Genomic DNA, 115,343 nt, shown 5'->3' on the forward strand with positions numbered 1-115,343 from the left:
TGGTTGTCTAAGCAACTCCACATCCTTTTCCACTTAACGTAAACTTTGGGACCTTAGCTGGTGGTCTGGGCTGTTTCCCTTTTGACTACGGATCTTATCACTCGCAGTCTGACTCCCACGGATAAGTCTTTGGCATTCGGAGTTTGTCTGAATTCGGTAACCCGATGAGGGCCCCTAGTCCAAACAGTGCTCTACCTCCAAGACTCTTACAACGTGAGGCTAGCCCTAAAGCTATTTCGGAGAGAACCAGCTATCTCCAAGTTCGATTGGAATTTCTCCGCTACCCACACCTCATCCCCGCACTTTTCAACGTGCGTGGGTTCGGGCCTCCATCCAGTGTTACCTGGACTTCACCCTGGACATGGGTAGATCACCTGGTTTCGGGTCTACGACCACATACTCATACGCCCTATTCAGACTCGCTTTCGCTGCGGCTCCGTCTCTTCAACTTAACCTTGCATGGGATCGTAACTCGCCGGTTCATTCTACAAAAGGCACGCTATCACCCATTAACGGGCTCTAACTACTTGTAGGCACACGGTTTCAGGATCTCTTTCACTCCCCTTCCGGGGTGCTTTTCACCTTTCCCTCACGGTACTGGTTCACTATCGGTCACTAGGGAGTATTTAGCCTTGGGAGATGGTCCTCCCAGCTTCCGACCGGATTTCACGTGTCCGGCCGTACTCAGGATCCACTCAGGAGGGAACGAAGTTTCAACTACAGGGTTTTTACCTTCTATGACGGACCTTTCCAGATCGCTTCATCTACCCCGTTCCTTTGTAACTCCATGTTGAGTGTCCTACAACCCCAAGAGGCAAGCCTCTTGGTTTGGGCTATGTCCCGTTTCGCTCGCCGCTACTCAGGGAATCGCGTTTGCTTTCTCTTCCTCCGGGTACTTAGATGTTTCAGTTCCCCGGGTCTGCCTTCAATACCCTATGTATTCAGGTAAAGATACTACTCCATTACCAGTAGTGGGTTCCCCCATTCGGAAATCTCCGGATCAAAGCTTACTTACAGCTCCCCGAAGCATATCGGTGTTAGTCCCGTCCTTCATCGGCTCCTAGTGCCAAGGCATCCACCGTGCGCCCTTTCTAACTTAACCTAAATGGTTATACTCTTACTAAATAAGAGAGAAAAACTAATGTGGCGATTCTCGGTTTTACTTTGACTTCTTCTTACGATTATCTAGTTTTCAAAGAACGATTAAAAAAAGCTTTGAGAGAATTGCTCCCTCAAAACTAAACAAACAAGTAACAGTCAACGTTTTATCAGTCCACAAGGACTGCATTATCCTTAGAAAGGAGGTGATCCAGCCGCACCTTCCGATACGGCTACCTTGTTACGACTTCACCCCAATCATCTGTCCCACCTTAGGCGGCTGGCTCCTTGCGGTTACCCCACCGACTTCGGGTGTTACAAACTCTCGTGGTGTGACGGGCGGTGTGTACAAGGCCCGGGAACGTATTCACCGCGGCATGCTGATCCGCGATTACTAGCGATTCCGGCTTCATGCAGGCGAGTTGCAGCCTGCAATCCGAACTGAGAATGGTTTTATGGGATTGGCTAAACCTCGCGGTCTTGCAGCCCTTTGTACCATCCATTGTAGCACGTGTGTAGCCCAGGTCATAAGGGGCATGATGATTTGACGTCATCCCCACCTTCCTCCGGTTTGTCACCGGCAGTCACCTTAGAGTGCCCAACTGAATGCTGGCAACTAAGATCAAGGGTTGCGCTCGTTGCGGGACTTAACCCAACATCTCACGACACGAGCTGACGACAACCATGCACCACCTGTCACTCTGTCCCCCGAAGGGGAACGTCCTATCTCTAGGAGTGTCAGAGGATGTCAAGACCTGGTAAGGTTCTTCGCGTTGCTTCGAATTAAACCACATGCTCCACCGCTTGTGCGGGCCCCCGTCAATTCCTTTGAGTTTCAGCCTTGCGGCCGTACTCCCCAGGCGGAGTGCTTAATGCGTTAGCTGCAGCACTAAAGGGCGGAAACCCTCTAACACTTAGCACTCATCGTTTACGGCGTGGACTACCAGGGTATCTAATCCTGTTTGCTCCCCACGCTTTCGCGCCTCAGCGTCAGTTACAGACCAGAAAGCCGCCTTCGCCACTGGTGTTCCTCCACATCTCTACGCATTTCACCGCTACACGTGGAATTCCGCTTTCCTCTTCTGTACTCAAGTCCCCCAGTTTCCAATGACCCTCCACGGTTGAGCCGTGGGCTTTCACATCAGACTTAAAGGACCGCCTGCGCGCGCTTTACGCCCAATAATTCCGGACAACGCTTGCCACCTACGTATTACCGCGGCTGCTGGCACGTAGTTAGCCGTGGCTTTCTGGTTAGGTACCGTCAAGGTACCGGCAGTTACTCCGATACTTGTTCTTCCCTAACAACAGAGCTTTACGACCCGAAGGCCTTCATCGCTCACGCGGCGTTGCTCCGTCAGACTTTCGTCCATTGCGGAAGATTCCCTACTGCTGCCTCCCGTAGGAGTCTGGGCCGTGTCTCAGTCCCAGTGTGGCCGATCACCCTCTCAGGTCGGCTACGCATCGTCGCCTTGGTGAGCCGTTACCTCACCAACTAGCTAATGCGCCGCGGGCCCATCTGTAAGTGTCAGCGTAAACCGACTTTCAACTTTCCCTCATGAGAGGAAAAGGATTATCCGGTATTAGCTCCGGTTTCCCGAAGTTATCCCAGTCTTACAGGCAGGTTGCCCACGTGTTACTCACCCGTCCGCCGCTAACCAAGAGGTGCAAGCACCTCAAGATTCGCTCGACTTGCATGTATTAGGCACGCCGCCAGCGTTCGTCCTGAGCCAGGATCAAACTCTCCAAGAAAGTTGATTAGCTCATTTTGTTACGTTGGCTTAGCTTTTATAAAAAGCTAAAAAATTGTTTGTTGACGTTCTTGTTTGTTTAGTTTTCAAAGAGCAAATAATCTTTTCCGCTTCAAAAGCAAACTTGCTCAGAAGCAACTCTGTTACTATATCATTTCGTTAACTAAGCGTCAACCCTTTTTTAAAAAGTTTTTAACACCGACGTGTTATTAACACGCCATTAACGACTGCTAAAATATAATAACACCTTTGCCAGCTAACGTCAACAGTATATTGATATTAATTTTCACTTCGGCATTTAACTGCAATATATATATAGAAGAAAGCCGGCTCATACTTTGAGCCGGCTTCACTTTATTTCGTAATCTTAATAATTCCTGTTTGTTTTAAGTTAACTTGACCAGGCTTTTCAATTACTACCTTCTCACCTTCAGCTAAGTTAGTGAAGACAACTGGTGTAATGGTAGATGTAGCATGTTCTTTAATGTAATCTAAATCGACTTTTAATAATGGCTGACCTTGATCAACAATATCATTTTCAGAAACTAACGTCTCAAACCCTTGGCCCTTTAAATTGACCGTATCGATTCCAACATGGATAAGAATTTCACGTCCAGTATCAGATAGAATTCCAATTGCGTGTTTTGTTGGGAATAGGTTAACGATTTTACCGTTTACCGGTGATACAATTGTACCCTCTGCAGGAACAATCGCAAAGCCGTCACCCATCATTTTCCCTGCAAATACTTGGTCAGGCACTTCTGTAATTGGCTTTAATTCACCTTTTAACGGCGCCATAAACCCTTCATCTTCATTACCACGTGCAGTTTGAAGTGCTTCTGGATTAATTTCCTCGATTTGCTGTTCCACACCTTTTTCAGGAGCTTTTACGGTTGTGCTTGGCTTTTTACCATTCATTATATCCTTCATTTGACCCTTAATGGTTTCAGAGCGCGGTCCAAAGATCGCTTGAATATTATTTCCTACTTCTAAGACACCTGCTGCACCAAGTCTTTTTAGTTGGTCTTTATCAACATCTTTAATATCATTAACCGACACACGAAGACGGGTAATACATGCATCTAAATGAGCAATATTCCCTTTACCACCCATCGCATCTAAAATGTTAGAAGCCAAGTCACCAGAGTTAGCTTTACCAGTTGGTGCTTGATTTTCTTCTTCCTCTAGCTCACGTCCTGGAGTTTTCAAATTAAACGTACGAATTGCAAAACGGAAACCAAAGTAATATACAACCGCAAAGACAAGACCTACCGGTATAACAATCCACGCATTTGTTTGCGGGTTAATTAACCCAAAAAGAATATAGTCAATTAAACCACCTGAGAAAGTCATTCCGATTTTTACATCTAACATATGCATAATCATAAACGAGAATCCCGCGAAAATCGCGTGTATAGCAAATAAAATTGGTGCTACGAATAAAAATGAGAATTCAATAGGTTCTGTAATACCCGTTAAGAAAGATGTTAGGGCAGCCGATGCCATTAATCCTCCGACAAAAACTTTCTTTTCAGGCTTAGCTTCATGATAAATAGCCAGTGCTGCAGCTGGTAGTCCAAACATCATGAATGGGAATTTACCTGTCATAAATGTTCCAGCTGTTAAATTCTTAACATTGTCTGTAATCTGAGCCATAAAGATACGTTGATCTCCACGAACCACTTCTCCTGCTTTTGTTGTATATTCTCCGAATTCATACCAGAATGGCGAATAGAAAATATGGTGTAATCCAAATGGAATTAACGATCTTTCAATGACACCGAAAATAAATGCAGAAATTGTTAAGTTTGCATGAACCATGTTTTGTGAGAATGCATTTAGACCATTTTGAATTGGCGGCCAAATGAAAATCATCAATATTCCTAAAACAAGAGCAGATGCAGCAGTAATGATAGGTACAAAACGTTTACCTGCAAAGAATCCTAAATAAGATGGTAATTCAATTTCAAAAAACTTATTGTACATAGATGCTGCTAGTATACCGACGATAATACCACCAAATACTCCTGTTTGAAGAGTAGGAATTCCAAGTACACTCGCATAACTTAAACCATTAACATCCTCAGCTGTAATACCAAGTACAGTACCCATTGTTACATTCATAACTAGGTAACCGATAATAGCAGCCAGACCAGCAGTTCCTTCTCCACCAGCTAACCCTACAGCAACACCAACCGCAAATAAGAGCGGTAAGTTTCCAAAGATAATATTCCCGGCATTTTGCATAACAGAAGCAATCAATGCCACCGTGCTATTATCTAAGAATGGTGCTATTTCTAAAAGTGCTGGATTTAAGAGCGCGGCTCCTAAAGCAAGTAATATACCAGCAGCCGGCAACAACGCAACTGGGAGCATTAATGCTTTACCAACTTTTTGCAAGACGCCAAAAGCTTTTTTAAACATAATATACATACCTCCAATTTTTCATATAGCTCATTAAGCGTTTTCATTTACCACAAAAACACAAAAAAGGCATGAGTAAAAGTTCAATTGAAATGAGACTACGGGTATAGATTACCCAAAAGCCTTGGTTTCAATTAATACTTTTCACTCATGCCTGATCGAATCAGTAACACGTAAAAAATAATAACTATTTAAATTTTTTCTGTATTCTCTGCAAGTGCATAGTTAAGTAAACAGCTTCTGCATCAAATACTTTCATTTTCAATGTTTGTTGCATCACTTTAATGAGCTTCCATGAGAGATTATAGCATACAGGATATTCTTGTTTCAATAGAAAAGATATTTTTTCTGGCTCATCTACCTTTTCCCCTTTAACCACCCTCTCGATGGTAAAACGAAGGTGTCGCACAAGCCTCATATAATCAATACTCTCTTTATCGATATCAATCTCAAACTGCTCTTCCACCATTTTTACCAGTTTGCTGACGAGCTGTGAATGCTGATTCACTTCAGATAAATTTCTATTTGTCATAGCACTGTGAATATGGAGAGCAATAAAACCTATCTCTCCTACCGGCAGAGAGATGCCCGTTTTTTCATTAATAAAATCAACAACCTCAGAAGCAATTTCATATTCATGCCGATAGAGCGTTTTTGTTTCCACCAGGAAGGGATTACTCATTTCCATACCTTGAGATACTCTATTGATTGCAAACACTAAATGATCGGTCAATGCAACATGGATATGCTCATCTAATTGTGTATGGGTTCTTTGTTTTATAATTCCAATAGCAGATATAATCACTTCTTGTAGATCATCATCAATAAAAGGAAGCAATTTAATATAATTTTGTTGTTCCTTTTCATTTTTAAGCACAAATAGTTTTTCTACCGAATCTGTTTCAATAAAATCTCCCTGTTTCCGATTAAAGCCTATTCCTTTACCGATTAAGACAACTTCTTCATAGGAAGGATGCTGTGCAATCAAAACATTGTTATTTAATACTTTATCAATTAATAGCTTCGCCATGCCTTCCTCCCCATCTTATCCGAATTACCTTAGTATTCTCATGTTATAAGAGACAAAACAAGAAGTCAACGACATTATTCGACAGCTATCCCTTATACGAAATCCTCTTGTTATGTATTAACAATCCAATATAAAAAAAGAGCCTGTGATTGCTCACAGGCTCCCTTGACTTCCTTATAGAAATAAGAAGTATAAAACGAAAATAACAAAGAATAAGTACATGATTGGATGAATTTCCTTCATACGCCCTTTAACGATCATAGTAATTGGGTAAAAGATAAACCCAATCGCAATCCCTGTTGCAATGCTATAGGTCAAAGGCATAGCAATCATCGTAAGGAAGGCTGGAACTGCCACTTCAAATTTTGTCCATTCAATTTTCCCTAATGAACCAACCATCAATGCGCCAACAATGATTAATGCTGGTGCTGTAACGGCGGCGGTAACAACTGATAGTAACGGGAAGAAGAACAGTGATAATATAAACAATGCTGCTGTAACAAGTGAAGCAAACCCTGTTCTCGCACCTGCCGCTACCCCAGCAGATGACTCAATATAAGATGTTGTCGTAGAAGTACCAAGTACGGCACCAACAGTTGTTGCTACTGAGTCAGCAATTAACGCCCTGCCAGCACGTGGTAACTTATTGTCTTTGATCATTCCTGCTTGATTTGCCACTGCCACAAGTGTCCCAGCATTATCAAAGAAATCAACAAACAATAGAGTCAAGATAATTCCAAGCATCCCCATTGTGTAGAATGAACTATCGCCTAAGGAAGAAAATGCCGCTCCAAATGTAGGAGCTAAACTTGGAACAGAGTCGACGATTTTATCTGGAGTTTCAATTAGATTAAAGATCATTCCTACGATAACTGTAATAATCATTCCGAAGAATACTGCTCCATTAATTCCTCTGGTCATCATAATAACCGTAATAATTATTCCGAAAATAGCCAGTAATGTTGGTCCAGCCGTCAAATCACCTAAACCAACCAATGTTGCATCATTGTTTACTACAATACCAGCACTCTGTAATCCAATAAATGTAATGTATAAACCAATACCCGCTCCGACTGCATGCTTTAACTCTATAGGAATAGCATTGATTAATTTCTCACGTAAACCTGTTAATGTCAGCAAAAAGAAAAAAACACCGGAAATGAAGACTGCTCCTAGAGCATGCTGCCATGGAACGCCGCTTCCTAACACAACAGAGTAAGCAAAGAATGCGTTTAAGCCCATACCCGGCGCTAATGCAAGTGGATATTTACCAAGTAACCCCATCACAATAGAACCGATCGCTGCAGCTAATGCTGTGGCTACAAACACTGCTCCATAATCCATACGAAGTGAATCTGGTAAATCCGGTACACTTGATAGTGTTAATGTTAGCGGGTTTACCACTAATATATAGGCCATTGCCAAGAAGGTGGTCATGCCGCCAATAATCTCACGGCGATAATTCGTCCCTAATTCCTTGAACATAAAATATTTTTGCATTTGTTCTTCCCCCTAGGAATATATATCTTTTTAAAACGAAAAAAACGTTCCGAATTCTACCGGAACGCTTGACTTGGGGCAAGTGTAAAAAAGAGGAATATCCCTCCGATTATCACTGCCTCGTAGTCAAGCCATTTACGGTGGCTCGGTAGAAACTTTTGGGCCATATCCCCAATATTATACGAGTTAAATCGACAAATTATTTACTTCTCCTTTATCTTATCAGGGATTTCCCAACTTGTAAATAAAAAAGCGAACGTTTTTAAAATTATATTTAAAAACGTTCGCTTTTAGAAGTATTATTTTAAATTTATTCCCACTCAATAGTTGCAGGCGGCTTACTGGTAATGTCATAAACAACTCGGTTAACATGAGCTACTTCATTAACGATTCGAGTAGAAATAACTTCGAGCACATCCCATGGGATACGCGCCCAATCAGATGTCATCCCATCAATTGACGTAACGGCGCGGATACCAATTGTATAATCATAAGTCCGTGTGTCACCCATTACACCAACACTGCGAATGTCCGGTAGTACAGTAAAGTATTGCCATATTTCACGATCAAGTCCCGCCTTCTTAATTTCTTCGCGGAGGATCCAGTCAGATTCGCGGACAATTTCAAGTTTATCTTCCGAAATCGCACCTAAAACACGAATTCCAAGACCTGGTCCAGGGAATGGCTGTCTCCAAACAATATCATCCGGAATTCCAAGTTCTGTACCCAGTGCACGAACCTCATCTTTAAACAGCGTATTTAATGGTTCGATTAATTTGAATTGCATATCTTCAGGCAGCCCACCGACATTATGGTGAGATTTGATCGTTTGTGCAGTAGCGGTTCCACTCTCGATAATGTCAGTATAGAGTGTTCCTTGTGCTAAAAACTCAATTCCTTCAAGCTTAGTTGCTTCATCATCGAATACATAAATGAACTCGTTGCCAATGATTTTACGTTTCTTCTCAGGATCAGAGACGCCTTCTAATTTAGATAAGAAACGTTCTTTTGCATCCACTTTAATAACATTCATATGGAAGCCTTCAGCAAAGGTCTTCATCACACTCTCTGCTTCATTCTTTCGAAGTAAACCATGATCCACAAAAATACAAGTCAGCTGATCACCGATTGCTTTATGAATAAGCACAGCCACAACAGATGAGTCTACACCACCGCTAAGGGCACAAAGAACTTTCTTATCGCCAACCTGAGCGCGAATCTTCGCCATTTCCACTTCAATAAAGTTTTCCATTGACCAATCGCCTTTACAGTCACATACATTAAAGACAAAATTCTTAAGAAGCTCATTTCCATATACAGAATGACGAACTTCTGGGTGAAATTGAACCGCATAAAGTTTCCTTGCCTCGTCACTCATTGCTGCAATCGGGCAGTGCGGGTTTGTTCCATCAACGGTAAAACCAGCTGGTGCTTCCACTACTAAATCTCCATGGCTCATCCAAACGATTTGCTCCTCAGGCAAATCATGGAATAGTTTGTTTTGATTTTGAATATTCATGACAGCTTTTCCGTACTCACGGTTCTTGGCCTTTTCAACTTTTCCATCAAAGTGAACAGTCATTAGCTGCATACCGTAGCAAATCCCTAAGATAGGAAGACCCATTTCAAAAATTTCTTCATCACAGCGGAAAGAATTTTCATCATATACACTATTCGGTCCACCTGAAAATATGATTCCTTTTGGATTCATTTTTCTAATTTCCTCAGCCGTAATCGTATGAGGATGAAGTTCACTGTAAACACCGAACTCACGAATTCTACGTGTAATTAACTGGTTATACTGGCTTCCAAAGTCTAAAACCACAATCATATCTGTATTTGTCAACACGTCCACCTCTTCCAAAATATTAAGGTTAGTATTTACTTCAAAAACAAAAAAAAAACTAGAATTCCGCCTCCAAATAAAACTAGGAAGGCAGAATTCTAGCTTTCTCTTAATTGCTAAAGCCGAAATTCTGCCTTCATAGTCAGGTTGTTTATGGTAACCCGGTAGAGACTCTCGAACCTTATTTTCGAGGATATATGAAGGAAATCTATTATTCGAGAAGCGGAAGCGCCTTGCACAGGGTTGTGAGTCTAGGACGAGCCGGCGGGAAGGTTGTTCTTCAACTTTTCTGACGGATTGGCTTATGACCGAGGAAAAAGTGTTTTCCTTTTTCACAAGCCCCTAGGCGCTGCAACTACACATTAATTTTACGCCTTATTGTAACAATAGGTTGTTTTATCGGTCAAGCTATTGTCTTTTTAATTAAATTTTCCCATAATTCCCGTGAATCCTTCCAGCTTCCTTCGGGGAGTTTTTGATGATATAGATATTGCTCATATCTATCCGTCAGCTTAGACATCTCTCTAGTTGCAAAGAAGGTATCAATGTATCGGGCATAATTTCGCAATGTTTGTCCCTGATTACGCTTTAAACCATAACGCTCTAATTGGTCTAAAAGGATAAGATAGGCTTTACCGATATTTTCATCTTTTTTTCTCATTCGGAACTGAAATAAATATAAACGCGGGATCCACTTTCCTCGCAGCCTATATATAAGGCCGATTGTACCAATAACTACCAAAACGAAAATGACAATCCATTTCCAATTTTTATCTAAGAAGACTTTTGCGCTAATCCAGAATCCATTAAATGAAAAAGTTTGATCTTTTTTCTGTGAGCTGCTGCTATTTTTCTCCACATCCTGCTGTGGCTTAGGTGTTGGCTGAGCTGTTGCTTCAGTTGCAGGAGTTGTTCCATCATCATTTGTATAATCAATGGAAATAGTATTGGTGAAGCCCTTTGTCGGTTCAAATGGAACCCACCCTTGATTAGGAAAATAGACTTCAACCCATGAATGGGCATTATTATTGGTAACTTCATAAATTTGTTTTGAAGAATCATCTTCACTGTACTCTAGAAATTCCCCGCCAGTATAACCTTTTACCCAGCGTGTAGGAATTCCTATTGATCGGAGCAGCACCGCCATCGAGGTGGAAAAATTATCACAATATCCTATTTTTGTTTCAAATAGAAATTGATCTACGTAATCATCATTTTCTCCCGGAATGGCTACATCACTCTGACTATAGGTGAATCCAGAGCCGCCAAAATGGCGCTCGACAGCTTTTGCTTTATCAAACCAGTTTGATTCTTTTTCCGTTATACTCTCAGCTAGCTCCCTCACTCGACCGGGCAGGTTATCAGGCAATTGCGTATATCTCGTAACAAATTCTGCGTCAACCTGTTCGGGATCTGCGGCAATTGTTTCCCTTAGATCAGCAGCATGATATTTCGGTACCTTATACTCCATTGAATAAGAATCAGGAGCAATGGGACTAGAGTCCGTGTTGTTCAATATTGAAATTTTTTCCTTTGTTGAGTCGATTTCTAACATATAATTACGTTGGAACTGTACCCTTTGGATACCGGCCGGATAAATGAGGTGATTATAATCCATAAACATAAATAAGGAGGCACTCTCAACCCGTGTTTCAACATTAGAAGGGATCGGGAAAATAGGTATTACATCCTCTCCTCCTATTCGGAAGGGAGTGGATTCAGAAGGAATCCAGCCTTTACCTGTATAATGGTCCTTTGTTTCTACCTTCCAATAATTTTTTTCAACTGCTTCACTCCGAAAAACGATACTATCATCCCCAATAAATGGACCACCCAAACGAGAATCATCTGTGCCGTAGCCTACTTTAGCAATCCCATTTCCTGGTCCGTCCTCCCTGTCATTCTTGCTGGCAGCCTTTAGATATGGAACAGGGTCTGGCCATATTGGTGCGAACTTTGGGGCTATAATGCCAGTGATAACACTAAAAGCAATCATGAAAACTAACGGTCTCATCCATTTTCGAATAGTAAAGGAATCACTAATTACATTTTCCTTAGCGAGAATTCGGTAATAGGTTAACATTCCCATTACAGCAAAACCAACTACAACCGTTCGGACAATGGCTGTTTTTGCACTATATAATGTGAATGTATCTAAAACGGTTATATAAATGAGTGTCATAAAGAAGAAAATGAAAAGCCTTTTCCGATTCAAAAGCCAATAATGGACTAAATACACCATTAACCAAAGGAGAATAAACAACAAAAAGGTCCTGAATTCATTGGTCATCCCTAACCAATTGCGAGCGATAATCATCTTAAAATTTGCAGTTAAATCATTCGTAAAAAAAGTCAGCCAAGTAAATCGAAAAAAACCTTCCTCATAATGAAACATATTAAGCGAAAAGAAGATAAACCATAACTTTACTATCGTTTGCCAAATCCACTTCATCCTCAGAAAGGCTAATAGAAACGATAATAAAATAAAGATCACAAACATTTCAATATGGTCTGTTTCCGTTAATTGCTCGACTGGTCGAAGCCATTCCCATAAAAGCAAAAAACCAAACAAGTATAAAAGAAAAGACTGAAAATCTCTTTTCATCGCAAATTCACCTCCGAAAAGGCAGATGCAAATTGCCCTTCATGAACCATTATTACACGTACATTTCGTGCGTTCGCCAATGCAATTAACGACCTTTCTTCTTGAGTAGGAGATTCCTTTTCTCCTTTTATGAGGAATAAGGTAATCTTTCCTTTCCTTTGCCCTAGGAACCCAGCCTTCTCTAATAAAGGCTTCGATAATTGTGCTGACACCAGCAAGAATGATACTGTTTGCTGGGTAAACATCCCCTCGGTTTCTAACACTTTTTCAAACGAGGAAGGACTCTTTGCTTCTATCTTTGCTAAATGATAGAAAAGCTGGTGCAGTTGGGTTTCCCCACCCCTTATAGGAAAGGAAGCTCTTTCTCGACTAATCGTCAAAAGTCCAATTTGTGCTCCCTTTTTCAAAACGGTACGTAATAAAGAAGCTGTAAAGGAGACAATTGCTTCAAAATTCTTATCAGGTACGCAATCCATTACAACAAATACATCATGAGATTGACGCTGTTCAAATTCCTTTGTCATGATTTCATTTCGTTTTGCAGAGGCTTTCCAGTTAATCCATGAAAACCGATCACCAGGCTGGTAATCCCGGACACCAATCGCCAATGTGGTATCACGCTGTACCCGTTCTCTTGAAGCAGTCATACCCTGATCAAAATGGGTTTCAAAGGGGCGGTACAGTAACTCTGTATAAGCAGGGTAGACAATGATTTTACTTACATATGTTTGAGATTTTTCTTTCTCCACTAGACCGAGAATATCACCGGTTCTGACAATAAAACCTTGTAATATATGCTCCCCCCTTGGAAGTTCATCAATAACATAATCATAGGTAAATTCCTTCCTAAAGCCTGGCAGCAGCAATGCCTTTGCCTTCTTTTTCTGCTGGGAGTGTTTGAGAGAATCATCTAGATGATCCTCTATGAGCAGATAAACTATAGGAAAAAAAGAGTTTCTCTTTACATTTACGGTTACCTTTAACGTTTCACCCGCGTTGTAGTCATTTTTTGGTATATGTCGTGTTATTTCCAGCTCATTCAAAGAATAAAAGGATAAACCAACACAATAAAGGGCAAAAGGCAAAAAGCTATAAAATAAAAACCAGCTTACAAATCCACCTTGAAACATGGCGTAAGAAAAGGTAAGCAGAATCAAAAATAGTAAGACAACAAACTTCCATACCTTTTTGAATGGAATCCATAACTTTTTCATTGTTACTTCACAAGCCTTTGTATTGGAACAGGAATTCTTGCAATGACTCGGGTAACAATTTCTTCAGCTGAAATTCCTTCAAATTTTGCTTCTGATTTCAAAATGATCCGGTGAGATAAAACAAACGGTGCTAAATACTGAATATCGTCAGGAAGGATGTAGTCACGGCCGTACATAAAGGCATAAGCCTGCGCCGTTTTCATGAGGGCAATTGATCCCCTTGGACTGGCGCCAAGGTACACTCCAGCAAATTTTCTAGTTAGGTTAACGATATCAACAATATAGCGTTTAATCGTTGGATCCACATAGACTTCTTTGATTTCTTTTTGTAATGCAATTAATCCTTCTAGGTCAATTACTGGATGAAGGTCTTCAATTGGCGGTACCTTTTGTGCTCGATTTAAAACTTCTATTTCTTCATCCACTTCGGGGTAGCCCATTTTCATTTTCAATAAAAAGCGATCCAGCTGTGCTTCAGGCAGGGGATAAGTTCCTTCATACTCTATGGGATTTTGTGTAGCCATTACAAAGAAGGGCTTTTGAAGCCGATGGGTGACTCCATCAATGGTTACACTTGCTTCTTCCATTCCTTCAAGCAGAGCAGATTGGGTCTTTGGCGAAGTTCGGTTAATTTCATCTGCGAGAATAATGTTCCCCATCAATGGTCCTGGCCGAAATTGAAATTCCATTTCCTTTGGGTTATAAATTGAAATTCCCGTTACATCTGATGGTAATAAGTCAGGAGTAAACTGTATCCTGCGGAAGTTAGCATTTACAGACTTAGCAAGAGCACGGACCATCATCGTCTTCCCAACACCAGGCACATCCTCTAGGAGCACATGCCCTTCTGCTAATAAGGCAATAAGGCTAAGTTCGGCAACATTCCTTTTTCCAATCATAACCTTTTCAATGTTTAAAAGAATTTTTTCTATTATGGGATTCATTTGTTCTCGGGCCACTTTATATCCTCCTTAAAAGTTCTATCGATATAGAACATTATATCTCACGTATTCTATTTTTCTTTCGGAAATTCCTGTAAAAAGAAGCGAAATATTCAAAACTAAGTAATTGAATTATAAACCTCCTTAAGAACACATCACTCCTGAAGCAAGGACCATTTTAATTTTGAAAGTAAAACAACCCACACTGATTTCCAGGAGGAGCATAACCTATTATTGCTGAATAACATCATGACTAGTGTTGGGGGCAAAAGGATGAACAAAGAACCATTTCCTACTAACCAGAGACCAACTATCGCGGTTACTGGGAGTGCCGGGAAAACGACAACGAAATCGATGATTGCTTCGATTTTAAGACAACGATGGACGATATACGAATCTAGAGATGTGAATAATGCATTTATCAATACCGAAAGAAGCGCAAGAAGGCTTAGAGATACACATCAAGCAGTGGTGGTTGAATTTGGTATCGTTTACTTCGGGCACATCATCAAGCATTGCGGTTTTATTAAGCCTAATATCGGCGTAATTACGAATATCGGCACCGCTCATATAGGCAACTTTGGCGGAGACGTAACGAAATTGGCAGCAGCGAAATCAGAACTGATTCAACATATGGATCAATCCGGTGTTTTCTTATTCAATGCAGACGACGAAAATTCTAAGCACTTGCTTATCGATTCCTTTCCTGGAACCATAATAAAAGTCGGAATCAATAAACAGGCTGACTATCGTGCTGAAGAAGTGGAATATATCGAAGGCGGAATGAATTTTCGCGTAAAACTAAATGAAACCTATTTTCCATTTCACATTCCGATTTATGGTGTCCACAATATCTATAACGCTTTATTCGCTATTGCTATTGGTGACTTGCTGGGCTTTACGCCAGATGAAATTTCTCGAGGTTTGGAGCAGTACAACAAGCCTGTCATGCGGATGGCCACCAGTACACTTTCCAATAATATCACCGTAATTGACGATACCTTCAGTGCGAATGTAGATGCCATGAAAGCGGCAATTGACGTTCTGACTAACGTAGGTAAGGATAGAACAAAAATAGCTATCCTGGGAGACATGAAGGGACTAGGTGTCATCTCCCAAGAAGCACATATGGAAGTAGGCGCATATTTAGCCAAGAAAAAAGTAGATTACCTTTATACGACCGGCGAGCTTGCCAAAATGATTTCTCAGTCTGCACTGGTACAAGGGATGCCACCAGAATGCGTCATTCATTTTGAACAAAAAGAAAGCCTATTTCAAGCCCTTACTAATCTATCCCCAAGTACTGCTATTTTGGTGAAAGGTGCCCGCAAATCCAGGATGGAAGATGTAGTTAAATATTTAATAGCCAATTATGGCGAAGTATAATATATTCGCTCACTCAATCATGGAAATGCATTAACGAAGAAAGGCCTTCCAGCAGTTTGTTGAACTGTTGAAAGGCCTTTTCCTTCACCATAATTAGCGATTTACCACTCTCTGTATATGGATAGCCAAATATAATTTTTCATTATTCGTGAGACTATAGTCAAATTGATTTTGGATGTAGTCATTAATCTTTTCTGTACATTCCATTGCCTCTTTATGCTTCTGCTTAAAGGACTCATATAGGAATGGATCATCATCTTCAATATAGTTCTTGCTATACAGTCTCTGTGCAAAAAATTTCAAATGCGTCACAAAACGAAAATAATTCAATGATTCCTCATCAAAACTGATCTTATAATGATATTTCACAATGTTTAAGATGTCTTGCATTACTCTCGTAATATTAGCGACATTCGGCATTTCCTCATTTAATCCTGAGTTAACGATATGCATCGCAATAAAACCAGCTTCATCCTCCGGTAGGAGAACACCTACTTTTTCTTTAACTATTCTTAGTGCCTCCATACCAATTGAATACTCGTCCTTATAAAACCTTCTGATTTCCCATAATAACGCATTTTTTATGTCGTAGCCTTTTCGGTGTCTATCTACAGCAAAGTGAATATGATCCGTTAAAGAGACATAAATGCTGTCGTTCAGAGTTCTCCCTAACCTGCCTTTAGCGAGTTGGATAATCTCCTCCGTTACTTCCATGTATTCCATCGGCACTTCATATAAAAGAGTTTTGAATCTCTCAGATATATCATTATTTTTTAATACAAAGGTCTTTTCAATCTTTTCTTCATCCACAAGATCTCCAGGCTTTTTTTGAAAAGCCAGACCTCTCCCCATAACTACTAACTCATCGTTTTTTTCATTAAACGCGCTGATGACGTTATTATTGTAAACTTTGGCTATTTTCATATGACCACCTATAAATATGAAATATGGTTTTATAACTCGAACAGTGATCGGAAAAAATCTAGAGATTCAAAAGTAGGAAAGCTGTATAAGCTTTCCTACATTATAGTATATACTATAGTTTTTCTCCATTTGTTGCAATGACATCCTTATACCATTCGAAGCTCTTCTTTTTCGAACGCTTGAATGTCCCATTTCCCTCATCATCTCTGTCCACATAAATTAGCCATAGCGCTTTTTCATTTCACCTGTTGAAGCACTGACTAGATCCATCGGTCCCCAGCTGGTATAGCCGATCATTTCTACTCCGACTTCAATCACTTCAGACATTTCTGCATGCTTTCACAGGTACTCTATGATTTATTATTTTGTGTCTAGTTTAAATAATGAATCTCCTGCTTTTACATGCTTTTGTTTCATCAACTCTAAGCCAAATTCCTTGTGATTTGTAACAACAACAGGTGTTGTTAACGGCTTGCCTGCTTTTTTAATTTGCTCGATATCGAACTCAATTAGTAATTGGCCTTTTTTCACATATTCACCTTGAGCAATATGTGCCTTGAAGTACTTTCCTTCCAATTGAACAGTGTCCATTCCAATATGAATTAAAATGTCTGCACCTGAATCCGTTGTAATGCCAATCGCATGATTCGTTGGAAATAATGCTGATACTGTTCCTGAAACAGGAGCGAGTAATTTCCCTTCGCTAGGCTCGATCGCTACACCATGTCCAAGCGCACCGGATGAAAATGCAGCATCTTCAATTTCTGATAATGCCTTTACTTCTCCATTTAATGGACTTACTACTTCTTCAAGCTGAGCTTTTGTTGCTGCTACTTCCTTAGAGGCTGTTGTTGCATCAGTTGTTGACTTTAAAGATTTCTCTTGTTTAATTCCACCAAACAAATAAGTTAAAACAAATGCAACTGCAAAACCGGCAACCAATGCAATAATTGATCCGTAGAAAGACATATCAAGAGCTGAACCTGGTTTAATAAAAGCTGGGAAAACGAAGATACCCATTCCTCCGAACATCCATAACTTTCCTGCTGTAGCACCGATGATACCGCCACCAACCGCACCTCCGATACAGCTCATGATGAATGGCTTTTTAAGTGGTAAGGTAACACCATAAATCGCTGGTTCGGTTACACCAAAAATACCTGAAATGAACGCTGAAACGCTTAGTGATTTTAATGCTTTGTCTCTAGTTTTCAATATAATGGCTAAAACTGCACCGATTTGGGCAAAACATACCATTACGGTAGTTGCTAAAACTGGGTCGTTACCCATGGTAGCCAAATTGTTAAATGCGATTGGAACAAGTCCCCAATGAAGACCAAAGATAACAAATACTTGCCAGAACCCACCTAGAACCAAACCAGCCACAACAGGGCTTAACTCATAAATCCATACCGTTGCTGCCCCTAACAAACTACCCGCCCATGTTGAGATCGGCCCGATAGCAAGGAATGTTAATGGCACCATAATTACAATTGTTAAGAATGGAACCACGAATGCTTTTACAACAGCTGGAATAATTTTCTTAAAGCCTTTTTCTACTTTAGATGCTACAAAGCTTGCAAGAATGATTGGAATAACGCTTGACGCATAACTCATCATAATAACTGGAATTCCTAAGAATGTAATGTGGATTGGCGATTCAAAGAGTGTACCTTTGAAAAGCACCTGTGAAACTTCTCCTGTTGTTAATGTTGCTAATGTAGGGTGTACCAATGCTGCGGCGATTGCCATCCCGATAAACGGTGAACCGCCAAATTTCTTCATCGCTGTATACCCTAAGAAGATTGGTAAGAAGTTAAATAAACCATCACCAGCGAGATTCAATAGTTGGTAAGTTCCTGAAGTTGCTTCTACCCAGCCTAACGCCAAGATTAAAGCAGCAAATCCTTTAATCATACCTGTTGCAGCCAAAACACCAAGGATTGGATGGAACACGCCTGAAATCATGTCAATAAATTTTGCACCCATACTAAGTTTTTCATCACTGCTTGAATCTGTATTTTCGCTTATAGCACCAAGATTTCCTACTGTTAAAACAGCTGCATAAACATCAGGAACATGGTTACCAATAACAACCTGATATTGTCCTCCGCTTTTCATGACGGTCACAACACCATCCATATTTTTCAACACTTCTGTATTTGCTTTCTTTTCATCTTTTAACTTAAAGCGAAGGCGTGTAACACAGTGAACAACACTGGAAACGTTTTCTTTTCCACCGACATTTGCAAGAATATCTTTTGCTAATTGCTCATATTTCATTTTTTGACACTTCCTTCTTTATTTGATTTATATATTTTTCAAATAAAAAACCTGACCCGATTAGAAACAACACACACGTAATTTTTGAACGTGATGTTTCTAATCGGATCAGGTTATGCCCACTTAAGGTAACATTCCTGCAAAGGAATTTTATTAAGTTTTATTTGATACGTGTAATTTAACATGGGTATTTGGTAAGTGTCAACGCTTTCTTTTTAAAAAATTTTGTAGATTGATAGATAACCGTAAACTATCTTATATATATAAAAATACATAAAAATAACGTTTACAAAAATCCTTGCTTCCCTAAAAAAATCATGTTATAGTAAACGCAATTAAACAAACAACCTTTTAGGATTGTTACTGGTTATGCAGGCAAAACCTAAATCACGTAATCTATGAGACCTTTATGTCTTCATTTGCGTGGTTTAGGTTTTTTTATTTGCCCAAGTAGAAAGCGTAACCAAAAAAATGGAGGGATACTATATGAATCAATCAACATACCAATTTCCAGAAGGATTTTTATGGGGCGGCGCAACAGCTGCTAATCAATTAGAAGGTGCCTATCTTGAAGGCGGTAAAGGAATGAACCTTGCTGATGTTATGCCTGGTGGAAAAGTAAGATTAAAGGTTATTGGAGAACCTGGTTTTGATTTTAAGATCGATAGTGAGAAATATGTTTATCCAAACCACGATGGTATTGATTTTTATCACCGCTATAAAGAAGATATCGCTCTTTTTGCTGAAATGGGTTTTAAAACATATCGAATGAGTATTGCGTGGAGCCGAATATTCCCTAAAGGTAACGAGTTAGAAGCAAATGAAGAAGGTTTAGCATTCTATGATCGTGTATTTGATGAATTAGCAAAATATAATATTGAACCGGTTGTTACGATTTCTCACTATGAAATTCCACTGCATTTAATCACAGAATATGGCGGCTGGCGTAACCGTGAAGTGATCGGTTTCTTTGAGCGCTATGCAACAACATTGTTCAATCGCTATAAAAACAAAGTAAAATACTGGTTAACGTTTAACGAAATTAATGGGGCAACACACATGCCTCTTCTGGGACTTGGTTTCTCACCAGAGACAGAAGAAACAAAGTTACAAGATAGCTTCCAAGGACTGCATCACCAATTTGTAGCAAGTGCCCTTGCTGTAAAAGCAGGACATGAAATCATTCCAGGAAGTCAGATCGGCTGTATGCTTATTTATGCACCGACATACTCCTATGATTGCAACCCTGAAAACGTGATGCACGCATTACAAGAGGAGCGTCTATTTAACAATTATTGTGGTGATGTACAGATTAGAGGAGCTTATCCAGCGTTTGCCAATCGTTTCTTTAAAGAAAACGACATTAACCTTGAGATCAAAGAGGGTGACTTAGAAATCATCAAGGAAGGTACAGTTGATTTCATTTCATTCAGTTACTATATGTCACGCACAGATAAAAAGAGTAAAACACCAGAGGAAATTGGACAAGGTAACCTAATTGGCGGCGTGAAAAACCCATTCTTAAGCGCTAGTGATTGGGGCTGGGAAATTGACCCAACCGGACTCCGGATTGCTCTTAACCAATTATATGACCGTTATCAAAAGCCACTATTCATCGTAGAAAATGGGCTCGGCGCATATGATAAGGTGGAAGAGGATGGCTCCATCAATGATGATTATCGTATTGATTATCTAAGAAGCCATATCGATGCAATGGGTGAAGCCATTGAAGATGGAGTAGATTTAATGGGATACACTCCTTGGGGCTGTATCGACCTAGTTAGTGCATCAACAGGCGAAATGTCAAAGCGTTATGGCTTTATCTATGTAGATAAACATGATGATGGAAGTGGTACGCTTGACCGCAGTAAGAAGAAATCATTCTTCTGGTACAAAAACGTGATTGCTACAAATGGGCAAGAACTATAAGAATCAAATTCGTGTGTTTTCTTATTAAAAGACACAGGAAGAGACGTATGAATTCGCATACGTCTCTTTCTCTATTTATTAAGGTTCCACGAAATTTTATTATCTTGGATCATGTTAGATTTAGCCACCCGAGCTGAGATAAACGGAAAATTTCCGCTTAATTAGAAATTTTTTTAAAAAAGGCTTAATTAGACGGAGAAATTCCGCCTATTGGCTTGAAAAAGTGGAAAATGAGAGATTTTGCTTTGCATAGACGGAAATCCTCCGCTTATTTTCCCCGAAACGAGCTTCATTTTGTTTTTAACCGGAAAACGTCCGCCTATTTTTAACTTTTACTTGTTACTAGATTAATGACAAAACATCCAATAAAGAAATTTGATCTCTGTTTTTTTAAGTTAATACTAAATTATAACTTTATCCCATGACGTTCAAATGCAGCTGCTTCAAGTACCGACATACCTTGCGCCTCTGCAGCCTTCGCCACTTTTTCCGAAACTTGCGGTGCAAGATTGACAGGAGCAGAGTAGGACATTTCTCTTGCGCGCGCAGAGTTTCTGCGTTGGAACGGTCCCCAGATTGCAAAGGTTTTGCCTGGACTTTGAATATTAACAAAAAGTGTGTTTCCATCAGGGGAGAAGGTTGGTCCTGCCAATTCAGATCCACTTAGAACGTTGGCAGCAAAAGGATAGACTTTGCCTTCTGGGGTAATTCCCATAAGTCGGTCTTGACCTGAACCATCTTCTGCATACCAAAGGTCGCCCCATGGAGTACAGCAGATATTATCTGGATATTCCATTTCTCGTGCATCATTTCCCTCATAGAAAAGTTCTAATGTATTAGTGTGGGGAATATAACGGTAAACGCGTCCAAGCTTTTTGTCACCAGCAGAGGTGTCATCGAACCAGAAAACACCCTCTTGGAAGAACGCTCCCTCAAGTCTAGAGAACTTAATACAATTCTGTGCAGCAGCTTCCTCACGGCACAAATGAGGGTCTACTTTCTTCCAAACAATTTTAAATGTTTGTCCTGTTTTAAATGTGCTAGCTGCTGGATCAGTTACTGCTTCTATCGCAGCTGCAAACAGCGTACCACCTTCCTGTAACGCGCCAGGCTTTTGGCTCAGGTTATTTGGGATAAAACGGTACAGGTAACTTGGGCTAGCGTCCTCAGTTAAGTATACGTATCCTGTCGCTGGATCAATTGCACAAGCTTCGTGTGCAAAACGGCCCATCTCCTTGATTGGTGTTTTGGACATTTCGTCTTCCGGCTGCTGTGGATCTACTTCGAATACATATCCATGTGTCTCAGAACGTGTTTCTTCACAAGTTAACCATGTACCCCAAGGTGTCGCCCCGCCAGCACAATTACGAATGGTACCTGAAGAGGTTACATATTCTTTTACCACTTCTCGATTAGCCCCTACAACTAGAGCCGTTGTACCACCTTGAGCAGCTGCATCAAAAGGATTGCTTCCAAATGCTGCGCCTGCCCCCAATTCATGGTTACGAACTAAAATAGTAGTATTGTTTGGTCCTTCGAATGCTGCCATTCCATCAAAGGCACCCGGGATTTTTGCCCCGTTTGACATTGAACCGCCTTCTGTAGAGATAATTTTGTAATGAAAACCTTCTGGAAGGTCGAGAATTCCATTAGGATCCGGTACCAGAGGACCATAACCTCCAAAACCGCTGGTTGGATTATTCGCCTTATCTGCAAATGCTTTTGATCCAAGTGCCAATACCCCTGTTGAACCAATTGTAAGGGCAAGTGTACCCATTCCTCCCGCTTTTAAAAAGTCTCTTCTGTTCAGGCCATTTTTAGAAGTTTCATTATTCACAGACTATCTCTCCTCAACTATTAATTATGAATCTAGTAATAGATTAAATGAATAGTTTTAAGAGAAATCAGGATTTACGTAAATATTCAGTAAATTAATGATAAGGAATTGTAAATCGTTCTTAGTTTCATTTCAATTACAAAAAAATGCCTAACCCTATTGACTTTAGGGTCAGGCAGTATAAACTGAAATCTTCTATAAAAGCCTTTCAAACGACTCCACTTCTGAAGAAAAAATCTCGATTAGATTTTTTGCCTCATTACCCAATAAATTGGAAGCCTTATTTAATAGGTCTTCGAATTTGAGCGGGTTACCTGGTGAACCCATCGGAGCGTCCACCCTTGATACAAACCTTTGCCCATCCATTAGGGATACTTCTGCTATACAATATCTCCCCTTTGGATAACTAACCTCTTTTTTTGGGATGTTTCCATCATAATTTCGCTTTATCTTTCGCATAATATTGTGAACTTCTCCCGAAATCGTGCCCACTGTAAAGTTTTCAATCGATAAATCTTGATCCAACAACAGCAGCGTCGTGCAATATTCAGCACTAAAACGACCTTGTTCTCCATTTTCTGGGCTAGTATGAACCAATGCCGCATCCCCATTAGGAGGAAAGAATAGTTCGACAGAGGCCACTTCACCAGCTGTAAATCTATGTTTCATCTTAATTTCCTTCACTGCATCTATCACATGCGCATTAGCCGAGCAGCATGGATATAATTTAAACCACAATCCAGGGGTGTCAATCGCCCACGATTCCCCCCACTTTTCAAAAAGCTGCCATGGCTCTCTCTCATTTTCTACATACATAGACAGCAATCCATTTTTGGAAAGAATGGTATTTTCACTTCCGGTGACATTATTTTTTACAAGATGTAGGATTTGCCATGCATTCTGTGCTGCCAACCCAGCATGTAAGGGTTTGATCAATGTCCCAAAATGACTTCTTGAACCGCTAATTTTAGAAACACATAAATTTAAAGCTTGAGCCATTTGGTCAGAAGAAAAATTCAAATAATGCGCGCCAGCTGCTACCGCTCCATAAACCCCTGCCGTAGCTGTCGTGTGAAAACCTTTTTCATAATGCTCTGTTCCCAATAACTTAGCGAACCGGGTCATTGTTTCTATCCCTATTAAATAAGCTTCATAGAAAGAATGGATATCGTCCTTTTTCTCTACTAAAGAGAACATTAAGCTTAAAATAACCGCAGAGGGATGACCGCGAATCTCAGAATGGACATCGTCTAAATCTAAGGCATGTGCCGAATACCCGTTAATCAGGCACGCATCAAAAGGATGTACCTTCCATTCCGTACCAATAACAGCAGCCTTATCAAGGCTGCTGTAAATTGCAGTATTCAATACATTTTGAAAGTACGGATCATATTTCACACTTGCATAACAAGAGATAAAATAGTCCAATACTCCGTTTTTTAAATTTCTTTTTGTCACGGCTCCAAGCTTTTCATAATCAGAAGTGCTGTTTATCTGGCCAACAATGAATCGAGTAAAATCAGTCATTTCCTAAAACTTTTACCGCTAAATTTGCGAAAAACTGGGAAGCAACCTTTATAGCGTCTTCTTTCAAATCATACTCAGGATGGTGCCATTCTTGTGGTCCCTCTACCCCCATCCAAACAAAAAAGCCTGGAATGTAAGTTTGATAAAAGGCAAAATCTTCTCCGCCTGCACTCGGTACTGCCTCTGCAACCTGATAACCACTTTCCACTACTGTCGCACGAATGACTTCTTCGAATTTCGAATCGTTATTAACGACTGGCAAATAATCTTCCCAGTTAAATTCGACTGAACCACCATTTCCTTCAGCAATGGACTCAGCCAATTTCTTCATTAAACCAGGAATCGCTTCACGTGCTTTCGGCTGGAACGTACGAACGGTACCTTCTAACGTAACAACATCAGGAATCACGTTCCATGTGTTGCCGCCATGAATACTCGTGATACTAACGACAGCATTATCAAATAAATCCATTCTTCTAGAAACAATCGATTGCACAGCTGTTACGTATTGACTAGCAATGACAATCGGATCAATGGAATTATGAGGTATTCCTGCGTGGCCGCCTACACCAATAAACTTTATTTCAAACTTATCGACACTTGCCATCAGACCGCCTGATTTTACACCAATGGTTCCTACAGGTAAATCAGGTTTATTGTGCATACCAAAAATGGCAGAGACGCCTTCTAATGCACCTTTTTCAACAAATTTCTTTGCCCCTTGGGCCACTTCTTCTGCAGCTTGAAAAATAAATCTGACAGTCCCATGTAACTCTTCTTTCTTGCGATTTAAAAGAATCGCTGCCCCTAAAATCGAAGTAGTATGGAAATCATGACCACATGCATGCATTTTGCCTTCAACTTTAGACTTAAATGGTACATTCGTTTTTTCATTGATTGGCAAAGCGTCAATATCCGCACGAATGGCAATAGTTGGTCCATCAAATGCCCCTTTTACCTCAGCAACCAATCCTGTTTCTAAATCAAGCGGCAGGATCGAAATCCCATGCTCTGTTAACCATTTTTTTATATGTTCAGTCGTATTGAATTCTTCAAATGCAAGTTCTGGATTCTCATGTAAATATCTTCGTTTTTCAATTAAATCACGTAATAGTTCATGAGACATGTTCATGTTTATTCATCTCTTTCCAATGTTTTTAAGAATTGTTTCGTTCTTGGATTTTTCGGGTTATGGAAAATTTCCTTTGGTTCATTTTCTTCAACAATATTACCATCTGCCATAAAAATAACCCGATTGGCTACCTCTTCGGCAAATTTCATTTCGTGAGTCACGATAATCATCGTTGTTTTCTGTTGAGCAATATTTTTTATTACTTGTAGAACTTCAGAGACCCATTCTGGATCAAGCGCTGAAGTTGGTTCGTCAAATAAAATTGCATGCGGGTTCACAGCAAGCGCTCGGGCAATCCCAACACGCTGCTGCTGCCCGCCTGATAAGGTAGCAGGATACTGATGAAACTTGTCCTCAAGACCAACCTTGATTAAAAGCTCTTTTCCTATTCTTTCGGCTTCCTGCTTATCCATTTTCTTTGCGACAATTAATGACTCTGTAACATTTTGCAAAGCCGTTTTATTTTTAAAAAGATTATAGTTTTGGAAAACCATGGCCGTTTCCTGCCTGAGCAGATGCGTTTCCTTTCTGCTCATTTTCGTTACATCCACTTTTGTATCGCCAATTTCAATAATGCCTTCATCCGGCATTTCTAATAAATTCAAGCAGCGCAGTAACGTCGATTTCCCCGAGCCAGATGGTCCAATAATCGCTAATACATCGCCACGATTAACATGTAAATCGACGCCATTTAATACGATATTTTCACCGAACCTCTTTTTCAGATTTGTAACAGTTATCATGGTAAAACTCCTTTACGATATATACGGTTTTTCCATTCGTTTTTCAAGCGTCTGCTGGATCAAGGTAAAGATGATAATTAAGAACCAATATAGTAACGCCAATGCTAAATAGGTTTCAAAAAATTTAAGAGATGATGCCGCTAAGATTTTTCCTTGTGCGAATAATTCAACTACCCCTAATGTAAACGCTAGGGATGTTTCTTTAATTAAACCAATAAAAACGTTGCTTGTTGCAGGAATCGCATTACGCGTTGCCTGCGGCAGGACAATTCGGCGAAAGGCCTGAGCTCTTGTCATTCCGACGGATAAACACGCCTCTACTTGTCCTTTATCAACAGAATTTAGGGCTGCACGGAAGATTTCAGCCAGAAAAGCTGCCTGTTTTAAGCTTAATCCCACAATTGCCGCCGTAATGGCCGTCATCGCAGTAAATGCCGGAAAAATCTGCGGTAACCCATAATAGATTAAAAACAATTGTACCAATGTTGGAATGGCACGAAAAAACGAAATATATATCGTCGCTAACTGTTTAAGGACTGGAATATTCGATCTTATAATTAAGGCTAAAATCAAACCGCCGATAATAGCAAATATCATCGATATAACAGCAAGAAACAGCGTAAGAGGTATGAATGATAAAAGCTCTGGGATAATTTCGACTAAATAGCCGAAATCTAGTTTAAATTCCATGTTATACCTCCAGATTATTGCTTAACTGTGATGTCTTCACCAGAGAAATATTTCTTTGATAATTCTGTTAACGTTCCATCTTCACGTAATTTTTGAATTTCAGTATTAAACTCTTTACTTAATTTCTCGCCTTCTTCCGTTTTCACAAAAGGAAAAGCAATATCTTCATATACAAATGGGTCGCCAACAAATTTCAATGGCAGGTCGCCTTTAGCAATTTCAGCAATTAAGGAAGATTTAGAGTTTACATATCCATCTACACGTTTGTTAATCGCGTCATTCATAGCTCCATCACGTGTTTCATACGTTTTTGGAATAATTTCAGGGTCAAAATTTTGTAAGTTTTTAACATTGTTAGAACCTAGAACACCGGAAACCGTTTTTCCTTTTAAATCTTCTAAACTATCATAATCGTTGTCTTTATGTGTAACAATTGTAGCCCCTGCATATGCGTAAGGCTCAGAGAAGTTGTATTTTTCTTTTCTTTCAGCTGTTACTGCAACAAAGTTCGCAACTGTGTTAATTTTACCTGTTTCCAACTGACCCATTAATCCTGCAAAGTCAGATTTTACCCATTCCACTTCATAGCCAAGGTTTGCTGCAACTTTTTCAAACACTTCTACGTCAAATCCAATTAACTTACCATCTTCTTCATAACCGTTTGGATAGCTTTGTGCTGTTGAACCTGCACGAATTACCTTTTTTTCTTCACTTTTTTCACTATTTCCATTATCTTTTGATTGTTCATTTGTACCGCCGCAAGCAGCTAAAAATAATAAAAGTGCGATACTAATAATTAATGCGATTTTTTTCTTCATCATGTTCCCTACCTTTTTTTATATGTTTTTGATAATAACAATTTTTCTAAATAAACGGTGGTGTGCCCTTTTCCTAAATCTGCCTCTCCAACCTCTTTATACCCGCGCTTAAGATACATTTCAGCAAGCCAAGGGTGTTCTTTTGCAGTCCCAAGCGTTACAGACGGACAATGAAGTTTATCTCTTAAAAAATCATACTCAACAAAATCTAATATTTTTGTAGCATACCCTTTTCTCTTAAATTCAGGAGCCACCGCCACCCACCAAATATGTGGAACTTCATATGGTCCATGATGGGTACCCCATGGCATCCGTATAGAAGCAGTCGCCACCATTTCGTCCCCGTCTTTCATATAAAAACAAATATTTTCATTAATATTTCTTTTTACCAATTCCTCATCTGCAGTTGCAGCAGCAAAATGAATTCCCAATTCACGGATAGTAGCATACCCCCGTAAGGATAAATCGATTAATGCTGGGATATCCTCATTTGTCGCTTGATGGAAGGTCACATTACTCACTTAGATTTCCTCCATTTTTGATTGAAGAAATAACCTCGTCGACTTTTTGGCTTGCTAGCCCAATATACTGGCCTGGGTCTAAAAGTTGATTAATTTGCTCCTCAGAAAGGACTGCACTTACCTTTTCATTTTGAATAAGAAGTGTTTTAAATGGAATTTTTTGTTCCGTCGATTCCATTGCGATTTCATAAACAAGGTGATGTGCTGATTGTTTTCCTACTTTTTCAGATAAAGCAAACATGACACGTTCTGAAAGGACAAGTCCACCTTGAAGTTCCAGGTTTCTCATCATATTTTCAGGTTTTACTACAAGCCCTTGTAGAACTGTAATGGTACTTTTTAGTTGTGACGATAAATATAAACAAATTTCAGGTAAAGCGATCCATTCACTTCTCCAGCTCATCGCGTCTCTTTCATGTTCCATCATTAAGGATTCATGCAGCAAAGCAACACTATGAAGAATTGGTCTAGTTAGACTTGCAATACCTTCAAAAATAGCAGGATTTCGCTTATGCGGCATGGTTGTCGAACCAACATTCCCTGCAGCAAATGGTTCTTCTACTTCATCAATCTCTGTGCGCATTAAATTATAGAATTCATTCCCCAATTTACCGAGTGAACCACTGATTAATCCAAGCACAGAACCGTACTCTGAAATTCGGTCTCGAGAAGAATGCCAACAGATATCAGGGGTATCCAGCTCTAAAAGTTGTAACGCTCGCGCTTCCACTTCTGTACCGATACTACCTAGAGCAGCATACGTGCCAACACCGCCAGCAAGGACTCCGGTTAATACACGTTCTTCAGCAGCCTTTAATCTTTCTAAATGGCGTTCAAACTCACTTAATACAACTGCAAGCTTAAAGCCAAACGTTGTCGGCAAACCTTGCATCCCGTGTGTTCTTCCAGGCATTGGCGTTTCCTTATACTTAGAAGCCAAACCAATTAAGAGCTCTGCTACTTTCTTGGTATCACGCTTAAGAATCTCATTTGCTTCTTTCAGTTGAAGAATAGTACCCGTATCGGTCACATCCTGTGTAGTGACGCCATAGTGAACATATTCGCCGTATTCTCCTGATAGTGACTGCAGATGATTAACCGTCGCCATTAAAGAATGTTTTAATTTAGCAGCCTCAGTTGCAATTTTCTCAATATCGAAGTTTTCTATTTTAGCAGCATCCTTGATAGCTTTTCCAGCTTTCTTTGGAATAACTCCAAGTTCACTTTCTGCCACTGCTAACGCTGCTTCAACATCAAGGATTTTTTGCAATCTATTTTCATCATTCCAAACAGAACGCATTTCTTCCGTACTAAAGTTATTTTGCAACATTCTTAAATCTAAAACATGAGAACCCAATTATGCCCACCCCTTCAAAGAAAATTTAAAAATCATTGGAATTTTCTCTAAAAATATAAAAACCTATAGTTTTACTATGAATAAGAAGTATTTTAACATAATTAGTCTTTCTATTAAACAAATTAAATCAAAAAATGATAGATTCCGACATTGCCAAAAAAATCCAGACAATTGAAAAAGGTAAAATGCTAAGAAGGCTGTAAATGATCTGTTCATCATTTACAGCCTTCTGCTGATTTTATTCCTCCACTGCTGCTGTTTTCTTTCGTCTAGCTAATACAGTGATTCCAAGTCCCATTACTCCAAATAGTCCGATTAACGAACCTGCAAACAATGGTTTGTTCTCATAAAACTTCACTAAAGCCGTTTTCTCGGCAATCTCAAACGGAATGTCTATAGTCGTTTCATTTCCCGCATCATCCACTGCTGTAACTTCTACCTTATAGGAATTAATCTCTGAGAAAGTAGACGTAAAGACGGCCGCACCATTCTCACCAGCTGATTGTTCAAAGTGATGAACCTTGCCATTTACCAGAATAGATTTAATGTTATCCTTTGGATTATCAAGGCTTATTGTTGCTTTAACAGCCTCATAGTATTGCTCATTCTGCTTAATTCCATCATAAATAATCTTCGGAGCTTTTTTATCTATAACAAACTCAACACTTAATTGCTTAATATTTCCGGCTTTATCCTTTACCTCGAAAAACAAAACATGCTTACCTTCAGAAGTAATCGGATCGCCAAGTTTATATTCCTTGCCGTCCAAGGTTAGGGCAATGATATCATATTCGTTCAAATCCTCAATCAACAGCTCCGGAATTACATCCTTATTAAAATACTTATTCGAAACAGGTTCTTTAAACTTGATGACTGGTGACGTTTTATCAATTGTAAAAACGATGGTTCTCGTACTAACATTGTTCGCTAAATCTGTCACGATTGCTTTGAGAACATAGTCTTTTTCCAATTCTAGTTTCGTTCCGTTTTTGTATGGAGCACCATTCAACGTTACAGAAGTTCTGCTTGGATCTAAATGAATGTCTGAATACGTAATATTTGGCACCACATTCTCATTAAAAAATCCATCAAGTATACCGGAAATGGATAATGCCGGCTTTGTTGTATCGACAGTAAACTTGATTTCCAACGTTGTTTCATTACCCGCTTTATCTCGAGCTAATACATGAAAGTGGTAAGCCATTTCCTTCGAAGCAGTCGGAGCCGTTCTGCCTGTATTTGTACCGTTTAATGCAACAGAAACGATCGAATCATCTTTCTGATCAAGAGCAAATTCCGGTGTGAAGATTTCGTTTATATATTCACCGTCCTTGATGACTCTGTTTTGTCCTTGAAATTTAGGGGTGATGACTGGCTTTGTTTTATCAATCGTGAAGCTCACTTGCTGTGAGAAACTATTTCCAGCTTTATCGGCAGCTTCTACCAAGACTTGATAGTCTCCCTCTTCACTAAAATTATGATGAAGCGATGCCGTATTATTGCTGATAGAGAAGCTGCCGGCATTATATCGGGCACCATCTCTTGTAACCGTTATTTTGTTCATGTCTAAGTTCACGTCGCGAATCGCTACACTTACTTTCTTATCCACATTATAAAAGGCGTCCTGATCCACACCCGTTATTTCTATAGTAGGTTTTGTTTTATCAATCGTAAATGTGCGGTTTACCTCAACAGGTCCATTGCCAGCTTTATCAGTTGATTTAACCAAGATATCATACAATCCATCTTCGGAAAAATTATGACTAATGGAGGAAAGCTGTTTTTGGTTCGTGATGAAAGAACCAAAATCATATCGCTTGTTATCTTTTGTTACCACCAATTCAACATTATTTGTTGAAAAATTCTTCTCATTTACGGATACTGTTACGTTTTTGTCTGTAGGGTTAAAGGAATGATTGTCCACACCTTCGACTTTTACAACCGGCTTCGTTGAATCAATAATAAAACTTATCGGTCCATGGACGCTTTTTCGCTTCGCTTTATCAGTTGTTTCCAACGTCACTGTATAATTTCCTTCTTCTTTAAACGTATAGCTTAGTGCACCTTCTGTTTGATAACTTAATGCAATATCACCAATGCTATAAGGCACCCCGTCTTTTAACACATTCAGCTTCGTATTGGATATGTCGATATTCGTATCCTTGACCCAAAAAGCTGCTGACGTACTTTGGTAATGCTGGCCATTCTCCATACCATCGGTTGCTATTATCGGATTGATCGTATCAATCGTAAACGTTACAGATTTTTCAGCAGCGGTGTTGCCAGCTGCGTCTTCTGCAATCACCTTGATGAAATACTCATAGTCATCTTTAAATTGATAGGAAAGACTAGATATTTCAGCAAAGTTTCTCCACTCACGGATCCATACCGTTTTACTTTCATTCGTAACAGTATTTTTTTCTATTACTTCATACTGGACATTGTTGTTAGCAAAATTATGTTCATTGACTACGATTGAAACATTTTTGCCCTCTGCGTGATAGGAGTGATTCTTCACCTGTTCGCTAGTGTTCTCGTCGATAATCTCGATTACTGGTTTAATCGTATCGACGGTAAACGATAATTCCATGTCGGAGGCTTTGTTTCCAGCCTTATCTTCTGCAGACACTTTTATCCGATAATCTCCATCTTCAGTAAAGTCTAATGCAAGTTTAGATTGCTCATCTATATTCACAAACGTTTCTTCTTTTTCACTGTCATCTTTCTGAACACTAACCGTTACCTTATTTGTTTCAAAGTAGTATTCATTAACCCCGATGACAACCTTACCGCCTTTAACAAAGGCACCTTCATTAATCCCAGTAATATCCACCATTGGTGCAGTTCTATCAATGGTAAACGCTACGGTTTTCGAGCTCACTTTTCCGAATTTATCCTCTGCGGTTACTTTAAGCTGATACACGCCTTCATCCCGGAAAGTAAGGTTCATTTCCCCTTTATACAGCCACTTCAAATAATCATAGATGTCCCAGCTGCCTGGTTTAAGTTCGGTCACCTGATCACCATTAGTTCTTGTCATTTCAAGGGTTGTTTTGTTTTTATCAAACGTGAAATCATTGACGATTACTGTTACATCCACCGTTTCACTGTTATAGTGTTCCTGATGGTTAACCCCTTTAAATTGAATATCTGGTTTGCCTGTATCAATCGTAATGGTTTTTGTCAGAACACTTTCATTACCCGCTTTATCGGTAGATGTTACTTTAATTTCATAGACTCCGTCATCTTTAAATAAATGTTCCGCTGTTACTGTGTCACCTTCACGAATGAATGGATTGATTCGATACTCTTCTCCATTCTTCTTAACCGTTAGGTTGTAAGCGTCATGGTGCTTGTCGGTTACCATTATTTTTACCGTTTTCTCGCCATCCACCACTAGTTCATCTTCTGTCATCACCGTGCCATCTAGGGTAACAACCGATTTTGGGGCTGTATTATCAATGGTAAAAGAAACTGATTTTGCTGTCGCAGCTTGTTTTAGTTTATCGGTTGAAGTAAGGGTAAGCTTATATTTCCCTTCAGCTGTAAAGGTATGTTTTGCCTCTGCTCTTGAGTCTGATACGCCGCTCAACTGAATCGATTCTGGATAAGCAGCCCCATCTTTCTCGACTTTTAACGTTGTTTGCGTTAAATCAAGGGTTAAATCTTCTACGGATACTGTTACTTCCTTTTTATTTTTATCCGCGTTGTAAAATTCCCCTGTATTTACCCCAGTGATATCAAGTGTTGGCGCAGACTTATCGATTATAAATGTTAGTTTTTTAACTGCGGTATTCCCAGCCCTATCGGTGGCGCTTAATTCAAGTACATAAACACCTTCCTCGGTAAAAGAATACTTTTTGTAAGCTTCTTCACCCTTATAGGTTGTTACTCGGTTTCCTGCCGTTATTTTAAGCTGGGTTTTACTATTATCGACATTCGCATCAATCACACTGATTTGAGCATCTTTAGGTTCCTTGTATTCTCCTTGGTCAATAACACCGTTAATGGCTAGGGCCGGTGCTGTTTGATCAATCGTAAAACTTGTGATCCCTAGCTGATGTCCAGGATCAATATTTTGCCGATCTTTTACCGTAACACTTACCTTGTAGTTACCATCCTCTTTCAGGGAAAGGACAGCATTTTTACCTTTTTTCTCGAAACTTCTCACTTCCGACGTCGTTTCACCATTGTTCGTCTTCTCAATCACTGCTGTTGCGTCATAGATAAGAATGTCGCTTTCCACTTCCAGTTCAACATTTTTATAAAAACCACTGTCGTTTTTATCCTTTATCGTTAATCGAGGACCTTGTTTCACGATACCAAAAGTGGCTTTTGTGGAATCACTTTTATTTCCGGCTTTATCAGCGGCAGCAATCGTTACTTCATAAAATCCGGTATTATCGAAAGTTAGGAACGTTTCATTTTCTTTCCAGGCAGGTGCCTGTGCTGGTTGGTAGGCAATCCCATCCTTTAGAATTGAAATCGTATCGTCTCCAGGAAGAAAATTACTGTCCGTTACTTTTATACCCATTGAGACCGGCTTGTTAGTAAACCCTCCGTCTTGAAAACTTCCATTTTCGAACCAAGGTGTAATCGTCACTACAGGCTTAACAGCATCTCGATTTATGGTGAAGGAATTAGTTGAAACTGGGATATTCCATGAATTACCCTCAGCAAATTTCACTGTTACGTGTAGGCTGCCCTCGGGACTATCAGGCTGCATTGGGATTGAAACCAAATATTCCCCTAAAAAACCTAACTCAGGGTCCTTCATTTCTTCCATGGTTATTGGGACTTTACCGCCTTGGTAATCAGCCATAACTGTAAACGGTACCTTCCACTCCGTAACACTATCACCCTGACTGTTATTCTCAAAATCTTCCTTTAAATCTACCTTGAAGGTAACACTATCTTTATTGGTCATCCACTCTGGCTGATCCATTGATTCCATGTCCCATTTTTCCTCATTAAAGACAATAAATCGCTTTGCCCCATCAAGTGAAAATGCATTTGTGCTAAATATAAACACTGAAATTAGCAAAAGAATGACCGTTAATGTCCAGATTACCTTCTTTTTACTTTTGTATCTTTTAGCTATACTCTCTGCCATTCTACTAAACTCCCCTTAGATAATCGTGGTGGAATGAACAACGATTACATCAACTTCTTTTTTGAAAAAATCTTCTTTTTCTAGTAATAATGAAGTTTCCTCTGCCTCCTCCGATAAAACCGTTGTTTCATCAAGGTCGGCTGTTAACAAAGTGGTTTCTTCGATATCTTCATCACCTAGTAAGGCTGTTTCCTCTAGCTTATTGTCCATAAGTTCGGTTTCTTGACTAGCTGCAGCCTCCCAAGCATATTGCTTCTTTAACATAATTTCCTTTGTCAGCAGCTTTTCATTTGATTTATCTTGGGCTTTTCGCTTTTTATGTAATCTTTTCCGAAGGCTTATACCGGTTAAATCCTCGACCACTTGGGCAATACCCATTTTGACGTAGAGGATAATTGAAATAATTAAGGTTATCAGTGCACCGGCCATTCCACCGTAAAGCATAATTTGGTACTCCATTTTCCAGCTCCTTTCTAGTTAATACTTAAGCTATCAAACCTCCTTTTTAGCTTTTTGAAGGCTTCATCCTCACCTGCTTGATCTAGTGCGCTTGCTTGTTCATAAACCAGCTTTGCGGCTTGATAATTTCGACTGGATTCCTCTTTACTTTGTTCGATATCTAACAATAAATTTCCAAGCTTCACATAGGCATCCGTACTTTTTGGAAACCTTTTTATCGCTTTTTGGAATTGCTCACCCGCGCGGGCATGCTCACCCATTTCTTGATAAATGACCCCAATTTTCACTACGATTTCTTCTTCATTACTAGCATTTAATTCTATAAGGTTTTGATAATGCTCGATTGCCTGCTCGTAGTCTTCCCTTGCGGTCACTTTATCCTTTGAATTTACACCTCTGCTATAGAAGGCTTGGGCTAATTTTTGTTCAAAATCCAATTCATACTTGATTAATAAGTTCTCATTTTCGACTAATCGTAGAACCTCGTAGGCTTTTTCAACAATTTCAATTGCTTTGGTATTGGCATCGGTTATTTGCCCTTTATACGAGATGTATATATTTGCTAAAGAATTATAGTTATCAATTTTCTTTCGTCCATTTGGCAGCCGATCATTGAACGTTTCAAATTCAAGTAGATTTTCGGAGAACTTCTTATAGTCAATATTCATTGAAATCATCGTTGTCGCTAATGCTTCATAATACTGCGCATCTGGAATTACCTCTGGATCGACTTGATTGAAATGCTTTAACGCCTCCGAGTAGTTATGTTTGATATCAAAATACGTCATCCCCATTTTAAATCGGACCTCATTATTCTCATGGATATCTCCATACTCATCCTCAATATAGGCTTCTATTTTTGCTAACCCCGTATCAGTTTCATTTCTATTACTATATAAATCTAGTAAATTGATATAGGCTTCAGCTCGGCGATTATCGATGGTTGTGATTGCTTTTTCCAAGGTTTCAATTGCTTTCTTATCGTTGCCATCCATTAAATAAACCAAGCTATCATTCACCAAGCTCATATAATCTTGGAACTGCGTATTTTTCACGCCTTTATATCCAAACACGGTTGTGGTCGTAAAGATGAGACACAAAACAGCAGGTACAAGAAAGATGGATAGCTTCTTGCGCAGCTTCTTTTTATACCCTGCTGTCAGCTTGTTAATATTTTCAAGGTCATAGGATAGTTCACTGCAGCTTTGATAGCGATTGGCTGGCTCTGACTGTGTCGCTTTCATAATAATATGTTCTAGCCCTTCAGGAAGGGCTGGATCCCAATGACGGATTGGTTTAAGCTCAAAGGGCGGCTCATTCAAACTCTTACCGGTGATTAGATGATACAAGGTAACGCCTAAGCTATAGATATCCGTGCGCGCATCCGTCTGCTTGCCGGACATCTGCTCAGGTGCGGCATAAGATTTCGTTCCTAAATTGGTTGTGTCCGTAGAACTCTCGCTCTTGAATTCCCTTGCGATTCCAAAGTCAATCAGCTTAATTTTCCCTTCAGGGGTAAGCATGATATTATCTGGTTTCATATCACGATAAATAATTGGGTAGGGTTTTCTTGTATGTAAGTATTCCAAAACCTCACTTAGCTGCCTTGCCCAGTCAATAACCTGATTCGTCGAAATTGTCTTTTCTCGTTTCAGCTTTTCTTTTAAAGACTCTCCTTCGATATAGTCCATGACCACATAGATATCACCCTCAGATTCGATAATATCGTAGATCTTTGGCAGCGCCCCATGGTCAAGAACTTTGAGCATATTGGCTTCGACAATCAAGCTGTTGATCAGAAGCTCGTTATTGCTAGATGCGCGTTTACGAATGTCCTTTACGACTAATGATTTGTTCAGTCTGTTATCCATTGCTAGATAAACGATACTCATGCCGCCGCGGCCAATTTCCTTTAATATTTCATATCTTTCATCAATTACCGCTCCAATTTCTATCAAGAAAAACGCCCCCGCTAAATTACAAAACTTTTGCTGCTACAACCGAAATATTATCTACTTCTTTCCTAGCCTTTACTAACTCTACTAACTCGACAACTTTGTCCTTCAGCTCCTGCTCACTTTTTATCGTTTCTGGACTAAGATTTAGCGCTAACTCTTCCTCGGTTATTTGATGGTAGAATCCATCGGAACATAACATAAACACCGTGTTTACTTGGACATCACCTGTGGAAAAGTCAACTTCAATTTCTTTTGTTGCCCCAACACATTGCAGCAGCACATTTCGGCGCGGATCTACTTTGGCCTGCTCTTCGGTTATGTTCCCACGGGCCACTTCCCTTGCGACTAACGTTTGATCCTGCGTCAGTTGATGCAGGCTGTTAGAAATGCTGTATGCCCGGCTATCTCCGATATGAGCAATAAAATATTTATTGTGGAAGATCAATAATGCGGTCAGAGTTGTGCCTAATTTCACTTTTGAGGTTTCACCGTAGTGGAGGATTTTCTCATTCAATTGATTAATGCACTTTGTTATTTCTGCATAAATTTCTTCCTCGATGTACTCTGATTGCGAGAGTCTCGGCATTTCCACATCAAACCACTCTGCCATACCTCTAATGACTGTCGCGCTGGCCAGCTCCCCGTGCGACAAGCCGCCCATCCCATCACAAACGATGAAGAGGGCGACTGAGCCTTTCGGGGTTTTGGCTGTCTTTAGTAACAAAGCATCTTGATTGGTATTCTTTTTGATCCCTAAATCTGTGTGGTGCGCTGTTAAAAACCCCATGAGGTAACCTCCCTTTTAAAACAACTTAAAAATAAATTCTTGATTGGCAAGCTTTATTCGATCTTCATGTTTAATCTTGGTTTTTTCATTTGAAGACAGTTTGACTCCGTTCACATAGCTGCCATTTCTTGAATGTTTATCAATTAAAAAATATTCGCCGTCAGTGGTAACCAACTCCGCATGAATCCGCCCAACCACTTTACTGTTCAACGTATAATCGACTTGTTCAGGGTCTCTTCCTAATTTAAAAACTTCTTTCGTTACAACAATATTCGTACCGCTTTCTGCATCGATGAGAAATGGTTTTGACAAATTTCTATTGTCTACCCCTAACGCCGTGGTACCTTCTTCATATTCTTCCAACTCATTTAATGCCCCTAAAACGGTTGTCCCTTCTTCCTCAGTTGCCATTAAAGCACGTGTGATGAATCCTGGACTGTAAAAATTAGAATTTGTTTCTCGTACTTGCTCTTTTCTCTGTTTCCGACCGGTGGAAAACTCAATCAGTTTTTCTTTAAAGTCCTTCAATTGGAATGCAGGTGTACTTGCTATGTAATTATGAAGCTTGATAAAACACAGCAAATCATCATTTTCATCATAGGTAGTGGAGGCGATTAGTTCTTTAAAGAATTCACCCATTGATACCTTTTCAAAGACATTATCCTTTATGGGAACACACATAAATACTAATCTATTTGAAAAGTGATCAAGAAAAATATGTTTCTTGTCTAGCAAGATGTTTTCGAAATCTACATTGTTTTTTTCTAATTCCGTTAAACTGTCGACGATGTTTAGTAAATGATTCATCAACTGTTCTTTCGTAAGCGTTCCTGAAAAAAGCTTCTCCAAATCCGTTTTCATTTTATCGTCTCCATCTTAGTTTTTTTGCACTACCATGTGTTACGTGCTCTAGAAATGATGTTGTTCCTAACTCTCCTCTAAAAAGAGAGTTAGGAACAATACAACCTGCAGGCTTATTTAAATGCACTCGCGTTGCTGTTGATTGCTGATTCTGTTGAGTTATAGGCATTTACAGTTTGATCTAAGAACTTTGAATAGCTATCAACAATTTCACGGAAATTATCAAACTTTGGTGAAAGTGCATTGAAATTATTACGAATTGTATTGGATGCATCACTATTCCATGAATTCGCTAAAGCATTCATTTCTCTCTTAATTTCATCCAATCTACCCGTTAATTGTTGATTTAGATTACGGATTTGATTGGCCGTACTGCTAACCTCATTCAGAGATATTTTGATTCCTTCTACTGCCATGGTTACCACCTCACATTCATTATGACTCTATTAGTTTGTTAAACGTTTCGCTCCACTAATGACTTCATTTTGTGTTTCACGATACGTGCGTGCACTTACTTTCAAGAATTCAGAGTATTGTTTCATCAAGCTCGTCATCTGATTGAAATCGTCCATAAATCCTTTAATCTGGTTTACGTAAGCCAAGTTATCAGCGCCTTGCCAAGCAGCCTGCATCCCTTCAACCTCGTTGAAAAGGGCTTTATAAACACGCTCATAATCAGCTGATTGCTGGTCAATCTTTGCTGCAGCAGTATCTAGCTTTGCTGGATCAACTGTGATTGTTCTTGCCATCTTTATCACCTCCTTTAAAGTGCCGTCAGCATTGGACTTGACTTACTCCTCGAACGTTTCGTAATATTCTTCAATTTGATTTGCGTCAGAGATCGTAAATCTTTTATCAACCATAATCGTTGCGTAAACCTTCGCATCCAAATTTGACCAAGGTGTATTGTTAACACTTGAGGTCGAATATAATCGGAAATATCCGCTCCGCTATCAACAAATCCTACTGACACATGGCTTGATTTCACATGCATTTGTTTTACCAACTGTACCAGTTGAAAAATCGGTTCATTATAATCCGTTACATTTGGGTTCCCTGTACTTCTAACGGCTGCCTTTAATTCAATACTTACTTCATTATTTACATTCACTAAATAATCATCGACAGACATATCCTTCATGGAGCTATCATATTTTCCGTCCTCGACAAATAACAAAACTCTATATTCAGCGTCCTTAGGCAGGAGATTGCTAATTTCAGGCTTTAACCTCTTGGTCAGTTCATCTGACCATTTAGACAACACATAGTTATCGTAATATTCTCCTTCATGGTCTCTATCTTCACCTGCTAAAAAGACATGCTCCGGCTTACCCTTCGGATGAACGATTACTTTATCAGCTCCGTACATATTTTTAAAAATACTACTGCCTTCCTTAAAGGCCTCCACTTCAAAAGTTTCATTATAGGTCTCTTTTAAATATGTCAGTATACCGTTCTCTGAGGATTTCTCATTCATACAGCCTGTTACCGCTATTAATAGAACGAACGGAAGAACGATGGATATGACCTTCTTTTTATGTTCATTGCGCACCTTCCTTAGCGGAAAATTTGAGATAAGATTACAACCCGTCAGAGCAGCATTAGCTTTGATCCATTTTTCAACCCAAGTTCTTCAATGGTTTTGTTAATATCAAATACAATTCCAGTAACTCGATCACATAGAATCGTTTGCTCTGTTGCGATGTAATGGCCTTGTGAAAGTTCAGAGATTGTTGTCGACAGCAAATAAACAACTTCATATACAGGACTTTTCAGAGGGATAAAGACATCATAACTATTGTTTGAAGCCGGGTTATATACCTCGACTAAAATCTTATGCATATTGTACTGCCCCCTCTTCACTCGCCGCAGTGGTCAGAAGTTTTACTAGTTTTACTTTTCCTTTGTTCACCACATAGCCGAAGTCCTCAGCTAATTCGCCATACATATCATTGGTAATTTTATTAATTTTGAGCGTGTATTGGTCAGCAATCCCATTTCCTACCCAAACACCCTCACTCAGTGATACTTGTTTTTGGAACCAAGGTTCATATGTGTAAGAACTTAGTTTGTCAACGGCGTCGGAAAAGATAATTGTTACGTTCAATCCATTGACTCGTTCTAAAAAGACCTTCAGTTTATCTTTTCCATCATCGGATAGCTGTGCATTCAATTCTGTGAACGAATGGATGATACAGGTAATATTTTCAAACACCGGTTCTGGCTTACCTTCCGCAATTGCATCCTTTGTTGTGTTATTGCGATACACCAATGTCTTAAATAAATAGACAATCATCTCTTCTACCGGCTTTGGACCGGTCACATATTGATAGGTGCGGCCGCTGTCATAAACAAGGCTGCCAGCAGCGTCGATAACGATTACTTCTCTGTTGTCTTTCATCGCGATGACTTCCGCAAGTCCCTGCATGAAAGTGGAGCATTCATCACCAGTATGCGAGGTTACGAGATGAACCGCAGTTGCAGTAAAGTCAAGAGTTGCGAGATTCAGTGTGCTCTTCTCAATCCCAATCGGAATTCTGTTTGTCTGATTAAAACGAATTTCATTCTGTAAGTAGTGGATGTCTACTTTATCTGGAAGAATCGGAATTCGTTTCGCCGAATTCTTATTCCATTTCTGCTGATAATCACGACAATATCCAGTAACAAAGTGATACAAGTCCGATGCGTCTTTTGTAATTTGCGCAATCTGGAATTCGTAAACATTTTCAGTTTTGAAAATTCCTCTACCCTTATTTTTCGAAGGATAGACACCATCCACATTGCCCAACACACCAGAATATTCTGTTGTGTCATTCAACTGCAGGACATACATTTGTTTGAAGTTTTGAAGAAGCCTGTATCGAATCGCACCCGTATTTAATGCTGTAACGATGAAATAAATTCCATATTTCGTTCCTTCTCGTGTCAAAAATGAAATAGCTTCCTCATATTGTTCATACATCTCTGAAAATGCCGAGTAATTATGAATCATCAGGACGATCGATGGTACCTTTTCGTTTGACTGCTGATTAAAGATTTTGAAGTCTCCTCCATAATTAGAGAATTGCTTCTTTCTTGTTGCAATTTCGCTCGTGAGCATTTTAAAGAGATTATCAATTTTTTCTCCTTCATGTGACAGCATTACATCGCCGACATGTGGAGACTCACGGTACCAGCTTAACGTTTCTGATCCAAAGTCTAGTAAATAGAGATTTACTTCTTCAGGTGTGTGTTCCTCCATCAAGGAATAGATAAGTGAGGTTAAGAAGGTTGTTTTTCCGCTTCCGGCAACCCCATATACAACGGTATTCCCTTCTTGGGATAGTGGGAGCCTTAACACAGCTTGACGTTGATTTGCTGGATCATCAAACTCACCGACTACAGGATTAAGTTCAAACCGCTTCGTGATACTCTCACGATACTTTTCTTTTAATTCATCTAAGTAGATATTAGCCGGGATTGGATCTAACCAAAGCTGCTTTACTTTAATATTTTCCTGTTTTGCAAGATTGGCTAGGTAGTTGGTTACCTCATCAATTTGGCTCACTGGTTTTTTTATCATATTTTTCCGCTTATCGATTCTCGCCGATTTTAACACACGTCCTAAATTGTCAATCACCATAATCCCATCATCTTTAGATTTATCTACTTTATCTGCAGGATAATACGGCGCCCCTGCCCATGCGGATTGGCCAAGTTCAAACAGTTCGTTATAGCCAACCTGCAAGTAGAAACGACCCGTTTGCGATAACTCCGCCGCATCCGGCCGTTTGATGACCTCCATACTGTCCGCCTTTTCTTGCACCTTCAGACTGATACGGAATTTACTGTTACTCCAAATTTGGTCATCGACAACCCCCGAAGGCTTCTGCGTCGCTAAAATTAGATGGACACCCAAGCTTCTTCCTATCCGTGCAGCGCTGACCAGTTGGTCCATAAATTCCGGCTGTTGCGTTTTTAACTCAGCAAACTCATCTGATATCATGAATAAATGCTGTAATGGCTCAGAGACAGCACCTTCACGGTATAACTTTTGATATTTATAAATATCAATATTGCTTTCATTCAATACTCTGCTAGTTTCACTAAAAATGGCCTGGCGCCGCTTAAGTTCACTTTGAATACTAATGAGTGAACGTTTGACAGCTGCACCATCAAGGTTGGTAATCGTCCCTGCTAAATGCGGCAGGCTGCGGAATGCATTCGCCATCCCGCCGCCTTTATAATCAATTAAAATAAATGCAACTTCATCTGGATGGTAGTTGACCGCTAACGATAAGATAAAGGTCATAATAAACTCACTCTTACCAGATCCAGTCATTCCTGCAATCAATCCATGCGGCCCATGGTATTTTTCATGAAGATCAAGTTTGAACGGCTCTCCTGCCTGGTTGACACCGATCTGCGTTTCGATTGTCTGAGTGGGGTTATTTTCCTTCCACCGTGTCGGTGCGTTTAAATGCTCTACTTTTCCAATACCAAACATTTCTAAAAAAGTGATCATATCAGGAAGTGTGTAGGCCTTCACAGAAGAAGCAAGCTGTATGTTGGCCAACTCTACGGCAATCGGTTCCGCGTCCTGCTGTAAGAAAATATCGGCAGTAAAGTTTTGATACTTCCCGGATATATCGTCTTTATCATAAATTTTGCTTGTTTTTTCATTAAGCTCCACCACATTGGTGCATTCTTTCGGCAGCATTTCCAAGGTGTCATATAAGGTAATCAAGCTGAAGCCAATGTCTTTCTTTTCTTTTAATAGTAAATTCACCATTTCAGCTTTTCCTGCTAACTCTTTGCTCATTGAAAATACAACATAATGCTGTTTTATCTCTGCTTCATTACTGTCTGCCAGTGCTGCTCGATTGTTTATTTCTTTTTCAAAATAAGCGGAAAGTTCCTTTAGTTCATTCGCATCGGAGGCTATATAGCGGACATTCTTGCTATCATCCCACACATGCGGCAGCCACTTCACGAACCTCCAACACTCTTGTTCTTCTTTATCGTAAATAAAGACAAATTTTAATTCATCATAACTATGTAAGGCAGCTAACTGAAAAATGATCCCTTTAGCAAACTCGACAACGGTTTCCCTTTTTCCAATAATCCCGCTTATGCGCTCTTCCATTAGCGATAGGGTGACAGGCACCTGTCTTAAAATTTGAGGAGATTCTACCCATTGATACAACTCATCTTGGAGGTTGTCATCAAGAAGCGTAAATTTCTTCTCAGGGTATTTGATTTCCGCATCTAACGGCAAATCACCGAGACCCACTCTTATTTTGAGAAAATCATTTTGACCTAGTGTCCGTTCCCATAGGTTACGTTCACGATTGCGAATTCTTTTTAAGCATAGGTAAAGGGGAATATGATTTTCATGCAAAATATCACTCTGATACTTGCATTCGTCCGCAACCGCCTGCTTCATCTCTTCTATGTACTTTTTATATTTTTCCTGCCGTATTTTCTCCTGAGCAATCCGCCTCTTCTTCTCATGCCTTTTGGTTAAAATTGGCCAGAGAATCATCCCAATCATCATGCTTAAGGACATGATAAGTGTAGGCATCGCGTACATAATGTCTCCATTCGTCCGCATGACATTTTGGACGGCAAATATTCCTGTAAATAGCGACGCCATCCCCATTGTAATGGACGGACCCAGCAACAGCATTAACGGGGTTTCTTCGGTATTATTTTGCTGCGGTGGCGGATCAATTTTGATTGTCTTTCGCTCAATATCCCGCTTAAACCTCGGTGAACGAAAAAATAAATCATCCTGTTCTTCCTCAATTTGAAATTCATCGAACTCATCATTATCCTGGACATTGGGCTGGCTCGCAACAAACGGTTTAAAAGCATTTCGGTCTAAAAATACTAATTGATGTGGATTATTTAACGAAAGTAATCGCCCATTATAAATAATCCGTAAGCCCATAATTGATATCACGTCGCCAATGACCAGCGTTTTTTCGATAATTCTTTCACCGTTGACATATGTACCGTTTGAACTGTTATGATCCCGGATTACCGCTAGACCCTTATCGTTATATTCAACGGAACAGTGTGAACTGGATACCAATTTATCGGTAAAACAAATATTGTTATCCTTAGCCCGTCCAATTTTAATGACATCCCCAGTCACCATATGTCTAGTAAACTCATTTCGTCCTTCACTTGCTGGTTCAACATATAAAAGCGCCGATGAATCCCCATCACGGTAGACCGTATACGTCATAAAAGGCTCTACCGGAACTTTTCCAATCTTTTCTCCGGCAGCGCCCTTTAAGTAGGCATATTTATTTGATTTTACATACCACTTACCATTTTCAGCTTCAATTGCCAGCAAATCTATCTGATTTTCAGCTTGATCAACAGTGGTTAAGATATATCTTCCAGTGATTTTTTCCGGCAAAACAAGATTAAATGCTTTACCTCTATCAAACAGCGTTACGATCAAAATAATTCTCTCCCTATTTCTAGCTCAGTAGAAACAATTTCCTATATTTGTTATTATAAAGTAATTTTCTAATCGGTCCGTCATACTTTAGACACAATTTGGCAAAATCTTTATCTAGGTACCCAATAACTGACACAGCAGTCTTGTAGCCCTTTAGTCTTATTAATCCTTCAAAAGAATATAAGAAAATAGAACCAAAGATGATTTTTCCATAATAAAAATCCACATGAGAATTCTCATATGGATCTTCGCTTTTATCTATTCACTGAGGCTTCATAACCGACACTGTTTAACAAATCACACCACTGCTCAAACGTATTTAATGCTACCTTTACTGGTGCAGTTGGATGATCCATGTACTCTACAACCCATATCCCTCTTGCAGAAGGAAGAAAGAAGACGATATTTTCAAGAATCGGATCTCTTTCAATACTTGGATTATGGAACAGTGAAATATTATAAAGAGACCAGTCCTGCGACTCTAAATCATTGAGAAAGATACGGAAGCTCAGCTCTTCTTCAGAAGAAAAACTGGTTATTTTCCTTACTTTGCCCGAGTTACGGCGCTCACTCAGTAAATCAAACGCCTGATCGGAAAGATGGAACGTATGCGGTTCATCAATCCCCTCTTCCGAAAATGAGTAATAGTTTCGTATTATGTCCGGTATATCAACTGCATGGATATAGGCAAATTCATGGATAATGTCACGATCGATAATATGAGACATCCATGTATCGTTTTCAATATGGTGTATCATGAGAATGTTCGATTGCCCTTTATTTGAGCAGCGAATCATCCTTTTCGATTCTACATAGTTTTGAATAAATTGCTGAATTTCATCCCTTAATGGGATCTCACCCTTACTCTCTCTTTCGTCATCCCAGAGCTGCTTTAGGATTAATTGATGGGTAGTCACTTCCATAATTGCTTCCCATTCTTTTTGACGTTTTTCTCCTACAGAAGCCTCGGCAATACCTTTTGCCACACCAGGATAACCACTAAGTGTTACTAAGAGAGCTAGCTCCGCTGATGTACAAGTCATGATATAATCCATTTAAATCACAATCCTTTTCGTTAGGAAACCATTGAAACCATTGGGACGGTTCTCCTGGTCTCTATCTCTATAGAAAAATGGCCCGGAGCAGATTTTTAAGCACATAATAAACAATTATAGAGGCAATAATTTGGACAACTATAGAAATCAACATAAAGAACTTTCTTTTTAGGAAAGAGTACTTTAAAAATTTCTTGTTCAAATAGGGCCCGATACCAAAAAAGGCATTAATCACATAAGTAAACGTCTTTTGAAATACCGTTTTTGGATTTTCATAAACACCTGTTTCATAAACATCAAGCACGATTCTTCCGAGTAAAAACACCAAGATACTGAACATTACTTGAACGCTCAGATAATAGGATAATAAGCCTTGAATCAGTTTCATTGTTTCTAAAGTCATGTTTCACCCTTATCCTTTATTAAGAGATTTGCTGAAGATACCAAAGTTCAAAATTCTTACAATACGTTTTTAGTTGAACCAGCTTCCAACGGATTTAAAGGTGTTATTAATCCCCGCACCTATATCTTTAATTCCTTCTTCAACTGCTCCTCCGAGCTTTTCTCCAACATTTTTAATCTGATCCTCAAAGACTATACTACCGACTCCGCCGACCAAGGCACCAACAGCACCTCCAACTACAATTCCCACAGGTCCACCAACGCTGCCAATCATCGCACCGACTTTAGCTCCTGCGCTGATTGCAATAATATCTGCGGTAATTCCAGCAGCTGCACGTCCAGTTATTTCACCACTGGTCTTACCTGCATTGTCAGGATCAACAAACTCTGCACCGTTTGCAGCGAGTGATATTCCCCAGCCAACCACCGGAACTTTCTTTGCAACCTTGGTCCATCCCTTGGCATCAATTATGTGTTCAGCAATTTCCTTTGTACCTGTTGTTATCCGTTTTTGGAATGTACCAGATAAAGTATCCGCTTTTAACAGATTCAAATTCTTTGGAAAACCAGCAGCATGCTTTAATAGCGCTGAAGGATTATTATATGAAGCTGCAATCTTTTGAAGTTGCTTTACGACCGGATTCGCAGGGCTCGATTTTGAAAAGTTGTAGATTGCACGAGCCAGTTTAGAGTCATATCTTCCTCTTCCTCTACTCTTCCAGGATGGATGGGCTCCTACTGTAAATTTATATTCACCTTTAATTTTCTTCCAAAACGTTGGCTTCCCGCCTATGTAATTAATTTTAAGCTTCCGTGAAATCCCAGTACTAAGCGCAATTGTAAAAAGTTGTGTTCCGACTAAGGCGGCATCTCCGATACTAAGTTTTCCATTGATGTAATTAAAGACATTCAAGATACTAGCAATAGTTGATTTCTTAGATTCAGGGGTTAAGGCAGATTCGGATTTCTTGGTTAGCTCAGTTTCTGTCCGGCAATACTGATCCATGGATTGAGCAATAAACCGGTCCAAGTTTCTTATCCGCGTCTCTAATTGATTAGCTGACGTGATAGCAGCATTGAACCTTGAATGTAAATTCCCCCGATTCATAATTTCGTGATCAATCGAATACCTAAGAGCACTTAAACCATCACTAACCTCTGATATTTTTTGTGACATAGGACCAATACTGGCACCAGTCATTTTAACATAATCTGTTTGAATCCTAATGGGCGGCAATTTATAGCACCTCCAAGCACTCTAGTAAAATTAGTTTCCAGCGGCATTTGCCTTTTTTTCAGCTTCCGCTTTTGCCTTTGCTTCTGCTTCCGCCTTTGCTCTTGCCTCAGCTTCTTCTTGACGCTGAATTTGTTGTGCAGCGGAAAGAACATCCGACCCAATTGAACTTAGTTTCGAAGATAGGGCAGCAATCTCCCGATTTATACTGTCAATTGTTTGGTTTATGTAAAACATCTCTTGGGCGTTCCAGCCATTGTTGAGATTCCCTTTTACCCTATTTAAGTTACTTTTAACTTCAAGTAGTCTTGTGGAATAATCATTGATTTTATTTGCCTGCGAAGCCGCTAAATGAACGTTAATACTCACTTTATCACCTGCTTTTAACGAAACCGTCTTTGATTTTTATTATTTCCGATTCCCTCTATTTTCCTATTTATTATAAAAGCTATTTATTTATTATTCTATAAAAAAGAAAAAATTGGTTATTTTGTACCGGACACCCCCCAAATTTTATAAAAAATAACGTCTGAAGACCCAGACGTTACTGATTGACCCTTCTTAGGGACGTTGATATTTAATGAAGTTAGTTCAAGTCACAAGAACCGTCCCCGTGTTATTCCATTGCTTTTAAAGCTTTTGTTTTAAAGCCGCATTGCCCCATGGCTTCGGAAAGCTCTATTCTTAATTGTGCTTCATCAAAGTCCACTAACTTTTTTCCTGTAACCACTTGCTTTCCCGCGATAAATACATCTCGTACATTCCCACCATTAGCCGAGTACACTAGAGCAGAATACGGATCAAAAATAGGAAACATATTGACTGAATCGGTTTCAACTAGGATGAAATCTGCCTGTTTCCCTGCTTCAATAGAGCCAATTTGCTTCTCCATCCCTAAAACGGCAGCTCCTCCGATTGTTGCTAACCTTACAATTTCTTCAGCCGGAAAGGCACTGCGGTCTTGTAAATAGGTTTTATGAAAGTTCGCAAACAATCGCATTTGGCTAAATAAATCCAAGGTATTTCCGCTGCTTGGTCCATCTGTTCCCAGTCCCACCGTTATACCAGCAGATAACAAATCCCGGACACGTGCTACACCTTTAGCAGATTTCGTATTCGCCCCGATACAATGAGCCACTTTTACATCATATTTCTTCAATAACTCAATATCATTGTCTGATAAATGAATACAATGTGCAGCGACAAATCTTGGACTCAATACACCAATATCCTCTAAAAATTCTATCGGGGATTGATTGCGTTCATTACGAAATTTATCCATTTCAAAATCCATTTCACTGACATGCATCATCCATGGCACATCGTATTTCTGAGACAAAGCGTCTGCTTGCTGGAGTACTTCAATGGTATTTGAGTATGGGGCATGCGGTGCTACTGACGCTTGAATTCTTTTATTTCCCTGCCATTTCGGGATAAATTTTTGAGCATATTGTAAGCCGCCCATTGGATCGGACACATCAACCGTTACTGAATCAATGACGGTTTCTGCTAAAATTCCGCGGCTATGCATTTCTTCAGCCGCTTCTGCTAATTGTTGTTCAAAATAATACATATCAAAAAATGTCGTCACTCCAGCAAGCTGCATTTCAGCAATGGCGTATTTTGCGCTTGTGTACGCCAACTGTTCATTCATACATTCATTTTCTAATGGAAATAAAAAGCGGCGTAAACGGTCGGGGTAGTCATCCCCTAATGAACGAAACGGGATCATGCCAATATGCGTATGTGTATTAACCATACCTGGCAGCAAAATAGCCCCTTTGGCATCGATACATTTATCATAGGTAAGTTCATTTGGCAGTGAATCCATCGCACCAACCTCTAAAATTTCCTCATCATCTGTTATCATATAACCTTTTGGGAACTGGTCCATCTGTTCATTCATGGTTAAAATCCAAGCATTTTTAATTACTATTTTCAAAATTGTTCACCCTCAACTAGCGGGATCATCATTTGAGAACGCACATTCATCATCCCTTTATCTGTAATCTTGATAACAGGTGAAACTGGCAGGGATAAAGTCGAGAAGGACATAATTTCATTACTGTTGCGGTAGCCTAACCGATTCATCGCTTGCCGCACTTCCTTCAATTGCGCACCTAGTTCTTCTATCGGTGCATCACTGACAATACCGCCAACTGGCAATGGACAAACCGCTTGCACCTTCCCAGCTTGTACCACGACATAACCGCCCTGCAAAGCCAATAGTTGTTTTTGTGCTGCTATAATATCCTCCGAGCTCGTTCCCATTACCATTAAATTATGATGATCATGTGCCCAAGTTGTAGCGACAGCTCCTTTTTCATATAAAGCTCTGTCCACAAATCCGTAAGCAATGCTGCCTGTTTTGCCATATCGCTCCATCACCACAATTAAGGCTAACCCGCTATTTTCCCAATCTAAATATCCATCTATGACGTTAACCTCACGTTGTACATGCTCTGTAAATGTACCTACTTCTGAAATTTGAATGACGTTTACTACAGTCTTTTCAGACTCCTTCACCTTGAAACGTAAATCCTCTAATGTTAATTCCCGGCATTTTAAGGATTGATAGAAATGCTCCGGAAAATTAGGTTTTTCAGCCGGATATCTGATTCGATTACCTCGTGCATGAACTAACTTTCCATCTTTATATACCGCGTCAATCTCAAAACTATCAATGTCATTTAACAATAGAAAATCAGCTTTAAAACCTGGCACATTCGCACCTCTGTCTTGGAATCCCATTCTTCTTGCAGGCGTATATGTAGCACAATAGATGGCCTGTTCTGCTGGCATCCCAGACAGAATAGCTAAGCGTACATTGGCATCCAAATGTCCTTCCAACAAGTCATCCGCCATCACATCGTCGGTAATAATAGCCATATAGTCATAGAAATGATTTTCCACTACAACGCGTATGTTCTCAGGAGTAATCGATTTCTTCTGAAATTCTAAAAACATTCCATTAGTGATTTTTTCATAAATCGATTCCGGCGATTGATGGGTGTGATCAGCTGTTATACCTGCATATAAAAACTTTGATAATTCTAATCCCGAAACACGTGGAACATGACCTTCTAAAGGCATAAATGGTCTCTCCGTTTGAACAGCGCGTAAAATCTGCCGAATCAAAGACTCTGGTTCATTGACAATGCCGTTAAAGTTCATCGCTTCCCCTAGCGCAATTACTTTCGGGTGCTTCAAGAGCTGCTTCACTTCTTCTACACCGATATAACCGCCCGTTGTTTCTAATTCTGGAGTTGTCGAAGGTACAGACGAAGGAATGGCATAGAAAATATCCATGACACTTGGCTGAGAAAAGAATGCCTCCAGCCCTTCCATACCAAACACATTTGCTATCTCATGCGCATCAGCGATAACCGTTGTTACCCCATGGGTTAACACTGCCTCTGAAAAAATGGAAGGGGATGTCATTGAGCTTTCTATATGCATGTGAATATCCATTAAACCAGGAATCAAATACTTATTTTTAGCGTCTACCACTTTTTCGGCATGGATATTTTCAATGTTATCAGCTGTTAGATAGTAAAATTTATCCTCAACAATAAACACATTTTTCTTTTCGAATTTTTTGGTAAAAGTGTTAAAGACCTGTGCATTGATAATCGCCAAATCCACTTTCATTTTATATTCTCCTTTCTCAAAATCTAAGTTTTTTAAAAGTTGCTTTGATTATCACAAAGCACGAAAAGTTATTCTAACGGGTATCAACAGCGCCTTTTGGTTACCGTTGAACATGAAAAATCATGCCGGAGGGAATCAATAGCGCCCTTTGGTTACCGTTGAACACGAAATATCATGCTAGAGGGAATCAACAGCGCCTTTTGGTTACCGCAGAGCACGAAAAATTATGCTGGAGGGAATCAACAGTGCCCTTTGGTTACCGAAAACTGCCTAATAAAAGAAAAAGGCCAAGAATGATCTTAGCCCTTTCCTATAAACTCAAACTATTTGTTCAAAATTCGATTCCATTGATTAATCCAAGATTCAAGGTTTTTATTTACGAATAATGAATCGACTTTATTTGTACGTTCAGCCACATCACCGTACGTTTTATTTTTAGCAGTTTCCTCGTCAAGGACTACATTTTTATTGGTTGGTGCTTCATTAAGAGACACTGCCGTTTTTTCCTGAACTTCCTGACTTAGTCTCCAATCGATATACTTATATGCCAAGTCTTTATTTTTTGAGTTTTTGTTTACGTTAATCGTATTAAAGTTTGCGTACGTTCCAGACTCAGGTACAACATAGGCTACATCTGGATTAGATTCTGTGATAATTGGAACAGCAAAGTCGCCGACAACAGCTGCTGCAATTTCTCCCGATTGGAACATGTTGGCTAAATCCGAAGATTTGCTATACGTTTTTACCACGTTTGGAGCTAAGTCTGTGATTGCTTCAAATGCAGCTTTTCCTTTATCACTTGTAAGTTCCACCTTCTTATGACCGCTTGCTACATATAGCATCGCCGGGCCAAATGTGGTAGTAATGTCAGGAATGGAGATTTTCCCTTTTAAAGAAGCGTCCCATAAATCATCCCATTCCTTAATCTCTTTACCAGCTGCCTTTTTATTGTAAACAATTCCGATACTGTTCAGCGTGTATGCTGGACCAGAACCATCTGCCGATAAATCTTTTGCGCTATCGATTAAGTTGTCCATGTTCGGAACATTCTTGCTGTCGATTTTTTCAAACAGACCAGCCGATACACCGTCTGCTGCATTTGATTGGGACAGTTCAATTACATCAACCGTTGAGTTTGGATTGCTTTTCAATTTTGTTAAACGCTCAGAGCTTGTACCCGTTTCTAATACAATGTCGACATTGTATTTTTCTTCAAATGGTTTGAAAACATCTTCTTGCATTTTATCTTCTTCCAACCCAAATGTTGAGATGATCAATGTTTGTGGTTCTTTATCTGCAGTTTTATCTCCACCGTTGCCCCCGCCGCATGCAGCAAGGATACTAGCTGTTACGAAACTTAAACTTACTAAACCTAATGTCTTCTTCATTTTTGACTCCCCTTTTCTTAGATGTTTTATATTCTTAAACTATGATTAGCTTGTGAGCAGGAATGGATAATGTTACTGCGTCTCCGACTTGATACACTACATCATCGGCTTTATTTGCGATTAAAGTACCAATGGAAGTTTCCACTTCATACTGATAGGACTTACCCAGGAAGGTCCGGACTTTTATAACCCCTGACACCGTATTAGTAGTTTGTTGCGTTGTATTTGCTGCGATTTCTATATCATCTGGACGAATGGTTCCTGTTTGTTTTCCAGGTTCCCAATCGCGATTACTTAGGAAAACTGTTCCATCAACAGCCTTATACTTCCAGTCTTCTGTCGGTGTTAAATCAAAGAAGTTTTCAAACCCGATAAACCGGGCAACGAATTCTGTTTTTGGGTTTTTATAAATTTCTTCAGGTGTGTCAAACTGTTCGATCACACCTTTATTCATAACAGCCACCTTGTCTGAAATGGAGAAACATTCCTCTTGATCATGTGTTACAAACACAGATGTAATGCCTAATTGGCTTTGAATTCGTTTAATTTCGATACGCATGGATAAGCGCAATTTCGCATCTAAGTTACTCAAAGGTTCATCCAATAATAATAATTTCGGTTCAATCACTAAAGCCCGCGCTAAAGCAACACGTTGTCTTTGTCCACCTGAAAGCTGTTTGGGATAGCGGTCACTAAGCGCCTCTAAACCTGTAATTTCAAGAATATCTTTTACCTTTTTGTCTATACTATTCTTTTTTTCCTTGCGTAATTTTAAGCCGAAGGCGACATTTTCCTTAATCGTAAGGTGGGGAAACAAAGCATAACTTTGGAACACCATACCAAATTCACGTTTGTGAACGGGTACTTTTGTTAAGTTTTGATTGTCAACAAGAAACTCACCATCATTTGGCTCGATTAAGCCTGCAATAACACGTAAAGTGGTTGTTTTCCCACAGCCTGATGGGCCTAATAAGGAAACCAATTCTCCCTTTTCAATGGATAAATTTAAATCTTTTAGGATATCAGTTTTGTTATCATAACTAACTCGAATATCATTTAATTCAACATAGGACATAATGCTGTGTTACCCCCTTCGCTGTTAACATCTTAGATGTTCCTTATGAAATACTTGCTAATCCTAGTGTCTTCTCAATAACAAACATCAGAACTATCGTACCAAGCATTAAAATAACGGATAAAGCAGAAACAGATGGATCATAGTTGTATTCGATATAATTCATTAAACTAGTTGGCAGCATGGATACACCTGGTCCGGATAAAAACTGCGAAACAGGTATATTGTTGAAGGAATTAATGAATGCCAACATGAAGGAAGCAAAAATTCCTGAAGTAATGTTCGGTAAGACCACTTTGATAAACGTTTGTAATTTTGTACAGCCTAACGTCCACGAAACCTCTTCAATTGATAAATCTAACTGTTCAATCGTTGAGCCTACTACTCGAATGATGTAAGGCAGGCAAATCAAGAAGTGACCTAATAACAACCCTTGAATGATAGGAAATTGAAACTTGATCACAATAAATTGATACATGGAATATCCAACTACCAAACCCGGAACAATCGTTGGAGAAAGGAAAAAGCTCTTAATCCAATTTCGTCCGAACACCTTGTGACGTGCCAAAGAATAAGCAGCCGGAACACCAATAACTAATGCCAAAAGCGTCGCAATAAATGCTACTTGTAGACTGAGCAAGAAGCTGTCCATAAAGGATTCATTGTTAAATACCTTACTGTACCAATCAAGGGTAAAACCTTGAATGGGAAATTGAATCGTTGAATTTGTTCCAAAAGAGGTCACGATGATAATAAACAATGGAACTAAAAGAAAGGCAAAAACCAGACCTGCAAATATTTTTAAACTGATATTTTTACGCATTTATCTCACCTCTTTTATCCATTCGTCCCGCAACCCAGTTGAATAACTTCATCACAATTAAAGTGGCCACAATCATAATCAAGGCAATAACACTAGCACCTTGCCAGTTCCCTAGCGCAGTGGCACTTTGATACAAGAAGGTAGCTAACATGATGTTTCGGTTCCCGCCTAATAATTGCGGGGTTGTATAAGCTGTCATACTTCCAGTGAAAACTAAAATACTACCAACAATAATCCCCGGTACACTTAGTGGCAATATCACTTTTACAAAGGCTATCAAGCGATTCGCGCCCAATGTTTCAGCTGCTTCCATAATTTCAGCATCGATGTTCTCTAAAATACCTACTAACGTAATAACCATTAAAGGTAAGAAGAGATATACAGAGCCAATGATAATCGCGAATTCTGTGTAAAGTAAGGTAAGTGGTTTAGACAGTACACCCAAACTCATTAAAGCATTATTCAATATACCGTCTTGTCCCAATATGGTAATCCAAGCAAAACTCCGCACAACTGAATTGGTTAACAACGGAAACAATGTTATGGACATCAGCAGGCCGCGCCATTTTTTTGGACTTTGGGAAATGTAGTAGGCAGTTGGAACCCCCAGCACTACACAAATCAGAGTGGCAATCAGTGATATCTTTAACGTCCGCCAAAAAATACTAAAATTATACTCATCTAAAAAGAACGACGTATAATTCGACAAGGTGAAACCTCCATTAAAAAACGTCGGGAAAATCGTGGAAATCAGAGGTAACACCAAGAATAAAATCAAGAGAATTAATCCTGGAGCCAAGATGAGATAAGGGATTCTTCGCTGCGTCATTTCTGGCCTCACTTTCCAATTCTAATAGTAATTTTGAATGTTAATAAACTCATAAACTGGCTTAATCTATTTCTTCTACGTTTAGATTATAAAGAATAAGATACAAATTGGCAACCCTAAAAACGAACATTATTTTATTATATATTAAAAGCGTTCGTGAATTATTGAATCACATCCGATAAAAAGGTGGAACAAACAGGACTATTCATAAGTTTTTACGAACAATAGAAATAAATCATTCTGTAAAATATCCCTATTTTTTACACAAAAAACCACTCCCTACTTTTTACTAGGAAGTGGTTTTTCATGGTATTCCCTATTCAAGTAACTAAACCGGTTCTAATGTTTTTTAACGAGGGCAGTTTATTCCCAAGTGCCTTCCTGCAACGTCTGCTAAAATTATCTTAACTTAATCCTTCTCATCAATAACTGTATTGGCGTCGCTTAAGTACTTTTCCAACTCATTTTGAAATACCCGTTTCTGTCCTGGCTCCCATTTTAAAAAAGAAGCCATCGTTTCAATCACTTTGTCCTTCCATTCTTTTGCCCAATGAATATCAAATAAAAGGGTACCTGTTCTTCTGAAGAAAAAGTCGATAGGTTTGGTCGTCATCTCATGTCTTATGGAATAGATCATTTCTAAGTATACATATAGCGGCAAACCACTGTCAGCGTCGAAATCTTTTCTATACTCAAATACCTTATCGATATTAGAGCCATACCTTTTTACAAGCTTCTCGGCTTCTTCCCTTGATAGTCCATATGCAATTCCCAACTTAACCTTTTCATTAATAAAGCTTTGGAAACTTTTCGAACCACCAACATTTCCGCCTGAAATGGGTAATGTTTTTGTAAGGCATGAAGGAAACGTTCTATCTTCTTCCTCCTTAAATTTCTTCACTAGTAAATCTACTACTAGCTCAGCCATTTTACGGTAGCCTGTAAGTTTCCCGCCTGCAATCGTGATAAGTCCTGAATCTGATGTCCAGATTTCATCTTTACGCGAAATTTCTGATGGACTTTTTCCATCTTCATGGATTAATGGGCGTAATCCTGCCCAGCTTGATTCAATATCTTTTGAATTTATTTTTAATGAAGGAAACATATAATTAATAGCATTTATTACATACTGACGATCTTCAGTTGTCATTCTCGGATGAATAATATCTCCTTTATATACCGTATCTGTAGTTCCTACATAAGTTTTGCCATCCCTAGGTATGGCAAATACCATTCGGCCATCGGGCGTATCAAAGTAGATGGCTTGATTGAGAGGGAAACGACTTTGATCAATCACTAAATGAATTCCTTTTGTTAAATGTAACGATTTCCCTTTTCTAGATTGATCTTTTTCACGTAATGAATCTACCCAAGGGCCGGCTGCATTGACAATTTTATTGGCATAGATGTTATAGGAATTCTTAGTTAATTGATCGACAACTTTAACACCTTTCACTCTGCCATTTTCATAAATAAACGCTTCGACTTTAGTATAATTAACAGCCGTTGCTCCTTGCTTTACCGCTTCTTTAATAACCTCAATCGTTAACCGTGCATCATCAGTTTTATATTCCACATAGTAACCTCCGCCTTTCAGCCCTTCCTTTTTGAGTAAAGGCTCATGCTTAAGCGTTTCTTCAACACTTAACATTTTTCGGCGTTCACTACTCTTAACACCTGCTAAAAAATCATAAACGAATAGACCTATGGAAGTAGATAACTTCCCAAAAGTACCTCCTTCATAAATCGGGAGCAGCATCCATTCCGGTGTTGTTACATGAGGGCCATTTTCATAAACAATGGCTCTTTCCTTACCAACCTCTGCAACCATTTTCACCTCTAATTGTTTCAAATAACGCAAACCGCCATGAACTAATTTTGTTGATCTACTTGATGTTCCAGCAGCAAAGTCCTGCATTTCAACTAAAGCGGTTTTAACTCCGCGGGTGGCTGCATCTAAGGCAATGCCGGAGCCTGTTATGCCCCCTCCAATAACAAGGACATCAAATTTCTCTTGCTCCATTTCCTTTAGAATCAAGTTCCGGTTTTCACTTGAAAAATCCATCCATCTCACTCCTATTCCTTATTTATACTGAGTTAACGGAAAGTTCGTTCCTTGCTAAATACAAAAAGAGAATCCATAAATTCAGTTTATCAAAGATCAGTAGTTGAAAAATGACAGAACAAAAATATATGGCCTCCTTTCAGTTTAGAAAACAAAGGGTGGCCATTTCGACAATATTCTTTATTACCCTAGAGGATTAAACATAGGATTGGCGGTATATATAGCTTTTTTAATCAAACGTTTAATTAAAACAGATTCAACTAATTAATCATTTAATTGAATACCACCTAAACCCTTATAACAAACGGAATTCAGGCTACTTTCGAGAGAAAAAATTGTCGTATATTAGTTTTCGTTGTTATGGAATATCTGAGAAACTGTCAATAGAAACTAGAAGTATACAAATACTTACAATTACAGACACGTTGTTAAACCAACTAAACGTTTGATTAGAAGTGCAGTAAATCCTTTTAAACCAAATTTTTATCTATTTTCTTATAAAATTAATTGTCGAAGAACAACTGTGATATTGGGAGAAGAAAAAAGCTAAATTTACCAGCTAGCAAATCAGAATCACTGGGATGGGTCTTTTAGGAGCCAATCGGAATTTTTCATAAAAAAATGCCTGAATAACAATAGGTGTTAGTCAGGCATTTTTTTGAATTTTTATAGTAGGCTTTTCGCAAACATTTTTGATAACCCTAGGTAAATGCAGTCATGCTCCTATCCTATAAGCTCCTCAACTTCCCCCTTTGTTGGCAATGCCGAGATAGCTCCTTTTCCTGTTGTAGTAAGAGCGCCGCTGGCATTGGCAAATTGGAGGATAGCGCCCTGGTGATCTCGCAGCACTTTTTCAATGTTTACTGGATTCGCATGCAATTCCAGTAATTGATATAAAAATCCGCCAATGAATGCGTCACCCGCACCGGTTGTGTCCACTGCTTCAACAGCATATCCTTCTGATTCAAACCTTTGATTTTTTAAAATTAAATCCGCTCCGGCAGCTCCCTTTGTGTAGACAACCGCCTTAACGTTTCCAACGAACAACGATTGTATCGCCTCCGACTCATCTTTTATTTCTGTAATAAACTCAAGCTCTTCATCGGAAACTTTGATGATATCAGCAGTTGGCAAAAATTCGAGAATCGCCATACGACAGTCTTCTGGATTTTCCCAAAGCGGAAGTCGAACGTTCGGGTCAAAGCTGACTAAGCCGCCTGCATCAGAAACAGCAGCGATCGTTTTCTTATGTGCCTGTTTCATCGGGCTTTCTACTAAATCAACCGAGCAGAAATGGAGAATATCCCCTGCCTTAAACCAAGCTGGGTCGATTTCCTCCCCGCTTAACAGTAAATCGGCGGAAGGATTACGGTAAAATGAAAAATCACGTTCCCCGTTTTCTTTTAAAGAGACAAACGCCAAACCTGTATTCGCCTCACCCGTCCGATATACTTTGTCCGTCTCAACACCAGCCTCGATAAGCTTTTCGACTAAAAAGTCCCCAAACGCATCGTTTCCTAATTTAGAAATCATTGCTGCTCTCTGCCCATATTTAGCAACAGCAGCAGCGACATTTGCCGGTGCCCCTCCTGGAGCTCTCTCAAAGGAGACTACATCCTTTAACGCTACCCCTTTTTGAAGAGGAATAAAATCAATTAACACTTCACCAATCGAATAAAGCTTTCCCATTTTTTCACCTCTTGTACAACTATTAGATTACTTGATATCCCATTTAACAATTTGTACATTCGTTTGGCCGCCGCGGGCAAACACACGAATTCCATTACTATTTTTACCAGGGAAGATTCTTCCGGTAAATACTTCCTCGCCATCATTTACAAACACTTCAATAGAGGACACATCAACAAAGATACGGAACGAAATCCCTTCAGTGTCCAACATACATTTCCTAACGGTACCATACTCCTCAGCAAAGGGTTCGCCTGACTCAGTCCGGTCAAACACAACCTTTTTTGCAACATGGTCATATTTAATTATGGTCTTCTCTTTTTCACCCGCCCGGAGTTCCAAACCAAACTCCTCAGCAGTACTACCAGAGAATTCAGCAAGAAGCTCATAAACGTCTCCATCAAAGTTGTCCAAACATATTGTTTCATTCTCAACCTTTTGACTCGTTTCAACCGTTTCCCCGCGCAGCAACTTCAGCTCATCAACTGGCTGTTGAAATAGTTTTCCATCTTTAACTGTTAACTCACGAGGAAGCGTTAGACAATGTGCCCAACCATGTTTATCCGTAGGATAGTCAATTTCCGGCAATCCCATCCAGCCGACTAAAATCCGGCGCCCTTGATGATCTACCGTTGTTTGCGGCGCGTAAAAATCAAAACCGCGATCCAGCTCATAGAATGGTCCATGCTTTAATTCGATTTTCTCTAGATCTATTGGACTTCCAACTACATACCCTGATTGATAAATATTTTGGCAGCTGTCACCCTCCGCTTTTAACCCTTGCGGGGAGAATAGGAATATACCTTGTCCATCCAGTTCAAAGTAATCCGGGCATTCCCACATATAACCGAAATCTTCACCTAATCTGGTCTTCACTTCACCCGCAAACTGCCAATCCTTTAAATCCCTGGACCGGTATAAAACGACAGTTCCAGTCTTATTTTCCCTTTGAGCGCCAATTACCGTATAAAAGATATCCCCCTGTTTCCAAACCTTTGGGTCGCGAAAATGATCGGTATAGCCGCTTGGGACATCTGCAATCACAGGAGCATCCATTTTGACGATGCTTCCATCCGAATTCATTACAGCCAGACATTGATACGGGTGTCGATTCCAATTTTCATCACGCGTATTTCCGGTGTATAGTAGATATAATTTCCCTTCATGCTCAATACCACTTCCAGAATATGCCCCATGGCTGTCAAATTCATTCGACGGCTCAATGGCCATTCCGACATTCTCCCAGTGAACAAGGTTTTTAGACTTCGTATGATACCAATGCTTCAACCCATGTACCGGTCCAAGCGGAAACCATTGATAGAATAAATGATATTCCCCATTAAAATAACTAAAACCATTGGGATCGTTTAATAGACCCGTCACCGGCTGTATATGATAAGATTGCCTCCATGGGCATTGATTAACTAGTTTAGCTAACCCTTGAATTTCCTCTTCGGTCACATCGTTCATGCTTCTGTATCGTTGCTCTTTTGTCCATTCCATGGTGATTCACTCCTAATACAGAAAGGAGAATCACGGGATTCTCCTTTTCATTCTTTTTTATTATGCAGCAGCTTGATCAGATGATGGTTTAACTGCTTTTTTTTCGTCTCTTTTCGCTAAAACAATCGTGACGATAAATGCTGTGATAAATGCTATGGCCATTCCGATAATATAAGAAATAATAGAATCTGGGCGAATCGAAATAATTCCTGGAAGACCAGCCGCCCCTAATGCAGTCGCTTTAACCTTGAACAGCGTAACAAAGCCTGATCCGACAGCAGAACCAATAATGGCACCGATAAATGGATAGCGTAATTTCAAGTTAACTCCGAACATTGCTGGTTCCGTAATTCCTAATAATGCCGAGATTCCGGCAGCCGAAGCTGTTCCTTTGATCTTGCCATTTTTTGTAGTCTTTAGTACCGCAAGTGTCGCTGCTCCCTGCGCAATATTTGACATCGCCGCGATGACGAAGATAAACGATCCACCCGTTTTCACGACATCCGCAAGTAATTGTGTTTCTACCGCTATGAAGCTATGGTGCATACCTGTAATAACAATGGGTGCATAAGCTAAACCGAAGATGATTCCGCCTACGACACCTGTTGTGTCATATAACCAAACGATTCCATCTGTTAATAGATTACCAGCTGAGCGTGTTAGCGGTCCTACCAAAGTGAACGTTAAAATTCCGGTAATGAAGATAGAGAATAACGGTGTTAATAGATTGTCTAAAGCAGATGGAACAACCTTCCTCAGGGATGTTTCAATCTTTGCTAGAATAAATGACGCTGCAAGTACAGGAAGTACGCTTCCTTGATAACCTACCTTCTCAATTTCTAAACCAAAGATATTCCAAACAGGGACTTCGTTATTAAGTACTGCTGCTCCATATCCGTATCCATTTAATAAGTCCGGATGAACCATCAGCATTCCAAGAGTGGCCCCAAGGAAAGGGTTTCCGCCAAACCGTTTCGTTGCAGAAAAACCAATTAAAATCGGTAAAAAGACAAAGGCTGCATTTGCAAATGTATTAATGAGTGCCGCTAAGTCTGCCATTTCTGGATTGGCATCCACCAAGGATTTACCTTCAATAAATAAGTCTGGAGCCGTTAGGATATTGTTAATCCCCATAAGTAAACCACCAGCAACGATTGCTGGGATAATCGGAACAAAAATGTCTGACAGCATTTTGACAAATCGCTGAATCGGATTCAATTTCTTCGTCGCTGCGTCTTTGACATCACTCGTTGACATTTCTGTTTGGCCGGACATCTCTGCCAAATGCTTATATACCTCGTTCACAGTTCCTGAACCTAAGATAATTTGAAACTGACCTCCTGTTGAAAAGGTCCCTTTCACGACATCCATGTTGTCTAACGCTGCTTGATTAACAACAGATTCATCCTCTAAAACAAGACGTAAGCGTGTGGCGCAATGCGCAGCAGCTGATACGTTTTCCTTACCGCCAATGGCATCCAGTACTTCCCGAGCAATTTTTTTATGATCCATCTTAATCCCTCTCTTTTCATTCGGATTAGGAACCGGTTCCACTTTAGAGTAAAAAATAAAACTATTTCAAAGTGGAACCGGTTCCGAAAATAATTAAAAAAATAATTGGTTTAAAGAGAAACCTAAATCAATTGGTACCAAGAGATAAGGTTCTCTTTAATGGAACCGGTTTCGTTGTCTTCATTATAGAGGACGTTTCAAAAGATTGTCAACGCTTTCTCGCTCAATAATTTCAAATTTAGAAACGGTAATCTTTTCCACCGTGCGTTCATTGACTAACTCAACAATATGCCGTGCAGCCGTTTCTCCCGCTTCTTTGTAAAAAAACTTCGCTGTCGTTATTCCAGGATGAATAATTCCTGTCACATCGTAGCCGCCAAAACCTGTAACTGCTACGTCATACGGTATGGTAATCCCCTCTGAATACGATGCCTTCAATACCCCAAGAGCAATATTATCAGTTGCGCAAACAAAGATGGCAGGCTGAAATTCATGGATGATTTCTTTTGCACTAGCTTGTGCCGCTGGAATAGTAAATAATGTCTCATAAAAGCGAACATCACAATCATCTACTTCTTGTATCGCTTTTTTAAAACCCTGCTTTCGTTTCACACCTACTGAAATATCCCGTTCCGTTACGCCTAGATAAGCAATTTTGCGATATCCTTTTTCTAGTACATACTGCCCCATCGCATAACCCGCATCATAATCATCATGTATCAGACTATGAAAGTTCTCATGCTCTTGTCCAATTAGCAGTACAGGAATTTTAACACTTTCAAACGCCTGAATATGCTGATCGGTGATTTCAGTAGCCAGCAAAATAATCCCCGCCATCTTTTGATTGGCGAAGCTATAAATGCTTTCAATCTCTCGCTCCAGATTTTGACTTGTATTGGAAATAAGCATTTGATAATTCATTTTCTTTAATTGCTCATCGATGCCAATTAACGTTTGAGAAGAAGCGAAGGAATCCAGCCGTGGTACAATCGTGCCAATGATATTCGTTTTTTTCGCTTTCAAACTCTGCGCAAATGGATTCGGAGAATATCCGGTTTCCTTGATGGCCTGTTCAATTTTCTTCTTCGTTGCTTCCCCAACCGAACCGCCATTTAAATACCGGGAAACCGTGCTTTTCGCCACTCCCGCAAGCTTTGCAATATCTAGAATTGTACTCATTGTCCTCAACCTCATAACATAACAAATTCATATATCCTTATAGTAACATAAATAACTTCATCCACAATGGAGCAACGATACATGGCTAATAGTTAGGAAAAGATCAGCTCCTTTCTTTAAAAACAAAAGACTTCCTCAAAAAAGAGGAAGCCAATAATCATAATAGTTAATTCTTTTACTTTTGTTGTTTAACCAGTGCTTGACGGTCGACTAATTTGGGAGGTTCTTCTAGCCACGCATGTTTAATCATTATTTTTGCTCCATCTTCCGCATATGAGGCAATTTCAGCCGCAAGGCGTACATATGTAGTATTTAAATCCATTCTTTGGCTAGTCCCAGCGGCAGCGCCGTAATTTCCTATCCCGAGAGCAATCAAACTAGTAGTATGAAACATCATCAACTTATCTGAAAAAGGTGCAACCGTACTTTCCATAACAAGGGCATCCCACCCCATAGGTGCAGGGATATCTTCGTTACTCAATAATGAACTAAATTTTGTTATATGCTTTTTAGCAATTCCTTTCCCTTCCAAAAAGAATTGTTTTACATCCTCATTTTTACACACTTGTGCAAAGGCCATCATCATGGCTTTTCCTAAAGCGTTTGATTGGATACCCATAAAAAGATGGGTGATTTCAATTGCAGTCAGGGGTCGTTTATGACCTAAAAAGTCATTTAAAAAACCTTGTTTTTCTACAAAATCAACCTTATCTGGCATTGGTATTTGAGGTGGTCTAATATATACTCCCTTTGATAACATAACTTTTCTTGCCTTATCATGTAATTCAGAAACAGATATAAGTAGATTTCTAAAAAAATCACTTACATCTGAACGTGCTGAAACTCCAATCGCCATACTTATACTTGCCATTGCGATTACCTCTAATTTTTGTATATACATGAGGATAAATCCGTCAGAAAACAATTTCGGTGCATTCAGATTAACATCTTCTTCTGTAAAACCAACTGGCATAGGATGATTCTCGTTTAAAAAAATCTTCTTAATGATATGAATGTCATTTTGCGCTATGCTTAAGGAATTTTCGATAAGCGGAAGGATCTCTTTATCTTCGCAGGTATTTTTAAAATATCTCATAACACAAGTTGCTAATGTGTCGTTTAAATATTGTACCCAAAGAAAACCAATTTCTGAAGCCGTTAGAGGGATATTATTATGTTCGGGCACTTTTTTATCTTCATTCATGTACTCCCTTCCTCCTATCATTATTTCGATAAATAGACCGGCTAAATCTCTTCAGTTATTCTATCAGGAAGTAATATTCCCTCAATTGAATAAAACTATCTAATATGTTGCTGGCAAGCTGCAATAAATTTTTAATCGTCTTGGTCGTGTTCTAAAACGTTTAAAAGTGCCAGTCGCCCTCTAAAAGTGGAGGGTAACTGGCACTAATTTTCAGTATATATTTACAAAATATTAACAAACATAAGGGCTTTATTTTCCCTTTGAATTGGAATTATAATTTTCAAATTTTGAAGGCCATTTTTTCTTTTTTAAGTACTTTTCATTCAGTACAACAACTTTAGCGTTCTCTGTGGTGAGGTATTTTCGGTAAACTGAATTATACTTTTTAAACGCAAAATGCCCTAGAGTATAAATCGGTAAGATAATAAGCACGTGAATGACTAATTGTAATTTCAAATCCAATTCATTCCCACTGATATAAATAGTCATTACAGCATATGCCACAAGAGAAACCATTGAGGTAATAACCACATTACATATGTGAAAAGGTACCACATCTTTTTTTTCTCCAAAGATTCGCTCTAGTTCATTCTTGAAAAAAAGGGTAACAAATACGGATATCATAATAACAAAAAGGGTAACAAAATATGTAAGAACCGTGTACATTTTTTCCGCCCCTCGCTCTTATAGTTCATCAAATAATCACTTCTTGCCGAAACTCTAATATCTATAAACATAACACATTTTTCCTCATAAATCATAAAAAGGGGTCAGTCCCCCGTTGAATTAAAGCATTAACTCATTGGGGGTCTGACCCTAAAATTCTATAATTAAATTTGAGCTGTAACTGGTGCTTTTACCCATTCGTTTTCAATAGGAATTCCTGCGTCTTTTATTGTTCTAAAGACCGGGCAGCGTAAATCAACTGCTGCTTGCATTTCATTGATTCTTTCTTGTGACTCCGATGTTTCAACAACCGCTTTTACGACTACTTTTTCAAAATATGGCTTTACTTCTAAATTACCCATTAAACCGCTACTATCAAGTTCCCCTTCTACATCAAATGAGATTCCTTGAAGGTCAAAGTCCATTTCCTTCGCAATGATTTTTGCCATTACGTTTTCACAACCGACCAGTGATGCTAAAAATGCTGAAAGCGGGTCAATAGCAGAATCCTTCCCGCCCATTGTAACCGGTTCATCTATGGCAATTTTATGCTTACCTGCCACTGAATCTGTTCTCATTCCCCTTCCAATTCCTTTTACCCTCAACTTAATTTGTTGTCCCATATCCTCATTCCTCCTAGGATTTAACGCTCACCATTTCTCTTAATTTTTTTGCCGCTTCAACCATAGCTTTTAACTTCTCACAGGCAATTTCATCACTATTCATCGGACGCTGTGCAAAGGTTCCAAAACCACAATCCGGATTTAAAAAGATTTTATCATCTGGGACGATTGCTCTTATCTCTTCTACTCTTGCGACAATATCCTCAACTGATTCAATTTCAACGGTTCTAGGATTAATGACACCAAACCCGATGGTTTTCCCCTCAATGCTGCGAATGGCTTCAATTTCTCCCGCTCTAGGTGTCGCGTATTCAAGTGCTAATTGATCAACATTTGCTTTTTCAAGATAAGGAATTAATGGAAAGTAAGGACCCTGCAGCAGAATTTCATCTTGTGTGCTCCAGTTTCCACGGCAAATATGAACGCCTATAGTTGTTCCTCTTCCAAGCATTCCAGCTGTAACTTGATTAATCAAATCTAAGGCAAACACTAACTCCTCTTCTGCATCCGCTTTTGCTGTAAGTGCTCCGCACATGAATGTCCGATTCGCATTCTTTTTCGTAAACACAACCTCAGTTAAAACAGGCTCATCAAATTGTACAAATTCAACCCCAGCTGCAATCAGGTCCTCTAATTCTTCACGCAGCACACGAACAATATCGATCGATAAATCCTCTTTAGTTGGGTAAGCATCGCTAGATAAACCCTCCACCCACATCGATCTTGTTAGCAAATAAGGACCGGGTAAGGTCACTTTAACACCTTTGTCCGTATGTTGTTTTAAAAAGAGAAAGTCATTTAATGCCATCGGTTTTTTACGGCTGATCTTGCCGGTTGCGGCAGGATTAGACATTGAAAAAGCCGGAACATCTAATGTTCCCAGAATCTCTTCAAAGCTTGATTTATCTTCAACATAATCTAGTAATTCAGAAACACTAAGCATGCGAACATTATTCAAATGTTCAGCGACAAAAGAAATATAATTATCCCGGCGTTGTTCACCATCAGAAACAATATCAATGCCAGCTTCCTCCTGCCATTTTAGGCATTGTAAAACCGCCTGATTTGCAACAACCTGGAATTCTTCCTCACTTATTCGACCCGCCCGTTTATCACGTAAAGCTCTCTGCACTTCTTTGGAGCGCGGCCAACTCCCGATGACAGTAGTTGGAAATTTCAATAACACCATGTAAACGACCTCCTCAATATACAATCATAAATTGGATATTGATATTGATTGATGGTTTAAGAGTTTGATAGATTGGAGAACGTTCAAGCGTTTTGTTCCAAAGCTTTTCTAAATCTTCATCTGATTGAGGGGACGAGACATAAAAAGTCCCTGTAACTTCCTTCACTTTTGGACTGCCTGCATCCTCCATTTCCAGATGAAATAAAACATTATCCAATCCAGCCTTTAAGGAAACTTCTAATTGGTCGATTTCTAGATTTCTTCTTGAGGCAAGTGCCTTGAAACCTACCGTTAGATCTGAAGCAAGTGCCCCAAGTAAGTAATCTATTGCGCTAGGGGCAGCAACTTTAGAACTAAAATCAGCGGGTTTTCCGACAACAAAAGTATGGTTTCTGGAATGAACTTTTGCAGATAACGTTCTTTCACCTTGTACACGAACATTCCATTTATAACCTCTTGCAGCTTCAAAGTCTGCCTCTAATTCTTCTTGTCGGGCACCTTTTCTGATAAAGTATCTTGTTGTATGATCCCCTGGTTCCGAACCTAGAAACTCATGATTAACCATCCTGCACCAAGCTGGCAAATCATCAGCAACTGTCCGCTCACGACTGCGAACCTCTAGTAGTTCTCCATCTAATAGGGGATCCATTGCTTTTTTTATGATTAACAATAGACCCGAACCACAATCTAAGTCTCCACCATCACAAATTGCCTTTGGATTCTCCATAAAGTCACCTTTCCTTCAGCAAATACAGTTGCTGTAAAGATTAATAGGTTATAGAAGCAGCGCCTTGAGTTAAGAATTCAACCACTTTTGCTCCACCAACAATCGTAGCGCCTTCAATTAGGTCTTCTTCGTTAAAGTTACGTTTCTTGAAACATGGGCTGCATACCCAAACACTTCCACCGGCTTCAATAAATTGATCCATAAGTTGTTTTAATGGAGCAAATCCTTCTTCATGAATATCTTCAGCATATCCTTTTGACCCAAGGTAAGCGCCTTCAACGTTTAAAAAGACAACCGTTTCTTGACCTGATGCAACGGCAGCATTTGCAACCACAAAACCTACGGTCGCTTTATCCGGATCATTTTTTGCATTTGTTAAACTAACTAAGAATTTTCCTGACATCCTATTTCCTCCTAATAGTTCATTGATATTTAAAAGACTAAATCAGCCTTTTTTAATAAAGTAATGACTAATTTTGCCATTATCATCCCGCTGTAATAGATGATGTTTTTGCAATCGACACCAAGCAGGTATATCCTCTCGTGCCCCAAGATCATATGAGATAACCTCAATAATTTCTCCACTATTCATCTTTTTCATTGTTAAAAACAACTTCATAATTAATTCGCCACAGCCGGTTGGACCCGCATCATATGTCAATATTGGTATATATTGCTGTCCCATCTTTTTCGTTCCCTTCCAACTATATTAATCCTATAAACTACTTGCTTTTATAACCTTCTCCATTATTATAGGTAAGTTATTTTTCCAAAATAAACCTTTATTATCGATAAATCAAATCATATTCAATCTATTTTTTAGATACAAGCTACAAAAGGCTGTTACAACAGCAAAAAAGGACTGCTCCCTATTCAGGGGAAGTAATCCTTAATTGTGAACAATGTTTAACAATTACTGGTTCTCAAAATAAATTTTACTTATCGGCAATATTCACCCTGCTAAGGAAGATAAAATGAAAAGTTGTTTCCAATGGTGTTATACAGGGTATGTATATTTTGTATGCTTTATCAGCAAACAAAAATGGAAATGGAGGCTATAACTATGAGTAAAACGGTTTTAGGAGTTTATAATTCCAGTGATGAAGTAATTCAGGCCATTGAGGTATTCCAAAACGAAGGATACTCCGTAAAAGACTTTTCTATTATTGCTAATACAGCAGCTGTCTCTTCCTACATTGAAGATGAAACCAAAGTGGCTTCCCAAGAGGTAAGCGCAACTATTCAGCCTCAAACGGAAGAGCGCCAAGGTTTCTTAGCAAGCCTGTTTACCCCGTTTGAGGATCGTACGTACCCAGAAAATGACAGCAGATCTACCTATTATAGTTATTTAGTCGCTCAGGGTATTAGTGAAGCAGATGCATTAAAATACGAAGAGGATATCAACTCCGGTATGATTCTGCTCCTAGCCGAAAAAGGACTAGAGAACGTTAGTGCTTCCGACGGTATCTCTACAAAAGACTTTACTCGTGATCGAACAGGTCTTGAGAATACTTTCGAGACGGATAAGCAGCAATCACTAGAGTTGCGCGAAGAACAGTTAGATGTGAATAAACAGCGTGTTCAGACAGGTGAGGTAGAGGTAAAAAAGGATGTAGTTGAAGAACAAAAAACAGTAAATATCCCAGTAACGCATGAAGAAGTTTATGTAGAGAGACGGTCTGTCGACAAAACGGATGCAGACACAATCACACCAATGGGCGATGCTGAAGCCATCCACGTTCCAATTGTCGAGGAGAAAGTAGAAGTGACGAAAAAACCCGTCGTTGCTGAAGAACTGGTAATTGGTAAGAAACAAGTTACGGAAACACAACAGGTAACAGAAAATATTAAGCGTGAGGAAGCAAAAGTGACCAAAGAGGGCGATGCTTCGGTCAATGAAACGACAACTAACAGCAATCGTGTGGATACTGATAGATTCTAATGGACGGTGTCTAAAGGGTTTATCTATTAGAGACTAGTAGGTCAGTCCCCCGCTGCATTAGTATTTTAGCAGACTGGGGGACTGACCCTTATTCCTTATTCCCAAACAAAAAGTCTTAATTCCTATAATTGGAGGAATTAAGACTTTTATTTCATTATATACATAAGCGATAGTTTCTTAGAAAACTTCTGATAGTTTTTCATTCCCCTGATTAATATGTAAATCTTTGACCTTAACATGTGACGGCAGCAGCGGATGATTGCGTATGATGTTGACAGTTTTTTGTATGCTATCCGTTAAAGTTTTGCCTCCCTGTAGCCATACACTTACCGTACCCTCAGGAAATTCCGGCATGCAATTTTTAAAAAGATAATCCAATGTTTGAATCTTGTCCTGTAATTCTTTGCTCTTATATATTTTATTCAGTACATCCCCAGTATTCTTTTGATAATCATTTGTGGAGACCACAACGATTTCCTCAACATTTTCCTTATACACAGCAATAATGATGTCCCTCATTAAATCGTCGAAGGCGTGTGAAACGACTGGCTGATATGTTTGTAAGATAATCATGTTTTCCAGATTGAAATTGGTTTCTTCTTTAATGTATTGTTCTAATTTCTGCTCCATTCCAATCACAAATAGTACTTTTTTCTTTTCTTCTCTAGACATCAAATTCACCCCATAAATGTTTTGAATTTTGTTCCAAATAAGTTTGCTGACTCTTTCTTATATAAAAAATGCGCGAGTCCGAACATATCCTTTTGTTTTTAACATAATTTGCTTTGCAGATCACTGGAAAGCTTAAAGACCATTACTCGTTCTCCAGTTTGTGTACTAATATCGGTGTAAAAACTTACTACTTCTTCCCCTGTTATCGTTAAGATAATTTCTTTTAAATCATCCAGACCGGACTCCACTAAACTGTTGCGATGTACTTTTACTGATAACAATCCTTCTTTATCCTGACATACCGTATATTCAGCAGCAGTTAGTATACCGCGGAGTACTACAATCACCATATCCCGTAAGATGTCCGATTTAACAGATACGGAGCCTCGTCCAAGATAACTTTTCTCCCAATGTGTTAAAGCTTTGCTTATTTCCGCTTCAATTGTTCCTTTTGTTTTTTCCATCCCGATTCCTTTTCCTTTTATCAACGTTACATTCATAGATAGCCAAATACTCCCTATAATATTCAAAAAAAATCTTTTCCGCCCATGTGACGTAAGCTTTGTACCATTGCTGCAAAAGCGCCGAAAAAAAAGCAGCCTTCACACAAGGTCATATATATAAACTGGGGAAGATGCTAAGACCAACTCTCCCAGCGTCCTTCCGGATCAATGGACGCAAGCCGAATCCATCCGTTTTTCACCTTTTGATGAAAGGCATGATCGTGGTCCAGCATCCGTTTCACATAGCCCCTCGGTGCTTGGATAACCACCAGCAAACGCAGTGGCTCATGATAGGCATCTTCATCTGATTTCATAACAGACTGCCAGGGAAGTCCGGATAATAAGTCACTGGCATTCCCCTGCATGACCCCGAGACCGGCTGTCACAGTTTGGGTTATTTTATTCCCGCTGCCATAATAATGAGGGGCAACAGTAGATGCATAATATTGCAGGTTAATCCATTGAGTGACCGTTGCCGGCCCTGAAATGATGTTGGCGAGAATAGCACCGTTTTTATCCTTCTTCCAGTTATAATTGTTAAGAAAAACTCTTCCTCTCAGATTGCAGTCTTGGGTCAGCCGGCGTTCCCCAATGATAAACGCAGCGTTACGTGCCAAGCCCCATTCCGGACGGACCTCACTCCAATCTTCTGAAAGGCGCTGCGCTTCTGCCTTCGGATTCTTGAGATGGGTTCCGAGATTTGGCAATTGCGAAATTCGCTCGGCACTGGCTTTCTCACTCACCTTTGGCAACTCGGCTTGGATACGTTTAAATACTTCCTTTGCTTCAACGGATAGTTCCGGAACATAAAGCCAGCGTAATTCATCGAGTGTGGTAATATGCTCGGCAGCTGCAAAAACGGTATCTTTTGGAATGATAATTCCATCTGTTTCGAGGCTCTTCCGTACATCGGGAAGATTACACAAAGCTGCCAGCACCCGCGCATTAAATCCGCTTGATGCTCCCCCGCATGCACCACAGTCAAGTGCGGAACGATATGGATTGTTCGTACTGTGACTTCCATGTCCGCAAATAACCACTAGTGGTGCAAATTGATCGGTAAGTCCCATCATTTTTAGTGCTTGCCGTACAAAGTGTACTTTTTCTTTCACGGAAAATCCAATTGGCAGATCTGTTTCCGATTTTTGCGTATAGTCAAGTGAGAGTTCCGTGGATGGTTTATGCAGCCATGTATCGAGCAATTTACTTAATGTCCGGCCTGCACTCCGAGGCATAAAGCTGCGGGCTAGCGTTTGCAGGCTGAGCCAGGGACCACTAATTTCCGGAAGTGCCATACTGGAAACCATATTATTTTTCATTGTTTTAAATGTATAACCGAGCGTATTGACTACCTGATGCCGTTGTTGAAAGGATTCAACATCTGGTGAAAACTCGTTTACTTTGTATTGCGGTTTAAACATTACTGGCAAAGAGTTATGCGTGTGATTACTGCCAAGCTCGCAGGTTTCAATTGGCAAACCGAAAAAGCCTGCTGTTCCCAAGGTCTCAAAATCTCCTGCTTTTTCAAGTTTGCGGCGAAAAGGCTCTGAACGCACATCAATACAAAATACAAATTGAGCGAGTGCCGGCTTTACATTTTCTTCAGCTGAAGCAGACTGTTGGGATGTAATCATCGTCTTTAATTGTTCTTCAAATGTTTTTTCCCATGCTTCGAGCAACAGCCGATTGCGTAGAATCTTATCAAAACGATACGCAAGGGCCAAACGTGCCTTTATTTCTGTTGAGGATAACTGTAACCAACCATTGATTGGCAGGTTCCCCCATTCCGCCCAAGCTGCAATTAATGGTTCTAGATTTACTTTATGATTTCTTTTTTCAGGAAAGGGAAGACAGGGTTGTACTAAAGCCCATTCCATCAAAATTCGTACAGCTAAATAGTCAAATAGGAGTGATGTTTCTTCGGCTGATTGCTGTGAGCGCCAAAGCATCATTCCCCCCCAGCCTGGCAAAGCAAGGAAATGTGCTTCAAAATAGTCCTGGAATTCTGAAAAAGGAATTTCCAGCCTAAGCAAAACTTCCATTATGGCAGCGTCTGCTTCTACCGGCAGCTCACTTAATTGTTTACGTACGTTACGGCTAAGTGCCGGGTCATGCTGGACTAGTTTCCGCCATGCATGATAGAAACCTTTCTCCCTATGAGGCATCGACCAGACAGCCTGGGATTTATCCAAAAACAATTTACACCACTTGATCATATGGCGGTTTAACTCGTGTGCTGCATTCACCCTTCCCAGTTGCTCCAAGCGCTGACTATAGGTTTTGACCGAATGTTTTTCTATCATTTGGGATGTAAAACGGTTAAGTTTTCTTGCGATGCTTTTTAACTCAGGTGCTTCCAAAGTATTTGAATATGGTTGATTCTGTAAAAGTGCAGCCCGGCAAAACCCCTCTGCGACCTCACTCGGCAACTCCAAAGACTGTGAGTTTAGCCAATGTTGAATTCCCTTTTCTAAAAAGACTTGATGAATCTCTCCTCGCTCCAGTGCAGACTGAAATAAGGAATCATTGGGATAGATATCTACATCACAAGTATCTTTGAGCCAGCGTACCATTTTTTCAAACGGTTGTCCCTCTAAGCCTGACCAGGGGTTGCGTGCTGCAAATGTGTTAATAGGTCCGAGCGGTACAATGACCCTGCTGGCGGATTTCACCAAGTCATTAAGATCGAGGGTATCAGGCAGCTTTTCCCAATGTAATGTTTTTGCTAATGTTGTATTCATCGTAAATGACCTCCTCTAAAGAATGATTGTGTCAAATGCTTAGGATGACTTTCGACCAAATCATTTTGAGGCTCACCCAATCGTACAAGCCAAAGATAAATGCGAGCATAGACAGTTGATGAACGATGACGAGCCAGCCTTACACCTGCAGCACTTACGGCCAATAAGATAATCAGCAGCAAAGTGGCTGCTGGTGCCGGTGGTTGAATTCCTTTCGGGATTGTATCTTGTAACACTCCATAAAAAGCACCATGTACCAAACTGTATACAATTGCCGCTCCTGCAAACAAGGAAAATCCTGCTATGCGCCCGATACGGCCAGATCCAAAAGCCACGAGCTGGGTCCAGGAAAATGAAACGGACCATCCTAAGGTAAGAGCGCTTATCAATTGATAACCCTCTCCAGGAGAAGACATCCAAAGACCAATTGCCACCAGAAGACCTAAAATCCCGCCAGTAATTGTCCATAACATTGATGTTGGCTGGTTGGTTCTGGAGGTTGGCTCCTCTTGATGGTGAAGCACAGAGCCAGCTTGTAAGAAAAGGGTTGATTTGAATAGACCATGTAGGACAGCATGGATAATGGCTGCCAAATAAGCACCTAATGCACATTGGATTAACATGAACCCCATCTGTGCAATCGTAGACCCTACCAGCTGCCGTTTATAATCAACGTGGACCAGCATAATTCCTGTCCCTATCATGACGGAAACACTGGCCAATAGAAGCAATACAATTTGGGCTATATCTCCGCTAAAAAGCGGAGAAAATCGAGTCAATATAATCCCGCCTGCATTCACTAATCCCGCATGCATTACCGCGGAGACCGGCGTTGGAGCCACCACTGAATCTAACAGCCATCGTTGGAAAGGCCATTGTGCTGCCGGAATTACGACAGCCAGGATTAGCAGCAGGTTTATACAAGTCCTTTCCCATGAATCAAGCTGTGCAAGACTGCTTTTGGTAAGGATGAGCGACAGCTGCCAATGCCCTGTGGTTTGTGTGATCCAGATGACAGCTCCCAACAGGATAAGCCAGCCTAGTGCAAACAGACGGCCGGATTGCTTAGCTGCGTTTCTAGCAACACTCCACTCTTTTTTTAATCCTATAAGCAAAGTCAGTCCCAGGAGTGTAATCCCCCAGCAAACCAACAGCAGGCGAAGATCATTACTTAGCCAGGCACCTGAATCTGCAGTAGTAGTTATAGTCAGCAGAGCAAAATATTTTCGATAGGAACGATCGCCGAGTAAGTAACGAACAGAATAGCGCTGCACGATAAAACCGATGGTAAGGACAAACAAAGCCAGCAGCCATGATAAGGAATCAAACCGCCAAGGGCCATAAATTATGGTTTCATTGTTCGTAACAAGGGTCAGCAAGGCAGCGATCGGGGGCAGCAATGTGATACCGACGTGGAACCGAACAAAAGACAACGGGATCCTTGGGAATAACAGGAATAGCCCGCTAAGCACCGATAGGGCAAGCAACCCGAAAAATATTTCTGGCAGAGAGATTAACATTTTACTTCCCCCCACCAATGTATGGAAGAAGACATCATTCTGAAAATATGACTTTGACCGATTTCCTTCATTACGCTACATTCCTTTCTGTTTTATTTTTTAAAAACAAAAAAACCGACAATTTTTTAAGCATAATGATTAAATCCATTAAGCTTTGAAAATTGTCGGTTTACTTTTAACGGGCCCAATCAGGCCTTTTAATAGTCTACCTAATTATGTAATTTTCTTTCTTCCATTAAGGAAATATAATTACAGTTGTTCTCTTTGTTATAGATTTACTTTTTCATATAGTCAATAGAAAATATTAACTACATGCTAAAGTAATCTATTTATTAAGAGATCAATTAAACAATTAATTTATGGTGGTAATGATACTATTTATCAAACATTCTGTCAAGTTAAAACTTGGTCCTACCTTACTTATTTATTAAGCAATTTGTTCGGTTGGTTGCTCCGATACAAGCTGGTTATATATCATTAAATCTTTTGAAAATAAATTCAAATAAGTTGCCATTCCCTGATTCTTTGCTTTTTCAAAGCTATCCCAGTCAACAATACCGTATTCCATATTCAACTTTTCAGCATTTGCCCAAGCGGTTTCTTCAAACGCGATATTCATCTCATGCTCTTCGATTATCATTGTAAGAAGATTGTAATCACTGTATTGTTCGGATATTGTATGGTTTTTTTTCATCTCGTAAAATTCAAGCGTTTTTGTCAGTGAATCCAATAAAGCCTTCCGGTCCAACGCATGCCCTAACTCATGAAGGGTGAAAGCTTTAATATACGATTTGAGTGAAACTTGAGTTTGCATTTCCTTTATTGCTTCTTCTATACGTTTAACATCAAATCCTATATGATCAAGGATAAAATTATAGCTCATATTCACCCCAGTATGCTCTTGCTTCAGTTCAATTTCTATTCCAACTGCTCTTATAGTAGACTGTATTAATTGCTCAATCCAGTTTATTTCACTCTTATTGTTCAATTTTTCCCCTTGCTTTCTCATTTAATTTATCTATTAAGATTTTACGCTAATTGAATAGTGTGGAAACCTTCTATACACTAATTTTATCAAATGAAGTTCCCTATAACTATATGATTATATATCAAAATAAATTCCTTAGCTAAAAAGTAATACTAACTATTAACCTCTTTATTGTTTGAAAAAAAGGGTTCCTAATCTATGATTATAAGAGTACGCACTTATTGGGTGGGGGAAAGGTTTGATTAAGCAGCCGGAAAACAAATAGACGGAATAATTCCGTCTATTTGGAAATTATTGATAAAAAAGACTTATTTAGACGGAGAGATTCCGCCTATTGGCTTGAAAAACTCAAAAATGTGGGGTTTTTCTTTGCATAAGTGGAAAACCTCCTCTTATCTTCCCCGATACGAGCCCCATGTTGAATTTAACCGGAAAATCTCCGGTTATTCAACATGCCAATACGACTGTCAATTGGGCACATACGTTAAGAATAGCACTCAACGCCAAAAGGGCGCCCCATAATGTATGGGGCACCTTTTTGGATAATATGTCGGATTAACTTTGATGAGAGTTGTTCACGTATTTAATTATTGTCACGTTGTTTGGCACGGGCTTCGCCGCCTTTGCGCCCAATCTCCTCATAAAAATCTCTGTCATGGTTTGCAGCGGTAGCTTCTCCACCTTTTCGCCCGATTCTTTCATAAAACTCCCTATCATGGTTTGAGGAGGTGGCTTCTCCACCTTTCCGTCCCGCTTCTTCGACAGTCATGTTACCATTATTGTCTTCACTGCGATTGTTCTTGGTATTCTTAGCCATAGAAAAATTCCTCCTTAATTTTACTAGAATTCAGTTGCATTCCTTATATTCCCGCCCCCTATTAAATTAAACATCATTTTTTTCATTTGCTATTAGAACAACCTGATTTTGAAGTAGATTATCCACGTTAGAAAGCCTACTTAAAAGATGATATATTACTATATCCGCCATAGAGATTTTGAAAATTCGTCCACTGTTCTTTTATTATTCTTCAACCATAGCCTCCTCATCTAAAGAAGATCCTCAATTAAGAGTTCTACCAAAAAGTAATTTTTATTGCTAAAGCCATTTGGGTTATGTTGATTCGCAAACTTTAACAACACAAAAAACCACTCCCTAAATTTTATTTATAGGAAATGGTTATTGCTTCTAGATATAAATTATTTACCTAGGGTTTGTTCATGAAGAGAAATCCAGTGGTTTCATCCTCATCCAAAACAAAAGCTTAATGATGAGCATGTAGAAGCGATTGAAACGGAGATTCATGAAAAAGGATAGGATCTTTCCTAAAGGGATAGTGTCAGGAATTGACAGTCTACAACGTTAAGGTAATAAAACGCTGACTTATAAGTAGTGTAATCTAGCCCACTTTTTTTGGGAGAAATGGTTAAGTGCATTTTCCACTATCTGAGAAGTAGTTTGTGAAAGTTTAGTTATAGTCATCTACCTTTTCAACCTTAACTGCTTGATTATTAAAATAGAGTAGTGTTTTGTCCCAGCCTCACTTGTTTTAGACTAGTGGGTCAGTCCCCCGCTGCATTAGCACTTTAGCAGGATGGGGGACTGACCCTTTCTCTAATATAAAGGAGCTAAAAGTCTATTCATTATAGGGTTCTAACTATTGTTCAGTTAAAATTTCATCAATCATCTTCAGTTCTTCTCTACCAAACTCTAAACAACTCAGTGAATTAACATTTTCTTCAATCTGGCTCACCTTACTTGCCCCGATTAAGGCTGAAGTGATTTTCTGTTCCCTGAGCACCCAGGCAAGGGCCATCTGGGCAAGTGACTGTCCCCGTTCCTTTGCTATTTCATTTAATTGCCTTACCTTTAGAAGAACTTCTTCAGAAACATCTCTTTCATTCAGGAAGCTTTTGGGCTTCAACGCTCTAGAGTCTTCGGGAATTCCATTCAAGTATCGGTTAGTCAGTAATCCTTGAGCCAATGGAACAAATGCGATTGATCCAATTCCTTCTTCTTTCAGCAAATCGGTAAGGCCATCTTCTACCGATTGGTTGAACATTGAATAAGCAGGCTGATGGATCAGCAAGGGGGTTCCCAGTTCTTTTAAAATCCCTATAGCTTGTCTGGTTTCCTCTACCCCATAATTGGACAGTCCTATATAAAGAGCTTTTCCCTGCCTGACGACATGGTCTAGAGCCATCATCGTTTCCTCTAAAGGAGTTTCTGGATCTGGCCTGTGATGGTAAAAGATGTCGACATAATCAAGTCCCATCCTTTTTAAACTTTGATCGAGGCTGGATACCAGATACTTTCTTGAACCCCAGTCTCCATATGGACCAGGCCACATGCCATAGCCCGCTTTAGTTGATATAACCATTTCATCACGATATCCTGAAAAATCCTTCCTAAGAATAGTCCCAAAATTCTCTTCAGCAGAACCCGGAGGCGGACCATAATTGTTGGCCAAATCGAAATGGGTAATCCCCTAAGTCAAAGGCCTTTCTAATTAGTCCACGGCCATTTTCGAATAACTCTTCACCACCGAAGTTATGCCATAATCCAAGAGAAATGGCCGGCAGTTTCAAACCTGATTTCCCACATCGGTTATACACCATAGAGTCATACCGGTCGTTGCTTGGTATGTAAGTCATTTGTTTGTAACCTCCATAAACATTATTTTTTTTCGATTTTTCTGGATATGCAGCAGCTATCATGATGGAAGGGAAAAGAGACAGAATTCAACCGCTGTTCTGCCCCCTTGAAAACTTAATTTTTTTGTATGCTGATATTATCAAGGTAAATATTCGTTGCAGCATTGCCATCTAAAATATTGCCAAGCTCAAATACTATTTTTCCATCATCATAAGTTTCTTCATTCATAACAAAAGTGAAGCTGTACCGGGTCATTTCTGTGGTTAAATCAATTGTTTTCATTGGCATATAGCTAATGAACCAGGGGTCAACTGTGAGCTCTTTCCCTACATTGACATTTATTTTCCTTGGCATATCTGCTCTTGCATCAAACTCGACTGTATAGCTTCTGCCGTTTTCAAAAAGCAAGCCCTTCTGATAAACCTGCGGAGAATAAGAAGCATTGCCAATGCTAGACATAGCTACCTTCAATTCTTCCTTTTCAGCAGTCATTGTTCCTTCACCATAACCGCTCCACTGGTCTCCCCACCATGAGGACCACTCAGTTGTTCCATCTGAAAATGTTCCATTATCAATTCCAGGGGTGGATCCGAGCTCCTGCTGGGCAGGTGCATCCTTTACTTTCAACACCACATCATCAATGAATACATCATGACTGCCGATTGGCGACAAGCCATTTTTACCAAGAAGCACTTTAAAGGATGCAATGTCATCGACAGGCATGTTGAATTCATAGGTGTATAGCTGCATTTGATCACTAAGTACTATTGCCTCACTGAAAAATCTTGTGTACTGGGCGTTTTCAATCGTAATCTCAGCTTCTCTCTCCTTTGTTGAGCGAGCCGCAAACGAGAGCTCATAGGCTACTCCCTTAGAAAGGCTTAAATTTGCCTGTTCCAAAAGGACGCTCCATGTTTCATTGCCTTCATTACCGATTGCCACTTTTATTTCCCCATTTTCCGCCATTATTTGGGCACTGGCATCATAATGCACATAATTTCCCCAAGATGACAAACCGTGAGTGAAATCACCATTTTTCAAAGGATACAAATCAGTGTTTCCATAATCCGGGATGTTAGAGGTTTTAAGCAGGATTACATCATCTAAATAAACATCACCGGTTCCTGCTCCAAGATTAAAGACAATTTGAGCTTCCGAATCAGAAATTTCTTCTCCCATCGTAAATTCGAATGTCTTCTCTTCCATGCTGGAGGTAAGCTCGACTGTTTGCATTCCTGAATAATTTACAGAACCATCCTTATTCAAAATGCCCGCTTGAATCGTTCTTGCCTCGTCAGCTCTTGCTTTAAATGTAGCTTTATAGTCATTTCCTTTAACAAGATAGATTCCTTTTTGGTTCAACTGGATGGCATTGGCCTCAGTGCCTCCATCTTCAATCGCCACATGGAGTTCTCGAGTCTGTTCAGAAACAGATGCCGTTGCAGCTGCATCACCGACTGAGAAATTCCAGAACATCAACCGATCCATACCTCCTTGGTCAAACGTTCCATTATAAACATGATTTCCATTTGCAAGCGGCTGTTTTGATGCGTCTTCGTCTACAGGAGCTCCAGTAATGTCCTCGACTCTTACATTGCCTATCCAGACTGGGGTCGTCCCGTTCCCGCCAAGATTGAATTCGAGCCTTGACTCAATATCCGTGTCGTTTAACATATCAAAGGTGAATTCATACGATTGGAGCTCGTCCGTCAGGTTAAACATCTCTTCATTCGAATATTTCACCCAGCCTCGTGAAGCTCCGGCACCAACCTTGACCATGATATTCCTTGGTGCTGTTGTTTTAGCATCAAAACTGACCTTATACTTCCCGCCATTGCCAAGAGAAATGTTCTGGATCATTTGCAGGGAATAAAGCTGAGAACCGGGATTAGTAATATCTGTTCTCGCAAAATTAGTGCCATTGATGCCTTCCACAGATAGGCTGCCGCCTCCACTAAACTCCGGTAAATGGACAAAGTTCCAATACATAGGATTTAGCTCTTCACCAGGCTGGTCCACATCCGTAATTGTATTTTGATAATTTTGATCATAAATCAGGTTTCCGTCCTCGAGCGGCTGTTTAGCATCAGCAGGCAATACCACCGGCCCCGCTGGTGGCTCAACAGCCTCGCGGTAATCACGTTTTTTCAGATCGTACACCCTGACATAATCTATTTCCATTTGACTTGGAAATTTCGTCGTTTCATCTGGATCCCCGTCAAACCATCCGCCAACAGCAAGGTTCATGACCAAATAGAATTCCTGGTCAAAAGGGGCCGGATAGGAATAGTTTGCTGCATTATCTTTTCCTTTTGAATACCATTTATTCTGAGTTTGATAGAGTTCTCCATCCACATACCAGCGCAGCTCCCCAGGCTCCCACTCCAGGGCGTATGTATGCCAGCTGTCGATGCCCCTTTTCTCAGGAAGCTTAAACTCTTTTCCGGTGTGCTTGTTATTTGGCCAGCCTTCCCCATAATGGATTGTCCCTGCCACTGTATTCGGTTTGCTTCCCCATGCCTCCATAATGTCGATCTCGCCTGAAGCGGCCCAGGAACCATATTTATCTTCTTCAGGAAGCATCCAGATTGCTGGCCAAAGCCCCTTTCCAACAGGGAGTTTTGCCTTGATTTCATAGCGGCCGTATTTTTTACTGAACAGGCCCTTTGACTTCAGTTTTGCGGAAGTATATTCATAGGTTCCGAACGGATCCGTAACCTGTTCTTTTTTCGCTTTTATCACAAGCTTACCGTCGTCGATAAAAGCGTTTTCGCTAGAATCCGTATAATACTCTTTCTCGTTGTTCCCCCAGCCTGAAGTGATTCCATTCCCGTCCTCATCCACGATCCAGTTCCCTATATCATAGGTCCATTTGCTGCGGTCGATTTTGGAACCACTGAACTCATCGGACCAGACAAGTGACCACTCAGATTTATTCTGCTTGTTTTTAAGATTTTCTGCTTCAAGTTCATTAGCAGGCTGCCCTTTAGAAGCAGCAAAGCCAGCTCCAGGCATGACCATCATAGCACTTAATAAAATAGCCATAGTCTTCTTCATTCCCTTTCCCCCTTCATTATTTTTTACAAGAGATCAAACTAGATTTTTCTTAGGTAAAACCACCCCCTTTCAAAAAAACTCTCTAAGTAAAACTCGTTTTGTTATGACCAGGAGGTGGATAATCTTAGCTTTCTAGTTTTTGATAATGAAAGTGGTAATCGAATGTTCTGGCAATTCGTCTCTGGCAGTCCGTCCTCCGACAGAAATCGTGAACGGCTCTGGCTTGCCTTCAACATTCATGACGACTGCGACAATGGAACCATCTTCATTCTGGAAGGAAACTGCCTTCAAAAATTCGTGATTCAGTTCATGTCCAATTCTCACTGCATTAGGCTTGATGTATTTGCTGAAATGACCAATATAGTAATACGAGCTGTTGTAATGGACTTCACCAGTTTTAGTGTCAACAATCACTGGTGCGTCACAAAAATTGCCTACATGGTTCGGGCCGCCCTGTTCGTTGAGGACAATATTCCAGTCAATCCAGCCTTCCAGCCAATTATTGATATCGCCCATTATGTTCCTGGCATACCTTTCCCCTGTATGCCAGGCACCCAGCTGGACACCGCCTTCAATACATCCTTCAGTAAAAATCAAGTGTTTCTCCGGGAAGTCTTCATGAATTTTGCTCAAGTTCTCAAATTCTTCTGATACGTACCAGTGGAGTCCAGTGCCCCAAATATATTTTGAAGTCTCGGTGTCTGACAAAATTGCCTTTGCCCGTTCATAAGCAATATCCCTGTTGTGGTCCCAGATGATGATTTTCTTATCACCAAGGCCTTCCTTTTCCATAACAGGCCCTAAATGATTTTTGACGAAGTCTCGTTCTTCCTCCGCTGTATATCTGCATGAATCCCAAACCTGCGTTGCTTCAGGCTCATTTTGGACGGTAATCCCCCATATCGGCACTCCCTCTGATTCCATGGCTTTAATATATTTGGTGTAGTACAAAGCCCATGTATCATAGAACTCTGGCTTCAGTTTCCCGCCATTGTTCATCTCATTATTTGTCTTCATCCAAGCAGGAGGGCTCCAGGGAGAGGACAAAATAGTCAGTCCCTCTCCCCTTGCTTTTACAGCATCCTTGATGAGCGGCAAGACGTATTTCTGCTCCCGCTCAATCGAAAACGTTTTTAGTTCAACATCATTTTCATCAACATAGGTATAGTTCTCCAAAGCAAAATCACAGCTGTGTATGTGAGTCCTGCCAAGGCTATACCCTAAACCTGTCTCTTTGTTAAAGTAGCTATCTATTACTCTGAGACGCTCCTCTTCTGAAATTTGCGCAAGTGTGTATGCAGCCGCCTCCGTAAATGCTCCGCCAAATCCTATAAATGTTTGATACTTCTTTTCTGGCATAAGCATCAGCACTGGATTTAGTTCATTTGCTGCATTTGTTAACGAGACATTCTCCTTCTCCGCAAAGCGGTCCCCGGTATTTTTCGCTGTCTGGATTACTTTTAATTTCACGTATCAGCACCTCTGTTCTACTAATCTAGATAAACATCCATTCTTTCTACTTTTCCATCTCTGACAGATTTGGCATAGGATTCTTGCAGTTGATGGCTATTTATTTCTATCTCTTCTCCGTCCATGTGGAGAACATATTTCACTGTCTTCGCACCATCGATTCCAAAAGTATTTCTCCTTGATGGATTATGATAGGTTACTTCCGTCTTGCCGAGCAATGTAAAATAAACCTTACCCTCTGAATCGAAAAGCCATGACGGTAAAATTGGCTGCAGGCTAAATGTCAATCCCTCTTCTTTAACTCCAAAAAGCTGTTTTCCTATCATTATCAATTGCCAGATACTTAGGAATTCTGCTGTTGTTCCACTCAGTCTTGCTACAAAGCCCTGACCATGCAGGCTTTGGTCCGGATTCACACTGCTAGCAATAAATGATGAATTTTCAAGTACACTTCTTCCGTAAATTTCTGGATCCATAAATGGCGGCAACGCAAAGGTGATATCTTCAAAAAACTCCTCATACTGGCCAGACTTCAGGACGCTAAGCAGGTATTTGAATTCCATATGCATAAATATGGATTCGCGTTCAAGCCATCCAGGCGTGAATGCTCTCGCACGACCAATTTCAAAGGATTGATCTTCCAATGACCCAGACGTTTTATACATTTTCAGTTTTGTGTCGTAAATATCAGAATTCCTTACATGCTGATAAATGGACTGGGCAGATTGCACATCTGCACTCTTCATTCCCCTCGCAGGACCTTCGAGAAAATGTGGAAGCATAGACACTTTAAATGAATGGATCTTGACAAGCGGAAGCCCCTTTTTATTTAGCTTTTCTTTTCCATTTTCATCAAAGATTTGCTCCCAGTTCTCAGCCTCGAAAAAGAAATAGGTTGGAACCAGACCATTGCTGATCTCGGTCGCTTTGTCAATTCCTGCATTCGTTTTCGCAAGCATTAGACGAGCAAAAGAGGTTAGATAATCAAGAGCGATTGCCTTTTCTTCTCCACTGAAGCCGTTCTTTACTGATTCACGGTATTTTTCACGAGCTGAGGATACACGATCCCAATAGTTTGAATCATCTAACTCGTCATTTCTAAATTGATTCAGACTCTCATAAACAGTCTCCACCAACTCAACTACTTCTACAGGTAGTTCCACTTCACGCTCCCCATCTTCATCAGCACTAATAAGAAATTCAAGGAAACGCTTTAGCTCAAGCGTCTCGCCCATAGCTGAACCGAACAATCCAGGAAGTCCGTTCATGGAATCATTCCATCCCGGCTTGTTTGCTTCCATCTCTACTCCCATTCCAAATGGATCCAACGTGGAGAATTTAAGAAGAGCCAGCGAAAAGAGCTTGCTGTAAAGGTGTGATGTATAAAAATCCCCATCTGGCTTTATCACCCAGTTGGATCCTGCTTGATGACCCAATTCAGTGATTGCTTCATATTGGCGAACCTTTCCATCTGCCAGGACATATTTTTCCGAGCGAGGATTCACAAATACAGGACTGTAAAAGTATCTGTAAGTAGAATCATTGAATAAGAGCTGCATTTTCATTTCTGGATAGACCTTCAAATAATTTTCTATCAGATCCAGATTATAGGTCCAATGGTCCATCCAGTAGCCTTCTCCAAACTCTGCCTCGATGTTTTGACTGCTCCTTGTAAGGACATTTTTCAAGAAATCCGGAAGTGACAGTGTCAGTTCAATGCCGTTGTCTGAAATTGTCTGGAGCAGATCCCCTGGTGTATAGGTAGTTCCCTCAAACATTTTCTTAACCAATTCAGCATCCTTCTTATTAGTCACCAGTTCTTCAAGCCATGACCAGTCGGATTGATCTGTTATTTCGAAGCTTGCTCCCTTTACAACGAGAGGGTTATATCCATCCGCCTGGATGAGGCTCATGAACAGTTTGATATTGTAGTCTCCTGTTTCAGGATGGAAAAACACATCATTACGGCGATTTTGGTTTACGTCGCGGAAGTTCCCGTTACCTTGCGAAAAGAACTCAGGTGCGAGTGAGAAAAAATTATAGTCCCTTTCCAGATCTCCATGCTTGCGGGAGAAAACATAATAAATAAAAGGTGTTTTCTCTGTTTCCAATAAAATTGGGTATCCGCCTCTCAGCACATTATCGAGATAACTCTGATTTACATATGCGTCGAATAAAGGTGAAGCCGTTTTAGTTTGTACGTCCTTCGTAATATCCGTAACAAGGTTCTGTGCTTCCTCATATTTTCTTTCCATATATCCGCTTTTCGTAATTTGAGCCGCCTTTTCATTAATGATCTCAATATTCTTCACATGTCCGACAAGCGTATGGAAAGTGATTTTCTCTCCTTGTCCTAACGAATTCCCTTGACTAGAAAATCCACAAGGAACTTTGTTCGTGGTAACTGGTTTAGCATTTGATAACTCTTGAATTGTTCCGCTTTCAAACTCATCCGGGAAAGAAAATGAAGTGTTCGATCCAAAGATAAGGTCCGCATCCACAATTGGTTTGATCAATTGACCTTTATCATCAAAGCTTAAGTAAAAATGTCCTTTCGAGACTTCTTCTACTTCCGCTGAATCATTCGTAGACGAGCGGACTCTGTAGTACGGGATGCTGTTTTCAAGATTAAATACATCCATCCAGCTTTTCAGCGTGTTTCCAACCGCTTTATAAGCCGCATCATCGACTCCATATGGGATGATTGCTGGAAGTCCATCAAGAACCTCAAGTTCAATTGATTCTTCAGATAGATTCTCTATTTCAACCTTCCTCACCAATGCACCAAAGTTCTCATTGGGCAGGGTGAAATACGTAATCAACGTTTTCACTCCATATTGATGGTTGATTTCCTCAATTTTCAATTCATTTTCTTTTATATACATGGTTCTCGTGCAGTCTTTTTTGCTTCCATAAGATGAGAACGGTTCAATAATGGTTTTTCCATCCAATTTTATAAAAGTGCGGAAGCCATTCGTCGATACACGCTGATATGCCTGGTTTGCCGGATAAAACTCAGTTATCGCATGATTTTTATCCTGAACGCCGAAACTGACCATCGCCTGGCCGCGGTTTACGTAAAAAGCCCAGATTGGTATACCGTATAAGCCGGCCAATCCCGGCAGGAAGCTCGAAAAAGTTTTTGCCTGATCGAATTCTTCAATTACAAAATATTGATTATCATCAAATCGGTATTTTTTCATCATTTCTCACTCCGAAGGTATTGGATTTAAATTGAACGGTTTCTAATAATTTCAGCATAACGATAACCGCTGTCCTTAAGGATTCTTTCCTGTGTTTCAAAATCAACATACGTAATACCAAAGCGTTTTTCGTAGCCAAATGCCCATTCAAAATTATCTAACAAAGACCACAAGTAATAGCCGGCAATATCCATGCCTTCTTCATTAAGCTCGGCAACCGCCTGGATATGTTTTTCAACGTATTCCTGCCTGTCTGGATCATGGACAGTGTTAGCCTCCGAAACGTAATCGTCGAATGCCGCACCATTTTCAGTGATATAGATTGGCAGATTGGTATAGTCTTTGCGGAGACGGCGAATCAGCTCTTTGAACTCAGCCGGTGAAATATCCCAGCCCATGCCTGTCTTAGGATAATCGGAATACGCATTTTTGAACAGAAAATCTGAAGCACTATTAAACTCAACATAGCCGCGGCTGTAAAAATTGATTCCGAAGAAATCACAATCTATCGATATTTTCTCCAAATCCCCTTCATAGATAAAGTCATAGGAATGGACGTATTTAGAGAACAAATTCATCATGTCGACAGGGTAAGAACCCTTTAGCACTGGATCCAAGAACCAGCGATTTGAGTAACCGTCTGCATTATTGGCAGCCAACTGATCATTGGCAGAATTGCTCGCCGGATATATCGGCGACAGATTCAACGTAATCCCGATCGGTGTTGCGGACGCGAATTTTTCTTTTAACAGAGATACTGCTTCACCATGGGACAGCAGAATATGGTGGACTGCCTTCAATGCTTCCTCCATATTCGTATGTCCGGGTGCATGGATTCCTTGATGGTAACCGAGAAAACCAGCGCACCATGGTTCATTATGGGTAATCCACATATCTACATGTTCATCAAGTTCCTCAAAGCATTTTTCTGCATACTCCATGAACCAATCCACAGACTCCCTATTTGTCCATCCCCCCTGTTCATGAGCCCACATTGGCAGATCCCAATGGTAGAGCGTAACAGCAGGCTTGATTCCATTTTCATTCAAAAGGAAGATCAATTTTTTATAAAAGTTCATTCCAGCCTCGTTATATTTTCCCTGTTCGGGAAAGATTCTTGGCCATGCAATCGAGAAGCGGTATGAATCGACACCAAGTGTCTTCAATATCTCGATATCCTTCTCGTATAAATGGTAATGGTCACAGGCGATATCGCCATGATCCATATTGAAGACTTTTCCGGGTGTGCGGGAAAACACATCCCATATAGAAGGGCTTCTGCCATCTTCCTTATATGCTCCTTCAATCTGATAGGAAGATGTTGCTGTGCCGAATATAAAATCTTTGGAAAATTTGTTCATCTACTGTTCACCTCTGATGTAATTAATTTTATTTCTTATAAACTTTGATATTTACAATTGTCATACGCCGCGACATCTATTGAAAGCGTCATCAATTATTTGTTCAGCTCAATCTTATTTATTGGCTCCATCTGCTGCTCCCTTCACTAAATATCACATAGCTATTCTCAATTCCTATTCTACCTTTGCCAGCAGTACATCTTGAGGCAGATAATTTTGTTTAGGGTTTCAATATTTTAGAACGCCACTATTTAGTTGTTTTTCTCTTCCAAAAATCCCCTAAAAATAAAAAAAGAGAGCTCAAGCAGCTCTCCTCATCCATTCTTTTCCCGATATTCTTTTGGTGAAATTCCTTCGACTTCCCGGAACACTCTGGCAAACTGTTTTGGGTTCTTGTAGCCCACCATCTCACTGATTTCCAGTATCTTGAAGTCAGTCTCCTTTAACAGTTTTTTTGCGCTTTCTACTCTAACCATTTTTAAATAATCAACGAAGTTCTTGCCTATATACTCCTTGAACATATGGCTGAAATAGGAATAATTCAATGAAATATAGTTGGCAACTACAGCTAAGTTCAAATCCTTATGATAATTTTCCCTTATATACGCAATTGCCCGGTCCATATACTTTTGCTCAGAATACAAGGATTTCAACTGTTTATTATATTCATGGATTCTCATCAGCAAGTCTTCAAGGGCATGGAAATACTCATGGAAATTATTAAAGTTATAAATATCGGCCATCTTATTCAAGAGTTCGAAAGTAGCGATAGATTCTTCCCCTAGGCGTTTAAAGAATCCTTTGAAAATGGTTTCATTGATTTCCCTGTTTAAATTCTCAAGATAGCTGAGGCTGCTATTCGTAATCACATCGAAGTCCATAACCTGCTTCAGGTTCACTTTAATTTCGTTTTCCCGTTCTGTTCCGAGCATATTGGAAATCTTGTTAATCAAATCAACCGGGAGAGCGGAGACATCCGGTTTTCCCTTAACTTTTTCATATAAAATAAGCGGCCGCTGTGGATAAAGGAAATGATACTTTAGGGCAGTGACTGCCTGCTCATAAACTTTTTTCAATTCCCTAATATCTTGTTCCTTTTCACTTATCCCTATAGTGATTACCAGGTGCCTTTCCATGCCAAGCTGTTGTTTCAATAGAGAAAAAATTTCAATGTCTGCAGAAATGATTGTCACTCGGTCATCTTTATCCAGAAATGGAATGCAGTCTTTGCTTGAATGGAGTAACTGATTAATCTTTGCAAGAAAATCGGCCCCCTCTACTTCACCATCCGACTCAATAATTCCAACATAATATCCATCAGGATAAGATTCGATTTTCATTTTCTTATAAAGCTCTCCCACCACTTCTTTTTGGATGTTGGGATTAAGCAGGATGTAGTTCAGCTGGCTGGCACGGTACTCATCCATGTGCTGGTAGGTCATTTTTTGGCTAGTTTCCAGTTCTTCTATGATCATATTCAGTGTTTTGTATAACTCCATCCGGTTGACAGGCTTCAAAAGGTACTCTTTTACCCTATGTTTGATTGCTTCCTTGGCATAGGTAAAATCATCATACCCGCTCAGAATCACCAGCGATGTTTGTATTTCTTTTTGTTGGAGCTCCTTAATTAATTGGATGCCATCTAAACCCGGCATTTTAATATCAGTAATGACTATATCAGGTTTATGTTCGATTATTCTTTCAAGAGCTTCCTGCCCATCTGCAGCAAGTAAGGTTTCAAAATCCGGGTATTCTCGCTTGATCATTGCCTGAACACCCAGACGAATGTTTTTCTCATCATCAGCTATAAGGACTTTATACACTTTGGCTGCCCCCTTTCATCATTTTGCAAGGCATTTTTATCGTCACCATCGTGAATTCGCCTTCCACACTTGTAATAAAAACCCCATACTCCTTACCAAAGTAAAGCTGAATTCTTTGATTCACGTTGTGAATTCCAATCCCGCTTCCACTTTTTGATTCAGGACGATGATTTTCCTGCTGTGATTGGATTGATTGATTGAGTAATTCACACTGTTTATCAGTCATTCCTGTTCCATTATCTGTTATTTCAATAATAATGACATCATTCTGGGCATACCGCGCACTTACCCGCAGCATCCCCTTGCTTTTTTGTTGATTAGGAATAATCCCATGTTTAACCGCATTTTCAATAATTGGCTGCAGAGACATTTTTAATACTTCCTGATCAAGCAGTTCATTTGGAACATCAATCTCCATAGCAAGAATCCCATCCAGACGAAGATTCATTATATCCACATAGTTCCTTATATAATTCAATTCTTTTTCAAGAACAACAAAGTCATTTTTCCACTTTAAGTTATAGCGCATCATTTCTCCAAGGGAGGTGATCGCATCCGAAATTGCGTATTCCCCTTCAATCTCGGCCATCATTTTTATGTTTTCCAATGTGTTATAAAGGAAATGAGAATCAATTTGGGTTTTCAAAGCCTTTAACTCTGTTTCTTTAGCAGCAGCCTTCTTATTGACAGCGTCGGCAATTAATCCGTTCATTTTCCCGAGAAGGCTTTTAAAATGAAATGCCAGTTCTGAAAACTCATCCTGTCCGTTAACCTCAACATCAATGGAAAAATCGCCCCCTTCTACTCGCTTCATAGAATCCTTAAGTTTGTACATTTTTTTCAAAAGCAACAAAACCAATACATAGGTGACAAATGAGAGAATAATAACAAGAAAAATAATCCCGATAAAAATGACATTTCTTGTATTGGCAGTTTCGGCATAAAGGCCTTCAAGCGAAATAACATTCAACAGGTATGCTTCCATGTCATCAATATAGGTAGTGATGACTAAATAAGGAGTATCGTTGTTTTCAAATTGAAAACTGGCTGTTCCCTCTTGTTTTGATTTACTGAATTTAAGCTTTAAATCTTCAGGATCGATTCCTTCATCTTCTAAAAAGGTATGTTGGAAGTTCCTTATCATGTTGTTATCCTTATCAATGACCACATAGACCGAGTCAGGATCCTGCGTCGTCCCGAACATCTTCGGAAAGAAGTTTTTCAAGAACATATTTATTTCAATGATGCCCAAATGTTCATTCTTTGGGTAATCCAGCTCCCGTAATAAAGAAATTTTTGCGGTGTTTTGCGATGGAAGCCTCTTAAGGACATCCTCGGTCTGTTGGTCGAACCACCAAACCTCCATTCCATTCCTATTGATGACCTCATCTCTCCATGGCTTTTGCATGATTCGATCCTCTTTAAAGAGAATCGGCCACATCTCGGTTATATACGGATTGGTTGTATACAGACGGATATTTTCAATCGCTGGGTTATTGGCCTGAAGCCTGGTTACATTCGAAAGTTCGTTCATCCTAAAATCGATTAACTGATTGATATTTGCTTCATTTCTGTTTTTAACGAAGTCAATGAAATCAATATCTGAAACAACCATTTGAGCCGTCCGCCTCATCGTTTCGATATTGTTTTTTATGTGAACCTTTTCGATTTCAAGAGCATTTTCGCTTTTGGTGCTAATTTCTTTAATCGCCCTATCATACACGTTGCTGGAATATATAGAGATAAAAATGATAATAGGAATTATAATTATAAGGATATATAAGGCAATAAGCTTTTGTTGCAGGGAAAGTCGATCTAACCAAGTTGCCGTTTGTTTCATTTTTTTTTGAAAATCCATCTCTCTCACATCCATCTTTTGCCCACATATAAAAATTATAAATTATTTGCAATATTAGTATTGTGGTAAAGTGTTTCAATTTATTGAAGTTTCTTCTCATACCGGTATTGAAATATAACTTAATACTGTGTAAAAGCAGGAATAGACTGCCCCTTCCAGAAATTTTATTCTAAAAGGAGCAGTCTTTCCACGATATTTTATTTATTGTGCTGCTTCAAGTTTCTTTTTGTTCTTTTCATATACTTCTTGCTGGTACTTATCAACTTTTTCATATCCAAAAGAATCACGTTTCTTCAGGAATTCGTCAAAGATTTTTTCAAATTCATTATCAGATTTAGCCAGCAGAAGCTTAGGAAGCGTTTTGCCCCATTCCTGTGCAATTTTGCTTGCGGCTACACCTTCTGCAGTAGTTCCAGTCGGGCTGATACCATCAAATTCGGCATAGCTGACTGTCTTTCCTTTTGTCCAGTCTTCCATTTGTTTGAATGGTTCTGATGCAGGTGGTGCCCATGCAAGGCTCATATTTGTATCCATTAGCATCCAGTATTTGAATGAAGCACCATACTTTTGGTCAAAAGCTGCACGGTCCTTATTCAGTAAATCCAGTACTTCTGGCTTGAATTCAGGCTTCCCGTTTACCATATCATACGTTTTACCCTCTTTACCCATATAAAGGTCCATTTGTCCTTCTTGACTGATTAGGTAAGTCAGGAATTGAATTGCTCTTTCCTTATCTTTTACATCTTTCGAAATCAAAGTCACAGTCCACCCTGAGATGCTGTCCCCAGCCAAAGCAGGAGCATCTCCTTTTGAGTTAGCAGGTCCATCTACAGCAATGTATACAGAATTTGGATCTTTGGCATACAATGCGTGCTGTTGTGCTGCAAGGTCACTGCGCTGGTAAAGCATTGCAAAATATCTGCCTTGTGCAATCTTTTCTTCCATTTGTGGACGCTTATCAATAAAGATATCCTTTGCAAGAAGGCCTTTTTCATTTGCTTCTCTTAAAGTTTTTAACCATGCAAGATATTCAGGATCTTGGCTGCGGTCATATACCTTGCCGTCTTTTTCCATTGGAATAGCAAGGAAGTTTTGTAAATAGCCTTCAAGGGATGTATTTCCTACATCAGTAAATTCATTTAATCCGAATGGAATCAGTGGCGCACCGTTTACTTCCGGGAACTTTTTCTTTACATCTTCAAGAGCCTTTAAGAACCCCTCAGGAGTACTCATATCCGGGCTGCCAATCGCTTCATACATATCCTTTCTCACAAGGAATGTCTGATTGGATGGCTTTAGGTCTTTATATTTGTCGAAATCCTTTGGAGAAGATGACGCATTTGGATAACCGTAAGTGTTCCCATCCTCCTGCTTATACCATTCAATCTTTGCTCCATCTACTACTTTAAAGAAATACGGATCATATTGTTCTGCAAGTTCATTCAACGGTAGAACAAGATCGCCTTCAATCATCTTCTTGACAGCATCTTCCCACCAGCCGATTGTGATGAAATCAGGAAGCTTACCAGAAGCAATCATCGTGTTCATTTTCTCCGCTTCATTTCCTGCTGGCGAAATAAAATTGACAGAGACACCCGTTTTATCCGTTACATATTTGGAAACAACATCATCGCCCCATTTATGCGCGAACCAAGAAAAGTTCACATACCAGTCAAAAGTAATTGGTTCCTTGTTAGACTGCCAGCCAGGAGCATCTGCTGTTGCCTTAGGTTTATCTGCGTCCTTTTCACCGGAAGCGTTTTCATTCGTCTTGCTGGAACATCCAGAAAACAATGCCAATACCAATGATAGAATAAGTACTAACGAAAAGCCTTTAGTTAAGAATTTTCTCCTCATTTTTTGACCCTCTCTTTTTTTGTTTTTTTAGGCCATCTTATTCAATGTACACTGCTTTAAAAATTGGGGAAAGACTTTTTGGCTAATTGCCAGCCTTTCCCTAGATTAAAAGGTTTATCCTCTATGATAAAGCAGTGCTCCATTAATAATGAAGCCATGTATTATTTAAATTTCTTCAATGAAGAAAATTTAAATCCATATTCTAAAAATCAACCTTTCACTGATCCAATCAGCATTCCTTTTACAAAATACTTTTGCAGGAATGGGTATACCAACATGATTGGAAGAGTCGTTACAACCATCGTTGCCAATTTAATAGACTGAGATGTTACCGTCTTCGTAGCAATCGACCCAGCTGCATTCGTCATCATCTGGTTTGAACTTGACTCGGCAACAACCTTATATAAATAAGTCTGGATTGGCTGCAAGTCTGGATTGTTCACAAAGATGACTCCGGCAAAATAGTCATTCCACTGATAAACTCCCTGGAACAAGGCAATTGTTGCAATAACCGGCATGGAGAGCGGGATGATTACCTTAATAAAAATCATAAAGTCGTTGGCTCCATCTATTTTTGCTGCTTCCTCAAGGGAAGTTGGCAGCTCCCTAAAGAATGAAACAAAGATGATTAGATGGAAGAAGTTAAACATTGTTGGAATGATATATACCAAGAAGTTATCAAATAATCCAAGATCCCTAATTAACAAAAAGTAAGGAATCAGTCCGCCGCTAAAAAACATGGTGATAACACCTACCAGCATATAGAAGTTCCTGCCATAAAGATCTCTTCTTGAAATCGCATAAGCAACCATTGCTGTGAAGAATACATGGGTCATGGTTCCGACAACTGTTTTGGCAATGGTCACCCCGAAGGATGTAACGATCCCGGGAGTACTAAAAACAGCTTTGTAATTTTCTATTGAGAATTCCCGTGGCCACCAGTAGATTCCGCCTTTCATAGCATCGACCCCATCGTTGAGGGAATTCACTATAACATACCAAATTGGATAGACTGTTATGGCACAGATAAAGAGCATGATGAGAATGTTAATGTTGTCAAAAATGTATTCACTTGTTGTCCGCCGGTTCCTTTTTAAAAGCTTAAACACAACATCACCCCCCCTTAGAATAAAGATGTTCCATTCAGTTTCTTTGTTATCTTATTAGCAGACAGGAGCAGGATAAATGCAATGATAGCTTTCAGCAAGCCTACCGCTGTTGCGTATGAGTATCGGGCATTCTGCAGACCCAACTGGTAAACATAAATATCAATTACATTACTAGCGCTTTCATTTAAAGAGTTGCGCAAAATCAAGATTTGATCGAAGTTTGAGTTCAAGACACCACTTACAGCAAGAATAAACAAAATAGTTATCGTCGGGCGAATCGATGGCAATGTGACATGCCACATCTTCTGGAAACGACTTGCTCCATCAATCGTCGATGACTCGTATAATTCCGGTGATACTCCAGCAATGGCTGCGAGATAAATGATTGCTGACCAGCCAAGCTCTTTCCATATATCAGAGAGAATGACAATCGCCCAGAAATTATCGGGTTCTGCAAGGAAATTCGTGCGTTCACTGATTAAACCCAATCCTAGCAAAATATCATTTATGACACCTACGTCCGCAAGCCATGTAGTTAAAATTCCTCCCATTACCACCCATGAAATAAAGTGAGGTAGATATGAAATGGTTTGAACCGCCTTCTTTAGCTTCATTGATGTAAGCTCATTAAGCAAAAGAGCAAAAATAATTGGAAGAGGGAAGCCGATAAACAATTTAATTAAACTGATTCCAAGTGTATTTTTAAGGACAATCCAAAAATTTTCATCCTGCAAAAATTCCTTAAACTGCATCAATCCTACCCAGGGTGCTTCTGAAATCGTTTTGATGATGCTGTATTCTTTGAAAGCGATTACCAACCCATACATTGGAATATAGTTGAAAATGAACATCCACACTACACCTAGAAGAGCCATCACCTGCAGATATTTTTGAGTAGAAATTTTCTTCATGATTTTTTTGTATTTCTCTTTTTTCGTGTTTTTTTCAATATTGATACTACTGCCCTGTTGTTCGATTCCTTGTTGAATTTTGACTGCCATTTCTTCACCACCTAAGCTGCTTTTGTCTTTCCTATATCTTTATAATAGAAAATTGGCCTTGAGTTTATAAGCCATAGAATTTTGCTTATGGTATCAATTTTTCTGATTTATGGTTACACAGTGAATTATTGATACCACTGCAGTGGTATCGCTTTCAAAGAAAATCAAAGGAGGGGGTGTTAGTGGGGTGCCTCGGCACGACTAGTTTTTCTAGTTAATTAAAGATAGAAAAAATTATTGTTTGGTGGAAATTGAAATGAAAAAGGACTGATTATATTATTCTTTGAAGTAATCTTGGAAGATGTCTTTTTACGAAGCAAGGCATGTGAAATTTTAGTTGTTTGAGAAGTCTTTGTCCCAGCCTCATTAGTTTTGGCAGGATTCGTTTGCTATCAAACTGGGTAAGTATTGATATACCCTTTTGACTAATAAACGAGGAGGATTGGAACATGGAAAGAAACAACACAATTATGCAATTTTTCGAGTGGCATCTAGAGCCGGATGGAAGGCACTGGAGACGTCTAAAGGAGATGGCGCCAGAATTAAAAGAAAAAGGAATTACCTCTGTCTGGATACCACCAGTAACAAAAGCAACCTCACCTGATGATAATGGGTATGCCCCATATGATTTATACGATCTGGGTCAATTTAGTCAAAAAGGTTCCATTCGGACAAAATATGGGACGAAACAAGAACTGATAGAAGCCATAATGGAATGTCAAAATGCCGGCATAAAAGTGTATGTAGATGTAGTAATGAACCATAAAGCAGGTGCTGATGAGACGGAATTAATTAAAGTGATTGAAGTGGACCAGGAGGACCGGACCAAAGAAATATCAGAACCCTTTGACATTGAAGCTTGGACAAAATTTACATTTCAAGGACGTGAAGGGAAGTATTCTCCATTCGAATGGAGATATGAACATTTTACCGGAACAGATTATGATGAAAAGACAGGGAAATCAGGAATATTTAAAATCCTTGCTGATGACAAGGATTGGAGTAAACATGTAGATGATGAAAACGGAAATTATGACTATCTAATGCTTGCCGATATTGACTATGAACATCCTGAAGTAAAACAAGAAATGATAGAATGGGGAAAATGGCTTGCGGATACCCTTGACTGTGATGGTTACAGGCTTGATGCAATCAAGCACATTAACCACTACTTCGTTCGCGAGTTTGTAGAGGAGATGCGTAAACACCGAGGCGATGATTTTTATTTTGTCGGAGAAGTCTGGAAAACTGAGCTTCATGCATGTCAAAAATACCTTGATCATGTCGATTATCAAATAGATTTGTTTGATGTACCCTTGCATTATAAGCTACATAAAGCCTCCAATGAAGGCAGTGATTTTGATTTAACCAGTATTTTTGAGGATACCCTTGTAAATTCCCATCCTCAAAATGCTGTTACCTTCGTTGATAATCATGATACTCAGCCCCAAGAATCCCTTGAATCGTGGGTTCAGGACTGGTTTAAGCCTAGTGCATATGCCCTGATTCTCCTTAGAAGAGATGGTAATCCGTGTCTGTTCTATGGAGATTATTATGGAATCGGAGGACCGGAGCCAGAAGAAGGACACGAAGAAATTCTTGATCGCCTTCTCTTTGCCAGATACGAAAAAGCATACGGGGAACAGCATGATTACTTCGACCATCCAAATACCATTGGCTGGGTCCGGCTGGGAGTGAAAGAGCTCAAGTACTCTGGTTGTGCAGTCGTTATTTCCAATGGAGAGGATGGCGAGAAAAGAATGTACGTTGGCGAAAGGAAGGCTGGAGAAACATGGGTGGACCTAACAAACTCAAGGGATGACCAGATAACTATCGAAGATGATGGATATGCCACTTTCCCGGTTAACGGTGGCAGCGTTTCTATTTGGTCTTACCATCCTAGTGAGTAATGCAAACTATATATGGGAAATTCATGCAATCTTAAATATAGACTCTGTTATAGCTGAATGTTGATATGGAAAATAAGCAGAGAAATTCCGACTAACTTGAGAAATACCCATATTTTCTTAAAAATAAGAGGAGTTTTTCCTTTTATATGATTCAAATCTTTGGATTTTGTCTAATTTTGAGCGGTTAAGCGGAAAATCTCCGCTTAAATCAGCCTCTTGAGCTTCCTCTATATACATTAGCAGGAAAATCTCCGCCTAAGATTTTTCATACTTTCACGAAAATCAACAATGAATAATGACAGAGCCTAAATACAAAAACAAAATGTCCACTGTACGTGGACATTTTGTTTTTTTTGTCTTTTTGTGGTGACAGGCACCTATAAAAGTGATTCCGCCCCATCAATGTAGATCTCACTTCCAGTTATGTGGTTTGATTGTTTGGAAGCAAGGAATAGTACTAGATCGGCGACTTGCTCGGCTTTTCCTGGTTTGTGTTCTAATGGTTGGTTCCCTTCCGGGTATTCAATCGGAATTTCCACCTTTTTTAGGTTTTCGGTTTCTTTCCATGTGTTTTCATTGATATTGGTTTCAATCGCTCCTGGGCAGATCATGTTGACTCTAATACCATAATTGGCAAGCTCAAGCGCCGCCATTTTTCCAAAGCCCATCTGACCAATTTTTGATGTACTATAGGCGGACATGCCAATATTTTTATAGATCCTGTTCCCGTTAATGGAACTAGTAATAATGATACTTCCCCCATTTGTCTTTAAATGCGGGATTGCATATTTCACCGTTAAAAAGGTACTCGTTAAATTATTAGAAATGGTTAAGTCCCATTCTTCCGGCTCCAAGTCTTCTATAGGCGCCACTTCCCCATTAATCCCCGCGTTAGCAAAGACCACATCGATTCTTCCCCACTGATCAATGGTTCTTTTATAGACGTTCTCTACTTCCTTCGGGTGAGACACATTGGCTTCCAAGACAAGCGCTTCACTTCCCATATCTTCGATTTGTTTTTTGACCTCTTCCACATTTTCTTTATGCAAATCTACTAAAGCAATTTTTCCTCCGTTTTGAGCAAGCTTCAAAGCAGAAGCCCTTCCTATCCCTGAGCCAGCCCCTGTAACAACAGCAACCTGATTTTGAAGTAGATTTTCCACGTTAAAAACCCTCCTTAATGGTGATGTATATTACTATATCCACCATAGAGATTTTGAAACATAAAGATTATATTACTAGGTTTCACTTTCCTATAAAAAGGGTACCGAATGGAGAGTGTAGTCTTTCCCTGCTCTTTCTTAATTTTGTGGTTACATATTTTCGTAAGGAGGATTCTATGAATAATAAGAAGGCTGTTCAATTAAGTAGCTTTACCATTAACAATGAAAAAACTGCTCCTTTAACGACTAACCAAGGGCTAAAAGTATCAGAAGATGAGTTTTCATTAAAGGCTGGGTTAAGAGGGCCTACATTGATGGAGGATTTTCATTTTCGAGAAAAAATGACTCATTTTGACCATGAACGAATCCCCGAACGGGTTGTTCATGCCCGTGGTGTAGGGGCACATGGAAACTTTCAACTCTATGAATCTCTGGTTGAATATACAAAAGCTGATTTTCTTACTGACACTTCCAAAACCACACCTGTTTTTGTCCGCTTCTCAACGGTACAGGGCTCAAAAGGTTCAAGCGATACGGTTCGTGACGTCCGAGGGTTTGCGACCAAATTTTACACAGATGAAGGTAACTTTGATTTAGTTGGAAATAATATGCCTGTTTTCTTTATTCAAGATGCGATTAAGTTCCCTGACTTTGTACATGCTCTTAAACCCGAACCACATACGGAAATACCACAAGGGGCAAGCGCTCACGATACGTTTTGGGATTTTATAGGCCAAAATCATGAATCCGCCCATATGGTGATGTGGGCCATGAGTGACCGTGCCATTCCGCGCAGCCTGCGGATGATGGAGGGATTTGGTGTGCACACCTTCAGACTGATTAATGCAGATGGAGAAGCTCATTTTGTCAAATTCCACTGGAAGCCTCTTCTTGGTGTACACTCACTAGTTTGGGATGAAGCACAGAGGATTGCAGGTAAAAACCCTGACTTCCATCGCCAAGACTTATATGAAGCAATTGAGAAAGGGGATTTTCCGGAATGGGAGCTTGGCCTGCAAATCATTCCTGAAAAAGATGAATTCAACTTTGACTTTGACATTCTAGATCCTACAAAAATTTGGCCAGAAGAAGAAGTACCTGTAAAGATAGTTGGTAAAATGACCTTAAATCGAAATGTTAGCAACTTTTTCGCCGAAACAGAACAAGTCGCTTTTCATCCTGGTCACGTCGTACCAGGGATTGATTTTTCAAACGATCCTCTCTTACAAGGACGTTTATTTTCCTATACAGATACACAGCTTTCCCGCCTAGGAGGTCCAAATTTCCACCAGATTCCAATTAATCAGCCTGTCTGTCCTTTCCATAATAATCAGCGGGATGGTATGCACCAGATGGCAATTCATCAAGGACAAACAAGCTATCATCGGAATGGTTTAAATGCCAATCAGCCTGAACCGGCACCGGTTGAACTAGGGGGCTATGAATCTTATCAGGAAAAAATCGATGGTCGTAAAATTAGAGGCCGTAGTGAGAGTTTTCTAGATTTCTACTCTCAAGCGAAGCTATTCTTCAACAGTTTAGCTCCATTTGAACAAAAGCACTTAAAGGATGCATTCAGCTTTGAGCTTGGGAAATGTAAGTCGGAAATGGTTAAAAATAACGCGGTTGCGCTATTAAATCATATTGACCGTCAAGTGGCGGAAGAAGTCGCAGGCAATATTGGAGCAGAACTTCCTGAGGAAAATCTGGAGGTACAATCTGATAAAAAGTCTCCTGCCCTTAGTATGGCAAACACAGTGAAGCAACCGGCTACTAAATGTACGGCTATTTTGTTAGATGGTGTGCCTGATGATGAAAAATTAACAGATTGGATTCGAACGCTGGCACAATATAATATCAATTATAGTATTGTGGCAAAAAGTATGTATACGCTTAGCCCTGTTTTAAAAGTAACAGATACGTTTGATACGGCAGATTCAAGTCTTTTTGACGCAGCAATATTGATTAGTTCAGGTTCCGAAGCCGATCCGTCTGTATTAGAATTTATTGAAACCACCTATAAACACTTCAAACCTTTGGCAATGGTCGTTGATGATTACACAGCCCTAGATAGATGTCGTGTGGTGTTAAATGCACCTGGTGTTTATGATCTAACCAAGGCTGGTATTACTCCATTCATTGAAGGAATGGCACAGGGACGTTTCTGGGAACGTACATTATGAGCAAAAAAGCCCTGAACAATTTTAATGTTCAGGGCTATGTGCTAATTTCAACCATATGAAAAGACTACCTCCTTGTTTTTAGGAAATAATCTATTCTTTAGAAACAAGTTATTTAAGTGGCCTGTTCTTAGTTTGGTTGGAGAATGTACTGAACTACTTCTCAATAGAGAAAGGCTCAATTACATCATGAAGCCCATTCATTTTAAAAGTTTCTCTTATACTTTCGTTCACTTTGTGAATCATCCTTAGTCTTAAATTTTTCCCTTTCATCTTCCATTTCTATTTTCAAATCTTCTAACGGTATTTGATCAACAAATTCCATACCTTCAAATTCTTCAAAAGTATTTCGTTTATTCTCTATTGGTGATTTCTTATCTTTACTACTCATATTTTTCACCTCAGATCTATCGTTTTGTATTATATAACCTTTGATATTAGGTATTAAACATTTACACGTGATGAATTATTACTAGAAAGCAGGGTTAAATTTTAACATGGCGGGTAAATAGTAGTATCTTGTTTTCTAGCAACTTATTTAACCAGCGAGGAGTGGAATAAATTGAATATCTTATTGACATCAACAGCAAGAAGAATAGACTTTGTAGGATTTTTTCAGGAAGCTTTAAAAAATGCTGGTATCGACGGGAAAGTAATTACTGCTGATCCTGAATATAATGCCCCATCGCTCCAAGCAGGAGACGAAAACTATGTAATTCCACAGCAAACGGATTCAAATTATATTGAAACTATAGTGGAGATATGTAAGAAACATCAGGTGAACTGTCTTGTTCCATTGAATGATTGGGAAGTACCGCAAATAGCTGCACACAAAAATGAATTGGAGAATTTAGGTGTATCCGTATTTGCCCCGGATTTAAATATTGTCAAAAAGGTGCGGGACAAAGCAAAGTACTGGGAGCTGCTCGAACCGTTTGGTGTTAAGACACCTCTTACCTACCTCAATGTTGAAGATGCGAAGAAGGCATTGGAAAAACAAGAAGTATCCTTTCCGTTAATCATAAAGCCCCGAAATGGTTCGGCCTCAATTGGGGTAGAAATTATCGATAATGTAGAGGATATGGAATTTGCCTATCAGCTTGTCGTTCGAAAGATTAAAGAAAGTCCATTGGATGGTGACACATCAAGAGAACCGGAGGACAATGTCATTATTCAGGAAGTGATTACAGGTGATAAATTTAGTTTGGATATGTTTAATGATTTAAATGGCCGCTTTCTTACCTCATTCGGTCGAAAGCAATTAGGTATGAGGGGCGGAGATATCGACCGGTGCATTACGGTCAATATCCCAGAATTAACAGAAATCGCACAGCGATTAGCTAAAGGCTTTGGCCATGCAGGCTATATGAACACGGATGTCTATTTCAATGGTACCGATTATTACATTATTGACATCAACCCCCGCTTTGGCGGAGGTTATGCTTTTACCCATTCAGCAGGAGCGGATATACCTGCGGCAATCATTGCGCTAACCGCCGGTAAACAGGTAAAAAAGGAATGGCTTCGTCAAAAATCCGATATCGAGCTAGCACGACATGACACGGTTGTTTCGATAAATAAACAAAAGGTGATGGAAGTACTATAAGGGTAACATTGAAAGTAAACAAACTTAAAAAATGGAGGATGGATAAAATGGGCGATCCAATCCCCTTATTACAAGAACTAATAAAAATAAACAGCTCTACAAAAGCAGGTGCGAACGAGGCAATTGCTTATTGTGAACAATGGTTAACAGACCAAGGCCTCCCCGTTAAAAAAATAGAGAATAATGGGTTTCACATGCTTGTATGTGAAATTGGCCAAGGTGATCATACGGTTGTATTAAACGGACATATCGATGTCATTGAAGCAGAGGAAAGACAGTTCCAACCCTATATCAAAGATGGAAAAATGTATGGCCGCGGTACAGTGGATATGAAAGCAGGAGTGGCAGCTTTCATGCTGGCAGCAGCAAAATTGAAAGACAGGCCCTTAACTTCCAGGGTCATGCTTCAAATCGTTCCAGACGAGGAGACCGGCGGCATCAACGGTACCAAATTCTTAACAGAAAATGGTTATTTGGGAGATTTTATTATTTGTGGTGAACCAACAAATATGGGGATTGCCATCCAGTCGAAAGGCGTGCTTCAGCTTGATATTACCGTCCAGGGGAAATCAGCCCATGGAAGTCGTCCATGGGAAGGCACGAATGCCATAACCAAAGCGATTAATCTTTTTGAAGATATTTTAGAGCTTCCTTTTGCACAAGAAAGCTCCCCTATGTTTACTAAGCCATCTATCAATCTCGCGAAGATCCAAGGAGGAACCGTCTATAATAAGGTACCGGATCTATGCGAAATGTCCCTGGATATTAGATATCTGCCAGACCAGTCTCCGGATGATATCGTTCATCAGATCCAGGCAATAACAGACGCTACAGTATCAACCCATATGTGCAATAATCCGGTCAAAACAACAGCAGACAATCCTTATGTAAAAGCATTGGGCGAATCAATTAAACGAATCACCCAGCTCGAAAAAGTAACCATATTCGGACAGCATGGATCCAACGATGGACAGTTTTTCAACGAGTACGGAGGTTCAGCTGTAGAATTTGGCCCCGTTGGGAGCGACTGGCATGGAGAGAACGAAATGGTTTTTATCGAATCGGTGAGAGAATATCAGGATGTGCTGGTGAATTTTATTTTGACTTTGGATGATTATCTAAATAATCACCGATGATTAGGTGATTAGGAACTACCTGCATACCCGATTTAGAGAATCGTATGAGACTCTTATTGTAAACAGCAGAGTTAAATCCTGAACTGACAAAAGAGATAAATAAAGAGGCTTTCCAAAAGTTCAAAGAACTCATGGGAAGCCTCTAATTCATACCTTTATTCAGCCTGCACAGCCAGTTTAATCAAATAATTAATTAACACCTATCCCACTAATTAAACGTTTAGTTAAATATTGGTTAAGCCTTCATGCTGTCCGTAAGACTGCACTGTTTTTTATTTACGCTTCACCATGATGGTTGATGTCGTAACAGTTGAGTTTCCGGCATTGTCGTACAGTTTATAGGTAATGGTATAAATTCTGTCCGAACCGCCGCTTCTCTCATCCCTCAAATAAAAGTCCGTATCGGCTGTTCCGTATACCGCACCCTGTATATCCGGTTCAGGCAGTTTCTCGCCTTTCACAACATCAGGCTGACTGCTTGTAATAGACACGAGCTCAAACGAAGCAACTCCGGATACTGCATCCCTTGCGTCCACAGTAGCCTTCACATTTATAAGCTTTCCTGTACCGCCAATAATAACAGACGGATTGAATGTAACATTCAACAAGGGCTGGGTTTTATCCATTTTCACCTGGACGGTTTTAATATCTTCCACATTGCCTGCCTTGTCGGTACTTCTATACTCAAGGTTATTTACACCCTGCCCGCCTACCTTGACCGGACTAGTATATGCAGTCCATGTCCCGCCATTTAACCTATATTCGGTCTTTTCCACAACTGAAATGGAATCGGCCGCTGTCAGGCTTACTTCTGCATCACTGTTGTACCAGCCATCCCTCACGGAGGAAGTAGTTGATGGAGCTGTTTTATCAATTATGAATTCCACTCTTTTTGCTTCTTCAACATTCCCCGTCATATCAACACTTCGATACTCCACTGTGTTTATACCTTCAGTTCGCACATAAGTTGGAGTCTGATATTGGGTCCAGCTTCCTCCATTCACTCTGTACTCTGTCCATGCTATACCGGACGTTTCATCTTGTGCAGTAAAAGAAAGAGGCAGATCCACCCTTATCGGATATGAAGGAATATCACCGATTGATGTAACCGGTTTTTGTGTATCGATCTTAATGGTTCCGGCTTTTACATTCTCTTCATTGCCGGCTTTGTCGATACTCTTATATTCAACATTCGCTGTACCATCCACTGAAAGACTAAACTGGCTGGCGTATTGCAGCCATTCTCCACCATTGATCCTGTAAAGTGTTTTATCTACACCTGAGTCATTGTCTTCAGCAGTCAGCAATACCATAACATTCGAACCATACCAGCCGTTAGCTCCGGTTTGGCCCTGGACATTCATCGAAGTTACAGGTACAGAGGTATCCGGTGTCTCCACTAGTATGTTGTATTGGGAGAGATCCCTATGTTCAAAGGTACTGCCTTTAGACACTTCCTTACTATTATAGTACGTGTAAAAGTTGCCCTTATTATCAGCCACATGAATATCATAGAGTTGCCAGATGCCCTCTGGGTCGGAAGGGTTTGTTACTAGGATCCCTTCGTATTTTGAAGTCTCTGGATTATAGGTTAATTCTACATCTCTCGTAGGGTAGCCGACAGGAGTTTTATATGAAACAGAAACATGCTCAACCCCGGAGAGATCGTCTGTGATGTCTGCCGAAAGCCGTACCTGCTCCCCTGGTAAAATGGTTGTTTTGGAAACTGAAAACCCGTTTAATTGCGGCGGTGTATTGTCCCCTGTAGTTCCATACACTTCAATATTATAAGCACTTAAATCGCTTACTTCGTAGTAATCCTCTTGAGACGGTGTCTCCCCATTTCGATAGGTATAAGAGTTATATAGCTTATCCCCCAAGTGGATGGTACCAATAGACCAAATTCCAGGCAAATCATACGGATCGGCATAAAATTTGCCTTCATATTTTCCCGTTTCCTGGTTAAAGAACAGTTCAATACCTTTGCCGCCTTCACTATCTCCATTTGGCGGCACAAAACTTACGTGTACATAATCCACTCCAGAACCTTCTTCAATAATATCGGCTGACACTGTGATCGATTCCCCGCCAGTAACCCTAGGAGCTGAAATAGATAGACTATTGAGCTTCGGTGCAGTAATATCAACTACAGTACCATAAACTTCAATATTGTATCCGGATAGATTCCGATATTCATAGTTCCATCCCTTAGACGGTGTCTCTCCATGATAAACCCTATACCCATTCCCCTGCTTGTCCTTCAAATAAATGTATGAAAGTTTCCACACGCCTGCATCATCATATGTTGATACAGTGAACGAACCTTCGTATTTTTGCGTTTCTGGATCGTAAATTAAATCAACACTCTTAGAACCGCCCTTGGTGTTAGGGCCAGTTGGACCATTATAATATGCATAGGCATAATCCATCCCAGATTCCTCTTCGAGTATTTCTGCACTCAGCGTGATGGATTCGCCCAGAGTCACCTTTGTGCCGGATAACGAAAAACTTGTTAACTTTGGCGGCGTCACGTCACCCGCAGCAAATCCGTTGGACACCGGTGATAGTAAAGAAAAAAGTAAAAGCAGCGTTGTTAACTTAGCAATCCAGTTTCCCCTTTTTCTTGAAAAAATCAATTCTCTCCCACACTCCCATTTGAAAAATATGTACCTCTTAATATTACCTTATTTATCCAATAGTGGTACATAAAAAGTTCTTAATATATAATAAATAGTTCTTTTTAAAGAAATTATGTTAATTAAAGCAGGTGTAGAGTAAAAGAAATTCAACACCATTTAGGGCATACCGTAAAAAACTACAATAAATTTATTCTCATATGATTGAAAACATTGAAAAAGGCCCCCAATAGTCTGATAAGCTAATGGAAGACCCCAAAAAGAAGTTTACGGTTACTTATGTTATTGTGACATTATTATCTTATTCTTGAGTAAACTCTCATCAAAAGATAGTATATAGTGTGGGATATATTTAGGAAGGAGACAACATGGATAAGCGTATTTATTTTTTAATGATTATATCTTTTATTATAGGTCTGGTTGAACTGATCATTAGCGGGATCTTAGATTTGATTGCAGAGGATTTACATGTGAGCATCGGCCAAGCCGGTTTGCTGATTACTGTTTTTGCTGTCATTTTTGCAGTTGCAGCGCCAATTTTACTTGTCATGACAGCTAAAATAGAGAGAAAACGGCTAACATTAGTTTGCTTGTACATCTTTTTAATTGGTTGTATCGTAACAGTATTTGCACCTACTTTTACTATTTTGTTTATAGGAAGAATTATTTTAGCGTTAAGTGGAGCGCTATTAATCATATTGTGTTTAGTTATGGCTCCTAGCTTAGTAGGAGAACAGTATAAAGGCAGGGCCATTGGGATCGTCTCTGTGGGAGTAAGTGCTTCGTTAGTTTTAGGGGTACCGCTCGGACTTATCATCGGAGATAGTTTTGGCTGGAGAGCACCATTCGTACTTATAACTATTTTAACAGCATTATCAATTATTGGCGTTCATGTATTAATGGGGAGTATACAACCAAAACCTCAAATTCCATTGAGGCAGCAGCTTGCAGCATTTAAAAATCACAAAATCACATTAGGGCTGACAACGACATTCCTCTATATGACAGGTCATACGATGATGTATGCCTATTTTAAGCCTTATTTAGAAGCAACCACTGGTTTTAATGCTACTTGGATTAGTGTCATCTATTTCATTTTTGGTTTTTCTGCTGTAGTCGGTGGAGGTCTTGGCGGTGTAATGGCAGATTTATTGGGATCAAGAAAAACAATGGTTATTGCCCTAGTCGTTTTTAGTGCTATATTCTTTATATTGCCATATTCAACAGATTTCTCTCCAGTATTTCTCATCATCATTATTATTTGGGGGATTCTCAGTTGGGCGATTTCACCGGCCATGCAATCTTATTTGATTGAAATAGCTCCTGAATCATCGGAAATTCAGCAAAGCTTAAATAATTCAGCTCTTCATTTAGGTGTCGCTGTTGGTTCAGTGATTGGAGCTGGAATTGTAGATACATTTTCAGTCGAATTAAATCCATTTGCAGGTGGAATATTCATCATCTTATCATTCATAACTGTCGTCATTTCTATTAGCAGTAAGAAAAAGGCTTCTTATAAAACAAAAAGCGCAATTTGAGTAATTTCAAGTTGCGCTCTTTTAATGTATATTTCTTTTCCTACAAGGTAATTTAAAAAATTTATGACTATGAAGATTTAACACCGCATAGTCTTAGGCACACTCATACATCACTTCTTGCCGAGACCAGTGTGTCACTCGAACAAATCATGGTTCGTCTCGTTCATACCGATGACTAGATAACTGGGTCGATTGGCCAATCCCATTCTGAAAGCTCAAAGTGTTCATTTTTGATTGGGCTATCAAAGGAAACTGCTAACTCAGCTGCATCTTCCCTAGAGAGCACTAGCTAAAAACTGATGATGAGAAGCCTGGTAGGCAGCCTCTAGCACGGGATATTATTAGGATTAATGATGATCGTAGCCTGTTTAACAACGAGCAAAGGACTTGTTACAGCTTGTTCTTCATACTTTCATAAACTATTTCCAAAGGTATCTTACAAAACATTTGCTATTAGTTTGTCTATTTTTAGTGCAATAGTTGCTAATATTGGTCTAACACAGTTAATTGCTATTTCTGTACCTGTATTAACAGCTATTTACCCATTAGCTATTGTTTTAATTTTCCTAACATTTTTTCATTCTTTATTTAAAGGTAAACCTGAAGTTTATCAAGGAAGCTTACTATTAACATTTATTGTTAGTTTCTTTGATGGATTAAATGGAGCTGGTATACACTTTTCATCTATTAATCATTTCTTTAATGCAATTCTTCCTATGTACGAGGTCGGACTAAGGTGGATGATTCCAGCTATTGTTGGAGGATTCATAGGGTACGGCAGCAGCCGATTACGAGTGAAATTCATTCCTAATCATCCAAAACTAGATTGATTAATAAATAAATATTTTAAAAAGAGATCTAGGAATAATGCCTAGATCTCTTTTTTATGAATATGGAGATAGTGGTTCTGGTGTATTAAACGATTTTTATTAAACAAAAAAGACCCCAGCCAAAATTGGTTGAAAGCCTGTCGAATTTTTTTAAGAGATGCCTTTGAAATTAGGAGCATAACTAGAGTCTATAATTAAGAACCTTATTTACGGAATATGGAGAAAATCCACTCCCATTTATCTTTAGGTCTTTGAATGGCTTTTTCTAAGCGTTTATTAAAGTCATTTTGTGAAAGCCATTCTTTTTTCATTTCTTCTCGGAGATTTTGTAATTCACTTTGTAAATATTCGTTCTTTAGTTTTTCCTGTTCCAGCAATGTTTCATAATGAATGTTTTCCTGTTCAGATAATTTCTCAATCCTAGCTTGGGTTTTTTGAGCTGAATTTGAAATGTTCGAACTTAAGTGATGATGATCCTGCTTTAGCCCGGTAACCGTGGATTTAAGTTCGGTTATATCGTTTATTACTTGGACATTCATTTCACGTGTAGCAGCGAGCTCACTGGTTAAATACGCTAACATCTCTTTTAAATGACTGGGATCTTGTGGGAAATTGGCATATGAATCAGATATTGCAATCTCTGTTTGATTTAATCCTTCTAATCTTTCTTTTTGTTGATATGCAAGATCTTTAGCCGTACTGTCTAGAGGCTTGTCCGTATCGCGTAACGCTATAAGTGCTTCAATATCGGTTTGAACAAAGATACGCCGATCGCCCTCTTTTAAAAACTCATAGCCATTTCGCTCTAAAATTTGGCCATATTTCCGAACAGTAGGTGTTGCAATCCCAGCTTCTTCAGCTACTTCCTTGGAAGTGAAAGAGCGCTCAAACGGTTGAATATCATTTCGCATAACTGACCACCTTTTTTATAAATAAATATGAAGGGTTATTGATGAATTTTCAAGAGCCATATCACCTAGCGATATAAATAAAAGGAAACGATTATACCCGTTCCCTGCGAAGTAATGTCTTGAAGCTTGGCCGTATCGGAGATCGATATGTCTCTTTAATTGTCCGATTCAAAAATCATATCGCCCAGTGATACGATAGAATAAAGACTACTGAACACTGATGTAAAAGACGAATTGGCAATTAAAAAAGAAAATATTACTTCAAGCCTTGAAAACAGTAATAAAGAAATTGCTGAATTGAGAGCACCTAATGAAGAAAAATCAATCAGTGATTGAGGCGTTAAGAAGTCTAGTAGTTGGGCAAGAAATGCAGCTAAAAGACTAGGGGTAGACAGGTCATTTATAACTGAGATTCGAAAAAAATAAGATATTTGATAATTGATTAAAGAGGCTTTTAAAGCCCTTTCTATATTTTTTCTTAAACTAAAAATGAGGGATGATGGATGTAGTCATATCATCTAGCGATATAAATAAAAAAGAGAAGATTATCCCCTTTCCTTACCAATTAATATTCTGAGGTTTGGCCGTATCAGGTGGCGATATAACTCTTTAATATCATATTTATAAGACGTATCGCCCATCGATACGATAAACAAAAAGAACTATTTAGCTCCTTCCGAAGAAGTTCCGATTAAAACGGTTCTTCTTTTTTGGTTAAATTCTCAACCGCAGAAAAACGACATGGTCTTTTAACAGTTTCATCCTGAGGATTGGTTATATAACGTGACGCTATAGTATCATTCATCTTGAACCAATATATTTTTTCGGTGAATAATTCAGCAAAAACTACATATTATTTCCCCGAAAATACAAAATTCGACTAGTTTTCACATATCACTATCCTATTAGAAATTGTAAATATGATAAATAGGTTATAAGGGGGCTATAGAAAGATGAAAGATCTTTCCGGAAGATATTTAAAGTCAATTGCTGAATACGGGAATTTCTCACATGCTGCCAAGGCCTTATATATATCACAGCCATACCTTAGTAAATATATTAAGAATTTGGAGGATGAACTAGGAATTGAGCTAGTTAACCGGAGAGTAAATCCTTTAACGCTCACATATGCAGGGGAACGATATTTATCATATATGAATGAAATAGAACAGACATATATAAAATTGCAGCATGAAATTGAGTCAATCTCTAATATGGAAAAAGGGCAGTTAAAGCTTGGTATAAACCCAATATTAGGTTCTCACACCCTCTATAATATCCTACCTGAGTTCATCTTGAATTACCCTGGGATTGAAATTGAACTGGTTGAGGAAGCTGCGAATGATATGGAATCTCTACTTTTGGAGGGGAAAATTGATATATGTTTAAACATGCTTCCTATATTTAATCAGGAAATTGTCTACGACATTCTTTATGAAGAAAAACTTTATCTTGTTATTCCCCCTACCCATAAGCATTATAATCCTGATAAGAAACCAATTGCCCATATTCCATTTAATCCCCATCTTCTGGACGGGGAAAAATTTAATTTACTTAAAAAGGGGCATGGTTTAAGAAGACTCACAGATGAAATATTCAAAGAATACTCCATTAATCCTAATATCGAAATTGAAACGCAGAATATCGAAAGTGCATTCCGGTTAGCAAATAGTGGTGTTGGTTTAACCATCATTCCTGAAAGTGTGGTTACCCGGGATAATATCATTACTGATTCTATTTTCTACACTTTAGGGAACCCAGTTTATAAGAATCACGTATTAGTCAGTTATAAAAAAGGGGAATCCTTATCTACCCCTGCCCTTACATTAATACCGACATTTTTCTTCGTATATTAGCAGAAAAGGCCACCCAACAGTTCAGCAAACTGATGAAAGGCCTTTTCTAGTTATTGGTTATTTCTTTTATTGATTTATGGAAAAAGCATTTAAGTTAACGAATCGACACTTTGATATAGCAGGGTTTTAATCCCTTATTACATCATGCCGCCCCTAAGGTGAGAATATGTAGTATCTTTAAAGATGTGTGCAAAAAGTGTGTTTTATCAAGCTTTTTCTATTTTTTTCTGTAACATCCTTAACGGGGTTTTCACTGGATTGCGTTAGCAAAATGTTAGCACTTTGATTGCAAAAAATACTTTAATCTATATCCATTAAATTCGTTATTTGTATTTCCTATTTTACATAGTTACAAAGTTTACCGATCTGCTCTACTTCAACAATTACAGTATCGCCTGACTTCATTGGGCAACTTCCAGAAGGTGAACCAGTAGCTAAAACATCACCCGGCTCTAGTGTCATAACCTGTGAAACCCAACTAATTAGGAAAGGAATTGATAGTGTCATCTCATTAGTGCTACCATCTTGTACAACTTTGCCGTTTAGAGTTGTTATTATTCGTAAATTTGTTGGATCTATACCTGTCACAATACATGGACCTAACGGGCCAAAGGTATCGAAACCTTTTCCGCGTGTAAACTGAGGATCAGTTTTGGTAAGATCTCTTGCAGTTACATCATTAAATACAGTACAGCCAAAAACATATTCCAGTGCCTCTTCTTCTTTTATATTTTTGCCACGTTTTCCAATAACAACGGCCACCTCTCCCTCCATTTCCACCTGCGCAGTTAAACCACTTGGAGGAAGAATAATTTCACCATGATCCGGAATCACAGACGATGTAGGCTTTAAAAATAAAAACGGTTCCTTAAGATAAGCTGTACCTCCAGTCTCTTTAGCATGCTCAGCATATGTCCAGCCAAAATTAACAATTTTTGAGGGAACTACTGGCTCCAAAATCTTGACATCACTATATTTAACTCTTATGCCGTCATATATTAGTTTATTGTTAACAATTTCAGTAAAATTGCTAGTCAATTGTAAAATTTCCTCGCCATGAACAATCCCGTAAAATACTTTACTGCTTTGATTTTGATAACGAACTATTGTTTGCGTTTTTTGTAGTACCTGCGTCACCATCGCCAGATCGACTCCCTTATTCACTTAATGAATTGAACCCTGTTTGCTGATTAATTCATATTGTTCTTCTTACTTTTTATTGAACTCCACCTTTTTTTTTATTACTGTCTTCGCTAACAAAGTTTCTTAAACCGAACCAATCTCTAAATAAAGTCACTTAAAAGGAGCCCCATAACTGAGACCCCTCTCAAATTCAAATGTTCAAAAAGTTACATTACTTTTTTCAATTCTTCTTTATCCTGACCTTCATTGTTCTGGTCTCTGCTTGCAATATCATACTTTTCTGGATTTTTCGCTACTTTCACTAAGGCAAAGACGGTTAACAGCCCTAATATGAGTGCGGGTACGCCTCCTAGGTTCGAAAGCATTTTGATTCCGTCAATTTTAGCGAAGCTGATCATGATCCAAGAGATGATTCCGATTGCAGCTCCCCAAACAACTTTAATACCCAAGCCTGCTTCAGGGCTTTCAGGCGTAATACCAGACGAACTGATTCCGCCCATTGCTGAGATATTGGAGTCGGAAGCAGTGACGAAAGAGATAAAGACAACAAATAAATAAAAAGGAATTACTAAACTAGACAACGGTAAATCAGATAGAACTGCATATAAAACGGATTCAGGACCTGAATTAGTCAAAATATCCCCTAGGGTTCCTTCAGTCATCTGCTTGTGAATTGCTGTACCGCCAAAAATGGTCATCCATAATCCACCGAAAGCTGAAGGGAAAACGAAGTTAACCATAATAAAAGCTCTTACTGAATAACCATAGGATATCCTTCCAAGGAACAATGCCGTAATCGCTGCCCACGAAAACCAGTTAGCCCAATAAAAAACAGTCCACCATTGAGGCCATTGGTCACCTGATGAAGCTCCTGTAAATAAGCTTTTTTCAAAGAAATTGGTTAAAAAGTTTCCAAAAGATTCAGTACCAAGATTAACAATATAAGCTGATGGTCCTACAACAAACATAAATAGGACGATCACAATATACACTTTCATATTTATATCGGATAAAATTCTAATTCCTTTCATCAAACCAGTAGAAGCAGAAAGAATAAATGTCACCATAACCACGAAAGAGATAATAGCCCAAAGTGCTGGATTACTAGCGATACCTGATAGATAATTCACTCCACCTGCTAAGTTCAAAATACTCGTTCCCATGGCTGCAGCCATTCCAAGTGCCAATGTATATAAACATAAGGCATCTATCGTTTTTCCCCAACCGCCAAATACTTTTTCCCCAAAAAGCGGTGACAGCGTTGAACTTAAGCTGAACGGTTTACGCATATTATAATAAGCAAAAGCGAACATAAGTGCAGGAACACAATATATAGCATATGGAGTAACCGTCCAGTGAAGATACATCGTTGACATCGAGAAAATAGCAGCAGCTGCACTGTTTGGCTCGATTCCTAAAGACTCAGGTGGAGCCGTTACATGGTAGATGGGCTCAACGATTCCCCAAAAAGTTACACCTGATGCGATAGTCGTACATAGAGTAATTGCCAGCCAATTAGATAATTTAAGCATTGGTTTTGCATTTTTTCCGCCAATTTTCACTTTCCCAAGTGGTGAGAAATAGACCCCTACTACCGTTATCAGCATAATTAAGCCGCCTAGACTAAATAACCAACCGACATTCGCAAGTAGCCAGTTATTGGCATCCGTTGCCATTTTAATGAAGCCCTCTCGGTTGAAAAAGCTAAATAAAGCGGCAGCAATCAATAACAAGAACGGAGGCCAAAAAACACTGTGTCTCAAATTTTTCATCCATATTCCCCCTTATTTTTAAAAAATTTAGAAATACCCCTATATATTTGTCGCCGGAATATACCAAGCATTTTATCACTAGGTATGTTCCGGCTTCTTGATGACTCAAAAAAATAAATCCTAGTTGAAGATTGGATAGGTAAGTTTTAAAATTTCATCTGTATACTTTCTCACCTGTTTAACGATCGATTCATTAACGGTATTATAAAGCACGTGATTTTCGTGCTTCGGTAAAAACGTATTTTGCGTTTTTACCATAATTTTTGCCGCTTCATAGAAATCATTATAAATAGATAAATGCTGGCAGACGCAGATTGCTGCTCCTAGACAGGCGACACTGCTGCCTTTACGTCGATGTACCGGTAATCCAAACAGATCGGCAATGATTTGCATCAGGACATCACTTTTCGAGCCTCCGCCTATAACAACTACATCCTTTAATGTGACATCTATTTCAGATAACATATCTTCAATATTGTTCTTAATGTTATAGGAAATCGCTTCCAAAATTGAACGATAGATATGGAATTTAGTATGGCGTTGATCAAAACCCATCATAATCCCTTTTCGATAGGGTTCTGAAGGTGTCGATAACCAGTCTAAAATGGTAATCAAGCCGTCACTGCCCACCGGAACCTCTTGTGCTTTCCTATTTAAGTATTCCTCTTCTGATACACCCAACTTTGCCGCTTCTGTAACGAGTTCTTCGCCAATCAGCTTTTTAAACCAACTCACGGTCCACATCCCTCGACGAATTCCATTAGATTCATAAACATATTTAAAGGGAATGCAGGCAAGCGTTGGGAAAAAGTTAACCGCATTTTCCTTGTATACATCTCTTAGCAGCATGGAAGAAATGAAGGTTCCAAGAGAAATCATGATGCTTCCGTCGTCCTTGATTCCTG

At 39.5% G+C, this 115,343-nt stretch carries 80 protein-coding genes, 2 rRNA genes, 4 pseudogenes and 2 riboswitches (2 of these 88 only partly in view); of the genes and pseudogenes, 11 read left to right on the top strand and 75 right to left on the bottom strand.

Features of this window, described 5'->3' with window-relative positions:
• The 9 genes from ACN6MT_RS02095 to ACN6MT_RS02135 form a co-directional block, all read right to left on the bottom strand.
• Positions 1 to 1,102, bottom strand: a 23S ribosomal RNA gene (locus ACN6MT_RS02095) (it extends 1,835 nt beyond the left edge of the window).
• 195 nt (positions 1,103 to 1,297) lie between these two features.
• Positions 1,298 to 2,847 (bottom strand): 16S ribosomal RNA (locus tag ACN6MT_RS02100).
• The 16S and 23S rRNA genes sit together here, the layout of an rRNA operon.
• Before the next feature lie 353 nt (positions 2,848 to 3,200).
• A complete protein-coding gene (gene ptsG, locus ACN6MT_RS02105; protein WP_419954627.1) occupies positions 3,201 to 5,270 on the bottom strand; it encodes a glucose-specific PTS transporter subunit IIBC in 2,070 nt (689 codons plus the stop codon).
• A gap of 187 nt (positions 5,271 to 5,457) precedes the next feature.
• Positions 5,458 to 6,300, bottom strand: a complete 843-nt coding sequence (gene glcT, locus ACN6MT_RS02110) for a glucose PTS transporter transcription antiterminator GlcT (protein ID WP_419954628.1) — start codon at positions 6,298 to 6,300, stop codon at positions 5,458 to 5,460.
• A 174-nt stretch (positions 6,301 to 6,474) separates the two neighbouring features.
• On the bottom strand, positions 6,475 to 7,800 hold the full coding sequence (locus tag ACN6MT_RS02115) for an NCS2 family permease (protein ID WP_063253386.1): 1,326 nt from the start codon (positions 7,798 to 7,800) through the stop codon (positions 6,475 to 6,477).
• Between the two features lie 103 nt (positions 7,801 to 7,903).
• A riboswitch (purine riboswitch) is annotated at positions 7,904 to 8,005 on the bottom strand.
• 105 nt (positions 8,006 to 8,110) lie between these two features.
• Positions 8,111 to 9,631 carry a glutamine-hydrolyzing GMP synthase gene (gene guaA, locus ACN6MT_RS02120; RefSeq protein WP_419956364.1) on the bottom strand — a complete coding sequence of 507 codons (1,521 nt, stop codon included), beginning with the start codon at positions 9,629 to 9,631 and terminating at the stop codon, positions 8,111 to 8,113.
• Positions 9,632 to 9,765: 134 nt separating this feature from the next.
• A riboswitch (purine riboswitch) is annotated at positions 9,766 to 9,867 on the bottom strand.
• Positions 9,868 to 10,049: 182 nt separating this feature from the next.
• On the bottom strand, positions 10,050 to 12,251 hold the full coding sequence (locus tag ACN6MT_RS02125; protein WP_419954629.1) for a transglutaminase TgpA family protein: 2,202 nt from the start codon (positions 12,249 to 12,251) through the stop codon (positions 10,050 to 10,052).
• Positions 12,248 to 13,465, bottom strand: a complete 1,218-nt coding sequence (locus ACN6MT_RS02130; protein ID WP_419954630.1) for a DUF58 domain-containing protein — start codon at positions 13,463 to 13,465, stop codon at positions 12,248 to 12,250. The genes ACN6MT_RS02125 and ACN6MT_RS02130 overlap by 4 nt, the downstream gene beginning before the upstream one ends.
• 2 nt (positions 13,466 to 13,467) lie before the next feature.
• The gene (locus ACN6MT_RS02135) at positions 13,468 to 14,409 is read right to left on the bottom strand and encodes an AAA family ATPase (protein WP_419956365.1); all 942 of its coding nucleotides are present in this window, start codon (positions 14,407 to 14,409) and stop codon (positions 13,468 to 13,470) included.
• A 231-nt stretch (positions 14,410 to 14,640) separates the two neighbouring features.
• On the opposite strand from ACN6MT_RS02135, the gene ACN6MT_RS02140 reads away from it, so the two are divergent.
• On the top strand, positions 14,641 to 15,792 hold the full coding sequence (locus tag ACN6MT_RS02140) for a UDP-N-acetylmuramoyl-tripeptide--D-alanyl-D-alanine ligase (RefSeq protein ID WP_419954631.1): 1,152 nt from the start codon (positions 14,641 to 14,643) through the stop codon (positions 15,790 to 15,792).
• A 93-nt stretch (positions 15,793 to 15,885) separates the two neighbouring features.
• Here the strand turns inward: ACN6MT_RS02140 and licT are convergent, their stop codons facing one another.
• The 3 genes and pseudogenes from licT to ACN6MT_RS02155 all read right to left on the bottom strand — a co-directional run bounded on the left by licT (position 15,886) and on the right by ACN6MT_RS02155 (position 18,999).
• Positions 15,886 to 16,716: a BglG family transcription antiterminator LicT gene (gene licT, locus ACN6MT_RS02145; protein WP_034675409.1), complete on the bottom strand. Its 831-nt coding sequence runs from the start codon at positions 16,714 to 16,716 to the stop codon at positions 15,886 to 15,888.
• Positions 16,717 to 16,828: 112 nt separating this feature from the next.
• A pseudogene (locus ACN6MT_RS02150) lies at positions 16,829 to 17,031 on the bottom strand (family 1 glycosylhydrolase); the annotation flags it as partial.
• A 45-nt stretch (positions 17,032 to 17,076) separates the two neighbouring features.
• Complete coding sequence (locus ACN6MT_RS02155; RefSeq protein ID WP_419954632.1) at positions 17,077 to 18,999, bottom strand: beta-glucoside-specific PTS transporter subunit IIABC; 1,923 nt, start codon at positions 18,997 to 18,999, stop codon at positions 17,077 to 17,079.
• Between the two features lie 486 nt (positions 19,000 to 19,485).
• Between ACN6MT_RS02155 and ACN6MT_RS02160 the strand changes: the two genes are divergently transcribed.
• Positions 19,486 to 20,928 (top strand): glycoside hydrolase family 1 protein, encoded by a 1,443-nt coding sequence (locus tag ACN6MT_RS02160; protein WP_419954633.1) that lies wholly within the window; start codon positions 19,486 to 19,488, stop codon positions 20,926 to 20,928.
• 406 nt (positions 20,929 to 21,334) lie between these two features.
• Here ACN6MT_RS02160 and ACN6MT_RS02165 read toward each other — a convergent pair whose 3' ends face one another.
• The 40 genes from ACN6MT_RS02165 to ACN6MT_RS02360 all read right to left on the bottom strand — a co-directional run bounded on the left by ACN6MT_RS02165 (position 21,335) and on the right by ACN6MT_RS02360 (position 68,684).
• Positions 21,335 to 22,765 (bottom strand): alkaline phosphatase PhoX, encoded by a 1,431-nt coding sequence (locus tag ACN6MT_RS02165; protein WP_419954634.1) that lies wholly within the window; start codon positions 22,763 to 22,765, stop codon positions 21,335 to 21,337.
• Positions 22,766 to 22,960: 195 nt separating this feature from the next.
• Positions 22,961 to 24,292 (bottom strand): MmgE/PrpD family protein, encoded by a 1,332-nt coding sequence (locus tag ACN6MT_RS02170; RefSeq protein ID WP_419954635.1) that lies wholly within the window; start codon positions 24,290 to 24,292, stop codon positions 22,961 to 22,963.
• Complete coding sequence (locus ACN6MT_RS02175) at positions 24,285 to 25,424, bottom strand: amidohydrolase (RefSeq protein ID WP_419954636.1); 1,140 nt, start codon at positions 25,422 to 25,424, stop codon at positions 24,285 to 24,287. Before ACN6MT_RS02175 ends, ACN6MT_RS02170 begins: the two co-directional genes overlap by 8 nt.
• Before the next feature lie 2 nt (positions 25,425 to 25,426).
• Positions 25,427 to 26,167, bottom strand: a complete 741-nt coding sequence (locus ACN6MT_RS02180; protein WP_034675396.1) for an amino acid ABC transporter ATP-binding protein — start codon at positions 26,165 to 26,167, stop codon at positions 25,427 to 25,429.
• A gap of 12 nt (positions 26,168 to 26,179) precedes the next feature.
• Complete coding sequence (locus tag ACN6MT_RS02185; protein WP_034675393.1) at positions 26,180 to 26,857, bottom strand: amino acid ABC transporter permease; 678 nt, start codon at positions 26,855 to 26,857, stop codon at positions 26,180 to 26,182.
• Between the two features lie 14 nt (positions 26,858 to 26,871).
• On the bottom strand, positions 26,872 to 27,678 hold the full coding sequence (locus ACN6MT_RS02190; RefSeq protein ID WP_419954637.1) for a transporter substrate-binding domain-containing protein: 807 nt from the start codon (positions 27,676 to 27,678) through the stop codon (positions 26,872 to 26,874).
• Between the two features lie 5 nt (positions 27,679 to 27,683).
• Complete coding sequence (locus ACN6MT_RS02195) at positions 27,684 to 28,196, bottom strand: GNAT family N-acetyltransferase (RefSeq protein WP_419954638.1); 513 nt, start codon at positions 28,194 to 28,196, stop codon at positions 27,684 to 27,686.
• Positions 28,189 to 29,553: an adenylosuccinate lyase gene (purB, locus tag ACN6MT_RS02200; RefSeq protein WP_419954639.1), complete on the bottom strand. Its 1,365-nt coding sequence runs from the start codon at positions 29,551 to 29,553 to the stop codon at positions 28,189 to 28,191. The genes ACN6MT_RS02195 and purB overlap by 8 nt, the downstream gene beginning before the upstream one ends.
• A gap of 238 nt (positions 29,554 to 29,791) precedes the next feature.
• Positions 29,792 to 34,666 carry an Ig-like domain-containing protein gene (locus ACN6MT_RS02205; protein WP_419954640.1) on the bottom strand — a complete coding sequence of 1,625 codons (4,875 nt, stop codon included), beginning with the start codon at positions 34,664 to 34,666 and terminating at the stop codon, positions 29,792 to 29,794.
• 15 nt (positions 34,667 to 34,681) lie between these two features.
• Positions 34,682 to 35,125: a hypothetical protein gene (locus ACN6MT_RS02210; RefSeq protein WP_419954641.1), complete on the bottom strand. Its 444-nt coding sequence runs from the start codon at positions 35,123 to 35,125 to the stop codon at positions 34,682 to 34,684.
• 14 nt (positions 35,126 to 35,139) lie between these two features.
• On the bottom strand, positions 35,140 to 37,083 hold the full coding sequence (locus ACN6MT_RS02215; protein ID WP_419954642.1) for a protein kinase domain-containing protein: 1,944 nt from the start codon (positions 37,081 to 37,083) through the stop codon (positions 35,140 to 35,142).
• A gap of 19 nt (positions 37,084 to 37,102) precedes the next feature.
• Positions 37,103 to 37,870, bottom strand: a complete 768-nt coding sequence (locus tag ACN6MT_RS02220; protein ID WP_419954643.1) for a PP2C family protein-serine/threonine phosphatase — start codon at positions 37,868 to 37,870, stop codon at positions 37,103 to 37,105.
• A 15-nt stretch (positions 37,871 to 37,885) separates the two neighbouring features.
• Complete coding sequence (locus tag ACN6MT_RS02225) at positions 37,886 to 38,731, bottom strand: FHA domain-containing protein (protein WP_419954644.1); 846 nt, start codon at positions 38,729 to 38,731, stop codon at positions 37,886 to 37,888.
• Between the two features lie 113 nt (positions 38,732 to 38,844).
• Complete coding sequence (locus ACN6MT_RS02230; RefSeq protein ID WP_034675371.1) at positions 38,845 to 39,147, bottom strand: pore-forming ESAT-6 family protein; 303 nt, start codon at positions 39,145 to 39,147, stop codon at positions 38,845 to 38,847.
• Between the two features lie 30 nt (positions 39,148 to 39,177).
• Positions 39,178 to 39,480 (bottom strand): WXG100 family type VII secretion target, encoded by a 303-nt coding sequence (locus ACN6MT_RS02235; protein WP_034675367.1) that lies wholly within the window; start codon positions 39,478 to 39,480, stop codon positions 39,178 to 39,180.
• Positions 39,481 to 39,494: 14 nt separating this feature from the next.
• Positions 39,495 to 40,283, bottom strand: a complete 789-nt coding sequence (locus tag ACN6MT_RS02240; RefSeq protein ID WP_419954645.1) for a hypothetical protein — start codon at positions 40,281 to 40,283, stop codon at positions 39,495 to 39,497.
• 38 nt (positions 40,284 to 40,321) lie between these two features.
• On the bottom strand, positions 40,322 to 40,573 hold the full coding sequence (locus ACN6MT_RS02245; RefSeq protein WP_419954646.1) for a methyltransferase: 252 nt from the start codon (positions 40,571 to 40,573) through the stop codon (positions 40,322 to 40,324).
• Positions 40,566 to 45,185 carry a type VII secretion protein EssC gene (gene essC / locus ACN6MT_RS02250; protein ID WP_419954647.1) on the bottom strand — a complete coding sequence of 1,540 codons (4,620 nt, stop codon included), beginning with the start codon at positions 45,183 to 45,185 and terminating at the stop codon, positions 40,566 to 40,568. Before essC ends, ACN6MT_RS02245 begins: the two co-directional genes overlap by 8 nt.
• Before the next feature lie 254 nt (positions 45,186 to 45,439).
• Positions 45,440 to 46,240 (bottom strand): hypothetical protein, encoded by an 801-nt coding sequence (locus tag ACN6MT_RS02255; RefSeq protein ID WP_419954648.1) that lies wholly within the window; start codon positions 46,238 to 46,240, stop codon positions 45,440 to 45,442.
• Positions 46,241 to 46,307: 67 nt separating this feature from the next.
• Positions 46,308 to 46,643: a hypothetical protein gene (locus ACN6MT_RS02260; RefSeq protein WP_034675355.1), complete on the bottom strand. Its 336-nt coding sequence runs from the start codon at positions 46,641 to 46,643 to the stop codon at positions 46,308 to 46,310.
• A gap of 69 nt (positions 46,644 to 46,712) precedes the next feature.
• Positions 46,713 to 47,879, bottom strand: coding sequence for a hypothetical protein (locus ACN6MT_RS02265; RefSeq protein WP_419954649.1), 1,167 nt, complete (start codon positions 47,877 to 47,879; stop codon positions 46,713 to 46,715).
• A gap of 30 nt (positions 47,880 to 47,909) precedes the next feature.
• Positions 47,910 to 48,245, bottom strand: coding sequence for a hypothetical protein (locus ACN6MT_RS02270; protein WP_419954650.1), 336 nt, complete (start codon positions 48,243 to 48,245; stop codon positions 47,910 to 47,912).
• 247 nt (positions 48,246 to 48,492) lie between these two features.
• Entirely contained in the window at positions 48,493 to 49,818 is a 1,326-nt protein-coding gene (locus ACN6MT_RS02275) for an amidohydrolase (protein WP_419954651.1), read from the bottom strand.
• A complete protein-coding gene (locus tag ACN6MT_RS02280; RefSeq protein WP_419954652.1) occupies positions 49,815 to 51,527 on the bottom strand; it encodes an adenine deaminase C-terminal domain-containing protein in 1,713 nt (570 codons plus the stop codon). Before ACN6MT_RS02280 ends, ACN6MT_RS02275 begins: the two co-directional genes overlap by 4 nt.
• A 323-nt stretch (positions 51,528 to 51,850) precedes the next feature.
• On the bottom strand, positions 51,851 to 52,915 hold the full coding sequence (locus ACN6MT_RS02285) for an ABC transporter substrate-binding protein (protein ID WP_419954653.1): 1,065 nt from the start codon (positions 52,913 to 52,915) through the stop codon (positions 51,851 to 51,853).
• A 34-nt stretch (positions 52,916 to 52,949) separates the two neighbouring features.
• Positions 52,950 to 53,990: an ABC transporter ATP-binding protein gene (locus ACN6MT_RS02290; RefSeq protein WP_419954654.1), complete on the bottom strand. Its 1,041-nt coding sequence runs from the start codon at positions 53,988 to 53,990 to the stop codon at positions 52,950 to 52,952.
• Positions 53,991 to 54,033: 43 nt separating this feature from the next.
• The gene (locus tag ACN6MT_RS02295; RefSeq protein WP_419954655.1) at positions 54,034 to 54,813 is read right to left on the bottom strand and encodes an ABC transporter permease; all 780 of its coding nucleotides are present in this window, start codon (positions 54,811 to 54,813) and stop codon (positions 54,034 to 54,036) included.
• Positions 54,806 to 55,642: an ABC transporter permease gene (locus tag ACN6MT_RS02300; protein WP_419954656.1), complete on the bottom strand. Its 837-nt coding sequence runs from the start codon at positions 55,640 to 55,642 to the stop codon at positions 54,806 to 54,808. Before ACN6MT_RS02300 ends, ACN6MT_RS02295 begins: the two co-directional genes overlap by 8 nt.
• 409 nt (positions 55,643 to 56,051) lie before the next feature.
• Entirely contained in the window at positions 56,052 to 57,707 is a 1,656-nt protein-coding gene (locus tag ACN6MT_RS02305; protein WP_419954657.1) for a glycerol-3-phosphate dehydrogenase/oxidase, read from the bottom strand.
• Positions 57,708 to 58,430: 723 nt separating this feature from the next.
• Complete coding sequence (locus ACN6MT_RS02310; RefSeq protein ID WP_419954658.1) at positions 58,431 to 59,396, bottom strand: carbohydrate kinase family protein; 966 nt, start codon at positions 59,394 to 59,396, stop codon at positions 58,431 to 58,433.
• Between the two features lie 27 nt (positions 59,397 to 59,423).
• Entirely contained in the window at positions 59,424 to 60,899 is a 1,476-nt protein-coding gene (locus tag ACN6MT_RS02315) for a glycoside hydrolase family 32 protein (protein WP_419954659.1), read from the bottom strand.
• Positions 60,900 to 60,959: 60 nt separating this feature from the next.
• Complete coding sequence (locus ACN6MT_RS02320; protein ID WP_419954660.1) at positions 60,960 to 62,411, bottom strand: sucrose-specific PTS transporter subunit IIBC; 1,452 nt, start codon at positions 62,409 to 62,411, stop codon at positions 60,960 to 60,962.
• Positions 62,412 to 62,594: 183 nt separating this feature from the next.
• Positions 62,595 to 63,590, bottom strand: a complete 996-nt coding sequence (locus ACN6MT_RS02325; RefSeq protein ID WP_419954661.1) for a LacI family DNA-binding transcriptional regulator — start codon at positions 63,588 to 63,590, stop codon at positions 62,595 to 62,597.
• 175 nt (positions 63,591 to 63,765) lie between these two features.
• A complete protein-coding gene (locus tag ACN6MT_RS02330) occupies positions 63,766 to 64,794 on the bottom strand; it encodes a DUF3231 family protein (RefSeq protein ID WP_419954662.1) in 1,029 nt (342 codons plus the stop codon).
• Positions 64,795 to 65,043: 249 nt separating this feature from the next.
• Positions 65,044 to 65,460: a hypothetical protein gene (locus ACN6MT_RS02335; RefSeq protein ID WP_419954663.1), complete on the bottom strand. Its 417-nt coding sequence runs from the start codon at positions 65,458 to 65,460 to the stop codon at positions 65,044 to 65,046.
• A gap of 164 nt (positions 65,461 to 65,624) precedes the next feature.
• On the bottom strand, positions 65,625 to 66,083 hold the full coding sequence (locus ACN6MT_RS02340; RefSeq protein WP_419954664.1) for an OsmC family protein: 459 nt from the start codon (positions 66,081 to 66,083) through the stop codon (positions 65,625 to 65,627).
• A 13-nt stretch (positions 66,084 to 66,096) separates the two neighbouring features.
• Positions 66,097 to 67,272 (bottom strand): vitamin-B12 independent methionine synthase, encoded by a 1,176-nt coding sequence (locus ACN6MT_RS02345; protein WP_419954665.1) that lies wholly within the window; start codon positions 67,270 to 67,272, stop codon positions 66,097 to 66,099.
• A gap of 13 nt (positions 67,273 to 67,285) precedes the next feature.
• Entirely contained in the window at positions 67,286 to 67,999 is a 714-nt protein-coding gene (locus ACN6MT_RS02350; RefSeq protein ID WP_419954666.1) for a sulfurtransferase TusA family protein, read from the bottom strand.
• Between the two features lie 40 nt (positions 68,000 to 68,039).
• Complete coding sequence (locus ACN6MT_RS02355) at positions 68,040 to 68,402, bottom strand: DsrE family protein (protein ID WP_419954667.1); 363 nt, start codon at positions 68,400 to 68,402, stop codon at positions 68,040 to 68,042.
• A gap of 42 nt (positions 68,403 to 68,444) precedes the next feature.
• Positions 68,445 to 68,684, bottom strand: a complete 240-nt coding sequence (locus ACN6MT_RS02360) for a sulfurtransferase TusA family protein (protein WP_419954668.1) — start codon at positions 68,682 to 68,684, stop codon at positions 68,445 to 68,447.
• A gap of 378 nt (positions 68,685 to 69,062) precedes the next feature.
• On the opposite strand from ACN6MT_RS02360, the gene ACN6MT_RS02365 reads away from it, so the two are divergent.
• Positions 69,063 to 69,941, top strand: coding sequence for a YsnF/AvaK domain-containing protein (locus ACN6MT_RS02365; protein WP_419954669.1), 879 nt, complete (start codon positions 69,063 to 69,065; stop codon positions 69,939 to 69,941).
• A 177-nt stretch (positions 69,942 to 70,118) separates the two neighbouring features.
• Here the strand turns inward: ACN6MT_RS02365 and ACN6MT_RS02370 are convergent, their stop codons facing one another.
• From ACN6MT_RS02370 to ACN6MT_RS02445, 16 genes and pseudogenes are all read right to left on the bottom strand, one after another.
• Positions 70,119 to 70,613 carry a carbonic anhydrase gene (locus ACN6MT_RS02370; protein ID WP_419954670.1) on the bottom strand — a complete coding sequence of 165 codons (495 nt, stop codon included), beginning with the start codon at positions 70,611 to 70,613 and terminating at the stop codon, positions 70,119 to 70,121.
• 98 nt (positions 70,614 to 70,711) lie between these two features.
• Positions 70,712 to 71,077, bottom strand: a complete 366-nt coding sequence (locus tag ACN6MT_RS02375; RefSeq protein WP_419956366.1) for a DUF2294 domain-containing protein — start codon at positions 71,075 to 71,077, stop codon at positions 70,712 to 70,714.
• Positions 71,078 to 71,250: 173 nt separating this feature from the next.
• Positions 71,251 to 73,857 (bottom strand): DUF2309 domain-containing protein, encoded by a 2,607-nt coding sequence (locus ACN6MT_RS02380; protein ID WP_419954671.1) that lies wholly within the window; start codon positions 73,855 to 73,857, stop codon positions 71,251 to 71,253.
• Positions 73,854 to 75,377 carry an NADH dehydrogenase subunit 5 gene (locus ACN6MT_RS02385; protein WP_419954672.1) on the bottom strand — a complete coding sequence of 508 codons (1,524 nt, stop codon included), beginning with the start codon at positions 75,375 to 75,377 and terminating at the stop codon, positions 73,854 to 73,856. The genes ACN6MT_RS02380 and ACN6MT_RS02385 overlap by 4 nt, the downstream gene beginning before the upstream one ends.
• A 427-nt stretch (positions 75,378 to 75,804) precedes the next feature.
• Positions 75,805 to 76,365 (bottom strand): integrase, encoded by a 561-nt coding sequence (locus ACN6MT_RS02390; RefSeq protein WP_419954673.1) that lies wholly within the window; start codon positions 76,363 to 76,365, stop codon positions 75,805 to 75,807.
• Between the two features lie 583 nt (positions 76,366 to 76,948).
• Positions 76,949 to 77,182 (bottom strand): KGG domain-containing protein, encoded by a 234-nt coding sequence (locus ACN6MT_RS02395; protein ID WP_419954674.1) that lies wholly within the window; start codon positions 77,180 to 77,182, stop codon positions 76,949 to 76,951.
• Between the two features lie 838 nt (positions 77,183 to 78,020).
• Positions 78,021 to 79,017, bottom strand: a pseudogene (mgrA, locus tag ACN6MT_RS02400) (L-glyceraldehyde 3-phosphate reductase).
• A gap of 115 nt (positions 79,018 to 79,132) precedes the next feature.
• Positions 79,133 to 82,075 (bottom strand): carbohydrate binding domain-containing protein, encoded by a 2,943-nt coding sequence (locus ACN6MT_RS02405; protein ID WP_419954675.1) that lies wholly within the window; start codon positions 82,073 to 82,075, stop codon positions 79,133 to 79,135.
• A 132-nt stretch (positions 82,076 to 82,207) separates the two neighbouring features.
• Positions 82,208 to 83,545 (bottom strand): glycoside hydrolase family 30 protein, encoded by a 1,338-nt coding sequence (locus tag ACN6MT_RS02410; RefSeq protein WP_419954676.1) that lies wholly within the window; start codon positions 83,543 to 83,545, stop codon positions 82,208 to 82,210.
• Between the two features lie 20 nt (positions 83,546 to 83,565).
• A complete protein-coding gene (locus ACN6MT_RS02415; RefSeq protein ID WP_419954677.1) occupies positions 83,566 to 86,751 on the bottom strand; it encodes a cellobiose phosphorylase in 3,186 nt (1,061 codons plus the stop codon).
• 23 nt (positions 86,752 to 86,774) lie between these two features.
• Entirely contained in the window at positions 86,775 to 88,109 is a 1,335-nt protein-coding gene (locus tag ACN6MT_RS02420; protein ID WP_419954678.1) for a GH1 family beta-glucosidase, read from the bottom strand.
• 314 nt (positions 88,110 to 88,423) lie between these two features.
• The gene (locus ACN6MT_RS02425) at positions 88,424 to 89,932 is read right to left on the bottom strand and encodes a response regulator (RefSeq protein WP_419954679.1); all 1,509 of its coding nucleotides are present in this window, start codon (positions 89,930 to 89,932) and stop codon (positions 88,424 to 88,426) included.
• Positions 89,925 to 91,790 carry a histidine kinase gene (locus ACN6MT_RS02430; RefSeq protein ID WP_419954680.1) on the bottom strand — a complete coding sequence of 622 codons (1,866 nt, stop codon included), beginning with the start codon at positions 91,788 to 91,790 and terminating at the stop codon, positions 89,925 to 89,927. Before ACN6MT_RS02430 ends, ACN6MT_RS02425 begins: the two co-directional genes overlap by 8 nt.
• 201 nt (positions 91,791 to 91,991) lie before the next feature.
• Positions 91,992 to 93,647 carry an ABC transporter substrate-binding protein gene (locus tag ACN6MT_RS02435; RefSeq protein WP_419954681.1) on the bottom strand — a complete coding sequence of 552 codons (1,656 nt, stop codon included), beginning with the start codon at positions 93,645 to 93,647 and terminating at the stop codon, positions 91,992 to 91,994.
• Between the two features lie 209 nt (positions 93,648 to 93,856).
• On the bottom strand, positions 93,857 to 94,756 hold the full coding sequence (locus ACN6MT_RS02440) for a carbohydrate ABC transporter permease (protein ID WP_419954682.1): 900 nt from the start codon (positions 94,754 to 94,756) through the stop codon (positions 93,857 to 93,859).
• Positions 94,757 to 94,770: 14 nt separating this feature from the next.
• Entirely contained in the window at positions 94,771 to 95,667 is an 897-nt protein-coding gene (locus tag ACN6MT_RS02445; protein ID WP_419956367.1) for an ABC transporter permease, read from the bottom strand.
• Between the two features lie 539 nt (positions 95,668 to 96,206).
• Here ACN6MT_RS02445 and ACN6MT_RS02450 point away from each other — a divergent pair.
• The gene (locus ACN6MT_RS02450; protein ID WP_419954683.1) at positions 96,207 to 97,667 is read left to right on the top strand and encodes an alpha-amylase; all 1,461 of its coding nucleotides are present in this window, start codon (positions 96,207 to 96,209) and stop codon (positions 97,665 to 97,667) included.
• A 377-nt stretch (positions 97,668 to 98,044) separates the two neighbouring features.
• On the opposite strand, the gene ACN6MT_RS02455 is transcribed toward ACN6MT_RS02450, so the two are convergent.
• Entirely contained in the window at positions 98,045 to 98,830 is a 786-nt protein-coding gene (locus ACN6MT_RS02455) for an SDR family oxidoreductase (RefSeq protein ID WP_419954684.1), read from the bottom strand.
• Positions 98,831 to 99,006: 176 nt separating this feature from the next.
• On the opposite strand from ACN6MT_RS02455, the gene ACN6MT_RS02460 reads away from it, so the two are divergent.
• Positions 99,007 to 101,013, top strand: a complete 2,007-nt coding sequence (locus tag ACN6MT_RS02460; RefSeq protein ID WP_419954685.1) for a catalase — start codon at positions 99,007 to 99,009, stop codon at positions 101,011 to 101,013.
• A 202-nt stretch (positions 101,014 to 101,215) separates the two neighbouring features.
• Here ACN6MT_RS02460 and ACN6MT_RS02465 read toward each other — a convergent pair whose 3' ends face one another.
• The gene (locus ACN6MT_RS02465) at positions 101,216 to 101,401 is read right to left on the bottom strand and encodes a hypothetical protein (protein WP_419954686.1); all 186 of its coding nucleotides are present in this window, start codon (positions 101,399 to 101,401) and stop codon (positions 101,216 to 101,218) included.
• A gap of 171 nt (positions 101,402 to 101,572) precedes the next feature.
• Between ACN6MT_RS02465 and ACN6MT_RS02470 the strand changes: the two genes are divergently transcribed.
• The gene (locus ACN6MT_RS02470) at positions 101,573 to 102,616 is read left to right on the top strand and encodes an ATP-grasp domain-containing protein (RefSeq protein ID WP_419954687.1); all 1,044 of its coding nucleotides are present in this window, start codon (positions 101,573 to 101,575) and stop codon (positions 102,614 to 102,616) included.
• 47 nt (positions 102,617 to 102,663) lie between these two features.
• Positions 102,664 to 103,752: a M20 family metallopeptidase gene (locus tag ACN6MT_RS02475; RefSeq protein ID WP_419954688.1), complete on the top strand. Its 1,089-nt coding sequence runs from the start codon at positions 102,664 to 102,666 to the stop codon at positions 103,750 to 103,752.
• Between the two features lie 272 nt (positions 103,753 to 104,024).
• Here ACN6MT_RS02475 and ACN6MT_RS02480 read toward each other — a convergent pair whose 3' ends face one another.
• On the bottom strand, positions 104,025 to 106,388 hold the full coding sequence (locus ACN6MT_RS02480; protein ID WP_419954689.1) for an OmpL47-type beta-barrel domain-containing protein: 2,364 nt from the start codon (positions 106,386 to 106,388) through the stop codon (positions 104,025 to 104,027).
• 368 nt (positions 106,389 to 106,756) lie between these two features.
• Here ACN6MT_RS02480 and ACN6MT_RS02485 point away from each other — a divergent pair, with 368 nt between their 5' ends.
• The 3 genes and pseudogenes from ACN6MT_RS02485 to ACN6MT_RS02495 all read left to right on the top strand — a co-directional run.
• On the top strand, positions 106,757 to 107,926 hold the full coding sequence (locus ACN6MT_RS02485) for an MFS transporter (protein ID WP_419954690.1): 1,170 nt from the start codon (positions 106,757 to 106,759) through the stop codon (positions 107,924 to 107,926).
• Positions 107,927 to 108,003: 77 nt separating this feature from the next.
• Positions 108,004 to 108,102, top strand: a pseudogene (locus ACN6MT_RS02490) (site-specific integrase); the annotation flags it as partial.
• 156 nt (positions 108,103 to 108,258) lie between these two features.
• Positions 108,259 to 108,756: pseudogene (locus ACN6MT_RS02495) on the top strand (branched-chain amino acid transport system II carrier protein); the annotation flags it as partial.
• Between the two features lie 203 nt (positions 108,757 to 108,959).
• Here the strand turns inward: ACN6MT_RS02495 and ACN6MT_RS02500 are convergent.
• Complete coding sequence (locus ACN6MT_RS02500; protein ID WP_419954691.1) at positions 108,960 to 109,667, bottom strand: hypothetical protein; 708 nt, start codon at positions 109,665 to 109,667, stop codon at positions 108,960 to 108,962.
• Between the two features lie 953 nt (positions 109,668 to 110,620).
• Here ACN6MT_RS02500 and ACN6MT_RS02505 point away from each other — a divergent pair.
• Entirely contained in the window at positions 110,621 to 111,523 is a 903-nt protein-coding gene (locus ACN6MT_RS02505) for a LysR family transcriptional regulator (protein WP_419954692.1), read from the top strand.
• A gap of 336 nt (positions 111,524 to 111,859) precedes the next feature.
• Here ACN6MT_RS02505 and ACN6MT_RS02510 read toward each other — a convergent pair whose 3' ends face one another.
• From ACN6MT_RS02510 to ACN6MT_RS02520, 3 genes are all read right to left on the bottom strand, one after another.
• On the bottom strand, positions 111,860 to 112,663 hold the full coding sequence (locus ACN6MT_RS02510; protein ID WP_419954693.1) for a fumarylacetoacetate hydrolase family protein: 804 nt from the start codon (positions 112,661 to 112,663) through the stop codon (positions 111,860 to 111,862).
• 209 nt (positions 112,664 to 112,872) lie between these two features.
• Positions 112,873 to 114,438, bottom strand: a complete 1,566-nt coding sequence (locus ACN6MT_RS02515) for a BCCT family transporter (RefSeq protein ID WP_419954694.1) — start codon at positions 114,436 to 114,438, stop codon at positions 112,873 to 112,875.
• Between the two features lie 120 nt (positions 114,439 to 114,558).
• A protein-coding gene (locus ACN6MT_RS02520) for an FGGY-family carbohydrate kinase (protein ID WP_419954695.1) crosses the window boundary here: on the bottom strand, positions 114,559 to 115,343 show its 3' portion. Its footprint extends 646 nt past the window's final position; the window shows 785 of its 1,431 coding nt (coding positions 647–1,431); the start codon falls outside the window, past its right edge; the stop codon is at positions 114,559 to 114,561.

Origin of the sequence: Neobacillus niacini (genome assembly GCF_048572935.1) — a bacterium.
Taxonomy (GTDB): Bacteria; Bacillota; Bacilli; order Bacillales; family Cytobacillaceae; genus Neobacillus; species Neobacillus niacini.

Bases quoted from the DNA above. Each gene is read 5' to 3' on its own strand.
- ptsG (WP_419954627.1), bottom strand. From the start codon at position 5,270: ATGTTTAAAAAAGCTTTTGGCGTCTTGCAAAAAGTTGGTAAAGCATTA.
- glcT (WP_419954628.1), bottom strand. From the start codon at position 6,300: ATGGCGAAGCTATTAATTGATAAAGTATTAAATAACAATGTTTTGATT.
- ACN6MT_RS02115 (WP_063253386.1), bottom strand. From the start codon at position 7,800: ATGCAAAAATATTTTATGTTCAAGGAATTAGGGACGAATTATCGCCGT.
- guaA (WP_419956364.1), bottom strand. From the start codon at position 9,631: ATGATTGTGGTTTTAGACTTTGGAAGCCAGTATAACCAGTTAATTACA.
- ACN6MT_RS02125 (WP_419954629.1), bottom strand. From the start codon at position 12,251: ATGAAAAGAGATTTTCAGTCTTTTCTTTTATACTTGTTTGGTTTTTTG.
- ACN6MT_RS02130 (WP_419954630.1), bottom strand. From the start codon at position 13,465: ATGAAAAAGTTATGGATTCCATTCAAAAAGGTATGGAAGTTTGTTGTC.
- ACN6MT_RS02135 (WP_419956365.1), bottom strand. From the start codon at position 14,409: ATGAATCCCATAATAGAAAAAATTCTTTTAAACATTGAAAAGGTTATG.
- licT (WP_034675409.1), bottom strand. From the start codon at position 16,716: ATGAAAATAGCCAAAGTTTACAATAATAACGTCATCAGCGCGTTTAAT.
- ACN6MT_RS02155 (WP_419954632.1), bottom strand. From the start codon at position 18,999: ATGAAATATGAGCAATTAGCAAAAGATATTCTTGCAAATGTCGGTGGA.
- ACN6MT_RS02160 (WP_419954633.1), top strand. From the start codon at position 19,486: ATGAATCAATCAACATACCAATTTCCAGAAGGATTTTTATGGGGCGGC.
- ACN6MT_RS02170 (WP_419954635.1), bottom strand. From the start codon at position 24,292: ATGACTGATTTTACTCGATTCATTGTTGGCCAGATAAACAGCACTTCT.
- ACN6MT_RS02175 (WP_419954636.1), bottom strand. From the start codon at position 25,424: ATGAACATGTCTCATGAACTATTACGTGATTTAATTGAAAAACGAAGA.
- ACN6MT_RS02180 (WP_034675396.1), bottom strand. From the start codon at position 26,167: ATGATAACTGTTACAAATCTGAAAAAGAGGTTCGGTGAAAATATCGTA.
- ACN6MT_RS02185 (WP_034675393.1), bottom strand. From the start codon at position 26,857: ATGGAATTTAAACTAGATTTCGGCTATTTAGTCGAAATTATCCCAGAG.
- ACN6MT_RS02190 (WP_419954637.1), bottom strand. From the start codon at position 27,678: ATGATGAAGAAAAAAATCGCATTAATTATTAGTATCGCACTTTTATTA.
- ACN6MT_RS02205 (WP_419954640.1), bottom strand. From the start codon at position 34,666: ATGGCAGAGAGTATAGCTAAAAGATACAAAAGTAAAAAGAAGGTAATC.
- ACN6MT_RS02210 (WP_419954641.1), bottom strand. From the start codon at position 35,125: ATGGAGTACCAAATTATGCTTTACGGTGGAATGGCCGGTGCACTGATA.
- ACN6MT_RS02220 (WP_419954643.1), bottom strand. From the start codon at position 37,870: ATGGGGTTTTTAACAGCGCACCACACAGATTTAGGGATCAAAAAGAAT.
- ACN6MT_RS02225 (WP_419954644.1), bottom strand. From the start codon at position 38,731: ATGAAAACGGATTTGGAGAAGCTTTTTTCAGGAACGCTTACGAAAGAA.
- ACN6MT_RS02230 (WP_034675371.1), bottom strand. From the start codon at position 39,147: ATGGCAGTAGAAGGAATCAAAATATCTCTGAATGAGGTTAGCAGTACG.
- ACN6MT_RS02235 (WP_034675367.1), bottom strand. From the start codon at position 39,480: ATGGCAAGAACAATCACAGTTGATCCAGCAAAGCTAGATACTGCTGCA.
- ACN6MT_RS02245 (WP_419954646.1), bottom strand. From the start codon at position 40,573: ATGCATAAGATTTTAGTCGAGGTATATAACCCGGCTTCAAACAATAGT.
- ACN6MT_RS02255 (WP_419954648.1), bottom strand. From the start codon at position 46,240: ATGGATTATATCATGACTTGTACATCAGCGGAGCTAGCTCTCTTAGTA.
- ACN6MT_RS02260 (WP_034675355.1), bottom strand. From the start codon at position 46,643: ATGACTTTAGAAACAATGAAACTGATTCAAGGCTTATTATCCTATTAT.
- ACN6MT_RS02280 (WP_419954652.1), bottom strand. From the start codon at position 51,527: ATGAAAGTGGATTTGGCGATTATCAATGCACAGGTCTTTAACACTTTT.
- ACN6MT_RS02285 (WP_419954653.1), bottom strand. From the start codon at position 52,915: ATGAAGAAGACATTAGGTTTAGTAAGTTTAAGTTTCGTAACAGCTAGT.
- ACN6MT_RS02290 (WP_419954654.1), bottom strand. From the start codon at position 53,990: ATGTCCTATGTTGAATTAAATGATATTCGAGTTAGTTATGATAACAAA.
- ACN6MT_RS02295 (WP_419954655.1), bottom strand. From the start codon at position 54,813: ATGCGTAAAAATATCAGTTTAAAAATATTTGCAGGTCTGGTTTTTGCC.
- ACN6MT_RS02300 (WP_419954656.1), bottom strand. From the start codon at position 55,642: ATGACGCAGCGAAGAATCCCTTATCTCATCTTGGCTCCAGGATTAATT.
- ACN6MT_RS02305 (WP_419954657.1), bottom strand. From the start codon at position 57,707: ATGGATTTTTCAAGTGAAAACCGGAACTTGATTCTAAAGGAAATGGAG.
- ACN6MT_RS02310 (WP_419954658.1), bottom strand. From the start codon at position 59,396: ATGGGAAAGCTTTATTCGATTGGTGAAGTGTTAATTGATTTTATTCCT.
- ACN6MT_RS02315 (WP_419954659.1), bottom strand. From the start codon at position 60,899: ATGGAATGGACAAAAGAGCAACGATACAGAAGCATGAACGATGTGACC.
- ACN6MT_RS02320 (WP_419954660.1), bottom strand. From the start codon at position 62,411: ATGGATCATAAAAAAATTGCTCGGGAAGTACTGGATGCCATTGGCGGT.
- ACN6MT_RS02325 (WP_419954661.1), bottom strand. From the start codon at position 63,590: ATGAGTACAATTCTAGATATTGCAAAGCTTGCGGGAGTGGCGAAAAGC.
- ACN6MT_RS02330 (WP_419954662.1), bottom strand. From the start codon at position 64,794: ATGAATGAAGATAAAAAAGTGCCCGAACATAATAATATCCCTCTAACG.
- ACN6MT_RS02335 (WP_419954663.1), bottom strand. From the start codon at position 65,460: ATGTACACGGTTCTTACATATTTTGTTACCCTTTTTGTTATTATGATA.
- ACN6MT_RS02340 (WP_419954664.1), bottom strand. From the start codon at position 66,083: ATGGGACAACAAATTAAGTTGAGGGTAAAAGGAATTGGAAGGGGAATG.
- ACN6MT_RS02345 (WP_419954665.1), bottom strand. From the start codon at position 67,272: ATGGTGTTATTGAAATTTCCAACTACTGTCATCGGGAGTTGGCCGCGC.
- ACN6MT_RS02350 (WP_419954666.1), bottom strand. From the start codon at position 67,999: ATGGAGAATCCAAAGGCAATTTGTGATGGTGGAGACTTAGATTGTGGT.
- ACN6MT_RS02355 (WP_419954667.1), bottom strand. From the start codon at position 68,402: ATGTCAGGAAAATTCTTAGTTAGTTTAACAAATGCAAAAAATGATCCG.
- ACN6MT_RS02360 (WP_419954668.1), bottom strand. From the start codon at position 68,684: ATGGGACAGCAATATATACCAATATTGACATATGATGCGGGTCCAACC.
- ACN6MT_RS02365 (WP_419954669.1), top strand. From the start codon at position 69,063: ATGAGTAAAACGGTTTTAGGAGTTTATAATTCCAGTGATGAAGTAATT.
- ACN6MT_RS02370 (WP_419954670.1), bottom strand. From the start codon at position 70,613: ATGTCTAGAGAAGAAAAGAAAAAAGTACTATTTGTGATTGGAATGGAG.
- ACN6MT_RS02375 (WP_419956366.1), bottom strand. From the start codon at position 71,077: ATGGAAAAAACAAAAGGAACAATTGAAGCGGAAATAAGCAAAGCTTTA.
- ACN6MT_RS02380 (WP_419954671.1), bottom strand. From the start codon at position 73,857: ATGAATACAACATTAGCAAAAACATTACATTGGGAAAAGCTGCCTGAT.
- ACN6MT_RS02385 (WP_419954672.1), bottom strand. From the start codon at position 75,377: ATGTTAATCTCTCTGCCAGAAATATTTTTCGGGTTGCTTGCCCTATCG.
- ACN6MT_RS02395 (WP_419954674.1), bottom strand. From the start codon at position 77,182: ATGGCTAAGAATACCAAGAACAATCGCAGTGAAGACAATAATGGTAAC.
- ACN6MT_RS02405 (WP_419954675.1), bottom strand. From the start codon at position 82,075: ATGAAGAAGACTATGGCTATTTTATTAAGTGCTATGATGGTCATGCCT.
- ACN6MT_RS02415 (WP_419954677.1), bottom strand. From the start codon at position 86,751: ATGATGAAAAAATACCGATTTGATGATAATCAATATTTTGTAATTGAA.
- ACN6MT_RS02420 (WP_419954678.1), bottom strand. From the start codon at position 88,109: ATGAACAAATTTTCCAAAGATTTTATATTCGGCACAGCAACATCTTCC.
- ACN6MT_RS02430 (WP_419954680.1), bottom strand. From the start codon at position 91,790: ATGGATTTTCAAAAAAAAATGAAACAAACGGCAACTTGGTTAGATCGA.
- ACN6MT_RS02435 (WP_419954681.1), bottom strand. From the start codon at position 93,647: ATGAGGAGAAAATTCTTAACTAAAGGCTTTTCGTTAGTACTTATTCTA.
- ACN6MT_RS02445 (WP_419956367.1), bottom strand. From the start codon at position 95,667: ATGAAGAAAATTTCTACTCAAAAATATCTGCAGGTGATGGCTCTTCTA.
- ACN6MT_RS02450 (WP_419954683.1), top strand. From the start codon at position 96,207: ATGGAAAGAAACAACACAATTATGCAATTTTTCGAGTGGCATCTAGAG.
- ACN6MT_RS02460 (WP_419954685.1), top strand. From the start codon at position 99,007: ATGAATAATAAGAAGGCTGTTCAATTAAGTAGCTTTACCATTAACAAT.
- ACN6MT_RS02465 (WP_419954686.1), bottom strand. From the start codon at position 101,401: ATGAGTAGTAAAGATAAGAAATCACCAATAGAGAATAAACGAAATACT.
- ACN6MT_RS02475 (WP_419954688.1), top strand. From the start codon at position 102,664: ATGGGCGATCCAATCCCCTTATTACAAGAACTAATAAAAATAAACAGC.
- ACN6MT_RS02485 (WP_419954690.1), top strand. From the start codon at position 106,757: ATGGATAAGCGTATTTATTTTTTAATGATTATATCTTTTATTATAGGT.
- ACN6MT_RS02500 (WP_419954691.1), bottom strand. From the start codon at position 109,667: ATGCGAAATGATATTCAACCGTTTGAGCGCTCTTTCACTTCCAAGGAA.
- ACN6MT_RS02505 (WP_419954692.1), top strand. From the start codon at position 110,621: ATGAAAGATCTTTCCGGAAGATATTTAAAGTCAATTGCTGAATACGGG.
- ACN6MT_RS02510 (WP_419954693.1), bottom strand. From the start codon at position 112,663: ATGGTGACGCAGGTACTACAAAAAACGCAAACAATAGTTCGTTATCAA.
- ACN6MT_RS02515 (WP_419954694.1), bottom strand. From the start codon at position 114,438: ATGAAAAATTTGAGACACAGTGTTTTTTGGCCTCCGTTCTTGTTATTG.